The 92,930-nt window shown below is 74.6% G+C and carries 84 protein-coding genes, 1 tRNA gene, 1 pseudogene and 1 riboswitch (1 of these 87 cut by a window edge); of the genes and pseudogenes, 47 read left to right on the forward strand and 39 right to left on the reverse strand.

Features of this window, described 5'->3' with window-relative positions:
* A protein-coding gene (locus LGQ04_RS10900) for a glycosyltransferase family 4 protein (protein WP_229243728.1) crosses the window boundary here: on the forward strand, positions 1–247 show its final stretch. It extends 902 nt beyond the left edge of the window; the window shows 247 of its 1,149 coding nt (coding positions 903–1,149); the start codon falls outside the window, past its left edge; the stop codon is at positions 245–247.
* Here the strand turns inward: LGQ04_RS10900 and LGQ04_RS10905 are convergent.
* Together LGQ04_RS10905 and LGQ04_RS17765 are read right to left on the reverse strand one after the other, a co-directional pair.
* Positions 217–2,085: an ABC transporter ATP-binding protein gene (locus LGQ04_RS10905; protein WP_229243729.1), complete on the reverse strand. Its 1,869-nt coding sequence runs from the start codon at positions 2,083–2,085 to the stop codon at positions 217–219. The two genes, LGQ04_RS10900 and LGQ04_RS10905, sit on opposite strands and share 31 nt — an antisense overlap.
* A gap of 93 nt (positions 2,086–2,178) precedes the next feature.
* A complete protein-coding gene (locus LGQ04_RS17765) occupies positions 2,179–2,778 on the reverse strand; it encodes a phosphatase PAP2 family protein (protein ID WP_229243730.1) in 600 nt (199 codons plus the stop codon).
* Between the two features lie 137 nt (positions 2,779–2,915).
* On the opposite strand from LGQ04_RS17765, the gene LGQ04_RS10915 reads away from it, so the two are divergent.
* The 7 genes from LGQ04_RS10915 to LGQ04_RS10945 all read left to right on the forward strand — a co-directional run bounded on the left by LGQ04_RS10915 (position 2,916) and on the right by LGQ04_RS10945 (position 11,854).
* Entirely contained in the window at positions 2,916–3,647 is a 732-nt protein-coding gene (locus LGQ04_RS10915) for a polyprenol monophosphomannose synthase (RefSeq protein WP_229243731.1), read from the forward strand.
* A gap of 191 nt (positions 3,648–3,838) precedes the next feature.
* Positions 3,839–7,591, forward strand: coding sequence for a transcription-repair coupling factor (mfd, locus tag LGQ04_RS10920; RefSeq protein ID WP_229243732.1), 3,753 nt, complete (start codon positions 3,839–3,841; stop codon positions 7,589–7,591).
* Positions 7,592–7,807: 216 nt separating this feature from the next.
* Positions 7,808–7,957 (forward strand): lasso RiPP family leader peptide-containing protein, encoded by a 150-nt coding sequence (locus LGQ04_RS10925; RefSeq protein ID WP_229243733.1) that lies wholly within the window; start codon positions 7,808–7,810, stop codon positions 7,955–7,957.
* 79 nt (positions 7,958–8,036) lie between these two features.
* Positions 8,037–9,251: an asparagine synthase-related protein gene (locus LGQ04_RS10930; RefSeq protein ID WP_229243734.1), complete on the forward strand. Its 1,215-nt coding sequence runs from the start codon at positions 8,037–8,039 to the stop codon at positions 9,249–9,251.
* Positions 9,248–9,709, forward strand: a complete 462-nt coding sequence (locus LGQ04_RS10935; RefSeq protein WP_229243735.1) for a lasso peptide biosynthesis B2 protein — start codon at positions 9,248–9,250, stop codon at positions 9,707–9,709. The genes LGQ04_RS10930 and LGQ04_RS10935 overlap by 4 nt, the downstream gene beginning before the upstream one ends.
* A complete protein-coding gene (locus LGQ04_RS10940; protein WP_229243736.1) occupies positions 9,706–10,656 on the forward strand; it encodes a hypothetical protein in 951 nt (316 codons plus the stop codon). Before LGQ04_RS10935 ends, LGQ04_RS10940 begins: the two co-directional genes overlap by 4 nt.
* Before the next feature lie 70 nt (positions 10,657–10,726).
* Positions 10,727–11,854 carry a nucleotidyltransferase family protein gene (locus LGQ04_RS10945; protein WP_229243737.1) on the forward strand — a complete coding sequence of 376 codons (1,128 nt, stop codon included), beginning with the start codon at positions 10,727–10,729 and terminating at the stop codon, positions 11,852–11,854.
* Between the two features lie 10 nt (positions 11,855–11,864).
* On the opposite strand, the gene LGQ04_RS10950 is transcribed toward LGQ04_RS10945, so the two are convergent.
* The 4 genes from LGQ04_RS10950 to LGQ04_RS10965 form a co-directional block, all read right to left on the reverse strand.
* Positions 11,865–12,116 carry a PqqD family protein gene (locus LGQ04_RS10950; RefSeq protein ID WP_229243738.1) on the reverse strand — a complete coding sequence of 84 codons (252 nt, stop codon included), beginning with the start codon at positions 12,114–12,116 and terminating at the stop codon, positions 11,865–11,867.
* Positions 12,113–12,841 (reverse strand): phosphatase PAP2 family protein, encoded by a 729-nt coding sequence (locus LGQ04_RS10955; RefSeq protein ID WP_229243739.1) that lies wholly within the window; start codon positions 12,839–12,841, stop codon positions 12,113–12,115. Before LGQ04_RS10955 ends, LGQ04_RS10950 begins: the two co-directional genes overlap by 4 nt.
* Positions 12,842–12,964: 123 nt before the next feature.
* On the reverse strand, positions 12,965–13,639 hold the full coding sequence (locus LGQ04_RS10960) for an ABC transporter ATP-binding protein (RefSeq protein WP_229243740.1): 675 nt from the start codon (positions 13,637–13,639) through the stop codon (positions 12,965–12,967).
* Between the two features lie 55 nt (positions 13,640–13,694).
* The gene (locus tag LGQ04_RS10965; protein ID WP_229243741.1) at positions 13,695–15,221 is read right to left on the reverse strand and encodes an ABC transporter permease; all 1,527 of its coding nucleotides are present in this window, start codon (positions 15,219–15,221) and stop codon (positions 13,695–13,697) included.
* Between the two features lie 206 nt (positions 15,222–15,427).
* On the opposite strand from LGQ04_RS10965, the gene LGQ04_RS10970 reads away from it, so the two are divergent.
* The 5 genes from LGQ04_RS10970 (at position 15,428) to LGQ04_RS10990 (ending at position 20,516) form a co-directional block, all read left to right on the forward strand.
* Complete coding sequence (locus LGQ04_RS10970) at positions 15,428–16,552, forward strand: glycosyltransferase family 4 protein (protein WP_229243742.1); 1,125 nt, start codon at positions 15,428–15,430, stop codon at positions 16,550–16,552.
* A gap of 234 nt (positions 16,553–16,786) precedes the next feature.
* Entirely contained in the window at positions 16,787–17,506 is a 720-nt protein-coding gene (locus LGQ04_RS10975) for a nucleoside triphosphate pyrophosphohydrolase (protein ID WP_229243743.1), read from the forward strand.
* Positions 17,507–17,715: 209 nt separating this feature from the next.
* Positions 17,716–18,996: a phosphopyruvate hydratase gene (gene eno / locus LGQ04_RS10980; RefSeq protein ID WP_229243744.1), complete on the forward strand. Its 1,281-nt coding sequence runs from the start codon at positions 17,716–17,718 to the stop codon at positions 18,994–18,996.
* Between the two features lie 269 nt (positions 18,997–19,265).
* Positions 19,266–19,940, forward strand: a complete 675-nt coding sequence (locus LGQ04_RS10985) for an FtsB family cell division protein (RefSeq protein ID WP_229243745.1) — start codon at positions 19,266–19,268, stop codon at positions 19,938–19,940.
* Between the two features lie 48 nt (positions 19,941–19,988).
* On the forward strand, positions 19,989–20,516 hold the full coding sequence (locus tag LGQ04_RS10990; protein ID WP_229243746.1) for a DUF501 domain-containing protein: 528 nt from the start codon (positions 19,989–19,991) through the stop codon (positions 20,514–20,516).
* Between the two features lie 15 nt (positions 20,517–20,531).
* On the opposite strand, the gene LGQ04_RS10995 is transcribed toward LGQ04_RS10990, so the two are convergent.
* The gene (locus LGQ04_RS10995; RefSeq protein ID WP_229243747.1) at positions 20,532–22,610 is read right to left on the reverse strand and encodes a SpoIIE family protein phosphatase; all 2,079 of its coding nucleotides are present in this window, start codon (positions 22,608–22,610) and stop codon (positions 20,532–20,534) included.
* 127 nt (positions 22,611–22,737) lie between these two features.
* On the opposite strand from LGQ04_RS10995, the gene LGQ04_RS11000 reads away from it, so the two are divergent.
* The 5 genes from LGQ04_RS11000 (at position 22,738) to LGQ04_RS11020 (ending at position 27,491) form a co-directional block, all read left to right on the forward strand.
* Positions 22,738–23,766, forward strand: coding sequence for a Ppx/GppA phosphatase family protein (locus LGQ04_RS11000; RefSeq protein WP_229243748.1), 1,029 nt, complete (start codon positions 22,738–22,740; stop codon positions 23,764–23,766).
* 181 nt (positions 23,767–23,947) lie between these two features.
* Positions 23,948–24,280: a PadR family transcriptional regulator gene (locus LGQ04_RS11005; RefSeq protein WP_229243749.1), complete on the forward strand. Its 333-nt coding sequence runs from the start codon at positions 23,948–23,950 to the stop codon at positions 24,278–24,280.
* Positions 24,280–25,635: a serine/threonine-protein kinase gene (locus LGQ04_RS11010; RefSeq protein ID WP_229243750.1), complete on the forward strand. Its 1,356-nt coding sequence runs from the start codon at positions 24,280–24,282 to the stop codon at positions 25,633–25,635. Before LGQ04_RS11005 ends, LGQ04_RS11010 begins: the two co-directional genes overlap by 1 nt.
* Positions 25,636–25,795: 160 nt before the next feature.
* Positions 25,796–27,313, forward strand: coding sequence for an NAD(P)/FAD-dependent oxidoreductase (locus LGQ04_RS11015; protein WP_229243751.1), 1,518 nt, complete (start codon positions 25,796–25,798; stop codon positions 27,311–27,313).
* Positions 27,314–27,417: 104 nt separating this feature from the next.
* Positions 27,418–27,491, forward strand: a tRNA-Leu gene (locus LGQ04_RS11020).
* A gap of 9 nt (positions 27,492–27,500) precedes the next feature.
* Here the strand turns inward: LGQ04_RS11020 and LGQ04_RS11025 are convergent.
* On the reverse strand, positions 27,501–27,917 hold the full coding sequence (locus tag LGQ04_RS11025) for a VOC family protein (protein WP_229243752.1): 417 nt from the start codon (positions 27,915–27,917) through the stop codon (positions 27,501–27,503).
* Positions 27,918–28,029: 112 nt separating this feature from the next.
* Positions 28,030–28,157, forward strand: a riboswitch (TPP riboswitch).
* On the opposite strand from LGQ04_RS11025, the gene LGQ04_RS11030 reads away from it, so the two are divergent.
* The 3 genes from LGQ04_RS11030 to LGQ04_RS11040 all read left to right on the forward strand — a co-directional run bounded on the left by LGQ04_RS11030 (position 28,148) and on the right by LGQ04_RS11040 (position 30,256).
* Positions 28,148–28,915, forward strand: a complete 768-nt coding sequence (locus LGQ04_RS11030) for a TenA family protein (protein ID WP_229243753.1) — start codon at positions 28,148–28,150, stop codon at positions 28,913–28,915. (Overlaps the previous riboswitch by 10 nt.)
* Positions 28,916–28,985: 70 nt before the next feature.
* Positions 28,986–29,390 carry a helix-turn-helix domain-containing protein gene (locus tag LGQ04_RS17475; protein WP_267494745.1) on the forward strand — a complete coding sequence of 135 codons (405 nt, stop codon included), beginning with the start codon at positions 28,986–28,988 and terminating at the stop codon, positions 29,388–29,390.
* 59 nt (positions 29,391–29,449) lie between these two features.
* Complete coding sequence (locus LGQ04_RS11040; protein ID WP_229243754.1) at positions 29,450–30,256, forward strand: DUF6882 domain-containing protein; 807 nt, start codon at positions 29,450–29,452, stop codon at positions 30,254–30,256.
* A gap of 2 nt (positions 30,257–30,258) precedes the next feature.
* Here the strand turns inward: LGQ04_RS11040 and LGQ04_RS11045 are convergent, their stop codons facing one another.
* The 3 genes from LGQ04_RS11045 to LGQ04_RS11055 all read right to left on the reverse strand — a co-directional run bounded on the left by LGQ04_RS11045 (position 30,259) and on the right by LGQ04_RS11055 (position 37,314).
* On the reverse strand, positions 30,259–36,270 hold the full coding sequence (locus tag LGQ04_RS11045) for an Ig-like domain-containing protein (protein ID WP_229243755.1): 6,012 nt from the start codon (positions 36,268–36,270) through the stop codon (positions 30,259–30,261).
* A 199-nt stretch (positions 36,271–36,469) separates the two neighbouring features.
* Entirely contained in the window at positions 36,470–36,712 is a 243-nt protein-coding gene (locus tag LGQ04_RS11050) for a hypothetical protein (RefSeq protein ID WP_229243756.1), read from the reverse strand.
* Positions 36,709–37,314 (reverse strand): ArsR/SmtB family transcription factor, encoded by a 606-nt coding sequence (locus LGQ04_RS11055; RefSeq protein ID WP_229243757.1) that lies wholly within the window; start codon positions 37,312–37,314, stop codon positions 36,709–36,711. The genes LGQ04_RS11050 and LGQ04_RS11055 overlap by 4 nt, the downstream gene beginning before the upstream one ends.
* Before the next feature lie 119 nt (positions 37,315–37,433).
* Between LGQ04_RS11055 and LGQ04_RS11060 the strand changes: the two genes are divergently transcribed.
* Positions 37,434–38,279 carry an oxygenase MpaB family protein gene (locus LGQ04_RS11060; RefSeq protein ID WP_229243758.1) on the forward strand — a complete coding sequence of 282 codons (846 nt, stop codon included), beginning with the start codon at positions 37,434–37,436 and terminating at the stop codon, positions 38,277–38,279.
* Positions 38,280–38,300: 21 nt separating this feature from the next.
* Here the strand turns inward: LGQ04_RS11060 and LGQ04_RS11065 are convergent, their stop codons facing one another.
* Positions 38,301–38,795: a MarR family winged helix-turn-helix transcriptional regulator gene (locus LGQ04_RS11065; RefSeq protein WP_229243759.1), complete on the reverse strand. Its 495-nt coding sequence runs from the start codon at positions 38,793–38,795 to the stop codon at positions 38,301–38,303.
* 80 nt (positions 38,796–38,875) lie between these two features.
* On the reverse strand, positions 38,876–39,361 hold the full coding sequence (locus tag LGQ04_RS11070; RefSeq protein WP_229243760.1) for a MarR family winged helix-turn-helix transcriptional regulator: 486 nt from the start codon (positions 39,359–39,361) through the stop codon (positions 38,876–38,878).
* A 97-nt stretch (positions 39,362–39,458) separates the two neighbouring features.
* On the opposite strand from LGQ04_RS11070, the gene LGQ04_RS11075 reads away from it, so the two are divergent.
* Entirely contained in the window at positions 39,459–42,716 is a 3,258-nt protein-coding gene (locus LGQ04_RS11075) for an efflux RND transporter permease subunit (RefSeq protein ID WP_229243761.1), read from the forward strand.
* A gap of 354 nt (positions 42,717–43,070) precedes the next feature.
* Here LGQ04_RS11075 and LGQ04_RS11080 read toward each other — a convergent pair whose 3' ends face one another.
* From LGQ04_RS11080 to LGQ04_RS11095, 4 genes are read right to left on the reverse strand one after another with little or no spacing between them, the layout of a single operon-like run.
* Positions 43,071–43,781 carry a response regulator gene (locus LGQ04_RS11080; RefSeq protein ID WP_229243762.1) on the reverse strand — a complete coding sequence of 237 codons (711 nt, stop codon included), beginning with the start codon at positions 43,779–43,781 and terminating at the stop codon, positions 43,071–43,073.
* Between the two features lie 22 nt (positions 43,782–43,803).
* The gene (locus tag LGQ04_RS17770; protein ID WP_229243763.1) at positions 43,804–45,258 is read right to left on the reverse strand and encodes a sensor histidine kinase; all 1,455 of its coding nucleotides are present in this window, start codon (positions 45,256–45,258) and stop codon (positions 43,804–43,806) included.
* A complete protein-coding gene (locus tag LGQ04_RS11090) occupies positions 45,255–46,127 on the reverse strand; it encodes a DUF2705 family protein (protein WP_229243764.1) in 873 nt (290 codons plus the stop codon). The genes LGQ04_RS17770 and LGQ04_RS11090 overlap by 4 nt, the downstream gene beginning before the upstream one ends.
* Complete coding sequence (locus tag LGQ04_RS11095; RefSeq protein ID WP_229243765.1) at positions 46,124–47,113, reverse strand: ABC transporter ATP-binding protein; 990 nt, start codon at positions 47,111–47,113, stop codon at positions 46,124–46,126. Before LGQ04_RS11095 ends, LGQ04_RS11090 begins: the two co-directional genes overlap by 4 nt.
* A gap of 340 nt (positions 47,114–47,453) precedes the next feature.
* Between LGQ04_RS11095 and LGQ04_RS11100 the strand changes: the two genes are divergently transcribed.
* Positions 47,454–48,335, forward strand: a complete 882-nt coding sequence (locus LGQ04_RS11100; RefSeq protein ID WP_229243766.1) for a Bax inhibitor-1/YccA family protein — start codon at positions 47,454–47,456, stop codon at positions 48,333–48,335.
* A 2-nt stretch (positions 48,336–48,337) separates the two neighbouring features.
* The gene (locus tag LGQ04_RS11105) at positions 48,338–48,859 is read left to right on the forward strand and encodes a hypothetical protein (RefSeq protein WP_229243767.1); all 522 of its coding nucleotides are present in this window, start codon (positions 48,338–48,340) and stop codon (positions 48,857–48,859) included.
* Between the two features lie 86 nt (positions 48,860–48,945).
* Here LGQ04_RS11105 and LGQ04_RS11110 read toward each other — a convergent pair whose 3' ends face one another.
* Complete coding sequence (locus LGQ04_RS11110) at positions 48,946–49,734, reverse strand: DUF5701 family protein (RefSeq protein ID WP_229243768.1); 789 nt, start codon at positions 49,732–49,734, stop codon at positions 48,946–48,948.
* 145 nt (positions 49,735–49,879) lie between these two features.
* Here LGQ04_RS11110 and LGQ04_RS11115 point away from each other — a divergent pair, with 145 nt between their 5' ends.
* A complete protein-coding gene (locus LGQ04_RS11115) occupies positions 49,880–51,286 on the forward strand; it encodes a cystathionine beta-synthase (protein ID WP_229243769.1) in 1,407 nt (468 codons plus the stop codon).
* 87 nt (positions 51,287–51,373) lie between these two features.
* Here the strand turns inward: LGQ04_RS11115 and LGQ04_RS11120 are convergent, their stop codons facing one another.
* The 3 genes from LGQ04_RS11120 to LGQ04_RS11130 form a co-directional block, all read right to left on the reverse strand.
* On the reverse strand, positions 51,374–51,889 hold the full coding sequence (locus LGQ04_RS11120; RefSeq protein WP_229243770.1) for a hypothetical protein: 516 nt from the start codon (positions 51,887–51,889) through the stop codon (positions 51,374–51,376).
* Between the two features lie 191 nt (positions 51,890–52,080).
* Positions 52,081–52,686, reverse strand: a complete 606-nt coding sequence (locus LGQ04_RS11125; protein WP_229243771.1) for a TetR/AcrR family transcriptional regulator — start codon at positions 52,684–52,686, stop codon at positions 52,081–52,083.
* Positions 52,679–53,566 carry an alpha/beta fold hydrolase gene (locus tag LGQ04_RS11130; RefSeq protein ID WP_229243772.1) on the reverse strand — a complete coding sequence of 296 codons (888 nt, stop codon included), beginning with the start codon at positions 53,564–53,566 and terminating at the stop codon, positions 52,679–52,681. Before LGQ04_RS11130 ends, LGQ04_RS11125 begins: the two co-directional genes overlap by 8 nt.
* A 124-nt stretch (positions 53,567–53,690) precedes the next feature.
* Between LGQ04_RS11130 and LGQ04_RS11135 the strand changes: the two genes are divergently transcribed.
* Positions 53,691–54,101 carry an FKBP-type peptidyl-prolyl cis-trans isomerase gene (locus LGQ04_RS11135; protein WP_229243773.1) on the forward strand — a complete coding sequence of 137 codons (411 nt, stop codon included), beginning with the start codon at positions 53,691–53,693 and terminating at the stop codon, positions 54,099–54,101.
* 51 nt (positions 54,102–54,152) lie between these two features.
* Here the strand turns inward: LGQ04_RS11135 and LGQ04_RS11140 are convergent, their stop codons facing one another.
* On the reverse strand, positions 54,153–55,448 hold the full coding sequence (locus tag LGQ04_RS11140; protein WP_229243774.1) for a class I SAM-dependent methyltransferase: 1,296 nt from the start codon (positions 55,446–55,448) through the stop codon (positions 54,153–54,155).
* A 60-nt stretch (positions 55,449–55,508) separates the two neighbouring features.
* Between LGQ04_RS11140 and LGQ04_RS11145 the strand changes: the two genes are divergently transcribed.
* Positions 55,509–55,853 carry an Rdx family protein gene (locus LGQ04_RS11145; protein ID WP_229243775.1) on the forward strand — a complete coding sequence of 115 codons (345 nt, stop codon included), beginning with the start codon at positions 55,509–55,511 and terminating at the stop codon, positions 55,851–55,853.
* A 16-nt stretch (positions 55,854–55,869) separates the two neighbouring features.
* On the opposite strand, the gene LGQ04_RS11150 is transcribed toward LGQ04_RS11145, so the two are convergent.
* Both LGQ04_RS11150 and LGQ04_RS11155 read right to left on the reverse strand, forming a co-directional pair.
* Positions 55,870–56,247: a VOC family protein gene (locus LGQ04_RS11150; RefSeq protein ID WP_229243776.1), complete on the reverse strand. Its 378-nt coding sequence runs from the start codon at positions 56,245–56,247 to the stop codon at positions 55,870–55,872.
* 25 nt (positions 56,248–56,272) lie between these two features.
* A complete protein-coding gene (locus tag LGQ04_RS11155) occupies positions 56,273–56,653 on the reverse strand; it encodes a DUF5997 family protein (RefSeq protein WP_229243777.1) in 381 nt (126 codons plus the stop codon).
* A 64-nt stretch (positions 56,654–56,717) separates the two neighbouring features.
* Between LGQ04_RS11155 and LGQ04_RS11160 the strand changes: the two genes are divergently transcribed.
* The 4 genes from LGQ04_RS11160 to LGQ04_RS17775 all read left to right on the forward strand — a co-directional run bounded on the left by LGQ04_RS11160 (position 56,718) and on the right by LGQ04_RS17775 (position 59,749).
* On the forward strand, positions 56,718–57,653 hold the full coding sequence (locus LGQ04_RS11160) for a LysR substrate-binding domain-containing protein (protein ID WP_229243778.1): 936 nt from the start codon (positions 56,718–56,720) through the stop codon (positions 57,651–57,653).
* Between the two features lie 140 nt (positions 57,654–57,793).
* Positions 57,794–58,198 (forward strand): ArsR/SmtB family transcription factor, encoded by a 405-nt coding sequence (locus LGQ04_RS11165; RefSeq protein WP_229243779.1) that lies wholly within the window; start codon positions 57,794–57,796, stop codon positions 58,196–58,198.
* Positions 58,195–58,851 carry an SRPBCC family protein gene (locus LGQ04_RS11170; protein WP_229243780.1) on the forward strand — a complete coding sequence of 219 codons (657 nt, stop codon included), beginning with the start codon at positions 58,195–58,197 and terminating at the stop codon, positions 58,849–58,851. The genes LGQ04_RS11165 and LGQ04_RS11170 overlap by 4 nt, the downstream gene beginning before the upstream one ends.
* Before the next feature lie 70 nt (positions 58,852–58,921).
* Positions 58,922–59,749: a phosphatase PAP2 family protein gene (locus LGQ04_RS17775; protein ID WP_229243781.1), complete on the forward strand. Its 828-nt coding sequence runs from the start codon at positions 58,922–58,924 to the stop codon at positions 59,747–59,749.
* Here the strand turns inward: LGQ04_RS17775 and LGQ04_RS11180 are convergent.
* Genes LGQ04_RS11180 through msrA form a run of 3 tightly spaced genes read right to left on the reverse strand, consistent with a single transcriptional unit; the run spans position 59,733 to position 62,137 of the window.
* On the reverse strand, positions 59,733–60,566 hold the full coding sequence (locus LGQ04_RS11180; protein ID WP_229243782.1) for a CPBP family glutamic-type intramembrane protease: 834 nt from the start codon (positions 60,564–60,566) through the stop codon (positions 59,733–59,735). The two genes, LGQ04_RS17775 and LGQ04_RS11180, sit on opposite strands and share 17 nt — an antisense overlap.
* Positions 60,563–61,402, reverse strand: a complete 840-nt coding sequence (locus tag LGQ04_RS11185; protein ID WP_229243783.1) for an aldo/keto reductase — start codon at positions 61,400–61,402, stop codon at positions 60,563–60,565. Before LGQ04_RS11185 ends, LGQ04_RS11180 begins: the two co-directional genes overlap by 4 nt.
* 60 nt (positions 61,403–61,462) lie before the next feature.
* On the reverse strand, positions 61,463–62,137 hold the full coding sequence (gene msrA, locus LGQ04_RS11190) for a peptide-methionine (S)-S-oxide reductase MsrA (protein ID WP_229243784.1): 675 nt from the start codon (positions 62,135–62,137) through the stop codon (positions 61,463–61,465).
* Between the two features lie 134 nt (positions 62,138–62,271).
* Between msrA and LGQ04_RS11195 the strand changes: the two genes are divergently transcribed.
* The 3 genes from LGQ04_RS11195 (at position 62,272) to ilvA (ending at position 66,372) form a co-directional block, all read left to right on the forward strand.
* Complete coding sequence (locus tag LGQ04_RS11195; protein WP_229243785.1) at positions 62,272–63,513, forward strand: cystathionine gamma-synthase; 1,242 nt, start codon at positions 62,272–62,274, stop codon at positions 63,511–63,513.
* A gap of 280 nt (positions 63,514–63,793) precedes the next feature.
* Positions 63,794–65,098, forward strand: coding sequence for an AI-2E family transporter (locus tag LGQ04_RS11200; RefSeq protein ID WP_372470047.1), 1,305 nt, complete (start codon positions 63,794–63,796; stop codon positions 65,096–65,098).
* The gene (gene ilvA / locus LGQ04_RS11205; RefSeq protein ID WP_229243786.1) at positions 65,095–66,372 is read left to right on the forward strand and encodes a threonine ammonia-lyase; all 1,278 of its coding nucleotides are present in this window, start codon (positions 65,095–65,097) and stop codon (positions 66,370–66,372) included. Before LGQ04_RS11200 ends, ilvA begins: the two co-directional genes overlap by 4 nt.
* A gap of 79 nt (positions 66,373–66,451) precedes the next feature.
* On the opposite strand, the gene greA is transcribed toward ilvA, so the two are convergent.
* Positions 66,452–66,934, reverse strand: a complete 483-nt coding sequence (greA, locus tag LGQ04_RS11210; RefSeq protein ID WP_229243787.1) for a transcription elongation factor GreA — start codon at positions 66,932–66,934, stop codon at positions 66,452–66,454.
* Positions 66,935–67,161: 227 nt separating this feature from the next.
* Positions 67,162–67,659: a DUF4307 domain-containing protein gene (locus tag LGQ04_RS11215; protein ID WP_229243788.1), complete on the reverse strand. Its 498-nt coding sequence runs from the start codon at positions 67,657–67,659 to the stop codon at positions 67,162–67,164.
* A gap of 212 nt (positions 67,660–67,871) precedes the next feature.
* Here LGQ04_RS11215 and mca point away from each other — a divergent pair, with 212 nt between their 5' ends.
* Genes mca through LGQ04_RS11230 form a run of 3 tightly spaced genes read left to right on the forward strand, consistent with a single transcriptional unit; the run spans position 67,872 to position 70,169 of the window.
* Complete coding sequence (mca, locus tag LGQ04_RS11220; RefSeq protein WP_229243789.1) at positions 67,872–68,822, forward strand: mycothiol conjugate amidase Mca; 951 nt, start codon at positions 67,872–67,874, stop codon at positions 68,820–68,822.
* Positions 68,819–69,322: a hypothetical protein gene (locus LGQ04_RS11225; RefSeq protein WP_229243790.1), complete on the forward strand. Its 504-nt coding sequence runs from the start codon at positions 68,819–68,821 to the stop codon at positions 69,320–69,322. Before mca ends, LGQ04_RS11225 begins: the two co-directional genes overlap by 4 nt.
* 1 nt (position 69,323) lies before the next feature.
* Complete coding sequence (locus LGQ04_RS11230) at positions 69,324–70,169, forward strand: carbon-nitrogen hydrolase family protein (protein WP_229243791.1); 846 nt, start codon at positions 69,324–69,326, stop codon at positions 70,167–70,169.
* Positions 70,170–70,531: 362 nt separating this feature from the next.
* Here the strand turns inward: LGQ04_RS11230 and trhA are convergent, their stop codons facing one another.
* The gene (gene trhA / locus LGQ04_RS11235; protein ID WP_229243792.1) at positions 70,532–71,329 is read right to left on the reverse strand and encodes a PAQR family membrane homeostasis protein TrhA; all 798 of its coding nucleotides are present in this window, start codon (positions 71,327–71,329) and stop codon (positions 70,532–70,534) included.
* A 332-nt stretch (positions 71,330–71,661) separates the two neighbouring features.
* Here trhA and LGQ04_RS11240 point away from each other — a divergent pair, with 332 nt between their 5' ends.
* The 3 genes from LGQ04_RS11240 to LGQ04_RS11250 all read left to right on the forward strand — a co-directional run bounded on the left by LGQ04_RS11240 (position 71,662) and on the right by LGQ04_RS11250 (position 74,269).
* Positions 71,662–72,423 carry an isoprenyl transferase gene (locus LGQ04_RS11240; RefSeq protein ID WP_229243793.1) on the forward strand — a complete coding sequence of 254 codons (762 nt, stop codon included), beginning with the start codon at positions 71,662–71,664 and terminating at the stop codon, positions 72,421–72,423.
* A 67-nt stretch (positions 72,424–72,490) separates the two neighbouring features.
* Complete coding sequence (locus LGQ04_RS11245) at positions 72,491–73,054, forward strand: MarR family winged helix-turn-helix transcriptional regulator (protein ID WP_229243794.1); 564 nt, start codon at positions 72,491–72,493, stop codon at positions 73,052–73,054.
* A 9-nt stretch (positions 73,055–73,063) separates the two neighbouring features.
* Positions 73,064–74,269, forward strand: coding sequence for a glycerate kinase (locus LGQ04_RS11250; RefSeq protein ID WP_229243795.1), 1,206 nt, complete (start codon positions 73,064–73,066; stop codon positions 74,267–74,269).
* 68 nt (positions 74,270–74,337) lie between these two features.
* Here LGQ04_RS11250 and LGQ04_RS11255 read toward each other — a convergent pair.
* The 8 genes and pseudogenes from LGQ04_RS11255 to LGQ04_RS11290 all read right to left on the reverse strand — a co-directional run.
* Positions 74,338–74,742: pseudogene (locus LGQ04_RS11255) on the reverse strand (RidA family protein); the annotation flags it as partial.
* A 41-nt stretch (positions 74,743–74,783) separates the two neighbouring features.
* Positions 74,784–76,145, reverse strand: a complete 1,362-nt coding sequence (locus LGQ04_RS11260; RefSeq protein ID WP_229243796.1) for an alanine racemase — start codon at positions 76,143–76,145, stop codon at positions 74,784–74,786.
* Positions 76,142–77,791, reverse strand: coding sequence for an N-acyl-D-amino-acid deacylase family protein (locus LGQ04_RS11265; protein ID WP_229243797.1), 1,650 nt, complete (start codon positions 77,789–77,791; stop codon positions 76,142–76,144). Before LGQ04_RS11265 ends, LGQ04_RS11260 begins: the two co-directional genes overlap by 4 nt.
* Positions 77,792–77,830: 39 nt before the next feature.
* Positions 77,831–78,874, reverse strand: a complete 1,044-nt coding sequence (locus LGQ04_RS11270) for a serine hydrolase domain-containing protein (RefSeq protein ID WP_229243798.1) — start codon at positions 78,872–78,874, stop codon at positions 77,831–77,833.
* Complete coding sequence (locus tag LGQ04_RS11275) at positions 78,871–79,779, reverse strand: carbohydrate ABC transporter permease (protein WP_229243799.1); 909 nt, start codon at positions 79,777–79,779, stop codon at positions 78,871–78,873. Before LGQ04_RS11275 ends, LGQ04_RS11270 begins: the two co-directional genes overlap by 4 nt.
* Positions 79,776–80,723: a carbohydrate ABC transporter permease gene (locus LGQ04_RS11280; RefSeq protein WP_229243800.1), complete on the reverse strand. Its 948-nt coding sequence runs from the start codon at positions 80,721–80,723 to the stop codon at positions 79,776–79,778. Before LGQ04_RS11280 ends, LGQ04_RS11275 begins: the two co-directional genes overlap by 4 nt.
* Positions 80,724–80,800: 77 nt before the next feature.
* Complete coding sequence (locus tag LGQ04_RS11285; protein ID WP_229243801.1) at positions 80,801–82,084, reverse strand: ABC transporter substrate-binding protein; 1,284 nt, start codon at positions 82,082–82,084, stop codon at positions 80,801–80,803.
* 27 nt (positions 82,085–82,111) lie between these two features.
* A complete protein-coding gene (locus LGQ04_RS11290) occupies positions 82,112–83,056 on the reverse strand; it encodes an N-acetylmuramic acid 6-phosphate etherase (RefSeq protein ID WP_229243802.1) in 945 nt (314 codons plus the stop codon).
* 154 nt (positions 83,057–83,210) lie between these two features.
* Between LGQ04_RS11290 and LGQ04_RS11295 the strand changes: the two genes are divergently transcribed.
* Positions 83,211–84,386, forward strand: coding sequence for an exo-beta-N-acetylmuramidase NamZ family protein (locus LGQ04_RS11295; RefSeq protein ID WP_229243803.1), 1,176 nt, complete (start codon positions 83,211–83,213; stop codon positions 84,384–84,386).
* Between the two features lie 28 nt (positions 84,387–84,414).
* On the opposite strand, the gene LGQ04_RS11300 is transcribed toward LGQ04_RS11295, so the two are convergent.
* Positions 84,415–86,112 carry a beta-N-acetylhexosaminidase gene (locus LGQ04_RS11300; RefSeq protein ID WP_229243804.1) on the reverse strand — a complete coding sequence of 566 codons (1,698 nt, stop codon included), beginning with the start codon at positions 86,110–86,112 and terminating at the stop codon, positions 84,415–84,417.
* A gap of 119 nt (positions 86,113–86,231) precedes the next feature.
* On the opposite strand from LGQ04_RS11300, the gene LGQ04_RS11305 reads away from it, so the two are divergent.
* The 5 genes from LGQ04_RS11305 (at position 86,232) to LGQ04_RS11325 (ending at position 92,850) form a co-directional block, all read left to right on the forward strand.
* Positions 86,232–87,263 (forward strand): LacI family DNA-binding transcriptional regulator, encoded by a 1,032-nt coding sequence (locus LGQ04_RS11305; protein WP_229243805.1) that lies wholly within the window; start codon positions 86,232–86,234, stop codon positions 87,261–87,263.
* A 271-nt stretch (positions 87,264–87,534) separates the two neighbouring features.
* Positions 87,535–89,196 (forward strand): glycoside hydrolase family 13 protein, encoded by a 1,662-nt coding sequence (locus LGQ04_RS11310; RefSeq protein WP_229243806.1) that lies wholly within the window; start codon positions 87,535–87,537, stop codon positions 89,194–89,196.
* A gap of 84 nt (positions 89,197–89,280) precedes the next feature.
* Positions 89,281–90,687: an ABC transporter substrate-binding protein gene (locus LGQ04_RS11315; protein ID WP_229243807.1), complete on the forward strand. Its 1,407-nt coding sequence runs from the start codon at positions 89,281–89,283 to the stop codon at positions 90,685–90,687.
* Positions 90,688–90,808: 121 nt separating this feature from the next.
* A complete protein-coding gene (locus tag LGQ04_RS11320; protein ID WP_229243808.1) occupies positions 90,809–91,768 on the forward strand; it encodes a carbohydrate ABC transporter permease in 960 nt (319 codons plus the stop codon).
* On the forward strand, positions 91,765–92,850 hold the full coding sequence (locus LGQ04_RS11325) for a carbohydrate ABC transporter permease (protein ID WP_229243809.1): 1,086 nt from the start codon (positions 91,765–91,767) through the stop codon (positions 92,848–92,850). Before LGQ04_RS11320 ends, LGQ04_RS11325 begins: the two co-directional genes overlap by 4 nt.
* Positions 92,851–92,930 lie beyond the last annotated feature (80 nt).

Consider the following 92,930-nt stretch of genomic DNA (forward strand, 5'->3'; position numbering starts at 1 on the left):
CGTGCCCGTCGTCGTCACGGAGCGCGGCGGGCCGCCGGAGTTCGTCGACGACGGCCGGACCGGTCTCCTGGTGGACCCGGAGGACGTCGACGCGCTCGCCCGCGCGGTCGGGAGCGCCGTCACGGACCGCGACGTCGCGGGTCGGCTCGCCGTCGAGGGGCGGGCCGAGGTCGAGCGCTACGGGTGGGGCGCCGTCGCCGAGCGGTACGCCGGTCTCTACCCGCCCGGGCGGTCCCCGTCGAGGTAGGCGCTCGCCTGGAGCGTGAACAGGTCCGCGTAGAGCCCGCCGGCCGCCATGAGCTCGTCGTGCGTGCCGTGCTCGGCGACCGCCCCGGCCTCGAGCACGTAGATGTGGTCGGCCGAGCGCACGGTGGAGAAGCGGTGCGAGATGAACACGGCCGACCGCCCGGCGAGCACCTCGCGCAGCGACTCGAAGATCTCGTGCTCGGCCCGGGGGTCGAGCGACGCGGTCGGCTCGTCGAGGATGATCAGCGGGGCGTCGCGGTAGAAGGCGCGGGCGATCGCGACGCGCTGCCACTGGCCGCCCGACAGGTCCCGCCCGTCGCGGAACATCCGCGAGAGCATGGTGTCGTACCCGTGGGGGAGCGCGGTGAGGAACCCGTCCGCGCCCGCGCGCGTGGCTGCGGCGCGGAGGCGGTCCTCGTCGCCCGCCGCGGACACGTCGCCCACCTCGACGTTGTCCCGTGCCGAGAAGGCGTACCGGACGAAGTCCTGGAAGATGGGAGCGACCCGTTCCCGCAGCGTCGCACGGTCGATCTCGCGCGAGTCCGTCCCGTCCCAGCGGACCGCGCCCGTGTCGGAGTCGTAGAGCCCGGCGAGGATCTTCGCGAGCGTCGTCTTCCCGGAGCCGTTCTCGCCGACGAGGGCGACCACCTCGCCGCGCCGGACCGTGACGTCGACGCCGCGCAGGGCCGGGACGTCGCTCCCGGGGTACGTGAAGCCGACGTCCTGCGCCGTGATCGTGTCGAACGCCCGGGGTGCGGGCCGGCCCGACTCGAGCGAGTCCGCCGAGGGGCCGAGGGCCATGAACGCGTCCACGTCGTCGAGGAAGAGACCGGCCTCGAAGATCGCCTGGACGGACCCGAGCAGCGTCTGCACCTGGCCCTGGAGCATGCGGATCGCCACGATCGCCGCACCCGCCTGGGCGACGCTCATGGTGCCCCGGGAGATCAACCAGACGACGAGGAGGAGCGTGACGGCGATGACGACCGCCGACGCGAGGTTGCCGACGAGGCTGAGCGCCGTCCGGCGGCGCAGGTGCACCGCGAGGTCGCTCTGGTACCGGGCGTAGAGCCGGTCGAACCGGTCGCGCAGCGCCCGTCCCAGACCGAACGCCCGGATCTCCTTCGCCTCGGAGCGGCCCGTGAGGGTGTAGGACAGGTAGGCGCGCTCACGCCCCGGGTAGGTCTGCCGCACGGCGAAGTCGAACTCCATCCGGCTCTCTCGCCGGTTGGTGAGGAGCAGCGGGACCCCGCCCAGGACGAGCAGCCCGAGCAGCGCCGGATGGATCGCGACGAGCGTCAGGCCGACGCTCACCGTGACCGCGGCGCTCCCGAAGGCGCCGAGGAGGGCGTGGGTCACCTGGAGCGGGCGGCTCGCGGCGTTGGCGGTGACGCGCTGCAGGGAGTCGTAGAAGGCGGGGGACTCGAACTGGCGCAGGCTGACCCGTGTCGCCACGGACAGGACCTGCTGCCAGGTGCGCCGCGCGACGGACTCCGCGAGGTAGCGCTGGAGGGTGCCCTGCACGGCGCCCACGAGCGCCGCGCCCCCCATGAGCGCGGCCAGGGCGACGACGGGACCCACGAGGGCGCTCATCCCCCCGGTCCCCGAGAGGTCGACGACGGCCTCGAGGAACCGCTCGACGACGAGCACCTGCCCCGCGAGCAGGAGCGCCCCGACGACCTGGAGGCCGGCGAGCGCGAGGAGCAGGGTCCGCCCCGCGCCCCACACGAGGGACGTGCTGCGCGCCACGAGGCGGGCGACGCGGCGCAGGGAGCGCCGCTGGTTGCGCTCCTGCACGCGCAGGTCCAACGGGTCGACGAACGAGTCGCCCTCGCCGCCCATGGCAGTCCTCCTCGTCTCGCACGGTCCGGCGGACCGCCTCGTCAGTGTCTCAGCGGACGGGGGCACGGTGGGACGCCCGGCCGGGTGAAACGGTCAGCGGTCGGTCGGGACGTCGAGCACGGCCACCACGAGCCCGACGACCGCGCCGACCAGCAGCACCGACGCGAGCGTGTCGCTCGGGCGGTGCGCGTGGCCCACCACGGACGCGACGCACGCCACGACGACCACGCCGACCGCGACGGCGGCGACGGTCCGGCGCGAGGCGCGGGGCGTCAGGAGGACCATCGCGGCCGCGAGGCCGACCGTCGCGCTGACGTGCCCGGAGGGCATGGTGTTGTACGCGTAGCCGAGGTCGCCGAGGTCCGGCCGCACCAGCACCTGGTCGCGCAGCCATCCGGAGACCGCCAGGGGGAGGACCGCGACGAGGACGGCGGCGACGAGGTCGCGGACCCGGTGCTGCCGCAGCGCGAGCACCCCGAGCACGAGGCAGGTGGCGGCGAGGACCACGGGCAGGACGGCCCTGGAGACCGAGGCGACGCCCGAGACCAGCTCGCCGCCTCCCTGGAGCTGGGCGAACCCGCGGACGTCGGCGACCTGCCCGGTGACCGTGCGGACCGCGACGACGTACACGAGGACGAACGCGACGAGGGCGGTCGCGGCACCGGCGGCTCCCCGCCGTCGTCGCTCGTCCACCGCCCACCTCCGCGTGCCCGGGACCCGTCCGACGGATCGTGCGCCGAGCCTACGGCGACCGCCGTGGCCCGGGGAAGGTCGGCGTCGGCCTAGACTCGGCCCGCGCACGAGGACGGACCGTGGACGGAGGTGGCGCCATGCACGACGAGCCGGTGCTCGTCGCCGTCCCGACGTACGACGAGCGCGAGAACGTCGAGGAGATCGTCGCGCGGGTGCGTGCCGCGGTGCCGGACGTCCACGTCCTCGTCGTGGACGACGCGTCGCCCGACGGGACGGGGGAGGTCGCCGACGCGATCGCGGCGCGCGACGACCACGTCCACGTCCTGCACCGCGCGGGCAAGCAGGGTCTGGGTGCGGCGTACGTGGCGGCGTTCGGGTGGGCGCGCGAGCGCGGCTACGGCGTCGTCGTGGAGATGGACGCCGACGGCTCGCACCTGCCGGAGCAGCTGCCGCGTCTGCTGGCGGCGCTCGCGGACCACGACGTCGTGCTGGGCTCGCGCTGGGTGCCGGGCGGCTCGGTGGTGAACTGGCCGTTGCACCGGCGGCTGCTGTCGCGCGGCGGGAGCCTGTACACGCGGCTCGCCCTGGGGATCGACGTCCGGGACGCGACGGGCGGCTACCGCGCGTACTCGGCCGACGCGCTCGACCGGGTCCTGGGGACGGACGTCGAGAGCCAGGGGTACTGCTTCCAGATCGACATGGTGCGCCGCGCGCTCGACGCGGGCCTGCGCGTGACCGAGGTGCCGATCACCTTCGTCGAGAGGGTGCGGGGCGAGTCGAAGATGAGCCGTGCCATCGTCGTCGAGGCGGTGCGGCGCGTGACTCTGTGGGGCGTGGAGCGTCGGCGGGAGCGGTGGCGCCGCCGGTAGGTGCCGGGGTGCGTGGCCGGTGCGTCGTCGGTGGCGCGGCGTAGTCTGGTGCGGGTCGTCCACGACCCACCCGCCCCCGTGCCCTCTCGGGCCCGGGTGCGGGGTGTTCGTGCTGCCCCGGCCTTCCGCTCCCACCTGCCACCGGCCCGTCCGGCCGCCCGTGCCGCGACGTCCCGGAAAGGACCGCACCCATGAACCTCACCGGCATCCTGCCCGCGCTGCTCGCCGACCCCGCCGCGGCGGCGGCGGTCGAGCACGTGCGCGCGCGCGGCGCGGCGGACGTCGTCGGCCCGGCGGGGGTGCGGCCTCCGCTGCTCGCGGCGATGGCGGGCGCTCGGGCGACCGGTCCGGTGCCCGACGGCGCGGGGCCGGCCTCCGCGGGGACGGCGGGGTCGCGCCCGCTCGTCGTGGTGACGGCGACGGGTCGCGACGCGGACGAGCTCGCGGCGAGCGTCCGCGCGTACCTGCCGGACGAGCTGGGCGACCTCGTCGCCGTGCTGCCGAGCTGGGAGACGTTGCCGCACGAGCGGCTGAGCCCGCGTGCGGACACGGTCGCGAAGCGGATCGCGGTGTTCCGGCGCCTGGCGCACCCGGACGCGGAGGTCGGGCCGTCGGGCCCCGTGCGGGTGCTCGTCATGCCGGTGCGCGCGCTGCTGCAGCCCGTGGTGGACGGGCTGGGCGAGCTCGTCCCGGTCGAGCTGCACCACGGTGACGTCGCCGACCTCACGGACGTCGCGGAGCGGCTCGTCGCGGCGGCGTACACGCGCGTCGACATGGTCGAGCGGCGCGGGGAGTTCGCGGTGCGCGGCGGCATCCTCGACGTCTTCCCGCCCACCGAGGACCACCCGCTGCGCGTGGAGTTCTGGGGCGACGAGGTGTCGGAGATCCGCTGGTTCGCGGTCGCCGACCAGCGCAGCCTGGAGCTCGCCGAGCACGGCCTGTGGGCGCCGCCGTGCCGCGAGATCCTCCTCACGGAGTCGGTGCGCGCGCGGGCTGCGGCGCTCGTGGAGCAGCTCCCGGGCGCCGCCGAGATGCTGGACAGGCTGTCGGCGGGCGTCGCCGTCGAGGGCATGGAGTCGCTGGCACCCGTGCTCGTCGACCGCATGGTGCCCGTGCTCGAGCTCGTGCCGGACGACGCGCTGCTCGTCGTCGACGACGCCGAGCGGGTGCGGCGCCGTGCCCACGACCTCGTCGCGACGACCGAGGAGTTCCTCGCGGCCGCGTGGGTGGGCGCGGCGGCAGGGGGGAACCAGCCGATCACCGTGCCGATCGACCTGTCCGCGGCGTCGTTCGCGACGTTCGCCGACGTGCGCGCCGTCGCGCAGCGCCGCGGCCTCGGGTGGTGGACGCTGTCGTCGTTCGCGCTCGACAACCCGGACCTCGACGCGGCGCCCGACGACGCGCTCCCGCCCGGGGGCGCGTCAGGCCCGGGGGGCGACCGGGCGGCGTCGGGCACGACCCGCGCCCACGTGGGCGAGAGCGCGGACGGCGTGCCGACGTTCACGATCGGCGCGCGCGACGTCGAGTCGTACCGCGGGGACGTCTCGCGTGCGCTCGACGACGTGCGCGGCCTGCAGCACGCGGGCTGGCGCCTGGTGCTCACGACCGAGGGGCACGGGCCGGCCAAGCGCATGGTCGAGCAGCTCGGCGCGGTCGACACCCCGGCGCGCCTCGTCGCACGGCTCGACGACGAGCCCGAGGGCGGCGTCGTGTCCGTCACCCCGGCGATGGTCGGCAAGGGCTTCGTCGCGCCGGACCTGCGGCTCGCCGTCTTCTCCGAGGCGGACCTCACGGGGCGCGCCGGGTCGAGCACGCGCGACATGCGGAAGATGCCGTCGCGGCGGCGCAACGTCGTCGACCCGCTGCAGCTCAAGGCGGGCGACTTCGTCGTGCACGAGCAGCACGGCGTGGGCCGGTTCGTCGAGCTCGTGCAGCGCACGCTCGGCACGGGCGGCAACGCCGCGACGCGCGAGTACCTCGTCATCGAGTACGCGTCGTCCAAGCGGGGGCAGCCGGGGGACCGGCTCTTCGTCCCGATGGACCAGCTCGACCAGGTGACGAAGTACACCGGTGGCGAGTCGCCGAGCCTCAACAAGATGGGCGGCGCGGACTGGGCGAAGACGAAGTCGCGCGCCCGCAAGCACGTCAAGGAGATCGCGAGCGAGCTCATCCGGCTCTACTCGGCGCGCATGGCGACGCAGGGCCACGCGTTCGGCCCCGACACGCCGTGGCAGCGCGAGCTCGAGGACGCGTTCGCGTACGTCGAGACGCCCGACCAGCTCGCGACCATCGACGAGGTCAAGGCCGACATGGAGAAGACGGTCCCCATGGACCGGCTCGTGTGCGGCGACGTCGGCTACGGCAAGACGGAAATCGCGATCCGGGCCGCGTTCAAGGCGGTCCAGGACGGCAAGCAGGTCGCGGTGCTCGTGCCGACGACGCTGCTCGGCCAGCAGCACTTCGAGACGTTCTCGGAGCGGTACGCGGGGTTCCCCGTCACCGTGAGAGCCCTGTCGCGCTTCCAGACCGCGAAGGAGTCCGAGGAGGTGATCGAGGGGCTGCGCACCGGCGCGGTCGACGTCGTCATCGGCACGCACCGGCTCATCACCGGGAGCATCCGGTTCAAGGACCTCGGCCTCGTCATCATCGACGAGGAGCAGCGGTTCGGCGTCGAGCACAAGGAGACGCTCAAGCAGCTGCGCACCAACGTCGACGTGCTCGCCATGTCCGCGACACCGATCCCACGCACGCTCGAGATGGCGGTCACCGGCATCCGCGAGATGTCGACGCTCGCGACCCCGCCCGAGGAGCGCCACCCCGTCCTCACCTACGTCGGCGCGTACGAGGAGAAGCAGATCGCCGCCGCGCTGCGCCGCGAGCTGCTGCGCGAGGGCCAGGTGTTCTACGTGCACAACAAGGTCGAGACCATCGACCGCACCGCCGCGAAGCTCCGCGAGCTGGTGCCCGAGGCCCGCGTCGGCGTGGCGCACGGCAAGATGAACGAGCACCAGCTCGACCAGGTCATCCGGGCGTTCTGGGAGAAGGAGCTCGACGTCCTCGTCTGCACGACGATCATCGAGACCGGCCTCGACATCTCCAACGCCAACACCCTCATCCTCGAGCGCGCCGACGTGCTCGGGCTCTCCCAGCTCCACCAGCTGCGCGGGCGCGTGGGCCGCGGGCGCGAGCGCGCCTACGCGTACTTCCTCTACCCGCCGGAGCGTCCCCTCACGGAGACCGCGCACGACCGCCTCGCGACCATCGCGGCGCACACCGACCTGGGCGCCGGCATGCAGGTCGCGATGAAGGACCTCGAGATCCGTGGCGCCGGGAACCTCCTCGGCGGCGAGCAGTCCGGCCACATCGCGGGCGTCGGGTTCGACCTGTACGTCCGCATGGTCGGCGAGGCGGTCGCGAACTTCCGCGGCGACGGGCCCGAGGAGCAGCCGGAGGTCTCGATCGAGCTGCCCGTGGACGCCCACCTGCCCGAGTCGTACATCGCGACCGAGCGCCTGCGGCTCGAGGCGTACCGCAAGATCGCCGCGGCGGCCGACGCCCCCGCGCTGGCCGAGGTGCGCGCCGAGCTCGTCGACCGGTACGGCGCGCTCCCCGAGGTCGCGTCCGCCCTGTTCGACGTCGCCGACTTCCGCAACCACGCGCGCCGCGCCGGGCTGACCGACGTCACCGCGCAGGGCAAGTTCGTCCGGTTCGCGCCCGTCGACCTGCCCGAGTCGGCGCAGCTGCGCCTCAAGCGCCTCTACCCGGGCACGATGCTCAAGCCCGCGATCCGCGCGTTCCTCGTCCCCTTCCCCACGACCGCCCGCATCGGCGGGCGTCCCCTGCGCGGCGCCGAGGTGCTCGACTGGGCACGCCAGCTCATCGACGCCGTGGTCCTCGGCGAGGTGAGCGCCGCCGCGACCGTGGGCACGGCCGGCGCCCGCTGAGGCGTCCGCAGCGGCGGGAATGGTGCCTGGACGGCCGTCCAGGACGGTGTGGGCGAAATGTGTTCCGGCTGTGGGTGAAGTTTGTTGCCAGAGCCGTGGACGGCCTGCCGGCGGCCCTACTGTGGGGCCTGTCGTCAGAGTTCTGAGGACGTCGGTGAGGCCGCGCGCGCCGGTTCGGTCGCACGGCACGCGAGACCGCCGAGGAGGTGAAGAACGATGAGGTACGAAGCACCCTCGCTGACCGAGGTCGGCTCGGTCCAGGGCCTGACGCTCGGCAAGCTCAAGCCGGGTCCGGACCGTGACAACGCCGCGTGGTACGACATCTGGGGCGACCCGGAGACCCCGCAGCCCCAGGGCTCGCGATGAGCTCGACCCGGGGCGGGTGGTCGTGACCACCCGCCCCGGACACGAGCAGGCACTCCGAACGACGAGATCGAGGACGCGTGTGGCGGCACCGACGTCGAGCGCGAGCTTCGCGCGACTGACCGAGCAGGAGACGATGCTCTCCGCGGTCTTCGTCGAGCGCGCAGCGCCCTCCGTCCCCGCCGACGGCCGCGGCGCCCGCGCGGTGCTCGAGGCGATCCTGCTCGAGGCGCTGCAGACGCGACCCTGCTACGTGCTCTTCTCCGGTGGGCGGGACTCGTCGGCGCTCCTGGCCGTCGCCGTCCACGTCGCCCGCCGCACCGGGCTCCCCCTGCCCGTCCCCGTGACGGCACACCATCCCGCGCACTCGCGGTCGCACGAGCAGCAGTGGCAGGACCTCGTGCTCGGCCACCTGGACGTCTCCGAGCGTGTGGTCGTCGAGCTGGACGGCGAGCAGCGTCTCCTGGGCGACGTCGCGACCGCGGCGATCCGTCGGCACGGGGTCGTCTGGCCCGAGGCGGTCCAGGGTCACGGCGCGATCTACCGGCACCTCGACGCCGCCGGCGCCGTCGTCCACGGAGAGGGCGGCGACAACGTGATCTCCGGCGGGCGCGCTGCCTGGGTACGGGCCCTGGGGACGCGACGACCGGACCGTGCGCTCCTGCGCGGCGCGATCCGCGCCGCCGTCCCGGTCACCGCCCGACGAGCCCGCCGCGGGGCCGAGCCCTGGCCGTGGCTCACGGCTGCCGGAGCGGCGGCACTGGTCGACGCGGAGGTCCGATCGCGCCGCACCCCCTTCCGGTGGGACCGTGCCACGCAGGCGGTCGTGCGGGAACCGGCGGCTCGCGTCCTCTTCCCGAACATGGATGCCGGGATCGCCGAGTACGGCCTGCGCCCGTTCACGCCGTTCGCCGACCCTCGGTTCGTCGGCGCCCTCGCGCGGGAGGGCGGCGTCTGGGGCTTCGGGGGCCGCACGGCCACCTTCGACCACCTCGTGGGGGACCTCCTGCCCGCCGCGGTGATCGGGCGCACCACGAAGGCGTCATTCAACGGGACCCGGTGGGGCGAGGGCGAGCGGGAGTTCGCGCGGTCCTGGGACGGGTCCGGGATCTCGTCGGACTGGGTGGACGCCGAGCGCCTGCGCACGGAGTGGCTCCGCGACGACCCGCACCCGGCCTCGGACTTCCTGCTCCAGGTCGCCTGGAACGCCGCCCGGGGCGGGACCGGGTCCGATGCCGAGGGCTCGTCTCACGCCACGGTGCCGCACGGCCTCGTCGCACGGGCGGGGGAGCGATGAGCGTCCTCGCGGCCGTGCGCCACGCGTCGGCCCTCGAGCTGTGGACGGGGGTGCGGGTCCTCGCCGTCGCCCCCCTCGTCGAGGTGGGCCTGCGCAGGTCCACCCTTCCCCGTGTCGCGCGGCTCCTGGGCGTGCGCCTGGTGCTCGACGGGACGAGCGGCACGCCCGTCTCCGCGGACCGCCCGGCGCCGCTCGACGCCCGGGAACGCGCGCAGCTGTCGGTCGCGTGGCGCACCCTCGCCCGACTCCCGTGGAACGGGACGTGCCTGCGCCGGGCGCTCGTCGGGGCGTGGCTGCTCCGGGACCGCGACCACGCCGTGCGGATCGGGGTCAAGCGCGCCCCCACCGGAATCGCGGCGCACGCCTGGCTGGAGGTCGACGGCGTGTGCCTCGACCCCGACGACGGCGAGCGCTTCCTCCCTCTCGACCGGTCCCCGATCGGAGCACGCACCCCATGACCCTGCACAGCCTGTACGGGCTCGTCGTCGACGTCGACACGGGCCTCCACCTCCCGCCGGCGCGCCTCCACGAGGGCACGGTCCCGGACCTGCGGGTCCGGGCGCGCGCGGGTCTCCGGGAGAACGACGCCGTCCCGGAGGGCGACCTGCTCCTCGACTACCGCGAGGAGGACGACCACTGGTACTCGGTGGCGCGGCGCGACGACGGTACCGTCCTGTTCCGCGTGTACGGCCTGTGCGACGTGGTCCTCTCCCCGGACCTGCGCGACGCCGAGCTGCGTCTGCTCGACGGCGTGGACCCCGGCATGGCGTCCGTGATGACCACGGGGGCGCTCTGCTCGCTCGTGCTCTACCTGCGGGGAACGAGCGTGCTGCACGCCAGCGCGGTCAGCCACGACGGGCGGACGGTGGCGTTCATGGGCCGTTCGGGACAGGGGAAGTCGACGATGGCCGCGCTCCTGTGCGCCGCGGGCGCCGAGCTGGTCACCGACGACGTCCTGCCCGTCGTGTCGACCGACCCGGTGGAGGTGGCGGTCGGCTCGCCCGAGGTGCGTCTGCGCACCGGGGTGCGCGAGCTCGCGCAGCAGGCGTCGGCGGGACGCGAGCGGCGCAGCGCCGACGGGCGGGACGTGCTCACGCTGCGGGCCGACGACGCGGGTGACGGCGCGCGCCGCCTCGACGCCCTGGTGATCCCCGCGCCGAACCACGACGGCCGGCTCGAGCTCGTGCGCCTCCCGGCGAAGGAGGCGCTGCTCGCCACGATGAGCTTCCCGCGGCTCATGGGGTGGCAGGACCCGGGGGTCGTCGCGCGGCAGTTCACGACCGCGGCCGCGATCGCGGAGCAGGTCCCCGTCGTCGTGGCGCACGTCCCGTGGGGGCCACCGTTCGGTGACGACGTCGTCGAGGCCGTCTGGGACGTCGTCCGGACGACGCGGGTGGCCGGCTGACGTGGTGGTCGGGACGACGGGTGCCCGCCCGGCGGGGCGTGGGACGGGCCGGCCGGTCGAGGCGGACGCGTTGGCGCGGCTGCTCGTCGACGCCGTGCGAGGCGTGACGGACGGGGCGTACGAGGCCCTCCCGGACGACCCCCGCACCGTGGTCGAGGCGGCGGGGCTGCACCGGGTCACGCCGGCGGTCGCGAGGGTCGCGCGCGCCCGGGACGACCTGCCGTCCGCCTGGCGCCCGGCGCTCGCCGGTGCGCGGACCGCGCAGATGCTGCGGCACCTGCGCACGACGGCGGACCTGCGGGTGATCGGGGGTGCGCTGGACGCGGCGGGCATCGCGTGGGCGGCGTTCAAGGGGCCGGTCCTCACGCACGCCGTGTGGCCGGCGGCCGACATGCGGGAGTACCTCGACCTGGACGTCCTGGTCGACCCGCGTCGTGCCGAGGACGCGCTGGAGGCGGTGCTCGCGACCGGCGCGGCGATGGTGGACCGCAACTGGCCGCTGCTGCGCGACTCCCGCCGCGCGGAGCTCGCGCTCACGGGCGTCCACGGCACGGCGGTCGACCTGCACTGGCACGTCCTCGTCCCGCCCGCACAACGCCGACGGTTCACGGTGCCGGTGCTCGACCTGCTGGAGCGGCGTCGGTGGATCGACCTCGGGCAGGGTGTCGACGTCCCCGTGCTGGACGCGACCGACCAGCTCCACCACCTCGCGCTGCACACCCTCGTCGGGGGTGCGAACCGGCTGATGTGGCTGGGCGACCTCCACTACGCGGCCCGGGACCCCGAGCTCGACGCCGGTCGGCTGCGGCACGACGCGGAGCGGGCGAGGTCGGCGCTCGGCGTCGGGATGGTCCTCGCGCGCACGGCCGCGGTCCTCGGCGTGCCGGGCACGCTCCGGGAGGCGTTCCGCGGCGCCGTCCCGCGGCCGTGGGAGGCCGTCGTGCAGGCGCGCGACGGGCGGACCCCGTTCCCCGGGCTCCCCGGCGACCGGCACCTGGGCGGTGCGCTCTACGCGGGGGCGCGGCGGACCGTCGCCGGGAGCTCGGTGGGCCTCCTGCGGGACGCCCTCGACGCCCGGCGGTACGCCCGCCGCGGGCACGCCGGCATCTACGAGGTGGAACCGCTCGGGCACGACGTGCCCGACGCCCGCGCCCGTGCGGAGTACTTCGCGGCCGCGTCCGCCGCGCCCGACGCGTGACGGCGGGTCGTCAGGCGAGGAGCTGCTTCTCCCGGAGGGCGTCGACGAACGCCTGCGCGTCGCGCACGGCCGTCTCGCGGTCGATCTCGTAGACGTCCACCAGGTGGTCCGCGAGGTCGTCGAGCGTGCGGTCCTCGAGGAGCTGCTTCGCGAGCTCCGCCCCGGCGGCGTTCGTCGTGAGGTACACGGACCGGTCCAGGTCGAGGATGACGAGCTCGCCGTCGAGCTCCTGCCAGCTGATGCCCTCGGTCTTGATCCTCATGCGGTGTCCTCGTCCCGTGTCCCGTCCGGCGCGCTCGCCGGACCCCGTCGGATGCTAGCAACGCCGTCGGGACGGCGGGCAGGAACGGCCCCGGGTGAATCCCCCTGCGGGGCAGGGCGCGCGGGCCGGGCCACGACGTCCAGCGCGAGCGCGACCGTGGCGGCGAGCAGGAGCGCCGCGACCGTGTCGCTCGGCCGGTGCGCCCCGGACGCGACGTTCGCCCAGGCTGCGAGGACCGGCAGGACGGCCAGAACGGTCGCGGACCAGGGGGCCAGGCGTCGGCCGAGCATCGTCGCCGCTGCTGCGCACAGGGCCGCGGCGGTCGCGACGTGCGCGCTCGGGAGCGTGTTCGTCGGGGACCCGCCCGTCTCGAGCACGGGACGCGTCAGCAGGTCGTCGCGCAGCACCACGGCGAGGACGTAGGTGATCACGGGCCCGAGGAGCGCGATCAGCGACCGCGGTCGGCGGTCGACCAGGCACGTCACCGTGGCGGCCGCCGCGACGAGGAACGCCGGGAGCAGGGCGTTCGCGCGCAGCTGATCCGGCCAGGGGAGCCCCGCGGGCAGGGCCCCGCGGGCGAGCAGCGCGTCGTCGGCCGTCTGCCCCGGCCGGGTCAGGACCGCGAGGCCGTACGCGAGAGCCAGGAGCCCGACGAGCACGGCGTCCGTGAGCAGGACCGTGCGCGGGCGGTGCTCGACCACCCCGCGCAGCCACCGCCGGACCATCGGCGCTCCCTCCGTCCCGGTTCCGGCCACAGCATGCCGGGGCCCGGCGCCGCTGTCGACACCGGGCCCCGTCCGCTCGCGCCGCGCGTGCACCGGGACCCCGCCCGGCGTCGGCGCCCGCGGTCAGCGCCCGAGATCCTTCACCCGCCCGTCGGCGATGCGTAGCCGCCGCTGCGCGCGCTTCGCCACGACCGAGTCGTGCGTGACCATGACGACGGTCAGCCCCTGCTCCTTCCACAGCCCCTCGAGCAGGTCGACGATCTCGTCGCGCGTCGCCTCGTCGAGGTTGCCCGTCGGCTCGTCCGCGAGGAGCACGCGCGGCTCCTTGACGAGCGCCCGGGCGATCGCGACGCGCTGCTGCTGGCCGCCCGACAGCTCGGCCGGGAGGTGTCCCGCCCGCTCCGCGAGCCCGACGGCGGCGAGCGCGTCGGTCGCGCGGGTGCGCCGCTCGGCCGCCGAGACCTTCAGCGGCACGAGCGCCGTCTCGACGTTCTCGTGCGCCGTGAGCGTGGGGACGAGGTTGAACCCCTGGAACACGAACCCGACGGTCCGCGCCCGCACGGCGGTGAGCGCGGCGTCGCCCATCGTGGCGAGGTCGGTCCCGTCGAGCGCGATGCGGCCCGACGTCGGGCGGTCCAGCCCGCCCAGCATCTGCAGCAGCGTGGACTTCCCCCCGCCCGTGGGTCCCTGGACGGCGACCAGCTCGCCGTCGTCGATGTGCAGGTCGACGTCGCGCAGCGCGTGCACCGTGCGCTTGCCCTGGGCGTACGTCCTGGTCAGTCCGGTGATCTCGTACATGGCAGTGCCTCTCGGGAGGGCCCCGGTCGGGGCCGGTGTCTCGGGTCGGGGAGGGTCAGGCGACGGAGCGCAGCGCCTCGGCGGGGCGCAGGCGCGCCGCCCGGGCACCGCCCACGACGCCCGCGAGGAGCCCGCCGAGCACGGCGAGCCCCACCGCCGCGGCGACGACCCAGGGCAGCACCGGCGCGGACAGCACCACGTCGACGGCGCTCGCGGCCTGGGAGAACGGGTCGCCGCCGCCGAAGGGCCCGCCGCCCTGGCCGGCGAGCTGACCGGCGGCCTGACCGGCCGTCTCGCCGGACGTGCCGGCGCCGCCCGGGCCCCCGCCGGGACCGCCGAAGGAGAAGCCGCCGGACGCGCCGGACAGGGTGATGCCGGAGAGGTTGACCGCGACGACCGCGACCACGCCGAGCAGGATGCCGAGAACCCCGCCGAGCAGGCCCTGCACGACGGACTCGCCCGCGACCTGGCCGACGACGCGGCCGCGCGGCCACCCGATGGCCTTGAGGGTGCCGAGCTCGCGCGTGCGGCGGTTGACGCCGGAGACGGTGAAGAGGATCGCGAGGCCGAACGCGGCGGCGAGGACCACGGCGGACAGCCACGTCCCGAGGCTCGACACGAGGCTCGACGCCGTGGACAGCGACCCCGTCACCGACGAGGCGAGGTCGGACTGCGTGGACACCGTCGCCTCGGGCAGGGCGTCTGCGATCGCGTCCGCGACGGCGTCGATCTCGGACGCGGACGCCGCCTGCACGTACAGGTCGCTGACCTGGCCGTCGAGGTCGGCGAGGGACTGCGCGAGCGCGAGCGGCACGTACACGTCGCTCGCGGTGGCGACGCCGTCGCCCGTCGTCGACGTCACGGTGCCGACGACCTCCACGTCCGTGCCGCCGACGCTGACGGTGTCGCCGACGGCGAGCCCGGTGCTCTCGGCGTACGTGGCGTCGACGACGGCGACCTCCGCGTCGGCGTCGTCGGCGTCGAGCGTGCGGCCGTCGGCGAGCGTGACCGTGGTGAGCGGGCCGACCGCGTCGGCCGTCGGGTCGACGCCCGTCACGCTGAACGAGTCGATCTCGAAGGCGCTGCCCCCGGCGCCGTCGGCCCCGCCGACCGGCGGCTGCTCGCCCTGGCCGGGGCCACCGCCCTCACCCCTCTGCGACGGGTCGGGCATCTCGCCGTCGAACGAGGTGTTGCTCAGCTCGAGCGTCGCCGCGACGCCGCTGACCTGGTCGAGCCCGGCGACGGTGTCGAGCGTCGACGCGTCGAGCGTCCCGCTGCCGGGCGTGACGGAGAGCCGGTCCTGGGAGAACGTGCGCGAGCCCTCGTCGTCCGTGGCGCCGTCCTCGGCGCCGACGTCGAACCGGCCGGGCCCGCCGGCGCCGCGCTCGCCCGGCTGGGACACGGTGATGTCGGTCCCGACGCCGTAGACGGACTCGAGGACCGTGGCCTGGGCCGCCTGCACACCGGCGGACACGGAGCTGACGACGACGACGAGCGCGACGGCGAGCGCGAGCCCGACGGCGACGACCACCGTCTGCTTGCGCCGGTTGCCGAGCTCGCGGCGGAGATACGTGAGGAACATGGGAAGACCCTTCGCGGGGACGACGGACGCGTGTCGTCCCGGAACGTAGGGACGTCCCCTGGGCCCACCTGAGCACGTCGCTGTGCGGACGCTGTGCGGCAAGCGCCGTGGCCGTACAACTCCGCACCCCGAGATCCGGGGGAATCGATGGATGCGTCGCGTCGGAGGAGCCTACGATTCTGGAGAACGCCACCGAGGGAGCCCAAATGCGGATAGTGCTCGTCACCACGTCGCTGGCGCCGGACACCAGCGGACTCGGAAGACACGTATTCGAGGTGGCGCACGGCCTCGCGTACGCGGGACATCATGTTGTGATTTGGGTGGCCGCGCGAAGCGTGGAGGAGCAGAAGGCACCGGACGGCGTGCCCGTCCGCTACCTGCCGAGCCCTCTTCCCGAGCGGGGCCTTCGTAGTGTCGCTGCGTTCCTTGGGGAGGCGTTGCGCGCGTCGAAGACTTGGCTGCGGGCATTCATGGCAGATCGACCAGAAGTCGTTCACGTGCACGGATTTGCCGAGAACGGAGTGTGGGCGTCGGCTTGGGCGCCGTTCGTGCCGGGGCGGCTCGTGGTCACTTCGCACGGTGAGACCCTTGGAGACCTTCGCGACGTCTTCGATGGGTCGAAGATTTTTCGGGCGTCTCTGCGAGGGGCTCTCGGGCGAGCTTCCGCTGTCACCGCTCCGTCGCATTATGTCCTAAACGACCTCGTGAACCGCTTTGAGCTTGCGTCGGGTGCAGGACACGTCGTGCCCAACGGCTCGGATGCAGTGGACACTTCAGCGAAGGCTCCGCCATGGGCGCCGGAGTGCTTCGTGCTCGGAGTCGGCCGCCTTGAGGAAACCAAGGGCTTTGACCTTCTGGTGGCCGCGTTCGCGCGCGCTCGGCTTCCGGTGAACGTACAGCTCATTGTCGTTGGCGAAGGAGCCGAGCGAACCGCGCTCGAGGAACTCGTCAACGGCTCCGGACTAGTTGATCGAGTTCACTTCTGTGGCGCGCTGAGGCGCTCGGAGGTCGACTCCCTCATGCGAGCGTCGATTGCCCTTGTCATCCCGAGCAGATCCGACGCGTTTCCCCTCGTCCTGCTCGAGGGGTGGCGTGCCGGGACCGCGATCATCGTCAGCGTGCACGGCGGAGGTCGCGAGATCGTCGAGCACGGGGCGGACGCGCTGCTCGTCGACCCGCTCGACGTGGACGCGTTGGCAACAACCCTTCGTTGCGCTGTGCTCGACGACGACCTGCGCGAGATTCTCGCTGCGGGCGGAGTGCGATCTGTCGAACGATTCTCGTGGTCCGCTGTGGTCCAGCAGTACGAGTCCATATACCGTAATTACTGAGTTACGGCATCCCGACGTGGCGACGCGCGATCGATGACCTTCCCGACCCACCACACGGATCGGAGGATCGGCCCGATCCAGATGACGAGCAGGACCGGTCCGGCCCAGGAAAGTTCCTGCCGTAGCACGCGTCCGCCGGATGTCTCATGGCGTCGCGTAACACCTCGTTCGGGTGCTCAAATTCGGCCTGTGATGCGGAAGTCGCGGCTTCTTGGCGCTGCCTACGATGGGCCGATGACCGACCCGGCACCCGACCGCGCCCCCACGGACCCGCTGCGCGACGCCGTCGCCGTCATGGACCGCCTGTACTCCCCGGGCGGGTGCCCGTGGGACCGCGAGCAGACGCACGTCTCCCTCGTGCACTACCTGCTGGAGGAGGCGCACGAGCTCGCCGAGGCCATCGAGACCGACGACCGCGCGGGGATGCGCGAGGAGCTGGGCGACCTGCTGCTCCAGGTGCTGTTCCACGCGCGCATCGCGAGCGAGGAGCCGGACCCGTTCACCGTCGACGACGTCGCCGCGGACCTCGTCGCGAAGCTCGTGCGCCGCCACCCGCACGTGTTCGCCGGCGCGGACGCCACGGACCTGCACGGCCAGTGGGACGCGATCAAGAAGGCGGAGAAGCGGCGCGAGTCCGTCCTCGACGGCATCTCGCACACGCAGGGTGCGCTCGCCCGGGCGCAGAAGGTGCTGTCGCGGACCCGGCGCGGCGGCCTCGGCGACGTCGTGACCGCGGCGCTCGCCGCGCCGTCGGGCACGGGGCCGGACGTCCCGGGACCGGACCCCGCGGGGGAGCCGGGCCCGACGACGCCCGAGCGGCTCGGGCGCGACCTCCTCGTCCTCGTGGCGCGCGCCGAGGCGGACGGCCTCGACGCCGAGGCCGCGCTGCGGGCGGAGCTGCGCCGCGTCGAGGCCCGGGTCGTGGCCGCCGAGGACGAGGCCCGTCGCGCGTGACGTCCGGGCGGGACGTCCGTCCCCCGGGGCACGGGCCGAGGTCACCCCGGGGCGACCGAGGGGCGGACCGTGCGGCGCGGCTCACATCCGGGCACTAGGGTGGTGGCGTAAACCCCACCACCGTCGCGGGCGCACGCGGTGCCCCGGGTTTCCGTGCCCGGGGCAGGCTGCGGAGAGCGCCTGCGAGCCCCCTGCCTGAAGGAGCACCTGTGGCCAGCATCGAAGCCGTTGGAGCGCGCGAGATCCTCGACTCCCGCGGGAACCCGACCGTCGAGGTCGAGGTCGTCCTGGACGACGGCACCTTCGCCCGCGCCGGCGTGCCCTCGGGCGCGTCGACCGGTGCGTTCGAGGCCGTCGAGCGCCGCGACGGCGACACGTCCCGCTACCTGGGCAAGGGCGTCGAGGGCGCGGTCAACGCCGTCATCGACGACATCGCCCCCGAGCTCATCGGCTTCGAGGCCGAGGACCAGCGCCTCATCGACGCCGCCCTCATCGACCTCGACGGCACGCCCAACAAGGGCAAGCTCGGCGCGAACGCGATCCTCGGCGTCTCGCTCGCCGTCGCGAAGGCCGCCGCGAAGAGCGCCGGCCTCGACCTCTACCGCTACGTCGGCGGCCCGAACGCGCACGTCCTGCCCGTGCCGATGATGAACATCCTCAACGGCGGGTCCCACGCGGACTCGAACGTCGACATCCAGGAGTTCATGGTCGCCCCGATCGGCGCGTCGTCGTTCCGCGAGGCGCTGCGCTCCGGCGCGGAGGTCTACCACGCGCTGAAGTCGGTCCTCAAGGAGAAGGGCCTGGCGACGGGCCTCGGCGACGAGGGCGGCTTCGCGCCGAACCTCGCCAACAACCGCGAGGCGCTCGACCTCATCCTCGTCGCGATCGAGAAGGCGGGCTTCACGCCCGGCACCGACGTGACGCTCGCGCTCGACGTCGCCGCCACCGAGTTCTTCAAGGACGGGGCGTACCAGTTCGAGGGCGGCGAGAAGACGCCGGCCGAGATGATCGCGTACTACGAGCAGCTCGTGCGCGACTACCCGCTGGTCTCCATCGAGGACCCGCTGTCCGAGGACGAGTGGGACTCGTGGTCGCAGCTCGTCTCCGAGGTGGGCGACAAGGTCCAGATCGTCGGCGACGACCTGTTCGTCACCAACCCGGAGCGCCTCGCCAAGGGCATCGAGCTCAAGGCGGCGAACTCGCTCCTCGTCAAGCTCAACCAGATCGGCACGCTCACCGAGACGCTCGACGCCGTCGAGCTCGCGCAGCGCAACGGCTTCACCGCCATGACGTCGCACCGTTCGGGCGAGACCGAGGACACGACGATCGCCGACCTGTCGGTCGCGACGAACTCGGGCCAGATCAAGACCGGTGCGCCCGCCCGCGGCGAGCGCATCAACAAGTACAACCAGCTCCTGCGCATCGAGGAGGCGCTGGACGACGCCGCGCGTTACGCCGGCCGCTCCGCGTTCCCGCGCTGGACCGCGTGACGGCGACAGCCTGACGCGGCGGGCACGACCCGCACCGCACGCCGAGGCCCGGCGGACCGACACGGTCCGCCGGGCCTCGGCGCGTCCGGGGCGCCCGAGTGAGGGGTGACGTTCGTCCCGCCCCGTGTGTGCTGCCCGGCCCGGGAGCGGGTCGACGGCACAATCGGGGCATGCCGTCCTCGCGCCGCCCACCGCGCCCCGGTGCGTCCGCACGCCCGGGCGCAGGGTCGCGCGCAGGGTCGTCCCCGACGTCGTCCGGGTCGCGGCGGGTGAGCCAGGGCGCCTCGAAGAGCACCTCGAAGAGCGCCTCGAAGAGCACCCCCACGAGTGCGCCGAAGGGCACGTCGGCCTCGAAGGGCGCGACCTCGAAGAGCGGGTCGACGAGCAGCGGGTCGACGAGCGCGGCCTCCGCGCGCCGCCCCGCGGCACGCCGGACGACGCCGCGCCGACCGCAGGGCCCCGGCCCGGAGGACCGGCGCCGGAGCCGGTACGGGTTCCTGCTGCCGGAGGTCGTGACGGTCCGGACGCTCGTGGTGTCGGTCGTCGTGCTGCTCGCCGTGGTGCTCCTGCTGCCGACGGTGCGGGCGTACGTGAGCCAGACGAACGAGCTGCGGGCGCTGCGGGTCGAGCTGGCCGACGCGCAGGCGGAGCACGACGGTCTCGAGTCCGAGCTGGAGCGCTGGGAGGACCGCGCGTTCGTCGAGCGGGAGGCGCGCGAGCGGTTGAACTTCGTCATGCCGGGGGAGCGGGCGTGGCGGGTCCTCGACCCCGAGTCGGTGGTCGACGACATCGACCCGCGCACGGGGCAGGAGATCACCGACGGCCCGGTCGAGGGACCCGGCGACGGGACGCCCTGGTACGAGGCGATGTGGGAGTCCGTGGAGGTGGCGGGCCGTCAGCCGGTGACGGGCGGTGCGGCGGCCGGGAGCGGGGACAATGGGTGAGGCGTCCGCGGACGCCCGGCCCGCCCCCGACCTTCCCGAGGACCACCCGTGACCGACGCACGACTCGCCATCCCCGCCGACGACCCCGCCGCCGCGGTGACGTCGCACGACCTCGAGGTGCTGGCGGAACAGCTCGGCAGGACCCCGCGCGGCGTCGTCGGCATCGCGGCGCGCTGCGCGTGCGGGCGGCCGCTCGTGGTGCGGACGGCTCCGCGGCTGGAGAACGGCACGCCGTTCCCCACGACGTTCTACCTCACGAGCCCCGGCGCGGTCGCGGCGGCGTCGACGCTCGAGGCGAACGGCGTGATGAAGGAGATGTCGGAGCGGCTCGTGCAGGACGAGGAGCTGGCGGCCGCGTACCGGCGCGCCCACGAGCACTACCTCGCGCAGCGTGCGGCGCTCGGTCACGTGGAGGAGATCGACGGGATCTCCGCGGGCGGCATGCCCACGCGGGTCAAGTGCCTGCACGTGCTCGTCGGTCACGCGCTGGCCGCGGGCCCGGGGGTGAACCCGCTGGGCGACGAGGCCCTCGCCCTCGTGCGCGACGTGTGGCGCCCCGACCGCTGCTCCTGCTGACGCCGCGGGAGGCGGTCACACGCCCTGGGCGAGACGTTCCGGGAGGACGACGGGGCCCGCTTCGGCCGGGCGCGGGAGGTCCTCCGGGTGGAACCGCACGGCGAGCAGCGCGACGTCGTCCTCCGCGCCCGCGGCGAGCTCGGCGATGAGCCGGTCGCACAGCGCGTCGAGGGGCAGGTGCGCGTGCTCCTCCGTGGTGCGCCGCAGCCGCTCCAGACCCACGAGCAGCGACTCGCCGCGTCGCTCGACGAGGCCGTCCGTGTAGAGCAGCACGGTCGAACCCGGGGGCAGCGGGTGCTCGTGATCCTGTCGGGGGGCGTCGGCGCGCAGGCCGAGCGGGAGGTCCGCCGGACGACGCAACGTCTCGACGCGTCCGTCCGCGTGCAGGACCAGCGGCGGCGGGTGCCCGGCGCTCGACCAGCGCAGGCGCCGCAGCCCGAGCTCTGCGTCCGCGCCGGTCTGCTCCACCTTCGCGAGGATGCACGTGCTCACCGTGCGGATCGCGAGGTCGTGCACGGCACGGTCCAGGGCCCCGAGGATCCCGGCGGGCGACTGCGCGACGGCGTGCGCGCCGCCACGCAGCACGTTGCGCACCTGGGCCATCGACACGGCCGCGTGCAGGTCGTGCCCCGAGACGTCGCCGATGACGAGGCACGTCGTGCCGTCGCCCACGAGGAACGCGTCGTACCAGTCGCCGCCGATCTGGGCGCCGGTGGCGGCAGCGGGCGCGTAGCGCGCGACGAGGTGCAGGTGGTCCGGTTCGGGCAGTGCCGTGAGGAGGCTGCGTTGCAGCTCCTCGGCGAGCCCTCGCTGAGCGGCGTGCAGGTGCGCGTTGTCGAGCGCGAGACCGACCTGCGCCATGACGTCGCGCAGGAGCGTGAGCTCGGCCGTCGAGAACTCGCCCCGCCCGGCACCCCGCCCGAGGGTGACGAGGCCGCGGAGGCGGCCGCGCCCCCGGAGCGGGACGACGGCCAGGGCGTGCGGCTCGAGCCGGACGAGCAGGTCCTGCGCGGGTCCGGGGCGGACGAGGTCGCCCGGCCGTGGCAGTCCCGTGTACTGGACGTGCGCCGCACCGGCGACCGCCGTCGCGACGAGCGAGCGGCGGCTGAGCGCCGGGACGCGGATCGCGGCGTAGGCGTCGAGGAGGGGCTGGCGCTCGGGGTCGGCGTGCAGCGCGGCCACGTCGTGCAGTCGCTCCTGCCAGTCGGCCGGTCCCTCGTCGAGCGTGCTCGCGATCGCGAAGTCGGCGACCGCCGGGACGAGGTGCGGCAGGACGGCCCGGAGCGCGGCGACGGGGTCGAGGATCTCCGCGAGCGCGGCCGCGACGGCGGCCAGCAGGTCGGACCGAGCCCGTGCCTGCTCGGCGAGCTCGAGCGCGTGGCGACGCTCCGTGACGACCGTGAAGTAGACGGCGACCCCGCCGCGCTCCGGCACCGCCCGGACCTCGTACCAGTCCTCCAGGGGCGCGGGGTAGTACGCGTCGAAGACCACGGGCCGACCCGTGCGCGCGACGCTGCGGTAGGCGTCCTCGAAGACGGTGCCGACCGACGCGGGGAAGAGGTCCCAGATGCTGCCGCCGACGAGGCGCTCGCGCGGCGAAGCGAGGATGCGCTCGGCCTCGCCGTTGACGTAGCCGAACCGCCACTGCGGGTCGAGCCAGAAGTACCCGACCGTCATCTCCTCCAGGATGCGCTCGACGCGTTCGTCCCCCGCGCGCAGCGCCGTGACGTCCGTGGTGACGCCGACGACCTCCGACGCCGCGCCGTCGGGCCCGGGGAGCGCACGGCCGCGGGCGGTGAGCCAGCGTGTCGTGCCGTCGGGCCGCTGCACGCGGAAGTCCGCCTCGTAGATGCCGCACGTCGCGATGGCGTGGTCGAGGGAGTCGTTCACGGCGGGAAGGTCGTCGGGGTGGACCCGGGCGTTGAAGGCCTCGATCGTTCCGCCGAACGAGGTCGCGTCGTAGCCGAACACCTCGAGCAGCGGCGCGTCCCAGCTCAGCTCGCCCGTCCGCAGGTCCCATCGGAACGTGCCGAGGCCGGCGGCCTGCGCCGCGGCCTCGAGGAGCGTCGCGCGCTCGCGCCGCGCGTCTGACATGCGGGTGGTCTCCTCACGGGTCGGGCGGGTCGGGCACATCCTGCCGTGCGCCCCACCTGCTCGCGCCCCGGGAGGGACAGCGTACGGGGTGCGCGCGGTCCGCGGAGAGGGTGGCAGGCTTGGGCGCATGACTTCTGGCTCCACCTCCGCCCCCGCCGCGCAGCCCGGCCCCGCGGCCGCGTCCTTCGTCCCCCCGACGCCCGCCGGGGCGACACGCGTCGCCGCGATCGACTGCGGCACCAACTCCATCCGTCTGCTGGTCGCGGACGTCGACCCGGTCGCGGGCACGCTGGTCGACCTCGACCGTCGGATGGAGGTCGTGCGGCTCGGGCAGGGGGTGGACCGGACGGGCCGGCTCGCGCCGGAGGCCCTGGAGCGCACGCTCGACGCCGCGCGGCGGTACGCGGTCGTCGTCGAGTCCCTCGGGGCGACGCGCACGCGGTTCGTCGCGACGTCCGCCACGCGTGACGCGGAGAACCGCGACGAGTTCGTCCAGGGCGTCCTCGACGCGCTCGGTGTCGAGCCCGAGGTGGTCTCGGGGGAGGAGGAGGCCGCGCTGTCGTTCCGTGGTGCGACCTCGACGGTCGCGGCGGTGCGCCCGGGCCCGTACGTGGTGGTGGACCTCGGGGGCGGTTCGACGGAGCTCGTGCTCGGCACGGCGACGCCGGACGCGGCGTTCTCGATGGACGTCGGCTGCGTGCGGCTCACGGAGCGGCACCTGCGCAGCGACCCGCCCACGGCGCAGGAGGTGGCCGCGGCGCGTGCCGACGTGCGGGCCGCGCTGGACGACGCCGCACGGACCGTCCCGCTCGGCCGGGCCGCGACGCTCGTCGGCCTCGCGGGGTCCGTGACCACGGTGACCGCCCACGCGCTCGGGCTCGCGGCGTACGACCGGGACCGGATCAACGGGGCCGTGCTCACGGTCGACGAGGTCCTCGCGGCGTGCGACGACCTGCTGCGCCGCTCGCGCGCCGAGCGTGCCGCGCTGGGCTTCATGCACCCGGGCCGGGTCGACGTCATCGGCGCGGGCGCGCTCGTGTGGTCCGAGGTCGTGACGCGGGTGCGCGACGACGTCGCGGCCGCGGGTGGTGAGCTCACCGACGTCGTGACGAGCGAGCACGACATCCTCGACGGCATCGCCTGGTCGATCGCCTGACGTCCCGCGTGACCCTGCCGAACCCCGGGTTGCTCGTCACGGTCCGCTCCGCGTGACGAGCAACCCGGGGTTCGGCGTGCGACACGTCGCGATCACCCCGCACACTACCGCGCATCGCGCGGTAGTGTGCGTCGCGGAGGGTCTGCGCAGGGCAGGCCGCGCAGCCCGACGGAGGGGTCGGATGGACACCACACAGCTGCTCAAAGGGGTGCTCGACGCCGCCGTCCTCGCGGCCGTCGCGGACGAGGACGGGTACGGCTACGACGTCGTGCGACGCCTGCGCGCCGCAGGCCTCGAGGACGTGGGCGACGCGTCGGTGTACGGGACGCTGCGGCGCCTGTACGCGCACGGCGCGCTGACCACGTACGTCGTGCCGTCCGACGCCGGCCCGCACCGCAAGTACTACGGGATCAACCCGCAGGGCCGGGCGATGCTCGACCTGCACCGCAAGGAGTGGCAGACGTTCGCGGGCACCGTCTCCGCGCTGCTGCGCACCGGAGAGGTGGCCGCCTGATGAGCACGACGACGCCCGCCGGCCCGCCCGCCGGCCTCGCCTTCTACGCGCACGTGCGCGCCTACGCGGACGAGGTCCGTGCGCACCTGGCCGATCTGCGGCCGGACCAGGTCACCGAGCTCGCGGACGGGTTGGAGGCGGACCTCGCGGAGGCCGTCGTGGACGCGCCCGGGGCGCTCCCGCGCGGGCCCGTCCGCGCCGACGCCGACGCCGTGCCCGACCTCGACCTCGCGGCCCTGTTCGGGCCGCCCGCCGCGTACGCCCACGAGCTGCGCGTCGCCGCGGGTCTCGGCCCGCGGTCCGCCGACGTGCCGCAGGCCCGCCGCGGGGTGCGCACCCGCGTGGCGGACCGTGCCCGGTCGTCTCGCGCCCGGTGGGCCGCGAGGCTGGAGCCGCTGAGGTCGACCTCGCAGTGGGCCGCCGTGCGCGAGTTCGCGCGGGCCCTCACCCCCGTCTGGTGGGTCGTGCGGGGCTGGGTCGCGGCCTCCGTCGTCCTGTGGGTGTTCGGCGGGTACGCCTTCGCGGAGCTGCCCCCGGACCTCTCGGCACGGGTGCTCCTGCTCGCGGCGGTCGTCGTCAGCGTCCAGTGGGGCCGGGGCCGCTGGCTCCCGCAGGCGTGGATGCCGCGCGTCGTGCGGTGGGGGTCCGTGGGCGTGGCCGTGATCACCGTCCCCCTCGTGCTGACGACCGTGCTCAGGACGTCGGGCGCCCTCCCGTACGACCAGGGCTACCAGCACGGGTTCGACGCCGCGGTGGCCTCGGGCCAGCCGGTCTCCCACGACGGGTCCTGGGCGGGCGACGTCGGCTCCGAGGGCGTGTGGGTGGACGGGATGCAGGTGTCGAACCTCTTCGTGTACGACGCCGCGGGGAACCCCGTGCGGGATGTGCAGGTCTTCGACGACCGCGGGCGCCCGGTGCGCACGGTGAGCGTCGACGGGGCGTACCAGCCCTGGAGCGTCCCGGAGGTCGAGGGCGCGTGGTACTTCCAGCCCGCGCTCGCGAGCGACGGGCGCGAGCGGTGGAACGTGTACCCGCTGCGCGCCGTCGCCGAGGAGGACGCCGACCACGCGACCGACGACGGCCGGCCCGTGCCCGTGACCGGGTCGTCGGCCACGACCATGCCGTGGCCGTTCCTCCAGGCCCCGACGGTGATCCCGGCGACCCCGGGCGGAGCCGAGGGCGATCCGGCGACGGAGGGCCCCGCTGCGGACGACCCGGCCGCCGACGACGCCACGACGGCCGACCCGGGGACGGACGAGCACCCGGCGACCCGGGCGCCGGGGGAGCAGGCGCCGGCGGGCACGGTCCGCCCGCCTGCGCCGACCCCTTCGCCCGTGGTCGAGGCGGGGAGCTGAGCGGTCGGGGCCGCACGTCGTCGGGCACGGCGCGCGGCCCCGGCGGCCTGTCCGTTCCGCGCGGGATGCGAGGTGGCCGGTGCCCGGGCGTGCGCGGCGTCACGCCCGCCTGACGGACGGGACGGCTCGCGAGGACCGGGAGCAGTAATACTCTTGAACCATGCCTCAGAATGACCTGACCTCGGTCAGCCGTGCCCAGCAGGCCTCTGCCGCCCCGGTCGCGGCCACGCCGCGGCCCCGCAAGGTGCCGCGCGTCGTCGTGCTCGGCGGCGGCTCCGTGGGCCTGTACGCCGCGCGTCGCCTGCGCAAGAAGCTCGGTCGCCGCGAGGCGGCGATCGTCGTCGTCGACCCCCGCCCGTACATGACGTACGCGCCCTTCCTCCCCGAGGCGGCGGCCGGGTCCATCGACGGCCGCGACGTCGTCGCACCGCACCGCCGCGCCCTCAAGGGCGTCGACGTGCTGCAGGGCAAGGTCGTCGGGATCGACCACGGCAACCGGTCGGTGACGATCCACCCGGAGGAGGGCGACGACTACTCGGTCACGTACGACCACCTCATCGTGGGCCTCGGCTCCGTCTCCCGCACGCTCCCCATCCCGGGGCTGGCGGAGACGGCGATCGGCTTCAAGAACGTGGAGGAGGCCATCGCGGTCCGCAACCACGTCCTCAACCGCATGGACGTCGCGTCGTCCACGTGGGACGAGGAGCTGCGCCGCCGGATGCTCACGTTCACGTTCGTGGGCGGCGGGTTCGCCGGCGTCGAGGCGATCGCCGAGATCGAGGACATGGCCCGCTACGCGACGCGCAACTACGCGACGATCGAGGAGCGCGACCTGCGCTTCGTGATGATCGAGGGCGCCGGCCGCATCCTGCCGGAGCTCAGCGAGCCCATGGCCGGCTACGCGCTCGAGGAGCTGAAGAAGCGCGGCATCGAGTTCCACCTCAACACGTTCCTTTCCTCGTGCGTGGACGGTCACGTGGTGACGTCCACCGGGGTGGAGTTCGACTCGGACACCGTCGTGTGGACCGCGGGCGTCAAGGCCAACCCGGTGCTCAAGGAGTCGTCCGACCTCCCCGTCGACAAGATGGGCCGCGTCACCGTCCTGCCGACGCTGCAGGTGGCGGACGCCGACGGGAACGTCGTGCCGAACGCGTGGGCCGCGGGCGACTGCGCCGCGGTGCCCGACGTGCTCAACCCGGGCAAGTTCTGCCCGCCGAACGCGCAGCACGCGATCCGCGAGGCGACGCGCCTGGCCGACAACCTCGCGCTCGAGCTGCACAGCGAGGCCCCGGTCGAGTACCGGCACAAGAACGTCGGCACGGTGGCCTCCCTCGGCCTGTACAAGGGCGTCGCCGAGCTGTTCGGCGTGTTCAAGCTGCGCGGGGTGCCCGCGTGGCTCATGCACCGCAGCTACCACGTGCTCGCCATGCCGACGGGCAACCGCAAGCTGCGCATCTTCGTCGGCTGGATCGGCCAGTTCCTCATGGGCCGCGAGCTCGTGTCGCTCGGCTCGCTCCACGACCCGCGCGCCGAGTTCCGCCAGGCGTCCGTGCTGCCGAAGAAGGACGGCGAGCCGGTGAAGCAGACCGCGCAGGGCTCGGCTGCCGCGGCCGAGTCCGGCGGGAGCGACGCACCGGTCGACGCCGACGACAGGACGCCGGCCTCCCAGGCCTCCTGACCCGGGGCGGTCGGACCGCCCGTGCCCGACGACGAGGGGCGAGCCGCGCACGCGGCTCGCCCCTCGCCGCGTCCCGGCCCGGCGGCGCGGTAGATTCGGCCCGCGCCCCCATGGCCCAACTGGCAGAGGCGGCCGGCTTAAACCCGGCATGTTCCGGGTTCGAGTCCCGGTGGGGGCACGAGACCGGTCAGGACAGGCCCGTCGGTCCCTCGGGCTCGGCAGGCGGGGCCGCCTCCTGACCGAGCACGACGAGGTTCCCGTCGGGGTCGCGCACGCGCGCGACGCGCTCTCCCCACGGCTGGTCGGCCGGCGGCTCGACCACCTCGACGCCCGCCGCCGCGAGGTGCTCGACGGCGCGGTCGCAGTCGTCCACGTACACCCACAGGGTCGTGGTGCCCCGCGTGGCAGGCAGGTGCGCCGCGGTCGTCGAGCCGTCGTCCAGCCCGATCCCCAGCGGCGAGCCGCCCACGTGCACGCTGACGTACACCGGCGGGCCGTCGTCCGGGAAGGCGTACTCGACCGTGCCGCGCAGCAGGTCGCGGTAGAACCCGAGCGACCGCTCGACGTCGGTCACGGTGAGGATCGGGAACAGGCTGCGGAACATCGGGGACCCTCCTGCGGGGCGCGCGGGCGACGCTCTTATCGTGCGCCCGGGCCCGGTGACGCGCGCGGCGGACGGGACGCCGTCGGGCACCGTCGGGGCTGCTAGGGTCGCTACGAACCACGCGGGGTGTCCCGCCCGGACGACGTGCCGGGCCGAGGGACTGAGACGAGCGGTAGGCCGCCCGGACCCGTCGAACCTGATCTCGCTAGCACGAGCGGAGGAACGTGGGCATGACGACGCCTGCTGCCATCACCCTGAACGACGTCACCCTGAACGACGTCACCCTGGACGACCCGACGACGCTGGTCGCGGCCGACGAGACCGGCTTCACGGCCGGGCTGGGACGCCGGTACGCGCACCTGTTCACCGAGTTCTACGACCACCCGTTCCTCGCGGGGCTGCGCGACGGGTCCGTCGCGCCGGCGTCGGTGCGGCACTACGTGGGCCAGGACCACCAGTACCTCACCGCCTACCTGCGGTGCTACGGGCTGGGCATGACGATGGCGCCCGACCGCGAGTGGGCCGGCTGGTTCCACGCCAAGGCGGGCTTCCTGCTGGACGACGAGTCGCACGCGCACCACGCGATGTGCGACTTCCTCGGCGTGTCGTACGAGGAGGCGCAGACGACGCACCTCGCGCCGAGCGCGCAGGCGTACGTCGACCACATGCTCGCCGCCGGGCGCGACACCCTCGGGGTGCTGCTCGCGGCCCTGCTCCCGTGCCCGTGGACGTACATCTGGTCCGCGCGCCGCTTCTGGCTCGTGGAGCGTGCGACCACGCCCGGCGCCCTCGACGCCGACCACCCGCTCGCGGGGTGGTGGGAGTTCTACGCCGCCGAGCGCACGGAGGACGTGCTGGCCGACCTGCGTTCCCGCCTGGACGCGCTCGCCGCGGACGCCGGGCAGGCGGAGCGCGCGCGCATGGAGCGGGCGTTCGAGGCGAGCTGCCGGCACGAGATCCGGTTCTGGCAGATGGCGCACACCGTCGAGACCTGGTGACGCTTACGCCCGCAGCAGATCCGCGCCCCGGCCCGGTGCGCCGGGCCGGGGAGCGGGTAGCGTGACGGGCATGGACAGGTGGGGGGTGCCGACGACGACCGGCCGCGACGAGCCTCTGCTGCGGCACGTGCTGGGCGGGATCCTGCGGCGGCATCGTCTGGCGCAGGGCCGCACGCTCGTGGACGTGTCCGCGGCCGCGCGCGTCTCGACGGCCTACCTGTCGGAGGTCGAGCGGGGCCGCAAGGAGGCGTCGTCGGAGGTGCTCGCCGCGGTGTGCGCGGCGCTCGGCATCCGGCTGGTCGACCTCGTCGCCCGGGTGGGGGAGGAGCTGCGCCCGGCCGCCCCGGTCCTCGACCTCACGGCGGCGGCGTCGCGCGCGGCGAGCGCACGGCACGCCGTGGCGGTCCCGCGGCGACCGGCGGGTCGTCGCCCGGCGGGCGCGCCCCGCGGTGCCGCGCGAGCCCTCGCGGCCTGACGCACCACGGGCCGTGTCGTTCCCCCCGGGAGCGTGACGCGCGGGGCTACGTTCGACCCATGAGCCAGCCGCCCGTCCTCCAGGACCTCGTCGACGACGCCGTGTTCCTGTCCCACGAGCACCAGCTCCATCTCGCCGAACGGCACGGCGACGACGCCTGGCACGCCGACATGGCGGCCGGGCGGCTGACCTTCACCGACCCCGCCGGGACCGCCACGACTTACCGGCTGCAGTTCCTCGGCACCGGGGCGCCCGGCCCGGGCACGTGGATGTGGGCGTGGAACAACGTCAACGATTTCCCGGACGACGTGGTGGAGACCGCCGTCGCGCTGCGCGACGCGGGACTCGCCGAGGCGACGACGGCGGAGATCACCCTCTCCGAGGATCTCGGCCTGCGCCTCGCTCTCGCCGCGAAGGCCACGGTCGGGCTGCGCGCCCACTACGACGCCCCGGTGGGCGGCGGGACACGCGCGTGGCTCCTGCTGGACGACCCCGACCTCGCGCTCCCGGCGCCGAGCGTGCCGCGCACGGTGCGAGTGCTCAGCGAGGGGCTGCTCACCACCGACGTCGCCGACCACCGTCGCGCCGTGCTCGCGTACGCGCGCGGGCGGGACGTCACCGCGGAGGACGACGGCGCCGCGGTGCGTCTCGTGCTCGACGACGGCACGGTCGTCGTGACGTTCGACGACCGGGGGCGGATCGCCGGGATCGCGGCCGCCGCCCCGTCCCCGGCGGAACCGGGGTCGGAGCCGGAGCCGGAGCCGGAGCCCGAGCCGGCACCCCGGCCGGGACCGGCTGCGGAGAGCGATGCACCGGAGCCGGACGCGGCGTCACCGCGCCGGCGGTGGTTCCGCCGGCGCGGCTGACGTCAGCCCCAGGTGATGCGCTGGGAGTCCCCGAAGGCGCTCGTGCGGATCCACACCTGCGCGCCCGGCTGCCCGTAGTGGCACCACATCGCCTTGCGCGGGAAGTTCCCGTTGCCGTCGGTACGCAGCGGCGTACCGTCCCGGGCGACCGAGTAGGTGCGGGTCCCCTCGAACATGTGGTCGCCGTTGTGGCTCGTCCAGCACGACGCCGAGAAGGACGTGTTCGGCGCGGCACCGGTGATCGACAGGTCGACGATCGCGCAGGACGAGTGGGTGCACGTCGCGGACTGGTTGTTCGACCCCTTGTACGTCCGCAGCACGGGCTCGGGCTTCTTGTCCGACGTGGCCTCGCGGCACGTCTCCTTCGCGTCGCCCTCGGTGGGGACGACGCGGACGCAGATCCGCCGCGTCTGCTCGTGGCCCACGCTCAGCGTGCCGGAGCCGTTCTTGCTCGTCGAGCTCACCGCGCCCGTCACGCGGACGTCGTAGGGGCGGCCGTTGCCCGAGGTCGACCAGCTGTACGTGATCGCCTGGTCGCCCCCCTTCATGGTGACGTCCGGTGCGGGGATCGGGCCGTACGGCGTCGCCGTCGCGCTCGACGCCGGGCCGGGCTCGCTCGCCCCGTCGACGCCCGCGACGGCGCGGACCCGGATCGTGGCCTGCTGGCCGTTCGTCAGGCCGCCCACGCGCCGGTTGCCGCCGAGCGCGGTCCAGCCGCCGCCCACGTTGTACTGGTAGGTGATCTCGCTCGCCCTCACGCCGTTGCCGGTGGCGTCCCCGAAGCTGAGCTCCACCTGACCGTTGGCTCCCGTGGCGCGCGCGGACAGGCCCGACACGGCCGAGGGCGTCGCGAAGGCCCGGACCGCGTTGGACGCCGGGGAGAACTCGGCCTCCCCGAGCTTGTCAGTCGCCTTGTTGTGCGCCCGCACCCGGAACGCGTACCCGGTCGTGTCGGCGGTCACGCCGACGGTGGCGGACGTGGCGCCGCCGTCGACCGTCTGCGTGCGCACGCTCGACCCGCCGCGCAGCACCTCGAGGGTGTACCGGGTGATCGGCGCGCCGTTGCTGTCGGGCGCCGCCCACGTGACCTCCATCTGGGAGGTGTCGCCGATCGACGTGCGCCGCGCCGTCGGGGCCGTCGGGGCCGCCGGCTTGCCCGCCGGGGTCTCCGCCGCGGACGCCTCGCCCCAGTCCGACGGGTCCGGCGCCCTGTTCTCCGCCTGGACCTGCACGGTGTACGCCTGCCCGTTGGTCAGTCCCTCCCACGTGGTGGTGGTGCTGGTCAGGCACGTCTTGTCGGTCGCGCCGTTCGGGGGAGCGGGGGAGATGCGCAGGTTGACGCACTCGATCGCGGAGCGGTCGGTGTAGGTCGCGTTGGTCCAGGTGACGGTGAGGGACTGGTCGCCGAACTCGAGGGTGGGTGCGGCGGGCGGGTCGGGCTTCTCGTCGGGTCGTGCGATCTCCGACGGCGGGGACGCGGGGCCGTCGCCGACGTCGTTGGTCGCGAACACGGTGAAGGTGTACTCGACGTCGTTGGTCAGTCCGTCGAGGGTGCAGGTGGTGGTGCCGCAGGCCTTCTCGTAGCCGTTCTGGGAGCGCACGGTGTAGCCGGTGATCTCGGCGCCGTTGTTGTTCGGCGGGTCCCAGGTGAGGACGACGGTCTCGGAGCGGACCTCGACGACCTGCGGGGTGGTGGGTGCCTCGGGCTTGCCGAGCACGGTGAGGTGGACGCGTCCCTCGACCTCGCGGTCGGGGTCCTTCGTCGCGTCCTGGACGCGGTAGCGCACCACCATGACACCGACGAAGTCGTCGCGCGGGGTGACGGCGACGGAGTCGCCCGTGACGGCGGCCCCGCCCTGACCGGTCTCGACCACCGCGCTGAGCACCGTCAGCCCGGTCTCCGGGAACGGGTCGGAGTCGTTCGCGAGGACCGGGACGACCGTCTCCTTGCCCTGGTGGGCGTCGTCGACGGCGTCGTCGTTCGCGCGTGCCAGCGGCCGGGTCGAGGCGACGACGGTGAGCGTCGCCTCGGTCGTCACGGGCGGCGTGTTGTCGTCGGACACCGTCACCGGGACCTGCACGACGGTGCCCTTCGGGACGTCGGGCGACGCCTGGGCGCGCAGCGTGCCGCCCTCGACGGACGTCGTGACGCCCTGCGCGGCATCGCCGGCCGTGAAGGTCAGCGGGTCGCCGTCGGGGTCGGTGGCGAAGCGTGCGAGGTCGACCGACGCCTCCTCGCCCGCCGCCACGTCGAGCGTCGCGGTGCGCAGCTCGGGCGGAAGGTTCTCCGGGGGGAGCACGGTGACGGGGATGGTAAGGAGCGCGGTGTTCCCGTCGGGGTCGTCCGGGCCGGAGCCGTCGGTCACCTCGAACGAGACGGAGGCGGGGCCGTGGTAGTCGGCGGACGGCGTGTAGGTGACCGTCGTGACGGACGTGACCTCGCGCGAGCCCTCGGTGGCCTTGACCGACTCCTGCGTGGTGATGCGCGGGGTGCGGCCCTCGACGACGAGCACGTGGTCCTTGATGTCGATGTCGAGGGTGTCCCCGGCCACGACCTCGAGGGACGTCCCGGGGCGCAGGGTCGGGGCCTGGTCGGTGAGACCGGGGACCTTGACGAACGCCTTCGCGGTGAGGCCGTCCATGTCCGTCGCGGTGTAAGTGACGACCTGCCGCTGCTCGGTGAGCGTGACGACGAGGTCGCCACCCTCGGTCACCGTGGCGGTCGGCGCGTCGCTCGTCACGGTGAGCTCGCTCGCGGCGCCGTCGGGGTCGTCGTCGTTGTCGAGCACCGGGACGGTGACCTCGGTCGTGCCGAGGATGTCCTCGACCTGGACCGCGTCGTCACGCGCGACCGGCGGCAGCAGCGGGGCGTCGGCCGCGACCTGCACCGTGATCGCGCCCGTCGCCCGCGCACCGTAGGTGTCCTGGATGCCGTAGTAGAACGTGTACGACCCGTCGTCCGGCGGCGAGGTGATCACGACCCGGTCCCCCACGACCTGCGGGTCCATGCCCTGGCTCTCCTCGACCGCGGACGGCACGAGCGCGATCTGGTCCCCGTCCGGATCGGTGTCGTTGACCAGCGCCGCGACCGCGACCGTGCGACCCCCGCGCACCGTGACCTCGTCGTCGACCGCGACCGGCGCCTGGTTCGTCTCACCCGGACGCGAGATCCCCACCCGCACCGTGCCCGTCGCGGTCTCCCCGCGCGCGTCGAGCACCGCGTAGGTGAACGTGTCGAGCCCGGTGGCGGTCCGGGCGGCGGTGTACTCGAGGGAGCCGTCCACGACCCGGGCGGTGCCCTTGCCCGGTGCGGAGGCCACACCGGTCACCTGGACGGAGTCGCCGTCGGGGTCGATGCCGTCCAGCGGCACGTCCACCCGCACGCTGCCCCCGGACAGCACCCGGGCCTCCACGTCGCGCGGCACCGGCGGGGCGTTGTCCTGCCCGTCCCGGATCCGGATCGTGACCTGGGCCGAGTCCTCCTGCCCGTTGGTGTCCCGCACCCGGTAGATCGCGTATGCCGTGCCCGCCTGCGACCCGGCCCTGAACCGCACCGTGTCCTCGGACACGAACGCCTCACCCAGCTCGCCGTCCACACCCTGCTCCAGCTCGGGCTGCACGAACAGCTCCAACCCGTCCGGGTGCGTGTCGTTGCGCAGCACCGGGACCGTCACCACGTCCCCGGCGTGCACCGTCACCTCGTCGGGAGCGGCGTTCGGCGGTTGGAGCTTGGTCGGCGCGGGGACGGAGACCACCCGGACCTGCCCGACGGAGGTGGCCGTCCCGTTCGACACCGTGTACTCGACCGTCACCGGACCGTCCAGCGCACGCAGCTCGGTGATCCGCAGCATCTGGTGCGCCAGCACCGCGACCGACACCCCCGCGTCGTCCGGCACGCTCACCGACTGCACCACGAGCACCCCGCCCGCCGGGTCCGTGTCGTTCGCCAGCACGTCGACGAGGGTCGTGCCGCCCGCCGGGAGGAGCGCGGTGTCCGTCACGACGATCGGGGGACCGGTCGCGGCGTCGGCCGCGAGGACGTCGACCCGGACGAGGCCGGTCGTCAGGCCGGGCCCGTCCGTGACCTGGTACGTCAGGTCGTACGAGCCGGGCTCGTCGGCCGCGAACGCGAACGTCCCGGCGTCGGTGTTCGGGGTGACGAGGGCCTTCTCGTGCTCGGAGACCGAGGTCAGGCGCAGCTCGTCGCCGTTCGGGTCGGAGTCGTTGCGCAGCGGCTCGACCGTCGTGGTCTGGCCCGCCGGGACGACGACGTGGTCGTTCACCGCGATGGGGGGCTGCTCGCCCGCGACGACGTCCACGAGGAGCGTGCCCTCGGCGAGACCGCCCTGACCGTCGGCCACGGAGAGGGAGACGACCTTGCGGCCGGTCGAGGTGCCCCCGTCGCGGAACTCGACCGTCCCGTCGGGGCGCGAGCGCACGTCGTCGCCCGCGGCGGTCGCGTCGGCCGACGCGAGGAAGAGGTCGTCGCCGTCGGGGTCCTTGAAGAACGGGAGCACCTTGATCTCCGCGGTGCTGCCCTGAGCGACCTTGAGCACCGGGTCGCCCGTCTGCTCCGGCGCCTCGTTCTCGCCCCACGGCGACACGGTGAGGCTGACCGACGCCGTGGCCGTCCCGCCCCGCCCGTCGGAGACCTCGTACTCGAACCCGGCGGTGCCGTCGGCGTCCTGCGGGACCACGGCCTGCAGCGCGGCGCCGCCGAGGATGCGCTCGACCTGCACGCCCTCCGGCCCGTCTCCGCTGACGGTCGCGGTCATGACGTCCCCGTCCGGGTCGACGTCGTTCGCGAGCACCGGCAGGATCGTCGACCGCCCGGGCCGCACGCCGAGCATGTCGTCCTTCGGCTGCGGGGGCTTGTTCGGCTGGGACCGGTCCGCGATGAGCTGGTCCACCTGCTCGGGGTTGGTCAGCTCGGCGTCGGACTCCTCGCCCTCGGCCTCCTCCGGGAGCTGCACGTCCCAGTCGTCGACCTTCTGGTACTCGTCCGCGGCCATCCACACCGTGCCGGCCGCGAGGTCGTTGAGGACGACCACGTGCCGGTTCACGCGGTAGCCGAGGCGCGCCTGCGGGTCCAGCCCCTCCAGCGTCCTGTCGACGTCGCGGTCCGTGCCCGCGCAGTCGCGGATGACCTGGCCGGTGGACGACCACGCCCCGTAGGTGCAGTCGTCGAGCTGCACGGGCGCCGCGGGCACCCCCCGCGCCGTCCGGGTTGTCGCGTCGCCGCCGTCGAGCGGCTGGGCCACCAGGCCGGACGCGGTGGCCACCACGACGTGGTCCGACGCCGCGGACGGCTGCTGCAGGGCGGCGCCGTCGGCGGCGTCCAGCGGCACCGAGGTCCCGTCCGGCAGGACGAGGCGGCCGCCGGACCGGTCGAGGACCACGGGCTCGTCCCCGACCGCCGTCACCGCGACGTCGGCCCCGGGTGACACCGGCAGCGAGGACGTCGTGGGCTCTCCTGCCGGGGCCCCGCCGCGGTGCGTGCCGACCCTCCACAACGTGCCCGTCGACGGGGCGGCGACGAGCACCGTGCCGTCCCGGGAGACGGTCAGCGCGCCGCCGCCGTCGATCTCGGCGACCGGGTCCGTCTCCTCGGGGTCGAACGCGGTCGCGCCGTCGAACGGGACGACCCACAGCAGGCCCTCCTCGTCGTCGAGGATCGCCGTCGTGGCGCCGCCGGAGGCCACCTGGGCGCCGGCGGGCAGACGGACCTGTCCGTCAAGGGTGAGGTGGGCGACCTCGACCGGGGAGGCGGTACCCGTCCCGTCGTCGTCGAGCAGCACACGGCCCGCGTCCTGCTGGACGTCGAACGACGCGGACCCGGCGAGGAGGACCCCGTCGATGGCCTGGGACTCGGAGTTGAACCGGCCGAGCTGTCCGGTCGACGTCTTCGTCACCCACACGCCGGAGTCGTTGAGCTCCACGTCGGCCGTCGCCTCGCCGTCGTACCAGAGCGCGAGACCCACGACGGCGGTGGCGAACGCGGTCACGGTGCTCACCGACGCGACGGTGCGGCGGTTGTCGATCAGGCGCGACAGGAAGCCCACGGCTCTCCCCCGGGTCGGCGGCTCGGTCGGACGACGCCGTGCCCGCTGCCGTCTCACGGAGGGGAAGGAGCGCCCGGGAGAGCATAGCCGCCGGGGCCGCCGCGACCCGGGGGAGAAGTCCCCATCCGGGGGCGGCGGGGCACCGGGACGGTCAGCGCAGGAGGAGCGGGTGGTGCTGGGCCGCGTTGTCGCGCAGGCGCTCGTCGTGGTGGGCCGCGACGTCGGTCCGCCCCTGCGCGGCGGTGCGGCGGGCCGCCACCTCGCGGAGCACGCGGGCGCGCGTCGCGGCGCGGCGTCGTCCGAGCTCGGTGAGGCGCGCGCCCAGGAGGACGAGCGCGCGGTCGAGGCCGCGGAGCTCCGTGGTGCGGGGCAGGGTGGGGGAGTACGCGCTCATGAGGGGTTCTCCTTGCCGTCGATCAGGGGGAAGAGGTTGAAGTGGATCTGGGCCGGGCGGGCGCCCGGTGTCTGCTCCTGGTCGCGGAACCGGTCGAGCATCTCGGAGAACCGGTCCCACGCGGTCTGGATCTCGGCCATCTGCTCGTGGGTGAGCCACAGGCTGACCGTCTGGAGGCGGGTGACCTCGAGCCACTCGTGGCCCAGGGCGTGCGGGTCGTCGAGGACGGCGAGGATCTTGCGGGCGCGGGCGTTCTCGAACTCGCGGTTGACCATCGCGGTGGTGGTCGCCGCCGCGACGTCGTCGGCGTCCTCGGGGAGCTCGACCGTGAACCCGCCCGGTCGCCGTTCCCACCAGCGCTCGCGCGCCGTGCCGCGGCCGGGGACCTCCTGGACGAACCCGTGCCGGGCGAGCTGGCGCAGGTGGTAGCTCGTGGACCCGCTGGACTCGCCCACGAGCTCGGCGAGCCCGCTCGCGGTGAGCGCGCCGTGCGACGAGAGCAGGTCGAGGATCTGGATGCGCAGCGGGTGCGCCAGGGCCTTGATCTGCGCCGGTCCGAGGACGCGGTCCTCGGGCGAGGAGGGGGTGCCGGTGTCGCTCATGCGTCCACCGTACGAGTGCAAAGACATCTTTGCAAGGGTTTCTCTGCAAAAAGTTCTTTGCATCGCTCGACGGACGCTCCGCCGTGCGTGACCGCGCTGGTCGGGGCCATGATCGGCCCATGGTCCAGGTGCTCCACCGTGCACGCCGCTCCGCGGGCGAGGCGATCCTCGCGCGCGTCGCCGGGCCCGACGCCGCGGCGGTGCGAGCCCGTATCCACCACGCCCCGGGACCACGGTGGTTCGCCCCGGGCTCACCCGTGCAACGGGTGCACGGCGACGCGTCCATGTTCGTCGGCGGGCTGCGCGCCCTGCTGCTCCAGAGCCTCCACCCCCTCGCCATGGCGGGCGTCGCGGCGCACTCGGGCTACCGGGGCGACCCGTGGGGCCGGCTCCAGCGCACCTCGACCTTCATCGCGACGACGACCTTCGCGACCACCGCCGACGCGCAGGGCGCGGTCGACGCGGTCCGCGCCGTCCACGCGCGCGTGCGCGGGACGGCGGCAGACGGGCGGCCCTACGCCGCGAGCGACCCCGACCTCCTGCGCTGGGTCCACGTCGCGGAGACCGACAGCTTCCTCGTCGCGCATCAGCTCTACGGCGCCCGGCCGCTCGACGACGCCGGGTGCGACGAGTACGTGGCCCTCGCGGGCGACGTCGGGCAGCGCCTCGGGGTCCAGGACGTGCCGCGCACCCGTGCCGCCCTCGACGCGGCCCTCCGGGGGTACCGCCCGCAGCTCGCCGTCACGCCCGAGGCGCTCGACGCCGCGCGCTTCCTCCTCGTGGAGCCGCCGCTGCCGTGGCCCGTGCGGCCCGCCTACGCGGGCCTGGCGGCCGCCGCCCGGACGTCGCTGCCGGACTGGGCGCGCGACGGCCTGCCGCGCGTGCGGGGCGTGCCCGGGTGGGGTGCGCGCCCGGCCGGCCGTCTGGTCACCCGGGCGATCCGCTGGGCGCTCCCGCCGCCGTGAGCGTGCCAGGAAGGCCCGGCGTCAGCGCGCGTCCCGCCGCCGGAACGCGTCGAGGTCGGCGTTGAGCCGACCGAGGAGCTCCGCGAGGAGCGCCCGGTCGAGCCGGGACCAGTCCGCGAGCACGTCCGCGTACAGGTCCCCGCGCGCGGCGCGGTGGAGGGCGAGGACGTCGAGGCCGGGCTCCGTGGGCTCGACGAGCACCGCGCGACCGTCGTCCGGGTCGCGTGCCCGCAGGACGTGGCCCTCGCGCTCCAGGGCGACCACCTGCCGCGTGACCGTCGACGCGTCGAGGCCGAGGCGGTCGGCGAGCACGTGGACGTTCTGCGGCCCATGCGTCGCGAGGGCGTGCAGGATCAGGTAGCCCGAGCGGTCGAGCGCGGCGGTCCGCCCCGCGGTCCGGGGGGTGCCGGAGACGCGGGTGCCCTCCGCGCGGCGCAGCAGCTGCGCCAGCTCGAGCTCGACCGCCGCGAGGGTGTCGCGCGCGCTCCGGGCGTGGTCGTCTCGTCGCGCGGCCATGCGTGGACGGTACAGGGAGTTGCCTGTGCGGGGCAGGCAGTTCCGTGCCGGACGGCGCCCGGGCGCCGTCCGGCACGGCGTCACGCGCCGTCGGCATCCTCGCGGGCGGCCCGCGCGAGCGCCGCGATCCCGCGTGCCAGGGCCCGCAGGTCGTCGAGGTCGAGGCGCTCCAGGAGGTGCTGCGTCGGCTCCTCGCGCGCCGCGAGCCGGCGCACTGCGTCCGCGCCCCGCGCCGTCGCCGCGACGACGCGCACCCGGCCGTCGCTCGGGTCCGCGTGGCGCTCCGCCATCCCGGCGGCGACGAGCCTGTCGACGATCCCGGTCACCGTCGCCCCGGACACGCCGAGCACGTCGGCGAGGTGGTGGGCGCCCGCGGGCCCGTCGAGCTGGAGCACCGCGAGGGCCCGCAGCTGCTGCACCGTCAGCGGCATCGTGAGGATCGGCTCGAGGCGCTGCGCGAGGAACGTCTCGCCCAGGACCTGGCCCGCGTCGTCCACCTGCTCGACCAGGCTGAGTCGCTCCGCCTGCACGCCCGGTCCGCGACCCTCGTCCTCGTGTGCTCCCACGCCGCGACCGTACCGGGAACCGGCACCGGGTGCTTAGCGTTAGGCTAACGATCGACGACGACGTCGCGGCCATCTCCCTGCCCCCTGGAGGACCCTCGTGTTCCGACTCGCCCGGACGTCGCTCGCCAACCGCGCGGTCGTCGCCCTCGTCACGGTCGCCGCGGCGATCTTCGGGGTCGTGAGCCTCGGCTCGCTCAAGCAGGAGCTCATCCCGTCCCTGCAGATCCCCGCCGCAGCCGTCGTCGCCGTCTACCCCGGCGCGGCGCCCGAGATCGTCGAGGACCAGGTCACCGAGCCCGTCGAGTCCGCCGTCCAGGCCGTCGACGGCGTCGCCGGCGTCACCTCGAACGCCTCCACCAACCTGTCGGTCACCACCGTCGAGCTCGACTACGGCACCGACATGGACGCCGCCACCCAGCAGCTCCAGACCGCCGTCACGCGCATCCGCACCCAGCTCCCCGCCGACGTCGAGCCGCAGGTCGTCACCGGGTCCGTCGACGACCTGCCCGTCATCCAGCTCGCCGCCGCGGGCACCGAGGGCGGCGACGGGACGCTCGACGCCGCCGCGCTCGGCAGCGTCGTCGAGTCCGTCCTCGTGCCCCGCCTCGAGGACGTCGACGAGGTGCGGTCCGTCGCCGTCACCGGCGTCGCCGAGCAGGAGGTCCGCGTCGACCTCGACCCGCAGGCCCTCGCCGCCAACGGCGTGTCCTCCGCCGACGTCTCCACCCTGCTCGACGACAACGGCGTCCTCGTCCCCGGTGGCACCGTCACCGAGGGCGACACCGAGCTCACCGTCCAGATCGGCTCGCCCGTCACCTCCGTCGACGACCTCGCCGCGCTGCCGCTGCAGGGCGAGCAGGGCGTCGTCACCCTCGCCGACGTCGCCGACGTGTCCGCGGTGGACGCCGACGCCACCTCCGCCTCCCGGCTCGACGGCGAGCCCTCCCTCGCGATCGCCGTGACGAAGACCCCCGCGGGCAACACCGTCGAGATCTCCCACGCCGTGCAGGACGCCCTCGCCGACCTCGACGAGGCGCTCGCCGAGCAGGGCGTGCGGGTCGCCGTCGTGTTCGACCAGGCGCCGTTCATCGAGGAGTCGATCGAGGGCCTCGCGACCGAGGGCGGCCTCGGCCTCGTGTTCGCGATCGTCGTCATCCTGCTGTTCCTCACGTCCGTCCGCTCGACGCTCGTCTCCGCGATCTCCATCCCGCTGTCCCTGTGCGTGACGTTCGTCGTCATGGACGCCACCGGGTACACCCTGAACATCCTCACGCTCGGCGCCATGACGGTCGCGATCGGCCGCGTCGTCGACGACTCCATCGTCGTCATCGAGAACATCAAGCGGCACCTGTCGTACGGCGAGCCCAAGCGCGAGGCGATCCTCACCGCCGTGCGCGAGGTCGGCGGCGCCATCACCTCCTCCACCGTGTGCACCGTCGCGGTGTTCGCCCCCATCGCGCTCGTCGGCGGGATGGTCGGGGAGCTGTTCCGGCCGTTCGCCGTCACCGTCGCGATCGCGATGCTCGCGTCCCTTTTCGTCGCGCTCACCATCGTGCCCGTGCTCGCGTACTGGTTCATCACGCCCCCGAAGGGCGTCGTCGAGCACGACGGCTCCGACGAGTCCGTCGCGCGCGCCGCCGAGGTCGCCGAGCGCACCCGTGCCGAGGCAGAGGCCAAGGAGCGCCGCGGCGTCTGGCAGCGCGCCTACATGCCCACCCTGCGCGCGTCCCTGCGCCACCCCGTCGTGACCCTCGTCGTCGCGTTCGCCGTCCTCGCCGGGACCCTCGCGCTCGTGCCCCGCCTCGAGACGAACTTCCTCGGCGACTCCGGCCAGGACACCCTCACCGTCACCGAGACGTTCGAGCCCGGCACGTCCCTCGCCGCGCAGGACGAGGCCGCCCGCGTCGTCGAGGACGCCCTCCTCGGTCTCGACGAGGTCGAGACCGTCCAGACCACCGTCGGCCAGGGCGACCTGGCCACCGCCGCCGTCATGGGCGGCGGGTCCCCCCCGCAGGCGACGTTCGCCCTCACCCTCGCCGAGGACGCCGACGGCACGACGGCGCAGGCCACCGTCCGCGACGCCGTCGCCGACCTCGGCACCGACGCGACGACCGACATCACCGTCGCCGGGGGCGAGGCGATGATGGGCTCGTCCACCGTCGACCTCGTCGTGCGCACCACCGACCCCGACACGCTGTCCGACGCCGCCCGCCAGGTCCAGGAGGCAGCGGCCGGCACCGACGGCGCGATCGAGGTGACGAACAACCTCGCCGCCGAGCAGACGACCGTCCAGGTCGCCGTCGACCGCGAGGCCGCGACCGCCGCCGGGCTCACCGAGACCCAGCTCTCCGGCCTCGTCGCGTCCGTCATGTCCCCCATGCCGATCGGCACCGTCGACCTCGGCGACGGCCCCGTCGACGTCGTCGTCTCGCAGGGCGAGGGCCCCGCCACCGTCGCCGAGCTCGAGGCGCTCGTCCTGCCGAGCGCCGCGGGTCCCGTGCCCCTGACGTCCGTCGCGACCGTCGAGGAGGTGCCCGCACCGACGTCCATCACCCGCATGGACGGCGAGCGCAGCGCCACCGTCTCCGTCACGCCCGAGGGCCAGGATCTCGGCGCGCTCACCGCGGCGCTCACGCAGACCGTCGACGACCTCGACCTGCCCGCCGGCGCGACCGTCGAGATCGGCGGCGTCGCCGCCCAGCAGGAGGAGGCGTTCGCCGACCTCGGCCTGGCCCTGCTCGCCGCGATCCTCATCGTCTACGTCGTCATGGTCGCGACGTTCCGCTCGCTCGTGCAGCCCCTCATCCTGCTCGTGTCCGTCCCCTTCGCGGCCACCGGCGCCCTGCTGCTCCTGCTCGCGACCTCCACCCCGCTGGGCGTGCCGTCCCTCATCGGCATGCTCATGCTCGTCGGCATCGTCGTGTCCAACGCGATCGTGCTCATCGACCTCATCAACCAGTACCGCGAACGCGGCCGCACCCTCGACGACGCCGTGCTCGAAGGGTCGCGTAAGCGCCTCCGCCCGATCGTCATGACCGCCCTCGCGACGATCTTCGCGCTCACCCCGATGGCCCTCGGCATCACCGGCGGTGGAGCGTTCATCTCCCAGCCGCTCGCCCTCGTCGTCATCGGCGGCCTCGTCAGCTCGACGCTCCTCACGCTCGTCGTCGTCCCGGTGCTCTACACCCTGGTCGAGCGCCGCGGGGAGAAGCGCCGGGCCCGCCGCGCCGAGCGCGACGCCGGCCGCCTCGCCGAGGCGAGCAGCGCGCCGTCGGGCACCGCGCCCGACGGCGCGGGCGACGACGCCCCCGACAGCATCCCGACGGGTCGGCACGCCGCCCAGCCCACCGCCTGACGACCGGGGCCCCGCCGTCGGCGGGTCGGGTCGGGTCTGCGGGCGGTGCGACCTCGGTGCTCGGGCTGCCGCGCCGTCGGCGGGTCGGGTCGGGTCCGCGGGCGGTGCGACCTCGGTGCTCGGGCTGCCGCGCCGTCGGCGGGTCGGGTCGGGTCCGCGGGCGGTGCGACCTCGGTGCTCGGGCTGCCGCGCCGTCGCCTCGTGCGGTCGGGCGTCGGTTCGCGCGCGCGGCTCGACGCCCTTCGCATCCGACGCCGCACCGACCGCTCGCGCCCGTCGCCCCCGCCCACCCGGACGCAACCACGACCCGCCAACGACGACCCCGCCAACGACGAGACCGCCGCGACGAAACCGTCAGGACGGGCGGGCGACTCCGGTCTCGTACGCGAGGACGACGGCCTGGACGCGGTCGCGCAGGCCGAGCTTGCCGAGGACGCGGCCGACGTGGGTCTTGACGGTCGCCTCGGACAGGACGAAGCGTTCGGCGATCTCGGCGTTGGTCAGGCCTTCGCCGAGGGCTTCGAACACCTCGAGCTCGCGGGCGGTGAGGTCGGCGAGGCGGGGGTCGTCGCGGCCGGTGGCGCCGGTCGTGGGGGCGCCGCCGTCGGGCGGGAGCTGGCCGGAGAACATCTCGAGCATGCGGCGGGTGACGCGGGGGGAGACGGCGGCGTCGCCGCTGGCGACGGCGCGGATGGCGCCGACGAGCTCGCCGGGCTTGGCGTCCTTGAGGAGGAATCCGCTGGCGCCGGCGCGCAGGGCGGCGAAGGCGTACTCGTCGAGGTCGAACGTGGTGAGGATGATGACGCGTGCGGTGGGCGTGTCGGTGACGATGCGGCGGGTCGCGTCGATGCCGTTGGTGCCGGGCATGCGGACGTCCATGAGGACGACGTCGGGTCGCAGCGCGGCGGCCTGTGCGACGCCCGTGGCGCCGTCGCCGGCCTCGCCGACCACCTCGATGTCGTCCTCGGCGGCGAGGATCATGCGGAACCCCATGCGCAGCAGGGCCTGGTCGTCGACGAGCAGGACGCGGACGGGGGTGTCGTACGGGGTGTCCCGGGTGGTCATGGGTCTCCTGTCGGGGCGGTCGTCACCGGTGCGGCCCGGTGTCGAGGCGGAGCCGTGCGACGACTTCCCAGCCGTCGCCGACGGCGCCCGCGGTGACGGTGCCGCCGTGGACGGCGGCGCGTTCCCGCATGCCGATGATGCCGCGCCCGGTGCCGAGGGGCACGCCCTCGGGGTGGCCGGCGGCGACGGACGGGGGGAGGGTGCGCGTATCGGTGTCGCCGCCGGGGCGGCGTCCGGCACGGTTGACGACGCGCAGCTCGAGCCAGTCGCCCTCGCCGGTGCTGCTGCGGTCCCAGCGCACGACCTCGACGAGGACGATGGGGGCGAGGGGTGCGTAGCGCAGGACGTTGGTGAGGGCTTCCTGGACGATGCGGTGCGCGGCCTGCCGGACGGTGGCGTCGAGGACGGGTTGGGGTCCGCGCCGGACGAGACGGACGGGCAGGCCGGCGGTGCGGAAGCGTTCGACGATGTCCTCGAGCTCGGCGGCCTCGTCGGCGGGGGCGAGGGGTGCGGCGGCGGCCCCGGAGTCGGGGTCGCGCAGGACGCCGAGGACGCGCCGCATGTCGGCGAGTGCGGCGCGCCCGGTGGCGGTGAGCTCGTCGAGCGCGTGGCCGGCGAGCTCGGGGTTCTTCGCGCCGGACGCCTTGGCGCCGTCGGCGAGGGCGACCATCACGGTGATGGAGTGTGCGACGACGTCGTGCATCTCCCGGGCGATGCGGGTGCGTTCGGCGGCGACGGCGAGCTGGGCCTGCTGGTCGCGGTCGCGGGCGAGGGAGTTGGCACGGTCGACGAGGTCGGCGACGTGCTGGCGTCGTGCCCGGACGTTCGACCCGATGGTCATCGCGGTGAGGCACAGGAAGGTGAGCACGACGATGCTCATGACGCGGTCGGCGGTGGCGCGGCCGGGGTCGATGCTGTCGCGCAGGATCTCTCCGTCGTCGGTGGTGACGACGTCGTACCCGAGCATGACGGCGGCGGAGAGCGCGACGACGACGCCGCCGAGGACGGGCCAGGCGACGTGGGGTGGTCGGGCGGCGGCGACGGCGTAGACGGCGAACATGGCGGCGACCTCGTACCCGGCGGTGTCGCCGGTGGTGGCGATCGCGAGGCAGCCGAGCGCGGTGACGGCGAGCGCGACGAGGACGGGGCGGTGTCGGCGCCACAGGAGTGCGGTCCCGCCGGCGAGCACGACGGCGAGCATCGCGGCACGGGGGCCGTGACCTTCGGGTGTCGCGGCGGCGTAGAACAGGCCGGGGACGCCGTAGACGGCGACGACGACCCAGTCCATGACGCGGGGGCGGCGGGCGAAGTAGCGGCGGACGGGTCCGAGGCGGCGGGCGTCGAGCTCGGTGAAGGGTTCGACGGCGGGGCGCAGCGGCAGGGCGGGCGCCGTCGCCGTCTCGGGGCGCACGGCGGCCGACGCCGGACGAGCGGGCTGCTCGTCCGGCGTCGGCGCGGTGGTGTCCGGTGTGGTCACGCGTCCCGGCGCTTGAGGACCAGGGCCGCGGCCACGGTGAGGGCCGCGGTCCAGCCGGCGAGCACGGCGTAGCCGGGCCACGGGTCGATCGCGTCGGGCGAGGACATGCCGCCACCGAGGACGACCTGCTCGCCCGCGGAGGCGGGCAGGAGGTTGAGGACGGTCTGCACCCAGTCCGCGCCCGAGAAGCCCTGGACGAGGGTGAGCACCATCGACAGGACGAAGAACACGGCGACGAGCGTGAAGATCGCCCCGGCGGAGCTGCGCAGCAGGACGCCGACGGCGACCGAGAACAGCGCGACGGTCGTGAGGTAGAGGACGACACCGACGAGCGCACGCTGGTCCTCGGACGAGCCGAAGTCGACGGTCATGCCCTCGCCCGACAGGATCGGGTAGGTCACGAGGTACGAGATCCCGACGGCGAGGGCGGTCGTGATCGCGGTGACGACGCCCATGATCACCATCTTGGCGGCGAGCGCGGGCAGGCGGCGCGGTACGGCGGAGAGCGTGGAACGGATCATCCCGGTCGAGTACTCGCCCGTCATCGTGAGGGCGCCGAGGACCGCGACAGCGAGCTGGGCGAAGGAGTACCCGATGGTGATCACCATGATGCCGACGCCGTCGGCGGTCCCCATGCCGGCCTCCTCGGCGGACATGCCGGCGGAGTCCATGGACCGGATGATCCCGGCGAACATGAGGGCGAACCCGACCATGACGACGACGGTGATGCCGAGCGTCCACCACGTGGAGCGCAGGGAGCGGAACTTGATCCACTCGGAGCGGAGCACGTGGCCGAAGGTGAGGCGGTAGGGCGAGGTGCGGGTCGCCGTCGGGCCGGTGGCGCCCGGGGCGAGGGTGGTGGTGCTCATCGGTGCGCTCCTTCGTAGGTCTGGGCGGGGGCGTCGGCCACGGGTGCCGCGCCGGTGGCGCCGTGCCCGACGTGCTGCTGCGCGGACTCGGTCTGGTACTCGACGGCGTCCGCGGTGAGGGCCATGTAGGCGTCCTCGAGCGTGGACGTGACGGGCGTGAGCTCGTGCAGCACGAACCCCTTCGCGGCGGCGAGCTCGCCGATGCCGGGGGCGTCGGCGCCGCTGACGACGAGCAGGCTGGGCTCGTCGCTGGTGACGGTCGCGCCGTCGCTCGTGAGGAGCTCGGCGAGCTGGGTGGCGTGCGGGGTGCGCACGCGCACGGTGCGCTGCTGGGCTCCGTTGACGATGTCGCCCACGGGGGCGTCCGCGATGATGCGGCCCTTGCCGATGACGATGATGTGGTCGGCGGTGAGCGCGACCTCGCTCATGAGGTGGCTGGACAGGAAGACCGTCCGGCCCTCGGACGCGAGGTACTTGGCGAGGTTGCGGACCCACAGGACGCCCTCGGGGTCGAGGCCGTTGACGGGCTCGTCGAGGATGAGGGTCTTCGGGTCGCCGAGCAGCGCGGAGGCGATGCCGAGGCGCTGGCCCATCCCGAGGGAGAACCCGCCGACGCGCTTCTTGGCGACGGTCTGGAGGCCCGTCATGTCGATGACCTCGTCGACGCGCTTCGTGGGGATGCCGTGCGTGGCGGCCATCGCGAGGAGGTGGTTGTAGGCGGTGCGCCCGGTGTGGACGGCCTTCGCGTCGAGCAGCGCGCCGACCTCGGTGAGGGGGGAGCGGTGCTGCGCGTAGGGGCGTCCGTTGACGACGACGGACCCGGACGTCGGCCGGTCCAGCCCCATGATCATGCGCATGGTGGTGGACTTGCCGGCGCCGTTGGGGCCGAGGAACCCGGTGACGGTCCCGGGGCGGACGGTGAACGAGATGTTGTCCACCGCGGTCTTGGGCCCGTACCGCTTGGTCAGGCCGCGTGCTTCGATCATGAGGGCTGGCCCCTTCTCGGGTGGGTGCTGCGTGAGCGGGTCGTGGTGAGCGGGTCATGGTGTCGCACCGAGCCTAGGGCGGGTGCCCGACGCCGGGCAGCCACCGTGCGGTGTATGTTCCGCGGCCCGTGGGCCGGGTGGCGTACGCCGCGCGGAGTACGCGGACGGCCGCGGGTGGTCCTCGCGGCGGGTCCTGCGCGCGGGGGACGGTTCGTGGGAACAGTGACCGGCGGTCGCACGTTCCCTAGGATGTACGTCAGGCCAGCGACTACCCGACTCGAGGCGAGATGCCGATGACGAGGCCCGCTGCGAGAGTGGACGCCGCGACCAGGAGGAGCTCATGAGCAACCCCGTCTTCAACAACAGCGCGGTCTTCGGTGATCCGAAGAACCAGCGCGGAGGGGCCGCCACGCAGGCGAGGCCTGCGTACGGCACGCCGCCGGCGCAGGGGTCGCCGGCGTACGGCACCCCGCCCCAGCAGGCCCAGTGGGGCCAGTACGGCGCGCAGGCGGCCGACGCCGCGACGCTGAACCAGATGTACGACGCGCCGGCGGCGACGACGGCCGACACGAAGCGCCTCACGTACGACGACGTGATCATCAAGACGGGCGGGCTGCTCGCGCTGCTCGTGGTCGTCGCGGCGGCGACGTGGGTGACCATGCCGGGCATCTGGCCGATCGGTGCGATCGCCGGCCTGGTCCTCGGTCTCGTCAACGCGTTCAAGCGCAACCCGAGCCCGCTGCTCATCACGCTGTACACCGTCGCGCAGGGCGTGTTCCTCGGCGGGATCAGCGCCTACTACGAGAGCTTCTACGACGGCGTCGTGCCGTCGGCCGTGGTCGCGACGGTCGCGACGTTCGCCGCCGCGCTGTTCCTGTTCAGGTCCGGCAAGGTGCGGGTCACGCCCAAGTTCACGCGGTGGCTGCTCATCGCGATGGTCGGCTACCTCGCGTTCTCGCTCGTCAACGTCGTGCTGCTCATGTTCGGCGCGCTCGACGGCTGGGGTCTGCGCGGCGGCACGCTGGGCATCGTGATCAGCCTCGTCGCCGTGGGACTCGCGGCCGCGTCGCTCATCGTCGACTTCGACTCCATCAAGCGCGGCGTCGAGGGCGGCGTCCCGGCGAAGTTCGCCTGGTCGGCCGCGTTCGGTCTCCTGGTGACGCTGATCTGGCTGTACCTGGAGTTCCTGCGCCTCTTCGCGATCCTGCAGAGCAGCGACTGACGGTGGCGCGCAGCTCTCACGAGCCGGCACCCGCGGCGGACACGGTCCCGCCGCGGGTGCCGGTCTTCGTCGCCGGTCTCGCCGTCGCTGCGGCGGCGATGCTCGGCGTCCAGGTCCTGTACATGGTCGTGTCCGGCGCACCCCCGTCGTGGCTGGCGTTCGCGGCGCTGCTCATCGTCCTCAGCGTCCCGACGGCGGGGTCGGCGGTGGCGTGGTTGGGCACGCGGATCACGAAGGACGCCACGCCTGGGCGTGCGGCGCTCGTCTTCGCCGTCCTCGGCCTGGTGGCCGGCGCCCTGTGGGGCTCGCTCCTCGCGGGCGGTCTCGCCGCGCAGCTCGCGGACGCCGGTGCGACCGGCGGCGCGGCGCTGGTCGCCGGGGCGGCGGGCGTCGTGGGCGTCACGGCAGGCATCGGCGCCGGGCTCGGACGGCTCACCGCCGACGAGGCGTCGGACCGGCCGCTGCTCGTCGTCATCCTGGGCGTGGTCCCCGTCCTCGTCGCGCTCTGGGGATTCCTCACCTGACCGGCCCTCCCACCTGACCGCCCGGTCGACCTGCCGCCCGGTCGCCCGCCGGCGCCGAGGAACGACGCCGGCGGGCCCGGGAGGGCTCAGGCGGGCACGCGGCCCGAGGCGGAGGCGAACCCGAGCCACGTGTGCCGGTTGCCCGCCCAGCACCACCCGACCTTGGGCGCGCCGCGACGCTCGCGGCCGTCGCGCCCGGTCCCGTTCGAGATCCAGATCGCGGGGGTGCGCGTGTCGAGGCGACCGTCGGCCTTGCGCAGCCGCGACCCGATGGTCATGTAGCAGTGGTTGCGCGCGACGACGCCCGGCGTCTGGAGCGCCCAGTGGATCCCCTCGTGCACGAGCAGCGGCGTGCGTCCGCGCGCGGTGATCTCCGGCAGCGCCTCGTCGGGGGACCAGTTCGCCATGTCGTCGCCCCGGTCGACGCCGGTCACGACGTAGAGGGACCCGTCCGGGACGGTGACGCCCTCGATCGGGGCGAACCGGTCGACGTCGTCCATGTCCACGACGACGAACCCGTCCTTCTCTCCGCCGCGGACGGGCAGGCGCAGCAGCGGGGCGAGCGCCGACGGCGGGGCGAGGGCGGGGTCGACGACCAGCAGCGCGCCCGGGGGAGCGGTGCGGGCGAGGTCGTGGGCGGCGGCGCGGGCGGCGTCGTCGCCGAGGCCCGCGAGGGTCGGGACGCCGAGGGCGACGAGGCGCTCGGCCTGGTCGGCGAGCGGCGGGAGATCGGGGACGGGCGGCACCGGGGCGTCGGGGGCGGCGGTCGTCGTGGTGGTCTTGGTCGCCGTCGGGGTGGCGCTCGCCGTGGTGGCTCTCGGGGTGGCGCTCGCGGTGGCTCTCGGGGTGGCGGCGGCGGTCGCGGTCTCGGTCATGCAGGGCACCTCTCGCTCGCGGTCGGGGCGGGTCGTGCGTGCCGGCGGCAGCCGGCCTGTCCCGACACGCACGCCCAACGTTCTACAGCGTACGGAAATTCCCTCCGCACCGGCCGACCTCGGCACGATCAGGGATGATCGGGGCATGAGATACGCAGAGCACGTCTCCGAGCTGGTGGGCGGCACCCCGCTCGTCCGGCTGACCCGCGTCACGGAGGGCCTCGCGGCGACGATCCTCGCCAAGGTCGAGTACGTGAACCCCGGTGGCTCCGTCAAGGACCGCATCGCCCTGAAGATGGTCGAGGCCGCGGAGGCCTCGGGCGAGCTGCGGCCCGGCGGCACGATCGTCGAGCCCACGTCGGGCAACACCGGCGTCGGGCTCGCGCTCGTCGCGCAGCGCAAGGGCTACCGGTGCGTGTTCGTCTGCCCGGACAAGGTGAGCAAGGACAAGCAGGACGTCCTGCGCGCGTACGGGGCGCGCGTCGTCGTGACGCCGACCGCCGTGGCGCCCGACCACCCGGACTCCTACTACTCCGTCTCCGACCGGCTCGTGCAGGAGATCCCGGGGGCGTGGAAGCCGAACCAGTACGCCAACCCGAACGGCCCGCTGTCGCACTACGAGTCGACGGGCCCGGAGGTCTGGTCCGACACCGACGGGCGCGTCACGCACTTCGTCGCGGGCGTCGGCACGGGCGGCACGATCACCGGGACGGGCCGGTATCTCAAGGAGGTCTCGGCGGACCGGGCGGTGTCCGACGGCGGCCGCGTGCGCGTCGTCGGCGCCGACCCCGCGGGGTCGGTGTACTCGGGCGGGGACGGCCGGCCGTACCTCGTCGAGGGCGTGGGGGAGGACTTCTGGCCGGACGCCTACGACCCGGCCGTGCCCGACGAGGTCATCCCCGTGAGCGACGCGGACTCGTTCGCGATGACGCGCCGGCTCGCGCGCGAGGAGGGCCTGCTCGTGGGCGGGTCGTGCGGCATGGCGGTCGAGGCGACGCTGCGGCTCGCGCGCCGGCTCCAGGACGAGGACCCGGAGGCGGCTGCGCGCGCCGTGATCGTCGTGCTGCTGCCCGACTCGGGCCGCGGGTACATGTCGAAGATCTTCGACGACGCGTGGATGCGCTCGTACGGGTTCCTGCCCGACGAGGAGGGCGTCACCGCGGGCGACGTGCTGCGGGCGAAGGACGGGCGCCTGCCCGAGCTCGTCCACACGCATCCCAACGAGACGGTGCGCGACGCGATCGAGATCCTGCGCGAGTACGGCGTGTCGCAGATGCCCGTCGTCGGCGCGGAGCCGCCCGTGAAGATCGGCGAGGTCGCGGGCTCCGTGAGCGAGCGCGAGCTGCTCGACGCGGTCTTCTCCGGCCGGGCGTCCCTCGCGGACCGCGTGGACCAGCACATGGAGGAACGCTTCCCGCAGATCGGCGCCGGAGAGGGCGTCGAGGCGATCCGCGCGGCGCTGCACGACGCCGACGCGCTGCTCGTCGTCGAGGACGGCGACCCCGTGGGCGTGCTCACGCGCCACGACCTCCTCGGCTTCCTCGCCACCTGACGCCGAGCACGAGGTTGTCGCCGTTCTGACGCCGAGAACGGCGACAACCTCGTGCTCGACGGCGAGTGGTCCCGTTCTCGCCCACCGTCATACCGAGCGGTCGCGCGCGACGCTGTGCCAGTACGCCGCGATCTCGCTCGTCACCGTGACGACCCGGTCCGGCGCGGGCGGGGCGGGCCACAGCTGGAGCACGTAGCGGTCGGGCGCCGTGAGCGGGGGCAGCGCGCAGTCCATGTCCCGGCCGGCGTCCATCTCCGTCGCGAGGTAGCGGGCGCGGTGCCAGCCGAGACGCGGGGCCGTGAAGGTGTCGCCGTCCTCGAAGGCGAGCACCGCGAGGCGGGGCACCGTGATCTCGACCGACGCCTCGACGACCTCCTGCCAGGCGTCGTCGCCGGGAGGCTCCGACGCATGCCACTCGACGCGGAAGGGAACCGCACCTGTGTGGAGCCCGGTCGCCATCAGGAGGGTGCCGTCGGTACCGCCGGTCACCAGCAGCCCGTTCTCCTGGCCCTCCCTCTCGAGCTCGGGCATGTCGCCGTCCTCCTCGAGGAGGAAGACGAAACCGTAGTGGACGTCGAGGTCACGCGCGAAGAGCTCGATCACGCGGGCATCGTCCCGACGCCCGGGGAGCGCGTCAAGGGCGGTGTGACCGGTCTCCCGCGGTCACGCGCCATGACCTCCTGTGGTTCCTCGCTACCTGACGCCGAGCACGAGGTTGTCGCCGTTCTGACGCCGAGAACGGCGACAACCTCGTGCTCGACGGCGAGTGGTCCCGTTCTCGCGCACGGTGGGCGTCAGCGGTGGTCAGGGTGCCGGCGCGGCGCCAGGGCTGCGAGGCCGGCGAGCATCATCGTGACGTGCGTCGCGAAGCTCGTGTCGAGGTCGTCGGGCAGGCGGTAGCCGCCGGTGAGCTCGAGCGTGACGAAGCCGTGCAGGCCCGCCCGGAGGGAGCGGATCGCGTCGACGGTGCGGTCGTCGGGCAGGTCGAGCCCGCGCAGGACCGCGGCGAAGGTCTGCACGGACCGGTCGGCGGCGGCGCGCAGGGCCGCGTCGGCGGGGGCGTCCGGGTCGGGGGCGGCCTGCGCGGCGGCCCAGCGGCCGGGGTGCGCGAGCGCGAACCGCCGGACCGCGTGCGCGAGGGCCGTGACGGCGTCGGGCCCGGCGCGGCCCACGGTCGCGTCCCGCACGGTGCGCGTGAGGGCGTCGACGCTCGCGAGTGTGACGGCGCGCCGCAGGTCCGCGAGCGACGGCACGTGCTTGTACAGGCTCGGTGTCGCGACGCCGGCCTGCGCCGCGACCTTCGCGAGCGACAGGTCGGCGAAGCCCGTCGGCCCGCCGGCGTCGACGAGGTCGAGCGCGATCTGCACGACGGCGTCGTGCGACAGCCCCGCCCTAGCCACGAGCGACCTGCTCGTCCGACGCGGCCGACGCGGCCGACGCGTCCGTCGGGGCCGGCAGGCAGGCGAGGAACGGCAGGACGGCGGCCACGACCTCGTCGGGCGCCTGGAGATGGGGGTAGTGGCCGACGTCGGGCAGGACGAGCGTCGTCGCGCCGAGGGTCTCCTCGGCGAAGGCGGCCTCTGCCGCGGGGTCGTCGTAGTCGGGGTCGAGCGCGCCGTAGACGGCGAGCGTCGGGGCCTGGACCCGGGGGAGCCGCTCCTCGACGACGGAGTGGTCGAGCTGGAGCGTGAGGTCGCGGAACGAGCGCAGGCGGCCCGGCTCGGCGAGGTTGGCCCGGATCGCGGCCTGGTGCTCCGCGAGCCGTGCGGGGCGGCGGCCCTTGAGGAGCGTCCCGTAGAACGCCGCCCACGCGGCCGCGCCCCACGGCCGGACGAAGAGGACGCGGTACAGGGCGCGCAGGGCGCGCTGCTTCGCGGGGCTCAGCGGCTCGCGGAGGAACCCGTCGAGCAGGACGAGCCCGCGGACCAGGTCGGGCCGTTCGGCCGCGGCGACCACGGCGGCCGAGGCCCCCATGGAGCTGCCGAGCAGGACGGCGGGGCAGGCGTCGAGGTGCTCGACGAGGGCGACGAGGTCGGACGCGGTGGCCTCGTCGCCGTGGACGGCGAACGTCGTGTCGCTGTCGCCGTGGCCGCGCAGGTCGACGACGACGACCCGGTGGCCGGCCTCGACGAGGTGCGGGACGACGTCGTCGTAGGTGGCCCGCAGGTCGCCCATGCCGGGGACGGCGACGACGAGCGGGCCGGAGCCTTCGTCGGTGTGGGCGAGGCGCCCTGCGGGGCGGGTGAGGTGGTGCACGGGGAGAGGCTGGCGTGTGTGCATAGCCAACAAGCTAATACCATTAGCCGCCGAACACAAGGCCCCCGCACGGCCCGCCGCGAGCGCCCCGCGTACAGTGAACGGACCCGCGCGACGCGCAGGATCCCCTTCGACGAGAGGCACCCTCGTGACCGACCAGACCGCCCTGCCCACCGCCTCGGGCTCGTTCGGCGACAAGCCGACGCTCACCTTCCCCGAGTCGGGCGCACCCGCCGGCCTGCAGGTCGTCGTGCTGTCCGAGGGCGACGGCCCCGCCGTCGCGGCCGGCGGCAACATCGTCGTGCACTACCTCGGCCAGACCTGGGGCGGCCACGTCTTCGACAACTCCTACGACCGCGGCGACACCATCGAGTTCCCCATCGGCGTCGGCGCGGTCATCGGCGGCTGGGACCAGGGCCTCGTGGGGCAGAACGTCGGCTCGCGCGTGCTCCTGTCGATCCCGCCGGAGCACGGGTACGGCATGCGCGGCGTCCCGCAGGCCGGCATCGGCGGAACGGACACCCTCGTCTTCGTCGTGGACGTCGTCGACGTCCGCTGAGTGCGGGGGATCGGTCGTCCGCAGCGCATCCCGACGACAGATCCCCCGCACTCAGCGGGTGGTGCGCACCGACCGGGTCACCGTGAAGCGTCGGTCGCGCGCCACCTGCGTCGTCGGCCCCACGGTCCGCTCGAGCGCCGGGCGGTAGCGCAGGTGCGCGTTCCACACGCACCACAGCTCGCCGCCCGGCCGCAGCACGCGCCGCGCGCTCGCGAACATGCGGTGCGCCGCGTCGGTCCGCAGCGCCGCACCCTCGTGGAACGGCGGGTTGAGCAGCACGACGTCGGCGCTCGCGTCCCCGAGCGACGCCCCCGCGTCGTCGCGCACGGTCCGCACCCGGTCGCCCACGCCGTTCGCGCGCGCCGTGAGCGCGGCGGACCGGACGGCCGCGTCCGACCGGTCCGCCGCGACGACCGCCGCACCGGGCCAGCGCCGTGCGGCCCACGTCGCCAGGAGTCCCGTGCCGCACCCGAGGTCGACGACGTCGCGCGGCCCGCCACCGCCCGCGCCCCTGACCTCGTCGCCGGGTCCGTCGTCGGGGCCGTCGTCCGCGCCGCCCGGGGACGGCCGTTCACCCCACGCCCCGCCGAGCTGCTCCAGCAGGAACCGCGTGCCGAGATCGAGGCTCGCGCCGGCGAACGCCGCCCCGTACGCCGCCACGGTCAGCCCGACGTCCGCCAGGTCGACGGTGACCGGGTAGGTGAACCCCGTGCCGGCGTCGGGCACCCGGGGCGCACGCGCGACGAGGACCCGTGACTTGCCGCGCGCGAGCGTGGCGCGCACGTCGCCGAACGACTCGCCGAGCACGTCGTTCATCGCGGGCGTCATGTGCTTGACGCGTCCTCCCGCGAGCAGGACCACCCCCGGGTCAGCGTCCCGCGCGACGTGCTCCGCGACGTCGCGCAGCGCGGCCAGCCCGCGCGGGAGGCGCAGGAGCACGACGCGCACCCCCGAGAGCAGGTGCGGGCCGAGCGCCCGGTGGGCGATCGCACCGTCCAGGCCGAGACGCGCCGCGTTGGCGTCGAGCGCCGCCTCGGCCGTGCACGCGTCCTGGTGCACCCGCACCGCGCCACCCGCACCATCGCGACCAACACCGCCGTCGCCAGCACCACCGCCAACCGCACCACCGCCCGACCCGGTGAGCAGCGCGACACCGAGGGCCAGCGCCCCGTAGCGGTCGTCGACGACGGCCACCTCGTCCGGCCGGACACCCACGAGCCACGGCGCCGCCTCGTCGAGCAGGAGCCGGTCCGCCGGGTCGACCGCGACCGGCGCGTCCTGGCGCGCGGGCCCGGGGTCGTCGGTGCGCAGCCGCGCGAGGAGCGCGTCGAGGTCCGGTGTCGTCACCGCCCCAGTCTCCCCGACCCCGCGCGCCCGCCGTGCCGCGCGGGACCTAGGCTGTGCGCCATGACCCACGAGTCGAGCGCGGCCCCGGACCGAGGGACGGCGCGCGTCGCCGTCGAGTACTGCACGCAGTGCCGGTGGCTCCTGCGCGCGGCGTGGGTCGCCCAGGAGCTCCTGCAGACGTTCCGGACGCGGCTCGGCGAGGTCGCGCTCGTGCCGGGGACGGGCGGGGTGTTCCGCGTGACGCTCGACGCGGGCGACGGTCCCGTGGTGCTGTGGGACCGGACGGTCGACGGCGGGTTCCCCGAGGTGCCGGACCTCAAGCGCCGCGTGCGCGACGCCGTCGCGCCGGACCTGTCGCTCGGGCACACGGACCGCGCCGCGACGTCGGGCGGCGGCGAGGTCTGACGCGCCCGGGCGCGACTCAGTCGACCGGCGGCTGGATCAGGTCCCACGGCATGCCGTGGAGGTCCTCGAACACCGCGACGGTCCCGTACGGCTCGTGGCGCGGCTCCTCGCGGAACCGCACGCCGTGCGCCAGCATCCGGGCGTGCTGCGCGGCGAAGTCGTCCGTCTCGAGGAAGAGCGCGACGTCGCCGCCGGCCTGGCGGCCCAGCACGTCGCCCGTGGCGGGGACGAGGACGAGGCCCGTGCCGCCGCCGTCGGGCCCGACGACGACCCGCCGCCACGACGCGCCGACCACCTCGTCCTGACGGACGACGAACCCGAGGGCGTCGACGAAGAACGTGATCGCCTCGTCGAGGTCGCGGACCAGGAAGGTGACGTCGGAGATGCGCAGCACGCGGGCAGGCTAGCGGACGGGGACGTCAGCCCTTCTTCGCGCGCGCGGCGGCGAGACGGTCCTCCTCCGCGCGGACCTTCGCCTGCGTCTCGCGCTCCTGCACGAGCCACGCGGGCGGGTCCTGCCGCAGCTCGTCGATCTGCTCGGTCGTGAGGGGCTCGGTGACGCCGCCGCGGGCCAGGCCGGAGATCGACACGCCCAGGCGGCCCGCCACGACCGGGCGCGGGTGGGGACCGTTGCGGCGCAGGTCGGCGAGCCACTCGGGCGGGTTCTTCTCCAGCTCGTCGAGCTCGGCGCGCGTGACCTCCCGGGTCCGGAACTCGTCCGGCGTCGCGGGCAGGTACACCCCGAGCTTCTTGGCCGCCGTGGCGGGCTTCATCGACTGCGCGGAGTGCTTGCTGCTCATGCGCCCAGGGTAGTCCTCGGCCGCGCCCCGACAGGTCCGGGCGGCGCGGACCTAGGCTGGTCGGGTGGACGACGACGCGGGCGCACCCCCCGAGCAGCACGACCCCCTGGTGGACCCGCCGGCGGACGACCCTGCGGGGCGGCGGCGGTTCCGCCTCGCCTACGTCCCCGGCGCGACCCCGGCGAAGTGGGTGCGCACGTGGCGCGAGCGCCACCCCGACGTCCCGCTCGACCTCGTCGCGGTCGAGGCGGCCGACGCGGAGCGCGCGCTGCGCGACGGGGAGGCCGACGCCGCGATCCTGCGCCTGCCGGTCGACCGCGACGTGCTCGCCGCGATCCCGCTCTACGAGGAGACGCCGGTCGTCCTCGTCCCGCGCGACCACCTCCTCGCGGCGCTCGACCCCGACGAGCCCGTCGCGCTCGACGACCTCGCCGACGACGTGCTGCAGCGCCCGCTCGACGACGTCGTGGCGTGGGCGGGGGAGCGCGGCGCCGCCGACGACGCGCCCGCACCGCCGGGGCTCGCGGCGCTGGAGCGTCCCGCGACGACCGCCGACGCCGTGGTGCTCGTCGCCGCGGGCGTCGGCGTGCTCGTCGCCCCGCAGTCGCTCGCTCGGCTGCACCACCGCAAGGACGTCGTGCACCGGCGGCTCGACGGCGCGCCCCTCGCGCCCGTCGCGCTCGCCTGGGTCGCCGACCGGGACGACGACCTCGTCGAGGAGATGGTCGGGATCGTGCGCGGGCGCACGGTGAACAGCTCGCGGGGCCGTGCCGCCGCGGGTGCGCGGTCCGGGGCGGGGACGGACGCGCCCGGCGACCGCGCGGCGTCGGGCACGCGTGGCACGGGGAAGAGCGGCACCGGGGGGAAGGGCTCAGGGGGTCGCGGTGCGGGGGTTCGGGGTGGGGGATCGGGTGGCGCCGTGCGCGGCCGGCGCCCCGCTCGGGGCGCCGGGGGTCGCGACGGCGGGAGCGGGTCCCGGGGCAAGGGTCGTCGCCGCTGACGCCTGGCTACGGACGGGGCGTCGAGAGTCGCACCACGGGTCGAGGGATGCACCGCGACGTGCAGCACTCGAACGTGAGCGCATCACTCGGGCATTGATTCACGCTTGACTTATATAAGTCAGCGCTGCACCCTGGACGGGTGGAAGCGTTCGACGTCCTCGGCGACCCGGTCCGGCGCCGCATCCTCGAGCACCTCGCGCACGGGGAGCGGTCGGCGGGCGACGTCGCGGCGCTCGTGGGCGAGGAGTTCGGCATCAGCCAGCCGGCCGTCTCCCAGCACCTGCGCGTCCTGCGCACCCACGGGTTCGCGACCGTCCGGCCCGACGGCGCGCGCCGCCTCTACGCCCTCGACCCGGCGCCGCTCGGCGAGGTCGAGGACTGGGCGGCCGGTCTGCGCCGCTTCTGGGAGCAGCGCCTCGACGCGCTCGGCACCGAGCTCGCCCGCGGTGCGCGCGACCGGCGCCGGCGCGAGGCCGCCGAGCGGGCCGGCTCGACCTCCACCCACCCGCAGCACCACCCCGACACCCCCCGGAGGACAGGATGAAGGACCTCATCGCGGAGCTCGAGACCGTGCGGCGCCGCGTCGGGAGCGCGGAGCTCCCGGCCGGCGAGGCGCGCGTCGTCACGCTGTCGCGGACGTACCCGGCCGCCGTCGAGGACGTGTGGGACGCCGTGACGAACCCCGAGCGCATCCCGCGCTGGTTCCTCCCCGTGAGCGGCGACCTTCGGGTCGGCGGCACCTACCAGACCGAGGGCAACGCGGGCGGCGAGATCCGCGTGTGCGACGCGCCGCACCGCCTGCAGATCACCTGGGTCATGGGGCCCGCCGGGTCGGAGGACTCCTCGCTGGTCGACGTGCGCCTCGAGGCGTCCGACGACGGGACGCGCCTCACGCTCGAGCACACCGCCGTCACGCCGCCGGAGTTCTGGGACCAGTTCGGCCCCGGGGCCGTCGGCGTCGGCTGGGACGGGGCGCTGCTCGGGCTCGCCCTGCACCTCGACGGCGCGGACGGTCCGATGTCGCCGGAGGAGCTCGGGACGAACCCGGAGATCCGCGCGTTCAACACGGCGAGCAGCGAGGCGTGGGGAGCGGCGCTCGCCGCGGCCGACGGGCTCGACCCCGAGGTCGTCGCCGCCCGCGTCGCCGCGACCACCGCGTTCTACGTGCCCCCGCCGGAGGACGGGACCCCGGGCTGACGCCCCCGTGGTCGAGGGTCCTCCCGTGGTCTGATGTTCATCCGGCGTTCACCTGGCTACCCTCGGCCGGGTGACTTCGCCCGTTTCGTCCCTCCCGGCGCTCGCCCGGCCCTCGACCCCGGCACCGGCCCCGGTACCGACCCCGACCGGTCCCGCGCCGACCCACGCCGCGGAGCCTCCCGCGCGCACCGCCGCGCGGGCGCTCGCCTGGCTCGGCGGCGCCGCGCTCGTCGTGCTCGCCGCGCTCGCGCTGCGCGGACCGAGCGAGACCCTGTACGTCGCCGTCGTGTCGAGGACGGGCGACCTGGCGGGGTCGGCGCTCGTCTCCGAGGCCGGCGTCGTCCTGCTCCTGGTGCTGTGCGCGCTCCTGTTCCTGCGCGCCCGCCACGACGGCGTGGCCGCCGTGGCGACGACCCTCACCGCCGGGGTGGGCGCCGTCCTCGCGTACGGGGCGAGCGAGGCCGTGAAGTCGCTGGTCCGCCAGCCGCGCGGGTGCTGGGAGCTCGTCGAGGTGGCGCACTGCCCGCCGGCGGGGGACTGGTCCTTCCCGAGCAACCACACGGCGATCGCGGTCGCGCTCGCGACGGCCGTGGTGCTGGTCGGGGCACCGGGGGTGCGCGCGTTCGGTGCCCGGCCCCCGCGCCACGCCGCGACCGTCCGCCCGTCCGACGTCGCCCTGCGGGTCGTGCTCCCGGTCGGCGTCGCGGTGCTCGTCGCCGGGGCGCGCGTGACCCAGGGCGCGCACTACCCGCACGACGTCGTCGCGGGCGCGGCCCTCGGCGTCGGCGTCGTGGTGGCGACGGTCCTGCTCCTGGCCGGTCCCGCGACGGACGTCGTGCACGCCGCCTGCCGGTCCGACGTCGCGCGGCGGCTCCTGGTCGTCAGCCCGGCGCGGTGACGAAGACGTCGAAGAGCTCGGGGTGGTGGGCGTGGACGAGCACGCCGAACACGACGAGGTCGAACAGCAGGTGCACGGCGACCACGTAGGTGAACGACTTGCTCCACGAGAAGATCCAGCCCTGCACGAGGGCGAACGGGATCGTCAGGAGCGGGCCCCACTCGCGGTACCCGAGCTCCCACAGGAACGACACGAAGACGGTCGCCTGCAGCAGGTTCGCCGTCCACATGCCGAAGTGCTTGCGCAGCAGCGCGAAGACGAGGCACACGAAGAACAGCTCGTCCCAGATGCCGACCGCGTTCACGCCGACGAACAGGCGCACGATCTCCTGCGTGCCCGTCACTTCCGGCCAGTTCCGGTAGGCGCCCGAGCCGATGAAGTAGAACGGCAGGATCAGGTACCCGGCGACCACCACGACCGCGAGATACACGAGCTGCCCGCGCGTCCAGCGCCGCCCGGTGGCCACGGGGAACGTGATCGTCCGGTCCTGGAACGCGAACCGCGACAGCGCCCACGGCACGAGCACCGCGAGCGACAGCGCGACGGTGAAGCGGGCCATCCCCGCGTCGGACAGGTCGGCCTCGAGGGAGATCGACGAGATGATCGCCAGTCCCACGCCGATGAGCGCGAGGTCGTGGCCGAGCACCCGGTCGACCGCCCATCCCAGCGCCACGCCGAGCACCAGGGCCACGTAGCCGAGCGGGCGCACGTGCACCGCGAACAGCAGCACGGCCGAGAAGGCCACGAGCGCGGCGGCGAGCAGACGCGCGGGCGAGCCGACCGCCCAGGGCGCGCGCGCGGCGTCGGGCCCCGTCACAGCTCCTCGTAGGACGCCGGGTCCTGGCCCTTTGTCCGGCCGTCGACCCGCGCAAGGCCCGTGAGCGCCGTCATCTCGTGCGTCGTCAGCTCGAACGAGAACACGTCGAGGTTCTCGCGCTGCCGCGCCGGCGACGACGCCTTGGGGATCGGCACGACCCCGAGCTGGACGTGCCAGCGCAGGATCGCCTGCACGGGCGTGACGCCGTGGGCCCGCGCGACCGTCTCCACGACCGGGTCGGACAGCAGCTCGCTCGCGCGCCCGATCGGGCTCCACGCCTGCGTGACCACCCCGCGCTCGGCGTCGGCGTGCCGCTGGTCGGCCTGCGGGAAGTACGGGTGCAGCTCGACCTGGTTGACGACGGGCGTGACACCCGTCGCGGCGATCACCGCGTCGAGGTGCTCCGGCAGGAAGTTCGACACGCCGACGTGGCGCACCAGCCCCCGCTCCCGGCACGCCACGAGCGCCTCGTACGCCTCGACGTACCGCCCGACGCGCGGGTTCGGCCAGTGCACGAGGTACAGGTCGACCTGGTCGAGCCCCGTGCGGAACAGGGACTCCTCGACCGTGCGCACCGCGTCGTCGTAGGCGTGGAACCGGCCGGGCAGCTTCGACGTGACGAGCACCTCCTCACGGGGGACCGCCGCGTCGCGCACCGCCCGGCCGACCGCGCCCTCGTTCTCGTACGCGAACGCCGAGTCGACCAGCCGGTACCCCGCCTCGATCGCCCGCGTCACCGTCTCCGCCCCGCCGGCCCCCCGGAGCCTGTACGTGCCGAACCCGATCGCGGGGACCGACGTGCCGTCCTGGGCGGTGAGCGTGGGGATCGACGTCATGCCCCCATCTACGCACGCCACGGCCGCGCAGGCACGCCGCAGCATGCCTGCGCGGGGGTGCTACGCGGCGTCGGGGAACGGGACGCCCGTCGTCGCGTGGCAGCGGTACCCGTGCGGGTTCTTGTCGAGGTACTGCTGGTGGTAGTCCTCGGCGTAGAAGAACGGGCCGGCCTCGGACGCGGGGCGCATCTCCGTGGTGATCGGGTCGTAGCCCTTCGCGGCGAGCACCTCGCCGTACCGCTCCGCGGTCTCACGGACCGCCGCCTCCTGCTCCGGCGTCGTCCAGTACACGGCCGACCGGTACTGGGTGCCGACGTCGTTGCCCTGCCGGAAGCCCTGCGTCGGGTCGTGCCGCTCCCAGAAGATCCGGAGGAGCTCCTCCTCGGTGACCTGCGCGGGGTCGTACGCGACGAGCGCCGTCTCCGTGTGGCCCGTGCGCGCGCTGCACGCCTCCTCGTAGGTCGGGTTCGGCGTCGTGCCGCCCATGTAGCCGACGGCGGTGCTCACCACGCCCGGGACCTGCCAGTAGATCTCCTCCGCACCCCAGAAGCAGCCCATCGCCAGGTAGAGCACGCGCGTGCCCTCCGGCCAGGGGCCGGTGATCGACGTGCCGAGCACGGTGTGCGGGCGCGGGTCCTGCAGGACGGGGGACTGGCGCCCGGGGAGCGTGTCCTCCGGCGCGACCATCGTGGTCTTGGCGGAGCCGCCGAACAGGGCGTCGAAGATCGAGTTCATCGGTTACCTCCTGAAGGGGCCGGGACGACCGGGGCGCTGGGGGGACGAGGTCCCGGGGCCCACGACGCATCGTCTCGGCACGGGGTAGAACGTCGCAGGGGCGCGGGGTGTTCCGGCGCCCGTACGCTGGACGAGTGACCGAGCACCCCGACTGGACCACCACCGGCTTCGCCACCCGCGCCATCCACGCGGGGCAGGACCCGGACCCGACGACCGGCGCCGTCGTCCCGCCCATCCACCAGGTCTCCACCTACAAGCAGGACGGCGTGGGCGGTCTGCGCGGCGGGTACGAGTACTCGCGCTCCGCGAACCCCACGCGAACCGCCCTGGAGGAGGCGCTCGCCGCCGCCGAGTCGGGCGGACTGCGCCCGACGGCGGACGGGTCGCCCGCCGCACGCGGGTTCGCCTTCGCCTCCGGGCTCGCCGCGGAGGACACCCTCCTGCGCGCCGTGCTGCGCCCCGGCGACCACGTGGTCTTCCCCGACGACGCGTACGGCGGCACGTACCGCCTCGTCCACCGGGTCTTCGGCCCCTGGGGGATCGAGCACACGCCCGTCGACCTCGCCGACGTCTCCGCCGTGCGGGCCGCCCTGCGCCCCGGCACGACCAAGGTCGTGTGGGTCGAGACCCCCACCAACCCGCTGCTCGGGATCTCCGACATCGCCGCGCTCGCGGACGTCGCGCACGAGGCGGGCGCGCTGCTCGTCGTGGACAACACGTTCGCCACGCCCTACCTCCAGCAGCCCCTCGCGTTCGGCGCGGACGTCGTCGTGCACTCGACGACGAAGTACGTCGGCGGTCACTCCGACGTCGTCGGCGGCGCGCTCGTCGTCGCGACCGGCGCGCAGCTCCCCGGGGGTCTCGCGTCGCCCGCGGGCGGGACGGACGTCGCCGGCGCAGTGGGTTTCCACCAGAACGCCTCGGGCGCCGTCGCCGGACCGTTCGACGCCTGGCTCACGCTGCGCGGCCTCAAGACGCTCGCCGTGCGCATGGACCGCCACCAGGCCAACGCGGCAGCCGTCGCCACGTTCCTCGACCAGCACCCCGCGGTGACGCAGGTTATCTACCCCGGCCTCGCGTCGCACCCGGGCCACGAGCTCGCGAGCCGCCAGATGAGCGGATTCGGCGGCATGGTGTCGTTCCGCACCGGCAGCGAGGCGAGCGCGCTCGCGGTGTGCGCCCGCACCCGGGTCTTCACGCTCGCCGAGTCGCTCGGGGGCGTCGAGTCCCTGATCGAGCACCCGGGCCGGATGACGCACGGCTCGGTCGCCGGCACGGCGCTGGAGGTCCCCGACGACCTCGTCCGCCTCTCCGTGGGCATCGAGGACGTCGACGACCTGGTCGCCGACCTCGACCGCGCCCTGACCACGACGTAGCACCGAGGTCGCACGAGGTAGCACCGAGGTTGCGCGAGGTGGTGCCCAGGTACGCCGGCAACGGCCCAGTCCCTGGCCGGTGGTGCCCGACGGCGAGCGGTCACCCCACCCGCCCCGACTCCCGAGGCGACCACGCGACGTCGGGCACGAGAAACTCGGTACTACCTCGCACAACCCCGGTACTCCCTCGGCCCACCGGGGGTGGGGAGATCCTGCGCACACCAGGCGCGTCGCGGGGAGCCGACGCCGCGGGGACGGGCCGCTCGCCTAGGGTTGCGGTGTGAGCGCGCAGACGGACACGCACGGACCCGACCCGACGCCGGACCCGACGCCGGACCCGGCACCGTTGCCGCCCGGTCGGCCCGGTGCGGCGGCGGTCCCGGACTCCGTGCGGGCGGCGGCGGCGTGGTCGTGGCGGCTGCTGCTCATCGGTGCGCTCGTCGCCGCGAGCCTGTGGCTGGTCACACAGCTCAAGGTCATCGTCGTGCCCATCGCGGTGGCGCTGCTGCTCACGGTGCTGCTGACGCCGGTGCAGCGGTTCTGCCAGCGTCGTCTCGGCATGTCGCGGGGGCTGGCGTCGGGGGTCGCGCTCATCGGGCTGCTGCTGGTCGTGGCGGGTCTGGTGACGCTCGCGGGCCAGCAGATCGTCAGCGGGTTCCAGGACCTGCGCGACCAGGCGGTCGAGGGGTTCGAGCAGTTCACCGGCTGGCTGGCCGACGGGCCTCTGGGGCTCGACTCGGTCACGCTGAACTCGTACCTGGACCAGGCGCAGTCGGCGTTGACGGAGAACCAGGGCAGCATCGTGTCGGGTGCGCTCGGGGCGGCCACGACGATCGGCCACGTGCTCGCGGGTGCGCTCATCGCCCTGTTCTGCACGTTCTTCTTCCTGCTGGACGGTCGTGCGATCTGGTCGTGGGCGGTCGGTCTGCTGCCGTTGCGGGCCCGCGACCGGGTGCACCAGTCCGCCCGCCGTGGCGTGGTGACCCTCGCGGCGTACACGCGCACGCAGATCCTCGTCGCGGCGGTGGACGCCGTGGGCATCGGGGTGGGTGCGGCGTTCTTCGTGCCGAGCCTGGCGCTGCCGCTCGGCATCCTCGTGTTCGTCGGCTCGTTCATCCCGATCGTCGGTGCGATCGTCACGGGCTCGATCGCGGTGCTGGTGGTGCTGGTCGCCCAGGGGTGGGTGCAGGCGCTCATCATGCTCGCGATCGTGCTGCTCGTGCAGCAGATCGAGGGGCACATCCTCCAGCCGTTCCTCATGGGTCACGCGGTCTCGCTGCACCCGGTCGCGGTGCTCCTCGTCGTCGCGGCGGGCAGCTTCGCCGCGGGCATCGTGGGTGCGCTCTTCGCGGTGCCGATCGCGGCGGTCCTCAACACGGTGATCCTGTACCTGCACGGGCACGACAAGTTCCCCGAGCTCGGCGACGCGGACCGTGTCGTCGTGCGGGGCAGCCCGCAGCCCCCGGTGGTCGCGCGCGCGGAGGCCGACCTCGAGGAGCCGGCCGGGCGCCGTCGGGCACGACGCGCCACGTCGGTCGAGGACGCGCCCGTCGCGGACGACGCCGAGGGCACCCCGACCGCATGAGCGGACCGGCCGGAGTGACGCTCGACGACGTCCGTGACGCCGCCCGGCTGCTGGAGGGCGTCGCGTCGGTGACGCCCGTGCAGTCGTCGCGCGCGATCAGCGAGGCGGCGGGCGTGCGCGTGCTCCTCAAGTGCGAGAACCTGCAGCGCGCCGGGTCGTTCAAGGTGCGGGGCGCGTACGTGCGCATGGCGCGCCTCACCGAGGCGGAGAAGGCGCGGGGCGTCGTCGCGGCGAGCGCGGGCAACCACGCGCAGGGTGTCGCGCTCGCGGCGGGCCTGCTCGGCATCCCCGCGGTCGTGTACATGCCGCAGGACGCCGCGCTGCCGAAGGTGGCGGCGACGCGGCAGTACGGGGCGCAGGTGCGGCTCGTCGGGGAGGACGTCGACGCGGCGCTGGCGGCGGCGCGCGCGGAGGCCGAGCGGACCGGGGCCGTGCTCATCCACCCGTTCGACCACGCCGACGTGGTCGCCGGGCAGGGCACGGTCGCGCTGGAGATCCTCGACCAGGTGCCCGACGTGCGGACCGTCGTCGCGCCGCTCGGCGGCGGCGGGCTCGTCGCGGGCCTGGCGGCGACGTTCGCGGAGGCGGCGCCGCACGTGCGCGTCGTCGGGGTCCAGGCGGCGCGTGCGGCGGCGTACCCGGTGTCGCTCGAGACGGGCGCCCCGACGACGGCGCGGATCGCCGCGACCATGGCGGACGGCATCGCGGTGGGCACGCCGGGCGACGTCCCGTTCGGCATCCTCGCGCGCCTGGGGGTCGAGGTCCGCACGGTGACCGAGGACGAGATCTCCCGGTCCTTGCTCATGGTGGCCGAGCGCGCGAAGCTGCTCGTGGAGCCCGCGGGTGCGACCGGGGTGGCGGCGCTGCTCGCGGCCCCGCGCGCGCTCGACGTGGCCGACCCTGCGCTCGCGGGGGCCGGGGCGCTGGAGGGGCCGGTCGTCGTCGTCCTCTCGGGCGGCAACGTGGACCCGCTGGTGCTCCTGCGGGTCGTGCGGCACGGCCTCGCGGCCGCGGGCCGCTACCTGCAGCTCCAGGTGCTGCTCGACGACCGCCCGGGCGCCCTCGCGGGGATGCTGGAGATCATCTCGGGGCTGCGCGGGAACGTCATGCACGTCGACCACGACCGCACGGACGTGGGGCTCGCGATCGGGGAGGCGTGGGTGCGGATGCAGGTCGAGACGAAGGGCCGCGACCACTGCGACGAGCTCGTCGCGCGCCTGCGCGCCGCGGGCTACCGGGTCGAGCGCGGCGACGGGGGAGTGCCCCGCCTGTAGCGGGGGTCGCGGGCACGCGCACGGCCCGGCACCCTCGCGGGTCCCGGGCCGTGCGTCGGCCGTGCGTGCGGTGGTCGCGTCAGCCGGAGAACGGCTTCGCCGCGACGACCTTCACGGTGATCTCGTTGCCGTTCGGCGCGGTGTAGCTCGACTCGTCGCCGACGGACTTGCCGTCGATCGCGGCGCCGAGCGGCGACGTGGGGGAGTAGACGTCGAGGTCCGTCGTGTCGGCGATCTCGCGCGACCCGAGCAGGAACGTCATCTCGTCGCCGGCGACGAGCGCCGTCACGACCATGCCGGGCTCGACCATGCCGTCGTCCGGCGGGGTGCCGATCTGCACGTGGCGCAGCTTCTCCGTGAGCTCGCGGATGCGGGCCTCGTTCTTCGCCTGCTCCTCGCGGGCGGCGTGGTAGCCGCCGTTCTCCTTGAGGTCGCCCTCGTCGCGCGCCGCGGCGATGCGCTCGGCGATCTCGGTGCGTCCCTCGCCGGACAGGTGGGCGAGCTCGGCCTGCAGCCTGTCGTGGGCCTCCTGGGTCAGCCAGGTGACAGAGGTGTCGGTCACGGTTCGCTCCTTCCTTTCCATGGTCGACGGCCGCGCCGGGGCGGCCGTGCAGGTGCGGGCAGCCGAGGCGCGTGCGGAACGCGGAGCGCCTGCCTGCCCGGGTCGGTGACGCTGCCCGGGTGGCAGCGCGGTGGTGGCTGGGTGTCCTGGACGCACGGGGTCGAGCCCCTGCGCAGGAATCCCTCAGAATAGCAAAGAAAAGCCCGCTGCCGGTGTGCTCGTCGGCGTCACTCGGCCACGCGGCACGACTCCACGACGCCCGTCGTGGCGAGCTCCGACGTCGCGACGGTCACCGTCCACCGTGACTCCAGCGTCTCGACGGGGCCGACGGTGACGTCGACCGCCCCGACCTGCGCGTAGCTGTCCGCCAGGGCGTCGATCGTGCAGGTGGCGGCGGTGCCGGGCTCCATCGAGACCTCGAACGTCACGTCCACGCGCTCGGAGTCGACGACGTCGAACCCGACGACGTCGTACCGCACGGGCACCGCGGCGGAGCGCAGCCCCATCATGACGGCGACCCCGACGCCGAGGAGGGCGAGCACCGCGATCGCGACGACGGTCAGGCGCCGACGGCGCTCGGTGGGCTCCGGCCCGTAGCGTCCGGGGGGCGGACGGAGCGGGGCCGGCGCGGTGCCGCCGGGCGCTCCGGCGGGGCGCGCGGCGTCGGGCGCGGCGTCGGGCGCGGCGTCGGGCGCGGCGCCGGGTGCGGTGGTGTCGTTCGTCACGGGCGGGTCCTGGGTCGGTCGCAGCTCGGTCGCAGCCCGCCCGTCGGGCGGCCCGGCCCTCGCGGGGCGGTTCGTCAGCGGTGGGCGGCGTGGGGGATCATGGTCCACGACCATCTTCGCAGAGCCCGGCGGCGGCCGTGCACGACCGCGACCCGGGCGTGACGCGTCCCACGCCCCGGCGCGCGGACACGTACGACGTACCGGGAGGACCCGTGGCCGAACCGACGGCCGGACCGACGCCTCGTCACGAGCCGGGGGAGCCGGAACCGTTGCGGCTCCTCGCGGTCCACGCGCACCCTGACGACGAGTCGAGCAAGGGGGCCGCGACGACCGCCCGCTACGCCGCCGAGGGCGTCGAGGTGCTCGTCGCGACGTGCACCGGGGGGGAGCGCGGCGACATCCTCAACCCGAGCTTCGGGGAGGGGCCGGCCGACGTCGAGGGGATGCGCGCGCTCCGCCGCACCGAGATGGCCGCGGCCGCGCGGGCGCTGGGCGTGCGGCAGCAGTGGCTCGGCTTCGTCGACTCCGGGCTGCCCGAGGGCGACCCGCTGCCGCCGCTGCCCGAGGGCTGCTTCGGGCTGGTGCCCCTGGAGGAGGCCGCGGCGCCGCTCGTCGAGCTGGTGCGCGAGTTCCGCCCGCACGTCGTCACGACGTACGACCCGTCGGGCGGCTACCCCCACCCCGACCACGTCATGTGCCACAAGGTGGCCGTGGAGGCGTACCGCGCCGCGGGCGACCCGGACCGGTACCGGCGCGAGGGCGGTGCCGCCCCGTGGGCGCCCCTCAAGCTGTACTACAACCACGACTTCTCGATGAACCGCATCCGCACGCTGCACGAGGCGATGCAGGGCGCGGGTCTCGAGTCCCCCTTCGGGGACTGGGTGGAGTCGCGCTCGGCGCGCGAGATCCCCGAGCGGGAGGTGACGACGCGCGTCCACGTCGCACGCCACTACCCGCAGCGCGACGCCGCGCTCATCGCGCACGCGTCGCAGATCGACCCCGACGGCTTCTTCTTCGCCATCCCGCGCGACCTGGAGGCCGAGGTGTGGCCGGTGGAGGAGTACGAGCTCGCCGACTCCCGCGTGCCCGTCACCCTGCCCGAGGACGACCTGTTCGCGGGCGTCCGGGCGCACGTCGGGGCGACCGAGGGGGGCGCGGCATGAGCGCGGCGCCGTTCCTCGTGCCCGACGTCGCGGCGGCCCTCGGCGAGCCGGTCGCCGTGGCGGGCGGCCCGGGCTGGGCGGCGGACGTGGTCGCCGAGACCGCGACCCCCGCGCCGTCGGACGACCCGTTGCGCGAGGACCTGGAGCCGACCGACGTCTCGCCCGGCCTCGCGGGGTTCCTCGCGATCTTCGCGGTGGCGCTCGCGGCGGTCGGCCTGTTCTTCGCGCTGTCGCGGCAGCTGCGGCGCATGCGCCACAACGCGGAGGTGCGCGGCATCCCCCTGGACGACGCACGGCGCCCGGGCGCCGCGGTGCGTCCGGGCGGCGCTGCCGAAGGCCCCGCGACCGGGGGCGTGCCCGACGGCGCGGGCTCGCCCGACGGCGCCGGCTCGTCCGACAGCACGGGGTCGCCCGACGGCGGGGCGTCGCCCGGCGCGCCGGGTGCGGCGGGTGGGTCGGGGTCGGCCGGCGAGGCCGGGCCGACCGACGACGGTCGCTGACGTGCGCGGCGCCGCGGGGTCGCGCACCGAGCAGCCGGGAGCCGGCGAGCCGGTCCGGGTGACGCTGGGGCAGCTCGAGGTCTCGACCGACCATGCCGCCAACCTCGTCGCCGTCCGCTCGGCGTTCCGCGAGGCCGCGCGCGTGGGCTCGCACCTCCTCGTGCTGCCCGAGTACGCGGCCGCGTTCGACCCGCGGGGGACGGGCCCGGAGCACGCCGAGCCGCTCGACGGCCCGTTCGTCACGACCCTGCGCCGCCTCTCGCGGGAGCACGGCGTCGCCGTCGTGGCGGGCACCCTCGTGCCCGACGACGCGTCGGCGAGAGCCGTGAACGCCGTCGTCGCCGTCGACCGGGACGGCGTCCTGGTGGGCGTGTACCGCAAGGTGCACCTCTACGACGCGTTCGGTCATCGCGAGTCGGACCGGCTCGCCGCGGGCGATCCCGCGGCCGCTCCGCTGGTGCTCACCGTGGGCGGCCTCCGGTTCGGCGTCCTCACGTGCTACGACCTGCGGTTCCCGGAGAGCGCGCGGCGGGTCGTCGACGCCGGTGCGGACGTCCTCGTCGTGCCGGCTGCCTGGGCCGCGGGTCCGCTCAAGGAGGACCACTGGCGCACGCTGGCGCGTGCTCGCGCGATCGAGAACACCGCCGTGGTCCTCGCCGTCGGCCAGGCCGGCACGGGGGTCGTCGGCCGGTCGGTGCTCGTGGGCCCCGACGGGCAGGTCGGCCTCGAGCTGGGCGAGCGTGCCGAACTGCGCAGCGCCGACCTCGACCCGGCGCCCCTGCGCGAGGCGCGCGAGCTCAACCCCTCGCTCGCGAACCGCCGCTACGCCGTCGTCCCGCGCGACTGAGCCCGGGCGCCGCGAGGAGCCGCGGCGAGGGACCAGGAGACCGGGGTGACGCGACCACGCGAGGTGGCGGGCGTCGGCTGCGGCCGCTGTTGCCCCAGACCGTCGTGAGGCCACCGCGAGGCCGGGCGTACGTCGGCTGCGGTTGCTTTGCCCCAGACCGGGTGAGGCCATCGCGAGGCCGGGCGGGCGTCGGCTGCGGCTGCTGGTGCCGACGACCGTGGCGAGGTCACCGCGAGGGGCGGGTCGGGCGTGGGGGCGCGGGTCGTGGTCGGGTCTGGCGGGAGCCCGCGAGGGACGAGCGGGCGGATGGTAGACCCGCGCCCCCACGCCCGGTCCGCACCGTCCCGGCTGTCAGCCGCGACCTACCTCGCGGCGACGGCCGCCAGGGTGATCGCGACGAAGTGGCAGACGAAGCCGACGACGGTGAGCACGTGGAAGATCTCGTGGAAGCCGAACCAGCGCGGGCTGGGGTTGGGCTTCTTGAGGCCGTAGACGACGGCCCCTGCGGTGTAGGCGAGCCCGCCTGCGGCGACGAGCCAGACGATGGCGGGTCCGTTGGTCGTGGTCCAGAACTGGGGCATGTAGCCGACGGCGACCCAGCCGAGCGCGACGTAGATGGGGACGTAGACCCAGCGGGGTGCGTCGAGCCAGAGGATGCGCGCGAGGAGGCCGAGGAGGGCGCCGCTCCACACGATGACGAGCAGGACGGTGGCGGTGCGCTGGGGCAGGAGGAGGACGGCGAGGGGGGTGTAGGTCCCGGCGATGATGAGGAAGATGTTCGAGTGGTCGGCGCGGCGCAGGATGCCGGCGACGCGGGGTGACCAGGTGCCGCGGTGGTAGACGGCGCTGGTGCCGAACAGCAGGCAGGCGCTGAGGCCGAAGATGGCGCAGGAGACCTTGCCCGCGACGGGGGGTGCGAGGACGACGAGCACGATGCTGGCGGCGAGGACGAGGGGGAAGGTCCCGGCGTGGATCCAGCCGCGGAGTCGGGGCTTGACGGCGTCGGCGACGTGGGCGACGGCGTCGGTGACGGTGTCGCGGACGGTGTCGAGGGGATTCTCGGGCGGTGCGGCGGCGGTGTCGGGCCCGGTGGGCCGTCCGCTGTCGGGGGACGTGCGGTGTCCGTGTGCGGGGTCGCGGTCGGACGTCGCTCGTGGCACCGGGTGCTCCTCGGTCTCGGTCGGTTCGTGCGTGTCGTGCAGGTCGGTGCGGGTGCTCCGCGACCGACCTACGCCATCGTAAGTTACGCAAGCGTAGGTTCGCGACGGTGCCGTGGCGCCGTCGTGTGAAGATCCTGGGCAGGGCCCCACGGGCCGGCGCCCAGGACGGCTCCCCGGTTGCGGCGGGCGGTACCGTGTGGCAGGCCGGTGCGCCGGCGTCCGTGCGGCGCCGACCTGCACCGGAGCGCCTGCGCACCCTGCCGTCCGGCCACCCGCCGGGCCCGTCGAGACCACCGCCAGACCACCGCCAGACCACCGCCGAGGACACCGTCGTGCGACTGCCCCACCCCCTCTACCGACTCTACGAGCGTCGTGTCGCCGCGTCGCTCCCGCGCGAGGGTCTGCCCCGGCACGTGGGGGTGATCCTCGACGGCAACCGGCGCTGGGCCCGGTCGTTCGGGGAGACGGCGGCGACGGGTCACCGTCGCGGCGCGGACAAGATCGACGCGTTCCTGGGGTGGAGCGAGGACCTGGGCATCGAGGTCGTGACGCTGTGGATGCTCTCCACCGACAACCTCTCGCGCTCGCGCGAGGAGCTGTCCGCGCTGCTCGACATCATCGAGGACGCGGTGAGCGACCTCGCGTCGACGGGCCGCTGGCGTCTGCGGGTCATGGGGCGGCTCGACCTGCTGCCGGAGCGGCTGGCGGGTGCGTTGCGGGAGGCGCAGCAGCGCACGGCGGGGGTCGACGGCCTCCAGGTCAACGTGGCGATCGGCTACGGCGGTCGCCACGAGATCGCGGACGCGGTGCGCTCCTACCTGCGCCAGCAGGCGGACGAGGGGGCCCGCCTGGAGGACCTCGCGGAGAACCTCGACGTGGAGCACATCGAGGAGCACCTGTACACGAAGGGCCAGCCGGACCCGGAGCTCGTCATCCGCACGTCGGGCGAGCAGCGCCTGGGCGGGTTCCTGCTGTGGCAGAGCGCGCACTCGGAGTTCTACTTCTGCGAGGCGTACTGGCCGGACTTCCGTCGCGTCGACTACCTGCGCGCGCTGCGCGCCTACTCCCAGCGCGAACGACGCCTCGGTCGCTGACCCCCGCCGGTAGGGTCGGTGCACGGGCATCGACCGGCGGCCGGCCGGTGTGCCGATCGGAGGGGTCATGGACGACACGGTGCGGGGTGCCGGGAGCCCGCGCCTCGCCGTCGAGACGTGGGAGTCGTTGTTCCGCGCGCAGGTCGCGCTCATGCGCCGCCTGCAGGCCGACCCGGTCTGGGACGAGCTGACGATGCGCGAGTACGACGTGCTGTTCTCCCTGACGAAGGGCCCGGTCGCCGGGATGCGGCTGCGCGACCTGAACGCCCTGATCCTGCTCAGTCAGCCGTCGCTCAGCCGGATGGTCGAGCGGCTGGAACGCCGCGGTCTCGTCACGCGCACCACGGACCCGGACGACGCGCGCGGCACGCTGGTGCGTCTCACGGAGGCGGGCGGGGACGTGCAGCGCCGGATCGGGCGGGCGCACGCCCGGGCGATCGCGACGTACGTGGGCGGGGCGCTCGACGACGACGACCTCGCCGTGCTCGGTGACCTCCTGGAACGGTTGCGTGCCACGCAGGCCGCCATCCCCCCGGTCGCGGCACGGCGGACGGACCGGCCTGGTGGTGTGGCGCGAAACACGGCACCGGAGCCCGCTCCCCGCCCGGCCGCACCGGGCCCGCCTGCCTAGAATCGCGGCGTGTCCTCAGCGCCGAGCACCGACCCGTCCCTGACCGCCGCGCACGCCGAGCGCCGGCTGCGCGTCGTCGTCGCGCCCGACTCGTTCAAGGGCAGCCTGAGCGCCGCCGAGGTGGCGCACGCCGTCGCCGCGGGTGTGCGCGACGTCGTCCCGGACGCCCGGGTCGCCGAACTGCCGATGGCCGACGGCGGTGAGGGCACGCTGGACGCGCTCCTCGCCGTGTGGGGGGTCCCCGCGCGGGAGGTGGCGACGGTCGACGCGATCGGACGTCCGCGCACGGCCCGGTTCGGCGTCTCGCGCGACGGTCGCCTGGGCGTCGTGGAGCTCGCGGAGGCGAGCGGTCTGCCGCAGGTGAGCGACGTCGCGCTCCAGCCTCTGCACGCGCACACGCTCGGGACGGGCGCCGCCGCGGCGGCCGTGCTCGACGCGGGCGTCGAGGAGGTCGTGGTGTGCCTCGGCGGGTCGGCGTCGACGGACGGCGGCGCGGGGGTGCTCACCGGCCTGGGGGCGCGGCTGCTCGACGCGGACGGGGCGCAGGTGCCCGACGGCGGGGAGGGGCTCGCGCAGGTCGCGCGCCTCGACCTGTCGGGCCTGCACCCGCGGGCCCGCGCGGTGCGGTGGCGCCTCGCGGTCGACGTGACGAACCCGCTCCACGGCGAGCGCGGGGCGGCGCACGTGTTCGGGCCGCAGAAGGGTGCGAGGCCGGCCGACGTCGCGTTCCTCGACGACGCGCTGCGCCGGTGGGCGGGAGTGCTCGCACCGGTGGCCGGGCAGGACGTCTCGGGTCTCCCGGGCGCCGGCGCGGCCGGGGGCGTGCCCGCGGCGATGGTGGGGGTGCTGGGCGCGGAGCTCGAGCCCGGTGCGCGGCTCGTCGCGGAGGCGATCGGCCTGCCGGGCGCGATCGCGGAGGCGGACCTCGTGGTGACGGGCGAGGGGTCGTTCGACTCCCAGTCGGTCAACGGGAAGGTCGCGGACGCGATCGGCGCCCTGGCGGCCGAGACGCCGGGCCGGCCGCCCGTCGTCGTGCTCGCGGGGCGTGTGCTGCTCCCGGCCGACCAGGCGCGCGCGGCGGGGATCGCCGCGGCGTTCAGCATCGCCCCGGGCCCCATCGCGCTCGACGAGCTGCTCGACCGCACCGCGTCACGGCTCACTGACCTCGCCGCGACGGTGACGAGCCTCGTCCTCGCGTCGCGACCCACCCGCTGAGTGCGGGGTATTCGTCGCCGCGGAGGGCCAAGGACGACGAATACCCCGCACTCAGCGGCGGACGGTCCGTCCGTGATGGCGAACGCGTCGATCTCGACGAGCATCTCCTCGCGGGGCAGGCCCGTGAAGACGGTCGTGCGGCTCGGCAGGACGCCCTTCGTCGTGTGCGCGGAGACGAACTCGCCGTAGGCGTCGTTCATGATCGGGAAGTCCTCGCGCTTCGTGAGGTAGACGCGCAGCATGACGACGTCGTCGAACGTCGCGCCCGCGGCCTCGACGATCGCCTTGACGTTCTCCAGCGTGCGGGTGGTCTGGGCGGCGACGTCGCCGGGGTACAGGTACTCGCTCGTGGCGGGGTCGACGGGGCCCTGGCCCGAGACCTGGACGAACGGGCCCTTGCGCACGCCCTGGTGGAACGTGTGCGCGGGCGCCGGGGCGTTCGGGGTCGAGACGGCGGTCTTGTCGGTGCTCATGGGGTCCTTCCGGATCGGTTTCTCGTGGTGCGTCAGGTGGGTCAGAAGTCGGTCGTGACGAGGTCCACGACCTCGTCGCCGCGCACGACGGCGGCGACGTGCCACCGGTCGAGCGTCGTGCAGGGGTGGGAGATGCCGAACCCGACGACGTCGCCCGGCCGGACCTGCGCCGTCGCCGGGGAGTCGGGGGAGGGGTCGAGCGTGAGGTAGAGGTGCTGGTCGTTGAGCGCGGTCACCTGCGCCCCGGCGAGCTCGCGCGGGGGCCGCAGCGCGCCGTCGTCCCCCAGGGTCCGCAGCGCGAGCGCGACGGGCAGGTCGATGTCGAACGACACGTCGCGCCGCCCGACGCCGCAGATCACCAGTCCCGGCTCCGGGACCGACAGCACCTGCCCCCAGACGGTCGCCGCGGCGTGCATGGGCGCACCGCCCGGCACCCGGTCCCACGGGTCCATGCGGGCGCAGAACCCGTGGTCGTGGGTGAGGTACGCGCCGGAGCGCACGACGACGCGCACCTGCGGGTCGACGTCGGCGCCGCCGGTCTCCTCGGGGGTCAGCGGCCCGGGGAGCTCGGCGAGCACCAGGTCGAGGAACGAGCTGCCGCCCGCGGAGAGCACGAGGGGCTCGCGGACCCCGGCGACCCCGGCGCGCACGAACGCGGCCCCGACGTGGCGCAGGTGGCGGCACCAGGCGGCGACGGTGTCGAGCTCGGCGGCGCTCGTGCCGCCCGCCGCCGACCCCTCGTAGCCGGCCGCGCCGAGCAGGCGCAGGCCCGACGCGTCGACCGCGCGCGCCAGGTCGAGCGCCTCGACCTCGGTGCGCACCCCCGTCCGCCCGCCCGGCACGCCGACCTCGACGAGGACGCCGAGACGGGACCGGACCTCGGCGGGCGCGTCCGCGAACGCGCGGACCACGAGGTCGACGCCGCGCGTCGAGTCGACGTACAGCCACGCCTCGAAGGACGCGGAGGACTCCAGCGCGCCGCGCAGCCACGCGAGCTCGCGCGGGTCCACGAGCTCGTTCGCGAGGAACACGCGCTCGGCGCCCCAGTCGTGCACCGTGCGGAGCTGGCCCGGGGTCGCGACCGTCGCACCCCAGGCGCCCGCCGCGACCTGACGCGCGTACAGGCCGCGCGACATCGCGGTCTTCACGTGGGGGGCGTGCTCCACGCCGCGCTCCGCGCACAGCCGCGCCATGAGGGACACGTTGTGGTCCAGGGCGTCGTCGTCGAGGGTGAGCAGCGGCCACGAGAACAGGTCGTCCGTGATCCGGGGGGCGCCGTCCGTGCGGTCGAGGACGTCGGCGACGGTCGCGGGGGCGTCGAGGCGCAGGCCCTTCGTCCGGGGCCCGACGACGTCGCCCGCCCACGCGCGCAGCTCGCCGGGCTCGGGGGTCGGGTCGGTCATGCGGTCCTCCTCGGGTCGGGGGCGGTCCGCGGCGCGGGGCGCAGCGGACGGCCCGGGGTCGCGTCGGTCAGCGCGCCGTCCGCGAGGACGCGCACGCCGGCGACGAGCACGTCGTCGATCCCCGACGCCGGGACGCGCGGGGACTCGTACGTCGCCTCGTCCTGCACGCGGTCGGGGTCGACGAGCACGACGTCGGCGACCGCGCCGGGAACCAGCGTCCCGCGGTCGGCGAGGCCGAAGCGGCGCGCGGGCGCGGTCGCGAGGTGCCGGACGGCGTCGTGCCACGTCCAGTCACCGAGCGTACGCACGTGCTCCGCGAGGAAGCGCGCGAAGGCGCCCCAGCCACGGGGGTGCGGGCGTCCGCCGCCGCCGACGGGCGCGTAGATCGCGTCGGAGCCGCCCATGTGCGCGCGGTGGCGCAGCAGCGCGCGCACCGACTCCCGCGAGTTGGTCGGCGGCTGGGCGAACACGCACGACGCGCGCAGGCGCGTCGCGACGAGCAGGCGGACCGCCGTGTCGGCGGGGGACAGGCCGAGGCGCGCCGCGACGTCGGGCAGCGTCCTGCCCTCCGTCCACGCCAGGTCCTCCCCGGGCGCGCCGTCCGGGCCCCCGGTGGGGGCCGCGGCCATGGTGACGCGCGGCCACAGGTCGGTGAGCGCGGGGAAGTGCTCGCGGTGCAGCCGGTCGAGCACGGCCGGGTCGCGCAGGGCGGCCAGCGTGGCGTCGGGGTCGGCGATCGGCAGCCACGTCGGCAGGGACACCATCGACAGGATCGAGCAGCCGCGCAGGTAGGGGTAGGAGTCGAACGACACGTCGAGGCCCGCGGCGAGGGCGTCGTCGACGTACCCGAGGAGCTCCGCGGTAGGCCCGTGGTAGTGCGAGACGTGCGTCGCGACGCCCGACGCGCGCGCGACGCGCACGAGCTCGGCGAACGCCGGCCCGGCCTTCTCCTCGTAGCCGCGCATGTGCGACACGTGCGGCAGCCCCCGGGCCGCGACCACGCGCGCGAGCGCGACGAGCTCCGCCTCGTCCGCGTAGGCCGCGGGCACGTACTCCAGCCCCGTCGACATCCCCAGCGCGCCGTCGTCGAGCGCGGCGGCCAGCACCGTCGCCATCGCGTCGACCTCCGTGGGCGTCGCGGCGCGCGCCTGCGGGCCCAGCACCGCGTACCGGATCGTGCCGTGCGGCGCGAGGTGCCCGACGTTGACGCGCGTCGTGCCGTCGTACGTCGCGAGCAGGTCCGCGACCGACCCGCCGCGGAACGCCGGGTGCTCGCCGTTGATCGCCGCGAAGTACGCGCTCGCCCACCGGTACGCGTCGTGCGGCGCGTCGGCCGGGGACGGCGCGAACGACACCCCGTCCTGGCCCACCACGACCCCCGTGACGCCCTGGCGCAGCATCGCGAGCTGCACCTCGTCGTCGAGCACCGCCGCCTCGCCGTGCACGTGCGCGTCCACGAACCCCGGCAGGGCGAGACGACCGCCCGCGTCCAGCACCCGCACGCCGGCCGGGACCGCGGCACCCGACGGACCGACCGCCGCCACCCGGCCCCCGACCACCTGCACGTCCTGCGGCGGCGAGAACCCGCCGTCGGGCAGGGGGACGCGGGCCCCGCGGATCAGCAGCGGTGCGGAGGTCGAGGACAACGGGTGCTCCAGGTCGCCGCGCCCGCAGCGCGGCCGCGATTAGTTCGGACTCTTGCCTGAGCTCGATCGTACCCGTCGGGTCGCGTCCGACCCGTCCCCGGCGGGGCCGGCGGCGAGCGCCGCGACCCGGCGTCGGCGGTCGTCCACGTCGGTGCCGTCCCGACCCCCGTGGACCCGGTCCGTCAGGAGGACGCCGCAGCCGCCGGAGCGCAGGTCGACGACGAACGACGTGCCCGTGAACCCCGTGTGCCCGACCTGGTCGTCGTGGACGCACGAGCGCGGGTCGCCCCGCCGCAGGCCCACCGCCTGCCCGTAGCCCGCCCCGGCCGCACGGGCGACGGGGTCGGGCTCGACGAGCTCGCGCCACCGGTCGCGGGAGAGCACCTGGCGCCCCTCGACGGCGCCCTCGCGCGCCACGAGGAGGGCGAGGCGGGCGACGTCGTCGACCGTCCCGAAGAGCCCGGCGTTGCCGACGGGTCGCGCGAGCGCGGCGGCGAGCTCGTCGTGCACCCGTCCGGTCGGGGTGCCCGGCTCGGTGGGGACGGCGTCGTCCGAGGGCAGCGGGGCCCACCGGACGGCGGTGCCCAGCGGACCGGCGACGCGTCCGGCGACGAGCCGGTCGAGCGGCGTGCCGGTGACCTCCTCCAGGAGCAGCCCGGCGACGACGAACCCGAGGCAGGAGTAGCGGTGGACGGTACCGGGCGCCTCCACGGGGGCGGTGCCCAGGACGTCGTCGAGCACGGAGGAGGGGGTCGTGGCGGTGCGCCAGGCGTCGGAGACGGCGCGCAGCCCGGCCGTGTGGGTGAGCAGGTGGCGCGCCGTCACGTCGCCGCGCACGGCCGCGACGTCGAGGTGCTCGCGCACGGGGGCGTCGAGGTCGAGCAGACCCTCGTCCACCACCGTGAGCGCGGTCACCGCGACGAACGCCTTGGTGAGCGACGCGAGGTCGAACCGGCGCGACGACGCCCGCACCTCCTCGCACCGCGTGGTCCCGTCCGCGGCACGCACCCAGGCGGACGCCGCGGACCACCCCTCCCCGGCCGGGGCGGACCGCGGCAGGAGAGGGGCGGCGTCGGACGTCACTTGCTCATGCCGGCCGTCAGGCCGGAGATGATCTGGCGCGTCGCGACGAGGAACACGAGGACGAGCGGGAGGGTCGCGATCGTCAGCCCGGCGAAGAGCTGCGGCCAGTCCGTCGAGTACTCCCCGAAGAACCGCGTGAGCCCCACGGGGAGGGTGTAGCTGTCGCGGTCGCGCATGAGGATGAGCGGGTAGAAGAAGTCGTTCCACACCGGCACGAAGCGGAACACGACCACGGTCGCCAGCGCCGGCTTGACGAGCGGGAGCATGACCGACCAGAACGCGCGGAACGGGCCCGCGCCGTCGAGCCGCGCGGCCTCCTCCAGCTCGACGGGCAGCTGCCGGAAGAAGACGGCGAGCACGAACGTCGAGAACGGGATGCCGAGCGCCGTGTAGACGAGCACGAGGCTCGCGATGTTCGACGTCATGTGCAGCTGGTCGAGCATGAAGAACAGCGGCAGCACGGCGAGGTGCACGGGCAGCATGAGCCCGGCGAGGAACACGGACTCGACGGACCGCAGCCCCTTCACGCGCGTGCGGGCGAACGCGTACGCCGCGAGGAGGGACACGAAGGTCGACAGCGCGACCGAGGTCACGGTGACGACGATCGAGTTGACGAAGTACGTCTCGAACGACGCCGTGACCCACGCCTCCTGGAACGACGTGAAGGACACGGGGACGGGCAGGCCGAGCGGCTCGGTCGCGATCTGCTGCTGGGTGCGCAGCGAGTTGTTCACCATGAGCAGCAGCGGGCCGATGGCGACGGCCGCGTAGCCCCAGAGGAACACGTTGATCAGCAGGCGGGGGAGCCAGTGCCCGCCCTGGCGGGCGGTGCGGGTCCGCCGCGCGGGGCCGGTCGGGACGGGGGAGGTCTCGCGGGCCGGTGCCGCGGTGTCGAGTGCCGTCATGAGAGCCTCCGCTCGGCACGGCGCATCACGCGGGTGATCCCCACCGAGATGCCGAGGATGAACAGGAACAGGACGGTCGCGAGCGCCGACGAGACCCCGATCGAGTTGGGGTTCCCGGACTCGAACGCGGTCCGGTAGAAGAGCAGCATCATGACGTCGGTGGACCCGGCGGGGCTGCCGCTCGACCCGCCGAGCGCGAACGGGATGGCCATCGACTCCATGGCGCCGATGAACGTCAGCACGGTGACGATGCCGATCGACGGGACCAGGAGCGGCAGGGTGATGTGCCGCACGCGCGAGAACCCGGTCGCGCCGTCGAGCGCGGCGGCCTCGTCGAGCTCGGCGGGGATGCCGCCGATCGCCGCGCCGTACAGGAGGATCGGGAAGCCGAGCCACTGCCACGCGGTCACGAGCACCACGACCCACAGCGCGAGGTCGGGGTCGCCCAACCACGGCAGGGCCAGGCTCTCCAGGCCGACGCCGCGCAGGATCGCGTTCACCGGGCCGAACAGCGGCGAGAGCATGAGCGACCACAGGTAGCCGATGACCATCGGGCTGACGAGGTACGGCAGCGCGTACAGCGTCTGGAACAGGCGCTTGGTGCGCCCGCGGCGGTGCAGGAGCAGCGCGATGCCGAGGCCGAGCGAGTTCTGGAAGACGAACGCGCCGACGAACAGCAGGAGGTTGTGCGAGAACCCGCGCCACAGCTCCGACGCGTAGGGCTCGGTCGTGAGGAGCGTGACGTAGTTCTGCACGCCCGCGAACTCCCCGCGGGCGGTGCCCTGCCACCCGAAGAACGAGTAGCTGAGGGCCGCGCCCATCGGGTAGAGGATGAGCACCGCGAAGAGCACGGCCGCGGGGGCGATGAAGGCGAGCGACGGGGCGAGGCCGAGCTGGATGCCGGTGTTGCTCGCGGTGCGTCGTCGGCGAGGGCTGGGGACCATGACGGCCATCTCGGCTCCCTCCGGGTCGGGGCGCCGGGCGGCCCGCGGGCCGCCCGGCGCGAGGTGAGAGGTCCGGCTCAGGAGCCGGGCGTGAACCAGGTGGAGACGCCGTCCTGGAGGTCGGAGCCGAGCTGCTCGGGCGTCTTCTGGCCGAGCCACATGGCCTGGATGTCCGGGCCGAGCACCGCGGTGCCCGTCGGGTCGCCGTAGCGGAAGTCGACGAGGAGCAGGTAGGGGACGGGGTTCGCGGCGTACGCGTCGTTCATCTCCTGCATGAGCTCGTCCTCGTACGTCACGCCCTCCAGGGGCGAGAACTGCAGGACCTCGTCGGCGACGAGCTGGCCGAACTCGGGCGTCGTCATCCAGCTGAGCAGCTCGGCGGCCTCCTCCGGGTGCTCGCTCGCGGCGTTGATGCCGAAGCTGCCGTCGGCGTACGACGGCGTCACGGCCTCCTCGACCGGCGAGCCGGGTGCCGGGGGCACCTGGTAGACGCCGAGCTCGAGGTCGGGCGCGGTCTCGCGGAAGGTCTTGAGGTCGAACGACCCGCCCGGCCACTGGGCGGCCTGCCCGGACGTGAACTGGAGGGTCGCGTCCGCGACGGCGACGGCGTTGACGTCCTTGTCGAGGTACTTCTTCATGTCCTCGACGATCTGGAGCGACGCGACGTAGTCGGCGTCGGTGAAGTCCTTGCTGCCGTCCTGCACGGCGGCGGCGAAGTCGGAGCCGCCGTAGCGCGCCGCGCCCACGAGGTCGTGGAACATCGGCAGCACCCAGTCCTCGCGGGCACCGAGCGCCATCGGCGTGATGTCGGCGGCGAGCAGCGTCTCCTGGACCTCGACGAACTCGTCCCACGTGGTGGGCTCGGAGAGGCCGAGCTCCTCGAACACCGCCGTGTCGTAGTACATCGTCATGGTCTGGTAGGCGAACGGGACGCCGTACGTCTTGCCGTCGGCCTTGCCCTGGGCGGCCTGGAGGATCGTCGGCTCGAACTGGTCGAGACCGTCCACCGTGTCGTCGATCGGCACGAGCTGGCCGGCGTCGATCGCGGCCTGCGCGCCGCCGTAGGCGCGGAGCATCGCGAGGTCGGGGCCGTCGCGCCCGGCCAGGCCGGTCGACAGGATCTGGTTGTACTCGGTCGGCTGGAAGCCCTCGAACTCGACGGTGACGCCCGGGTGCGCCTCCTCGTAGACGTCGAAGATCCGCTGCCAGTCGCCGGAGTTCTGCGCCTGCCACGACCAGATCGTCAGGGTGACGTCCCCGTCGTCGCCGCCGGTGGATCCGGCGTCGCCTCCGGGCGCGCACGCCGCGACGGCGAACGCCGTGGCGAGGGTCGCGGCGGCCAGGGGGAGGTGCTTTCTCATGGGTCGTCCTTTCGGGAGGGGCACGGGTCAGGCGCGTCGCGTCGTCGCGTCGGCCGGGTGCGGGTGGGGGGTCGGTGCGGCGGGCACGAGCGCGGCGCGCACGTGCTGGTCGGTGCTCAGGAGGCGGGCACGCGCCTCGGCGGGGTCGCACCCGGTGAGGGTGGCGACGAGCGCGGTCTTGAGGTCGCCGTCGGCGGAGCGCAGCGCCTCGGCGGCGGCGGCGTCGTCGAGCCCGGTGAGCGCGGTGAGGATGCGTGCCGAGCGGCGGCGCAGCTTCTCGTTGGTCGCGACGAGCGCGACCATGAGGTTGTCGTACACGCGGCCGCGGCGGACCATGAGGGCCGTCGAGAAGCCGTTGAGGACGAGCTTCGCGGCCGTCCCGGCCTTGAGCCGCGTCGAGCCGGCGAGGACCTCGGGCCCCGTGTCGGGCGCGACGACGACGTCGGCGAGCGCGGCGAGCGGAGCGTCGGGTGCGCTGGTGACGAGGCCCGTGACGGCCCCGGCGCGGCGCGCGGCGACGAGCGCCCCGCGGACGTAGGGCGTCCCCCCGGACGCGGCGATGCCGACGGCCACGTCGTCCGCGGTGACGTCGGCGGCGTCGCGCGCGCCCTCGGCCTCGCTGTCCTCCGCGCCCTCGACGGCGTCGCGGACGGCGCGCGGCCCGCCGGCGATGCGCGCCTCGACCCGGCCGGGCTCCAGCGCGAAGGTCGGGACGAGCTCGGCGGCGTCGAGCACCGCGAGCCGGCCCGACGTGCCGGCGCCGAAGTACACGACCTTCCCGCCGCGGTCGAGCGCGTCGACCGCGAGGTCGACGAGCCGGGCGAGGGCGGGGAGGGTGGGGCGGACCGCGGCGGCGACCTCGGCGTCCGCGTCGTTGAGCGTCTGCAGGATGTCGAGGGTGGTTCGCGTGTCGAGCCCCGAGGATCGGGGGTTCCTGCTCTCCGTACGGGGGAGCGGCGCGGGAGGCTGCACTGGTTCTCCGGGGGTCGGGTCGTCGGCGACGTCGATGCTGACAAATTTCTACACGTACCGCTACGGTTAAGGCAAACTTTTACACGTCGGTAACAGCGAGGTGCCGCGCACGCGTCCTCGCCCCGCCGCCCGAGGACGAGGAGCGCCCACCCCCATGAGATTCGGCATCGACCGCCTGGTCGCCGGTACCGCGACCGAGGCCGACGACCTCCTCCGGCACGGCCGGCTCGGCCTGCTCACGCACGACCTCGCGACGACCGTCGACCTCGAGGTCTCGCGCGTCGCGCTCCGCCGCGCCGGCGTACCCGTCGTGCGCTACCTCAGCCCCGAGCACGGCCTCAGCGGGCGAGCCCGCGAGGGCGAGCACGTCGCGACCGGCGTCGAGCCCGCGAGCGGTCTGCCCGTCGTCAGCCTCTACGGCGACCACGTGCGCCCCGACGCCGACGACCTCCACGGCCTCGACGCCGTCGTCGTCGACCTGCAGGACGTCGGCGCGCGCTTCTACACCTACGTGTGGACCCTCAGCCACGTCCTCGAGGCCTGCGCCGAGCACGGCGTCGCGGTCGTCGTGCTCGACCGCCCCAACCCGCTCGGCGGGCGGGCGGCCGACGTCGAGGGTCCCGTCCTCGACGAGGCCTGCCACTCGCTCGTCGGCCGCTGGGCCATGCCCCTGCGGCACGGCCTGACCATCGGCGAGCTCGCCCGGCACTGGGTGCGCACGCGGGGCATCGACGTCGACCTGCGCGTCGTCGCCGCCGATGGCTGGACCCGCGACGTCGTCGCCGCCGGCGACCCCACCTGGCCGTGGGTGCCGCCCTCACCGAACATGCCCAGCACCACGACCGCGCTCCTCTACCCCGGCACGTGCCTCGCCGAGGGGGTCAACCTCGCCGAGGGACGCAGCACCGCGGTGCCGTTCCGCGTCGTCGGGGCGCCGTGGCTCGACGGCGCGGCGCTCGCCGACGCCGTGAACGGCGCCGGCCTGCCCGGCGTGCGCGCCGTCCCGTACGGCTTCACGCCGCTCGTGCGCGACTGGGCCGGCGAGGCGTGCGAGGGCGTCCTGCTCCACGTCACCGACGTCGACGCCGTCCGGCCCGTGCGCACCGGGCTCGCGCTCCTGCGTGCCGTCGACCACGTCGCACCAGGTCGCCTCGCCGAGACCCCGCAGCGCGGCCTGCAGCCCGGCGAGTCCGACGCGACGCCCCTCGAACGGCTCCTCGGCCGCCGGGACGCCCTCGCCCGCGTGCTCGCGGGCGAGTGGGACGCGCCCGGCGCGCTCGACGTCCCGGGGTGGCAGGACGCGACGGCCGACGACCTGCTCTACGGCTGAGCCGACCCGCCCCCCCGGGCGGGACGGGTCACGGCTGGGCGTCGTGGTCCCCGCCCTCGACCCAGCCGCCCACGCCCCGCAGGCCCCCCGCGGCGAGCTCCGCCGCGAGGTCGCGCGGCCAGCCCTGCACGCCGGGTCGCGTCTGCCACGGATGCGGCCCGGCGAGGGGGCGGTACTCCACCCCGTACGCGTCCAGGCGCGGCAGGTGGTGGGCGACGAGGCGCTCGCGGAACGCCCGCGAGGCGTCCGAGCCGACGGCGCGGTCGGCCTCCGGGGACCACATCACCTCGGCGAACGCGGCGAGGCGGGGGAACGCGGTGAAGTCGACGCGGCGCACCGAGTCGAGGTGCTCGCTCCACACCTCCGCCTGGCCGCCGAGGAGCGAGCCTCCGCCGGGCGCCGGCGTCAGCTCCGCGGGCAGCGGCTCGAACGCGTAGACGTCCTCGAGCGTGCGGTGGAAGCCCACCGGGACGGGCTCGTCCGGGCCGTCGCCCTCGCGGTGGTCGAGGTAGACGACCTGCTCGGGCGCCATGACGACGTCGTGACCCGCGGCCAGGGCGTCCGCGCCGACAGCCCAGCCGCGCCACGACGTCACGACCGCGTCGCGCGGGAGCGCCGGGCCGAACGCCTCGTCCCACACGACGGCGCGCCGGCCGCGCGACGCGACGTGCTCCGCGAGGCGTGCGAGGAACCAGCCGTGCAGGTCCGCGACGTCGTCGAGGCCGAGCTCGGCCGCGCGCGCCACGATCTGCGGGCTCTCGCGCCACAGGGTCGTCGGCACCTCGTCGCCGCCGAGCGCGACGAACGGCGCGTCGAAGACGTCGAGCACCTCGTCGAGCACGCCGCGGAAGAACTCCAGGGACTCCTCGGACGGGTCGAGCACCTCGGTGCTCACGCCCCACGTGGTGCGGACCTCGTGCGGCCGCTTGCGCGTCCCGAGGTGCGGGTAGGCGGCGACGGCCGCCTCGACGTGCCCCGGCGCGTCGATCTCGGGCACGACGGTGACGCCGCGCTCGCGCGCGTAGGCGACGATCTCCCGCAGGTCGTCCTGGGTGTAGAAGCCGCCGTGCGGGCGGCCGTCGAACACGCCGGCGCGCCACGTCCCGACGCTGGACTCGCGCCGCCACGCACCGACCTCCGTGAGGCGGGGGTAGCGCAGGACCTCCATGCGCCAGCCCTGGTCGTCGGTGAGGTGGAGCTGGAGCACGTTGAGCTTGTGCATCGCCGCGAGGTCGACGAACCGCAGCACGTCGGCCTTGGGGAGGAAGTGGCGGGCCACGTCGAGCAGGACGCCGCGCCACCCGAAGCGCGGGTGGTCGGTGATCTCGACGTGCGGCAGCTCCACGACGGCGGCCCCCGCGCCCGGCCCGGCAGGCGCGCGACGGAACGCCGCCGGGCCCGCGAGCTGGCGCAGCGTCTGCGCGGCGGCGTGGGCACCGGCCAGGTCGGCGGCGCCGACACGCACCCCCGCCGCGTCCACGGCGAGCCGGTAGCCGGACGGGGGGAGCGCGGCGTCGACCAGGAACTCGACCGTCGCGCCGGGCGCCTCCGCGGGGGAGAGGTCGATCCCGAAGGCGTCCTCGGTCACGCGGCGCCACCAGCGCGCGGCGGGGCGCAGCTCCGGCGCGGTCCGCAGGGTCGCTCGGTCGGGGAGACGCGTCGTGCCCGGGGCGGCGGCTGCCTCGACGGGCGCCGGGACCAGACCGGGAGGGTTGTGGGAGGACACCGAACGACCCTAGCGCCGGTGCCGGACGGGCACCGAACCCGTTCACGCGCCGACGCAAGCCGTCGTCGGGACGCGGGCGCTCACGCAAGCCGTTTGCGTCGCGGCGTATAGTCGAGCGCATGTCGAGACGGCTCGCCGAGGTTGCCCAGAAGGTCGGAGTCAGCGAGGCCACCGTGAGCCGCGTGCTCAACGGGAAGCCGGGGGTCTCGCAGGCCACGCGGGACGCGGTGCTCACCGCGCTCGACGTGCTGGGGTACGAGCGGCCGACGAAGCTGCGCGGGGAGCGCGGCCGGCTCGTGGGGCTCGTGCTGCCGGAGCTCGTCAACCCGATCTTCCCCGCGTTCGCCGAGGTGATCGGCGGGGCGCTGGCGCAGCAGGGCTTCACGCCGGTGCTGTGCACGCGCACGGCGGGCGGGGTGACGGAGTCGGAGTACATCGACCTCCTGCTCGGGCAGCAGGTGTCCGGCGTGATCTTCGCGGGCGGCTTCTACGCGGAGCGTCGCGCGGACCACGCGCACTTCCGCCGCCTGGAGCAGCTCGGCCTGCCGGTGGTGCTCATGAACGCGTCGATCGAGGACCTCGACTTCCCGCGCGTGTCGTGCGACGACCTCGTCGCGATGAACCAGGCCCTGGGCCACGTGCTGTCCCTGGGGCACGAGCGTGTGGGCCTGCTGCTCGGGCCCGCGGACCACGTCCCGTCGGAGCGCAAGCTCGCGGCGGCGCACGCGTTCGCCGAGCGCAACGGCGTACGGCTCGACCCGGCGCTCGTCGCGCACAGCCAGTACTCGCTGGAGAGCGGCCAGGCCGCGGCGAACCGGCTGCTCGAGGCCGGTGCGACGGCGCTCGTGTGCGCGAGCGACCCGCTCGCCCTCGGTGCCGTGCGGGCCGTGCGCCGCGCCGGTCGCGAGGTGCCGACCGACGTGTCCGTCGTCGGGTACGACGACTCCAACCTCATGAACTCGACGGACCCCGCGCTGACGACCGTGCGCCAGCCGATCGAGCCGATGGGTCGTGCCGCGGTGGACCTGCTGGCGAGCATGATCGCCGGCGCCGACGTGTCGCGCGACGAGCTGCTGTTCGAGCCCGAGCTCGTGGTGCGCAGCTCGACCGCCGCGGCCCCGTCGACCGGCCGGGACGTTCCCGCCCGCTGATCTTCCTCGTCCTCCACCTCTCCACACCCCGTCCACCTCGTCGCGACCCGCGCCTCCGGCGCGGGTCGTCGTCGTCTCCCCACGCGGACCCCTGCTCGGCGACGGCGTGCCCTCGTGGGGCGACCGCCGGGACGTGTCGCGCTGTGATCGCATTTCGATAACGCTGCTGTCGGGTTCTTGCGCTCACCCTGTCGTCTAGTTACTGTCACTCGTGACACACCCGACGTTCCCGCGGAGATGCGGCGAGCGGAACCACGAGGAAGAGGTCCCGGTGGACGACGCTCGGCCCGACGCGCACTGGTGGCGCAGCGCGGTGATCTACCAGGTGTACGTGCGCAGCTTCGCGGACGGCGACGGCGACGGCACGGGCGACCTCGCGGGCGTGCGCTCCCGCCTGCCCTACCTGCGCGACCTCGGCGTCGACGCGATCTGGTTCACCCCCTGGTACGTCTCGCCCCTCGCCGACGGCGGGTACGACGTCGCGGACTACCGGGCGATCGACCCCCAGTTCGGCACGCTCGCCGAGGCGGAGGCGCTCATCGCCGAGGCTCGCGCCCTCGGGATCCGCACGATCGTCGACGTCGTCCCCAACCACGTGTCGTCCGACCACGCCTGGTTCCGGGCCGCGCTCGCCGCCGGCCCGGGCTCGCCCGAGCGCGAGCGCTTCTGGTTCCACCCCGGCAAGGGGGAGGACGGGTCGCAGATCCCGACGCACTGGGTCTCGGAGTTCCAGGGCTCCACCTGGACCCGCACGACGAACCCCGACGGGACGCCCGGCGAGTGGTACCTGCACGTGTTCGCGCCCGAGCAGCCCGACCTCAACTGGAACCACCCCGACGTGCGCCGCGAGCACGAGGAGATCCTGCGGTTCTGGTTCGACCGCGGCGCCGCCGGCATCCGCATCGACTCGGCGGCGCAGCTCGTCAAGGACCCCACGCTGCCCGACGTCGTCCCCGCGCACCCGGGCCCCGGCGAGCACCCGCACGTCGACCGCGACGAGCTGCACGACGTCTACCGGGCCTGGCGCGCCGTCGCCGACTCGTACGCCGAGCCGCGCGTCCTCGTCGGCGAGGTGTGGCTCGCGGACCGCGCACGCTTCGCGAAGTACCTGCGCCCCGACGAGATGCACACCGCGTTCAACTTCGACTTCATGGCGCGCCCCTGGGACGCGAAGGCCCTGCGCGAGTCGATCCAGACCACGCTCGACGCCCACGCGCCCGTCGGCGCCCCCGCGACGTGGGTGCTGTCCAACCACGACGTCACCCGGCCGGTCACGCGCTACGGGCGCGAGGACAGCTCGTTCGCGTTCCTCGCCAAGCGGTTCGGCACGCCGACGGACCTGGCGACCGGGCGTCGTCGGGCACGGGCGGCCGCGCTGCTCGCGGCCGCGCTGCCGGGGTCGTTGTACGTGTACCAGGGCGACGAGCTCGGCCTGCCCGAGGTCGAGGACCTGCCCCGGGACGCGATCCAGGACCCCATGCACTTCCGCTCGGGCGGCGTCGACCCCGGCCGCGACGGCTGCCGCGTGCCGCTGCCCTGGACGCGCGGCGGCACGACGTTCGGGTTCGGTCCCGACGGCGGCGCCGCGCCCTGGCTGCCCCAGCCCGCCGGCTGGGGTGCGGCCTCGGTCGAGGCCCAGGAGCACGACGACGCGTCGATGCTCACCCTGTACCGCCGCGTGCTCGCGACCCGCCGGTCCGAGCCCGCGCTGCACGGCGGGACGTTCCGCTGGCTCGACTCCCTCGACGGGGTCGCGCTCGGCGACGACGTGCTCGCCTTCACGCGGGGCGACGTCGCGTGCGTCGTCAACCTCGGTCCGGAGGACGTGCCGCTGCCCGGCGCCGCGACCGTCCTCCTCTCCAGCGAGCCCCGTGGGGGCGACGACGCCCCCGCCCGGCTGGCGGCCGACACCGCGGTCTGGCTCCGGACCTGAGCCCGACCGTCCCAGCCCTCACCCAGCACTCACCCAGCACCACGCACCCAGCACACCCACGCAGCACCGGACACAGGAGTGACGATGAAGTCCACACGTCAGGCGATCGCCCTCACCCTCGCGGGGGCGCTCGCGATCAGCACGCTCGCGGCGTGCTCGAGCAACGGCTCGGGCGACGGCGACGAGGACGGCGGCAGCAGCACCGGCGCCGACGGGAAGGTCACCCTCACGGTGGTCTCCCTCCTCCCGGGCTCCGAGCAGGAGGCGATCGACGCGTTCAACGCGCAGGTCGAGGAGTTCGAGGCAGCCAACCCGGACATCGACGTGGTGCCGGAGGAGTACGAGTGGAAGGCGACGACGTTCGCCGCCCAGCTCGCCGGCGGCACCCTGCCCGACGTCTTCGAGATCCCGTTCACGGACGCGAAGACCCTCGTCGAGAACGGGCAGCTCGCCGACCTCGACGCCCAGTTCCGCGAGCTCGAGTACGCCGACAGCTTCAACCCGGCGATCATCGAGGCCGGCACGGGCTCCGACGGGCACGTGTACGCGATCCCGGCGAAGAACGTCTACGGCGTGGGCCTGCACTACAACCGCGACCTCTTCGAGTCGGCCGGCCTCGACCCGGACGACCCGCCGACCACGTGGGACGAGGTCCGCGAGGACGCGAAGGCCATCGCCGACGCCAACCCGGGCGTCGCCGGGTACATGCAGATGTCGCAGAACAACACGGGCGGCTGGCAGCTCACCGTCAACACGTTCGCGCGCGGCGGCCGCACCCAGGAGGTCGCCGACGACGGCGCCGCCACCTCCACCCTGACGAACGACGGCACGAAGGCCGCGCTGGAGTGGCTGCAGGACATGCGGTGGGAGGACAACTCCCTCGGCAGCAACTTCCTGCTCGACTGGGGCACGATGAACCAGGCGTTCGCCGCCGGGCAGGTCGCGATGTACACGTCGGGCTCCGACGTCTACACGGCGCTCGTGCAGACCAACGCGATCGACCCCGACATGTACGGGCTCGCCGCGCTCCCGCTCGAGGGCGACGACGCGGGCGTCCTCACGGGCGGCACGCTCGCCGCGATGCCCGCCTCCGTCGACGACGCGAAGAAGGCGGCCGCGATCAAGTGGATCGACTTCTTCTACCTCGCCAAGCTCGTCGACGAGGACCGTGCCGTCGCCGACGCCGAGACGCTCGTCGCCAACGACCAGCCCGTCGGCACGCCCGTCCTGCCGATGTTCTCCCAGGAGCAGTACGAGCAGAACCAGGAGTGGATCGCCGACTACGTCAACGTGCCGCTCGACCACATGACGAGCTACACGGACTCGATGTTCGACCTGCCGCTCGTCGGCGAGCCGTCGCAGAAGACGCAGGAGATCTACGCCCTGCTCGACCCCGTGGTCCAGGCGGTCCTCACGGACGAGAACGCCGACGTGGACGCGCTCCTCGAGGACGCGAACGCGCAGGCCCAGGCCCTGCTCGACCAGGGCTGACGACCCGGCCCGGCCGGCGGCGCCCCCTGCCGGCCGGGCCGTCCCCTCGCCGTGGGGGTGCCCGACGACGGGACGCACCTCCCGTCGTCGGGCACCCCCACCGCACCCCGAAGGACGTCTCGTGACCGCCACCTCCGCACCGCCGGGACCCGCGCACGCGCGCACCCCCGACCCGGCCCCGCGCCGTCGCTCGCCGGGCACGTGGGTCCGCGGCGGCGGGCTCAGCACGCTCGTGTTCCTCCTGCCGCTCCTCGTGATCTTCGGGCTCTTCTCGTGGTTCCCGATCGTGCGCGCGGTGATCATGAGCGTCCAGGAGACCAACCTGGTGAGCGAGCCGACGTTCGTCGGCCTCGACAACTTCCGCCAGGTGCTCGCCGACCCGATCCTGTGGAAGGCCGTGAAGAACACGCTGTACTTCGCGTTCCTCGCCCTGCTGTTCGGGTACCCGATCCCGCTCGTCGCCGCCGTCCTCATGCGGGAGGTGCGGCGCGGCAAGGGGCTGTACTCCGCGCTCGCGTACCTGCCGGTCGTCGTGCCGCCCGTCGTCGCGGTGCTGCTGTGGAAGTTCTTCTACAACGCGAGCCCCACGGGCGTGTTCAACACGATCCTCGGCTGGGTGGGCCTCGGGCCCTACCCCTGGCTCCAGGACGCGTCGTGGGCGATGCCGTCGCTCGTGCTCGCGGCCACGTGGGCCGGGGCGGGCGGGACGATCATCATCTACCTCGCCGCGCTGACGAGCGTGCCCCCCGAGCTGTACGACGCCTCGGAGGTCGACGGCGCCGGGCTGTGGCGCAAGATCTGGCACGTCACCCTGCCGCAGCTGCGCGGCGTCCTGTTCATCACCCTCATCCTGCAGGTCATCGGCACCGCGCAGGTGTTCCTCGAGCCCTACCTGTTCACCGGCGGCGGGCCCAACAACGCCACCGTCACGGTGCTGCTGCTCATCTACCGCTACGCGTTCCAGAACAGCCTCGGCGGCGACTACGGCGCCGCGACCGCGCTGTCGCTCATGCTCGCCGCCGTCCTCGCCGTCTTCTCGCTGATCTACTTCCGGCTCACCCGGTCCTGGAGCACGACATGACCCTCTCGCCCACCGACAACCCGAGCGAGATCGGCGTCGTCGCCGCCGACGCCGCGGACTCCGCCGGTGCCACGGCCACCGGCGCGGGGCCCGACGCCGCACGGCCCGCCCGCCGCGGACGACCCGGCCGGGGCGGAGCCGGCGGTGGACCCGGCGGTGGGCCCGGCGGCGGTCGCGGGCGCCGGGACCGGCGCCGCGGGCGCGATGCGGACCGGGGTGCGCTCTCCGAGGCCGACTGGCGCCGCCCCGGCGTCCGCTGGGGTATGGGGTCGACCCACGTCCTGCTCCTCGTCGTGCTCGTCGTCGCCGGCCTCGGCCCGATGCTGCTCCTCGCGAAGTTCGCCGTCACCCCGACGCAGGACATCCTGCGCACCCCCATGGCCGTCTTCCCGAACGGCATCGCGTGGGACAACCTCGACCAGGCGTGGAACGACGTCCAGATCAGCCGGTACTTCCTCAACACGATCTGGCTCGCGCTCGGGTCGTGGTGCGCGCAGATCGTCGTCGCGACCACCGGCGGGTACGCGCTGTCCGTCCTGCGTCCCCGGTACGGCAAGGTCGTGCAGGCGCTCGTGCTGTCCACCATGTTCGTCCCGGCGGTCGTGCTGCTCGTCCCGCTCTACCTGACGATCCTCGACCCGCCGCTCCTCGGCCGCTCGCTCGTCGACAGCTTCTGGGCGGTGTGGCTCCCCGCGGGCGCGAGCGCCTTCAACGTGCTGCTCGTGCAGCGCTTCTTCGACAGCCTCCCGCGCGAGGTGTTCGAGGCCGCGCGCGTCGACGGCGCCGGCCCGTACCGGCTCTTCTGGTCCGTCGTGCTGCCCATGTCGAAGCCGATCCTCGGCGTCGTCTCCGTGTTCGCGGTCATCGCGGCGTGGAAGGACTTCCTCTGGCCGCTGCTCGTGCTCAAGGACCCGGCGATCCAGCCGCTGTCCGTGCGCCTGCCGTCGATCGAGGCCACCACCGACCTCGGGGTGTTCCTCGCGTCGCTCGCGATCTCCACGATCATCCCCGTCGCGCTGTTCCTCGTCTTCCAGCGCCTGTTCCTGCAGGGCGCCGGGCTCGGCGGCGCGGTCAAGGGCTGAGTGCGCGCCGCCCCCTGCTGGCTGGGTCGCGCCTACGCGTGTGCCGGGCGCGGACCCTCGGGACGTCCCGAGGGTCCGCG

It is taken from the genome of Cellulosimicrobium marinum, from assembly GCF_020551945.1.
GTDB lineage: Bacteria > Actinomycetota > Actinomycetes > Actinomycetales > Cellulomonadaceae > Cellulosimicrobium > Cellulosimicrobium marinum.

Coding starts and splice junctions, on each gene's coding strand:
- LGQ04_RS11130 (WP_229243772.1), bottom strand. CDS start 53,566: ATGCACACACGCCAGCCTCTCCCCGTGCACCACCTCACCCGCCCCGCA.
- LGQ04_RS11305 (WP_229243805.1), top strand. CDS start 86,232: ATGTCGAGACGGCTCGCCGAGGTTGCCCAGAAGGTCGGAGTCAGCGAG.
- LGQ04_RS11010 (WP_229243750.1), top strand. CDS start 24,280: ATGAGCACGACGACGCCCGCCGGCCCGCCCGCCGGCCTCGCCTTCTAC.
- msrA (WP_229243784.1), bottom strand. CDS start 62,137: ATGAACTCGATCTTCGACGCCCTGTTCGGCGGCTCCGCCAAGACCACG.
- LGQ04_RS11100 (WP_229243766.1), top strand. CDS start 47,454: ATGAGCAACCCCGTCTTCAACAACAGCGCGGTCTTCGGTGATCCGAAG.
- LGQ04_RS11115 (WP_229243769.1), top strand. CDS start 49,880: ATGAGATACGCAGAGCACGTCTCCGAGCTGGTGGGCGGCACCCCGCTC.
- LGQ04_RS11280 (WP_229243800.1), bottom strand. CDS start 80,723: ATGGTCCCCAGCCCTCGCCGACGACGCACCGCGAGCAACACCGGCATC.
- LGQ04_RS10955 (WP_229243739.1), bottom strand. CDS start 12,841: ATGGTCCGGCGGTGGCTGCGCGGGGTGGTCGAGCACCGCCCGCGCACG.
- LGQ04_RS10905 (WP_229243729.1), bottom strand. CDS start 2,085: ATGGGCGGCGAGGGCGACTCGTTCGTCGACCCGTTGGACCTGCGCGTG.
- LGQ04_RS11025 (WP_229243752.1), bottom strand. CDS start 27,917: ATGTTCCGCAGCCTGTTCCCGATCCTCACCGTGACCGACGTCGAGCGG.
- LGQ04_RS11050 (WP_229243756.1), bottom strand. CDS start 36,712: ATGAGCGCGTACTCCCCCACCCTGCCCCGCACCACGGAGCTCCGCGGC.
- LGQ04_RS10925 (WP_229243733.1), top strand. CDS start 7,808: ATGAGGTACGAAGCACCCTCGCTGACCGAGGTCGGCTCGGTCCAGGGC.
- LGQ04_RS11055 (WP_229243757.1), bottom strand. CDS start 37,314: ATGAGCGACACCGGCACCCCCTCCTCGCCCGAGGACCGCGTCCTCGGA.
- LGQ04_RS11040 (WP_229243754.1), top strand. CDS start 29,450: ATGAGCCAGCCGCCCGTCCTCCAGGACCTCGTCGACGACGCCGTGTTC.
- LGQ04_RS10960 (WP_229243740.1), bottom strand. CDS start 13,639: ATGTACGAGATCACCGGACTGACCAGGACGTACGCCCAGGGCAAGCGC.
- LGQ04_RS10950 (WP_229243738.1), bottom strand. CDS start 12,116: ATGAGGATCAAGACCGAGGGCATCAGCTGGCAGGAGCTCGACGGCGAG.
- LGQ04_RS11225 (WP_229243790.1), top strand. CDS start 68,819: ATGAGCGCGGCGCCGTTCCTCGTGCCCGACGTCGCGGCGGCCCTCGGC.
- LGQ04_RS10975 (WP_229243743.1), top strand. CDS start 16,787: ATGACCGACCCGGCACCCGACCGCGCCCCCACGGACCCGCTGCGCGAC.
- LGQ04_RS11315 (WP_229243807.1), top strand. CDS start 89,281: ATGAAGTCCACACGTCAGGCGATCGCCCTCACCCTCGCGGGGGCGCTC.
- LGQ04_RS11285 (WP_229243801.1), bottom strand. CDS start 82,084: ATGAGAAAGCACCTCCCCCTGGCCGCCGCGACCCTCGCCACGGCGTTC.
- LGQ04_RS11325 (WP_229243809.1), top strand. CDS start 91,765: ATGACCCTCTCGCCCACCGACAACCCGAGCGAGATCGGCGTCGTCGCC.
- LGQ04_RS11260 (WP_229243796.1), bottom strand. CDS start 76,145: ATGACCGACCCGACCCCCGAGCCCGGCGAGCTGCGCGCGTGGGCGGGC.
- LGQ04_RS11005 (WP_229243749.1), top strand. CDS start 23,948: ATGGACACCACACAGCTGCTCAAAGGGGTGCTCGACGCCGCCGTCCTC.
- LGQ04_RS11245 (WP_229243794.1), top strand. CDS start 72,491: ATGGACGACACGGTGCGGGGTGCCGGGAGCCCGCGCCTCGCCGTCGAG.
- LGQ04_RS11185 (WP_229243783.1), bottom strand. CDS start 61,402: ATGACGTCGATCCCCACGCTCACCGCCCAGGACGGCACGTCGGTCCCC.
- LGQ04_RS11145 (WP_229243775.1), top strand. CDS start 55,509: ATGACCCACGAGTCGAGCGCGGCCCCGGACCGAGGGACGGCGCGCGTC.
- LGQ04_RS11110 (WP_229243768.1), bottom strand. CDS start 49,734: ATGACCGAGACCGCGACCGCCGCCGCCACCCCGAGAGCCACCGCGAGC.
- LGQ04_RS10965 (WP_229243741.1), bottom strand. CDS start 15,221: ATGTTCCTCACGTATCTCCGCCGCGAGCTCGGCAACCGGCGCAAGCAG.
- LGQ04_RS10940 (WP_229243736.1), top strand. CDS start 9,706: ATGACCCTGCACAGCCTGTACGGGCTCGTCGTCGACGTCGACACGGGC.
- LGQ04_RS10935 (WP_229243735.1), top strand. CDS start 9,248: ATGAGCGTCCTCGCGGCCGTGCGCCACGCGTCGGCCCTCGAGCTGTGG.
- LGQ04_RS10970 (WP_229243742.1), top strand. CDS start 15,428: ATGCGGATAGTGCTCGTCACCACGTCGCTGGCGCCGGACACCAGCGGA.
- LGQ04_RS11060 (WP_229243758.1), top strand. CDS start 37,434: ATGGTCCAGGTGCTCCACCGTGCACGCCGCTCCGCGGGCGAGGCGATC.
- LGQ04_RS11090 (WP_229243764.1), bottom strand. CDS start 46,127: ATGAGCACCACCACCCTCGCCCCGGGCGCCACCGGCCCGACGGCGACC.
- ilvA (WP_229243786.1), top strand. CDS start 65,095: ATGAGCGGACCGGCCGGAGTGACGCTCGACGACGTCCGTGACGCCGCC.
- LGQ04_RS11080 (WP_229243762.1), bottom strand. CDS start 43,781: ATGACCACCCGGGACACCCCGTACGACACCCCCGTCCGCGTCCTGCTC.
- LGQ04_RS11030 (WP_229243753.1), top strand. CDS start 28,148: ATGACGACGCCTGCTGCCATCACCCTGAACGACGTCACCCTGAACGAC.
- LGQ04_RS11000 (WP_229243748.1), top strand. CDS start 22,738: ATGACTTCTGGCTCCACCTCCGCCCCCGCCGCGCAGCCCGGCCCCGCG.
- LGQ04_RS11295 (WP_229243803.1), top strand. CDS start 83,211: ATGAGATTCGGCATCGACCGCCTGGTCGCCGGTACCGCGACCGAGGCC.
- LGQ04_RS10995 (WP_229243747.1), bottom strand. CDS start 22,610: ATGTCAGACGCGCGGCGCGAGCGCGCGACGCTCCTCGAGGCCGCGGCG.
- LGQ04_RS11015 (WP_229243751.1), top strand. CDS start 25,796: ATGCCTCAGAATGACCTGACCTCGGTCAGCCGTGCCCAGCAGGCCTCT.
- LGQ04_RS11170 (WP_229243780.1), top strand. CDS start 58,195: ATGAAGGACCTCATCGCGGAGCTCGAGACCGTGCGGCGCCGCGTCGGG.
- mfd (WP_229243732.1), top strand. CDS start 3,839: ATGAACCTCACCGGCATCCTGCCCGCGCTGCTCGCCGACCCCGCCGCG.
- LGQ04_RS11095 (WP_229243765.1), bottom strand. CDS start 47,113: ATGATCGAAGCACGCGGCCTGACCAAGCGGTACGGGCCCAAGACCGCG.
- LGQ04_RS11065 (WP_229243759.1), bottom strand. CDS start 38,795: ATGGCCGCGCGACGAGACGACCACGCCCGGAGCGCGCGCGACACCCTC.
- LGQ04_RS17475 (WP_267494745.1), top strand. CDS start 28,986: ATGGACAGGTGGGGGGTGCCGACGACGACCGGCCGCGACGAGCCTCTG.
- LGQ04_RS10915 (WP_229243731.1), top strand. CDS start 2,916: ATGCACGACGAGCCGGTGCTCGTCGCCGTCCCGACGTACGACGAGCGC.
- LGQ04_RS11275 (WP_229243799.1), bottom strand. CDS start 79,779: ATGACGGCACTCGACACCGCGGCACCGGCCCGCGAGACCTCCCCCGTC.
- LGQ04_RS11155 (WP_229243777.1), bottom strand. CDS start 56,653: ATGAGCAGCAAGCACTCCGCGCAGTCGATGAAGCCCGCCACGGCGGCC.